Below are 114,636 nucleotides of genomic sequence, written 5' to 3' on the forward strand. Positions count from 1 at the left end.
CTTCGCGGCTCAGCGATCTCATGTCGGTTGCTTGCATGAATCCGAGTTGAGGGTGGTGCAGAAAATTTCAAGTGCGCAAGGGCCGGATCAATAAGCAAAGCAAAAACGGTCAGTTGGGCGTGGGCGTCAACGCTCCTAGAATGGACGAGTCGTCCAATTTTGCCGGGAGCTGTCGTGTTCAGCCGTTTTGCCCAAGGCGCCGCCGTCGGTGCTGTCGCCCTCACCGTCATTAGCGCCATTACCTCCGTCGCCGCCACCGCCCGACATCCCCATCACCGCAACGGAGGCCGGGCATGAGCCAGATTCCCGCCCCGGTGCTCGACCATGTGGTCATCAACGTCAAAGGCGAGCTCGACGCGTCCGTCGACATCTACCGCCGTCTCGGTTTTTCGCTGACCGAACGCGGCCATCACTCGCTCGGCACCAGCAACCATCTGGCCATCTTCGGCGAGAACTACCTCGAACTGCTCGGCTACGAGGCCGGCAAATCGACGGCTCGCCCCGACGTGACGCAGGCGCCGCTCGGTCTCACGGGCCTCGTCTTCAAGACGCAGGACTCGCACGGTCTCTTCAGCGCCCTGCAGGCGCGCAACATCGGCGTGGAAACCCCCGCCGAATTCTTCCGGCCGGTGCGCCTGCCCGACGGCACCACGCAAGAGGCCCGCTTTCGCACCGTGCGTCTGGCCGCTGAACTGGTGCGCAACGGCCGCACGTTCTTTTGCCATCACTTCACGCCGGAGAACGTCTGGCGCGACGAGTGGCGCGATCATCCCAACGGCGTGACGGACATCGTCGGCTTCGTCATCAGCTCGCCGAACCCCGCCGTGACCGCCACGCTGTACGAGCGCGTCTTCGGACCCGGCGTGCTCACGGCCACGGGCTCACAAGGCTATTCGTTCGCCGCCGGTCGCGCACGCGTGCATTTCGTCACACCCGCCGAAGCCGAGCAACGTTTCGGCAAGGTCGAGACGACCGACGATGGCAGCGAGCGCAACGTCGCGCTCATCCTGCGCACCCGCTCGCTCGTGCAGACCCGGGCCACGCTGCGCGAGAACGGCGTGCCATTCACGGCGTCGGGCGAGCGCTCGGTGCTCGTCGCCGCCGCGGACGGCTTTCGCGTGGCACTGCAGTTCGCCGAAGGGGACGCCGCATGAGCACGCAGCCGACCTGGTGGCAGGCGTTCGGCGTCGACTATGGCGACGCCCGGCAACGCTTTCGGCGCGCCGCCGACCACGCGGGCGCGAGCCTCACGACCTACGTTCACCCCAATGCCAAGGCGCCGGACGGCAGCGAGCTCAGCATCGACGTCGCGCGCCTCGGTCCGGCGCACGCACCGCATCAGTTGCTCGCCATCAGCGGCACGCATGGCCTCGAAGGTGGCGCGGGTTCGGCCGTCCAAACCGCATGGCTCGCACACGCGGCCAGCACGTTGCCTTCCGGCGTGGCCGTGACTTTCGTGCACGCGCTCAACCCCTACGGTTTTGCCCACGCCACGCGGACCACGGAAAACAACGTCGACCTGAACCGCAACTTCATCGACCACGCCCGCACGCCGCCGGCCAATGCGCACTACGCGTCGCTGCACGATCATCTGATTCCCGAGGAATGGACGAGCGAGGGTCTGGAAAAAAGCGCCAAGGCCATCGACGCCTTTCGCGAAACGCACGGCGCCGACGCGCTGTTCAACACGCTCGCGAGCGGCCAGTACACCCACGCCGACGGCCTCATCTACGGCGGACGCGCACGGGAATGGTCGAACGTGACACTGCAGACCATCGTCGAGCGCGACCTCGCGCAGGCGCAGCGCATCGGCCTGATCGATTGGCACACCGGCATTGGCGAGTACGGCGAGCCCTTCTTCCTTTGCTTTAACGTCGAGAACAGCGCAGAGCAGCGTGAAGCCGCGCGCTGGTGGGGCGAGCAACGCGTGCTCGATCAACGGCCGCACGGCCTGCGCCGCCCCGACTATCAGGGTCTCGTCTTCCGCGGCGTCGAGCAGTTCGCAAAGGGACGTCCGGTGATCGGCGCAGTCGTGGAATTCGGCACGCGCGGCGCGAACGCCAGCCTCGCGAATCGCCTCGATCAATGGCTGCGCTCACGCGCAGGCGCACAGCCCGACGCCGCGCGCGACCGTCAACTGCGCGCCGACGTGCTCGACGCCTTCGTACCGGTGTCCTCGGTGTGGCGCAACAGCGTGCTCGCGCACGGCCTGCAGATCACGCGGCAGGCGCTGCAGGGACTCGCCACGGCGGCTTAGCGAGGCGCAAGCACGTATGAACGCAAGCCCATGACCGGCTGACGCCCGACCCTGGGCGTCGCGCGGCTGCCAGGGCGGTCCGCGCCGGCGCCACGTTTTCCGTTTTCAACACTGATCGGCGACTGCCCGAGGGCGTCGCTCACCCTGAATCGACCGAGAAACGACTGAGAAACGACTGACAAACGACATGAAAGCCATCGTATTGCGTGAACACGGCGACAACGACGCCCTGAAACTCGAGACCGACTTCCCCGACCCCGTTGCCGGCGAAGGCGAAGTGGTCCTGCGCGTGCGCGCCTCGTCGCTGAACTACCACGACGTATTCACCCGTCGCGGCATGCCCGGCATCAAGCTGCCGTTCCCGGTGATCATCGGGCTGGACGTGGCTGGCGAGATCGCCAGCGTCGGCCCGGGTGTCGAAGGTTGGTCGGTCGGCGATCGCGTGCTCGTCGATCCCATCAACCGCGTCACGGGCGGCCTGGTCGGTGAAACGACCCACGGCGGCCTGGCCGAGCTGTGCCGCGTACCCGCGCATCAACTGGTGCGCCTGCCCGACGCTGTCTCGTTCGACGCCGCCGCCGCCCTGCCCGTGGCCTACGGCACCGCGCTGCGCATGATGCACCGCATCGGCCAGATCAAGGCCGGTGAACGTGTGCTGATTCTCGGCGCAAGCGGCGGCGTGGGCGTGTGCGCCGTGCAACTGGCGAAGCTCGCCGGCGCGCATGTGATCGCCTGCGCGGGTTCGCGCGAGAAGGGCGAGCGTCTGCGCGAGCTTGGCGCGCACGACATCATCCACTACACCGAGGAAGACTTCGTGGAAGTCGTGCGGGCCCGCTACGGCAAGGCCGCGCGCCGCCGCGGCGCGGCCGAGAACGGCGGTGTCGACGTGGTGGTGAACTTCACCGGCGGCGACACGTGGACGCGCTCGCTGCGCACCCTGCGCCAGGGCGGACGCGTGCTCACCTGCGGCGCCACGGCGGGCTTCGATCCCAAGGAAGACCTGCGCTTCATCTGGACGTTCGAGCTGCAGATCCGCGGCTCGAACGGCTGGGAGCGCGAAGACCTCCACGAACTGCTCGAACTCGTTGCCAGCGGCAAGCTGCGCGTGCTGATCGACAAGAAGTGGCCGTTGGAACATGGCGCGCAAGCCCTCGCGACGCTGGAGAACCGCCAGGTCATCGGCAAGGTGCTGGTGGCCGCATGAGCACGTCCGTCCAGCCCCTTCGCGCCGAACAGGTCCAGCAGGCGTTCGACAAGTCGTCGTTCATCGCGTGGCTCGGCCTGCGTGTGACGGCGCTCGATCACGACGCACAAACCCTCGACGTGCGCGTGCCGTTCCAGCCGGCCTTCGAGCGCGGCGCGGGTACGCGCCAGTGGCACGGCGGCCCGCTCGCGGCGGTCATCGACACGGTCGGCGACTTCGCCGTGGGCATGCTCGTCGGCCGCGGGCTGCCGACCGTCAACTTCCGTGTGGACTACCTGAGACCGGCCGTCGACACCGATCTGCGCGCCGTGGCGCGCGTGCGCCGGCTCGGCAAGAGCATCGGTGTCGCGGACGTCGATCTTTTCAATGACCAGGGCGCGCTCGTGGCGATCGGCCGGGCGAGCTACGCCACGCTGGCGCCCGCCTGACGCGCCGGACATTCGCTGGGGTTTCATCGCCAAGACGTTGCAAGGCACTCGCGCGCACGCACGGGTGCCCAGCCTTACCGGAGTTCATCATGCGTAAATCACGGGGCCTTTCCCGACGTCAGTTCCTCTATCGCAGCGCGGGCGGCGCCCTGGCCGCCTCCACGACACTGGCCGGCGCCGCCGGATGGCTTGTCTCGCCCACGCGCGCCAATGCCGCCGGCGCGACCAATGCCGGCGGCGCAGGCACGATCACGGGCGGGACACCACGCCGCGGCGGCACGCTCGTGGCCAGTTGGGGCGGCCTCGAGCCGCAGGCGCTGTTCGTGCCGGGCGGCGGCGGCTCCAGCCCGTTCATGACCTCGACGAAGATCCTCGAGCGGCTGCTCAAGATCGACGAGAAGCTCGCCTTCCAGCCGGTGCTCGCCACCGACGTGCGCGCCTCGGGCGACTTCAGGACCTACACCGTCTCGCTGCGCAAGAACGTGCTATGGCACGACGGCAAGCCCTTTACCGCGGACGACGTCGTCTATAACGTGCAGGAACACTGGAAGCCGATCTCGGCCGGCGTCGCGCTCAAGGCGCTCAAGCGTGTGAGCGCGCTCGACGCTCACACCGTGAAACTGGAATTCTCCACGCCGGTGCCGGAGTTCTTCTTCAAGTCGATCCTGGCGGGTCAATACCAGGTGCTCGTGCCCAAACACCTCTATGCGGGCAAGGACATCATCACGAACCCGCTCAACAACGCGCCGGTCGGCACCGGGCCGTGGAAGTACGGCCAGTGGGTGCGCGGCAGCCACGTCGCCTACTCGCGCAACGAGCAGTACTGGAACAATGCGCAGCCGTATCCGGACAAGCTGATCATTCGCTGGTGGAGCGATCCGGCGTCGCGCTCGGCCGCACTGGAAACGGGTGAACTCGCGGTGGCGTTCTCCAACCCGGTGCCGGCGCGCGACATCGACCGTCTCGTGAAGACGGGCAAGATCGCGGTGGAGACGAAGGGCTACGAAAACGCCGCGTGGGCGGTCACCATCGAATTCAATCAGCGACGCGAGCACGTCAGGCGACGCGAGGTGCGTCAGGCGATCCTGCATGCCATCGACCGCAAGTTCATCATCGACACGATCTACTTCGGGCGCGGCAAGCCCGCCGTCTCGCCGATTTTCCGCAGCAATCCGCTGTTCTTCACCGACGACGTGCCGAAATACCCGTTCGACCCCGCCAAGGCGCGCGCGCTGCTCGACGCCGCAGGCCTGCCCCGCAAGAACGGCTCGCGCTTCACGGTCAACCTTGTTGCCGCCGCCTGGTTCGAGGAGAACGCAAAGCTCGGTCAGTACGTGAAACAGGCGCTGCAGGACATCGGCATCACCGTGAAGCTCGACTCGCTCGACCGGGCCACGTCGCTCAAGCGCATCTACGGCGACTACGACTACGACATCGCCATCTCGAACTTCACCGCCCCGCTCGAACTCGTGCCAGTGGTCACGCAGTTCTACACGACGGACGGCATTGTCAAGGGCGCGGCGTTTCGCAACGCCACCGGCTATTCAAACCCGGCGATGGACGCGCTCGTCGATCGCCTGACGGTGGAGACGGACAACGCGAAGCGAATAACGCTCGCCCATGATTTCGCGCGCCTTGCCTCGACCGACGTGCCGCACGTGCCGCTTGTGGAAATGGAATCGTTCACGCTCTCGCGCACCAACGTGCGGCGCGCGACGACCAGCGCCAACGTGCAGGGCGACGCGCTGGCCGACGTGTGGCTCGCGTAAGGCGGGAGGCGACTGTCATGGTGACGCGTCTGTTGTTGCGCCGGGTGCTGCAAGCCGTGCCGCTGCTGCTCGGTGTGATCGTCATGAACTTCTGCCTGATCCAGTCGGTGCCCGGCACACTGCTCGACGTGATGACCGCCGAGCAGCAGGTCACCGACCCGGCGCTGATCGAGCGGCTGCGCGTGACTTACGGCATGGACAAGCCGCTGTGGCAGCAACTGCTGCACTACATCAACGCGGTGGCACATCTCGATCTCGGCTACTCGTACCGCCACAACCTGCCGGTGTTCGACGTGATCGTGGCGCATCTGCCCGCCACGCTCGTGCTGATGCTGGCAAGTCTGGCCATCGCCGTGCTCGTGGGCGTGAGCGCCGGCGTCGTCGCTGCCGTGAACGTGAATACGTGGCGCGACACGCTCGTGTCCGTTGCCGCCGTGGTGTGCTTTGCCGCACCGAGTTTCTGGCTCGGCATCATGCTGATCATCCTGTTCTCGGTGAAGCTCGGCTGGGCGCCGGTGGGCGGCATGACCACGATCGGCATGGACTATGGCACGGGCCTCGCCGGCGTGTGGCGCGCCACGCTCGACGTGCTCCACCACCTGGCGCTGCCCGCGCTCACGCTCGGCCTTTTCTATGCGGCGACGTATGCCCGCGTGATGCGCGCGTCCATGCTCGAAGTGGCGCGCCAGGATCACGTGCGCACCGCGCTGGCGAAGGGGCTCACGCGCCGCACCGTGATCATGCGGCACATGGTGCGCAACGCCATGCTGCCCGTAGTCACGCTGCTCGGCCTGCAACTCGGCACGGTGCTCGGCGGCAGCATCGTCGTGGAAGCGGTCTTCAGCTGGCCCGGCATCGGGGGCGTGCTCTTCGACAGTGTCATGAGTCGCAACTACCCGGTCGTGCTCGGGCTGCTGGTGCTCAGCTCGGCCCTGGTCATCGTCGCGAACATCGCCGTCGATCTGATCTACACGCGGCTCGACCCACGCATACGAACTCAGGCGCCGTGATGTCGCCGGCGCGCCCCGTGCACGCCATCCGTTTTCCCATTGCTCCACCGTAACGAACCGTTTTTTCCCATGACGTCTTCCGCCGAACCTGTACTCGACGCGCTCCGTCCGGGCCGTGGCGCCGCCTCGCTTCGCGACGGGCGGCGCCGCCCCCGCGCGTGGCGGCAATTCACGCGACACGGCGGCGCCGTGGCCGGCGCGGCGCTGCTCACCCTCATCACCGTGGTCGCGCTATGCGCGAACTGGTGGTATCCGGGCGATCCGCTGCGTATCGTGGCCGCGCCGGAGATCTGGCCGTTCGAGCAATGGCAATACCCGCTTGGCACCGACGCGCTCGGGCGCGACATCGCCGCCCAGCTCGCGCACGGTGCGCGAGCCACGCTCCTCATCGGCATTACCGCCAGTGTCGCGGCCACGCTCATCGGTGTGTCGATCGGCGCGCTCGCCGCATGGTGGGGCGGGTGGATCGACGAAGTGCTCATGCGCCTGACGGAGTTGTTCCAGATCGTGCCGAACGTCGTCTTCGTGCTCACGGTCGTCGCGATTCTCGGCCCGCGCATCGAGAACACGGTGCTCGCCGTGGCCCTGGTGTCGTGGCCTGCCATCGCGCGCCTCACACGGGCGGAGTGCCTGTCGTTCAAGTCGCGCGAGTTCGTGCAGGCATGCCGCACCGTCGGCCTGTCGCCATGGCGAATCGCGCTGCGCGAGGTGCTGCCCAATGCGCTGCCGCCGGTGCTCGTGATGGGAACACTCGTGGTGGCCGGCGCGATTCTGTACGAATCGGTCGTGTCGTTTCTCGGGCTCGGCGATCCGAACGTGGCGAGCTGGGGCCGCCAGATCGGGGAAGGCCGCACGCTCATCCGCTCATCCTGGTATCTGTGCGCGGAGCCCGGCGTGGCCATCATGCTCGCCGTGCTCGCGCTCAACCTCGTGGGCGACGGCCTGAACGACGCGCTGAACCCTTCGCTGCGCAAGCGCTGAACACGCCTCGCGCCAGTTTCACGACTCCCTCATCACCCGACCGAATCTCATGACTCACCGCTGGCACAACCTCGGCGACCTCATCGACCGAACGCTCGATCTGAACGCCACCGCGATCGTCGATCTGCGCGACGGCAAGCTGCCGCATCGCTATACCCACGCCGACATCGACCGGCTCGCCGGCGGCGTGGCCGCCCTATTGCGCGACCGGCGCCTGCCGCCCGGCGCCCACGTGGCCATCGCCTCGCTCAACCGGGCCGAGTATCTGATCGCCTACTTCGGCATCATGCGTGCGGGCTACGTCGCCGTGCCGATCAACATCAAGCAGTCGCGCGAAATCCTCGATTACGTGATCGACGACGCCGGCATCTCGCTCGCGTTCGTCGACGGTGCACGCCGCGAAGCATTCGCCTCGCGCGTGCCGGTCATCGATTTCGACGACGACGGTCCCGGGGGTTTCACCGCGCAGGTCCGGCCGACCGACTTCGAATCCGTGCGTCCCGCGCACGACGACATTGCCCAGATGCTCTACACGTCCGGCTCCACCGGCAAACCCAAGGGCGTGCCGCTCACGCACGCCGGGCAGCTCTGGGCGCTTGGGGCGACGCACGTCGCGCCGGAAGATCCGTCGGCCGAGCGCTATCTGCTCGCGCAACCGCTGTTTCACATGAACGGGCTCTTCATGGCCAAGCGCGCCTTCGCGGCGAATGCTTCGCTCGTGATATTGCCGTCGTTCGACGTGGCCTCGTATGTCGATGCGCTGGAGCTTTATCGCATCACCGTGCTCACCGCCGTGCCCACGATGTTCGCGCGGCTCGTCAAGGACCCGCAGACGCTGGCGGGCCGCGACGTCTCGTCGCTGCGGCGCGTGATGCTCGGCTCCGCGCCGATGAGCGCCGCGCTCCTCGCCCGAATCCAGGCCGCATTCCCGCACACGCATATCCATCACGGCTACGGCACGACCGAAGCCGGCCCGAGCATCTTCGGCCCGCACCCCGATGGCATTGCGCTGCCGCCGCTCGCCCTGGGCTATCCGCTCTCGCCGGACGCCGTCAAGCTCGTCGACGGAGCGGACGCCGATCACGGCGTACTGTGCATGCGCAACCCTGCCGTGATGCGCGGCTATCACCGTTTGCCGGAAAAGTCGGCGCAGGTGCTCAAGGACGGCTGGTACTACAGCGGCGACGTGATGCGGCGCGACGCGAACGGCTTCTTCTATTTCGTGGGGCGCGCGGACGACATGTTCGTCTGCGCCGGCGAGAACATCTATCCCGTGGAAGTGGAAAAGCTGCTCGAGGCGCACCCCGAAGTGCGCCAGGCGAGCGTTGTGCCGCTGCCCGACGAGGAACGTGCCGCCGTGCCGGTCGCCTTCGTCGTGCGGCAGCCGGGCAGCACGCTCGGCGTCGACGCCCTCAAGCAGCATGCGCTCGCCAATGGTCCCGCGTATCAGCATCCGCGACGCGTGGCGTTCGTTGCCGAACTGCCATGGGCCGGCACCAACAAGGTCGACCGTCACGCGCTGCTGGAACAGGCGCGCAAGCTCGAAGCCGAGCACGGCTGGAGCGATGACCGAAGCCACACATCCGTCCTCTGCGGAGCCCGCGCCTCATGAATCTTCTGCCTGAATCTCGCGACCCGATCCGTCTCGACGGCAAAGTCGCCCTCGTCACCGGCGCCAGCCGCGGCATCGGTCGTGCCATCGCTATCGCGCTGGCCGCGCGCGGCGCAACCGTCGCCGTGCACTACAACGCCGCGCAAGACGACGCCGAGACGCTCGTCGCAGCGCTGCACGCGAACGGATCGCGCGCGTTTGCGGTGCGCGCGGACCTGGCCTCGCCCGACGGCGCGCTCGCGCTCATCGAGCGCTTCACCGGCGCACTCGCCGCGCACCATTTGCCGCCGCGGTTCGACATTCTCGTGAACAACGCGGGTGTGGGCCTGCGTGCGCGCATCGACGCCGTGACGCCCGAAGCGTTCGACCGCGTCTTGCAGGTCAATCTCAAGTCGCCGTTCTTTCTGATCCAGCACGCGCTTGCCTGCCTGCGCGACGGCGGGCGCATCGTGAACGTGTCGTCGATGGGCACCCGGGCGGCATATCCCGAGATGAGCGTCTACGCGCCCGCGAAAGCGGGTCTGGAAGCGCTGACCCGGCTGCTCGCCGCCGATCTCGGCGCGCGCGCCATCACGGTCAACGCCGTGCTGCCCGGTGCGACGGCCACGGATCTGAATCGCCGCGCGAGCGACCCCGTCGAGCGCGAAGTCATCGCAAAAACCGTAGCGCTCGGCCGTGTGGGCGAGCCGCGCGACATCGCCGACATCGTGGCGTTTCTCGCCAGCGACGCCGCCCGCTGGATCACCGGCCAGTCGCTCGACGCGAGCGGCGGTCAGCGCCTCTGAACGTGCGGTTGGCCGCCGCCTTCACGGACTTGCATCATGACGACACTGCTCGACGTCCAACACCTCACTCTCGATCTGCCTGCCGGGGCGGACCGCCCGCACGCGCTTCACGACGTGTCGTTCTCCCTCGCACGCGGCGAAATTCTTTGCATGGTCGGAGAAAGCGGTTCGGGCAAGTCGATGACCGCGAGCACGCTGCTCGGATTGCTGCCGCCGGGTGTGCGCGTGAGCGCGGGGCGCGCGGCCTGGCACGGCGAAGGGAATCTGCTGGCGCTGCCCGAAGCGCAGCGTCGCCGCTGGCGCGGCGCGCGCATCGGCATGATCTTCCAGGAACCGATGACGGCGCTCAATCCGTTGCGCACCATCGGCGATCAGATCGCCGAGGTCTATCGCACGCACACGCGCCTGTCCGGCAGCGCGATTCGCGCGCGCACCCTGGAATGGCTGGAGGCGGTGCATATCCCGTCGCCGCCCGACGCCGCCAAACGTTATCCGCACGAACTGTCGGGCGGCCAGCGCCAGCGCGCGATGATCGCGATGGCGCTCGCCCTCGAGCCGGAGCTGCTCATCGCCGACGAGCCGACCACCGCACTCGACGTGACCACGCAAGCGCAAATCCTCGCGCTCATTCGCGAACTCCAGCAGCGCAAGGACACGGGCGTGCTGTTCATCACGCACGACTTCGGCGTGGTGGCCGAGATCGCCGACCGGGTCGCAGTGATGCGGCACGGCGAGATCGTGGAGCAAGGCCCGGCGCAAACGCTGCTCACCCGGCCTTCGCACGAGTACACGCGAGCGCTGATCGCGGCGGTGCCGGCGTTGCCCCGGCCGGGTCCGGCGACGTCCGGCGTGTCAGGCGTGTCCGGCGTGCCGGACGCGTCGGGCATGCCCCGCCGCGAGAGCAGCGGCACGCCGGCGGTGCTGCGTGTCGAGCAGGTGCGCAAGACGTACCGGCGCCATGGCTGGCCCGGCAAGGCGCAGGCACACACGGCCGCGTTGCGCGACGTGAGCCTGGAAGTCGGCGCAGGCAAGACGCTGGGCATCGTCGGCGAAAGTGGGTCGGGCAAGTCGACGCTCGCGCGCGCGATCCTTCGGCTGATGACGCCTGACGCCGGACGCATCCTCTATCGCGACGCCGACCTTGCCGCCGGTACGCTCAGCGCCGAAGCGCGCCGAGCGGCCCTCGACATCCAGATGGTGTTCCAGGACCCGTTCAGTTCACTCAACCCGCGACGCCGTGTGGGCGACATCGTCACGCAAGGGCCCATCGCACGCGGCGAGCCGCCCCGCGAGGCACGGGCGCACGCACGTGAGCTGTTCGAGCTGGTGGGCCTGAGCGCCGACGCGCTGGATCGCTTCCCGCACGAATTCTCCGGCGGTCAGCGACAGCGCATCGGGCTCGCGCGCGCGCTCGCGATGCGCCCGCGCGTGCTGGTGGCGGACGAACCCGTCTCCGCCCTCGACGTCTCCGTGCAAGCGCAGGTGCTGCGCCTGCTCGCGCGGCTGAAGACGGAACTGGGCCTGTCGATGATCTTCATCACGCATGATCTGCGCGTCGCCGCGCAGCTGTGCGACTCGCTCGCCGTCATGAAATCGGGCAGCGTAGTCGAGTACGGCGACACGGCGTCGATCTTCCGCGCGCCGTCACATCCGTACACGCGCGCACTGCTCGACGCGATTCCGGGGCGGCGTCACGAAGACGCGCGCGCTCGCACCGCGGCATGAACGACATGAGCGACATGAGCGACGTGAGCGGCACATGAGCGGCAGGGGCAGTGGGCATGCGCCAGCTACTTTCTTAGCTCGGCAATGGAAAAATAGGGAAGCCACGTGCCCGCACTGGAGAGGCTCGCGAACACCTGCTCCTTGGTTTGCTGCAGGAAGGTCTCGATATGCCGGCGGGCGAGCGCTTCGGCGCGCGCGCCATTGCCGGCCGCGAACGCCTCGATGATGCCCTCGTGGTCGTGTTCGATGCCGGGGCGCACGCCCTGCACGCCGAAGCCGAGTGACACGAGCCGGGCCATGTCGTCCATCAGGCCGGCCAGCGTGCGGTATAGCCGCGCATTGCCGCTCGCGGCCGCGATCGTCAGGTGAAACTTGCGGTTGGTGTGCAGGAACCACGCGATCTGGTGGCCGATGGGCTTGTGGGCGTAAGGCGCTTCGCAGGCCTCGTCCAGCCGCGCGAGCAATTCGGTGTCGACGTTGCCGCACGCAAGCCGCGCCGCCATCGGCTCGAGCTGTGCGCGCAGGGTGAAGATTTCCTCGACGTCCGCCAACGTGATCGGCGAGATGCGATACCCCTGACGCGGGATCGCTCGCGCGAAGCCTTCGTGCACGAGCCGCACCAGCGCCACCCGGCAACTGGTGCGCGCGATGCCGTAGCGGCGCATGAGCTCGGCCTCGCTCACGATGGCGCCGGGCATGATCGCGCAAGTCAGGACATCGTGCCGGATGCGCTCGTAAGCGTCGTCGCCGCGCGCGGTGGCGGCGGCGTCTTCACTCGCGCGCAAGTCGCTCGTCATGATGTCAGTACCCCCGCGCAGCGTCGTAGACGAACGGCAGCGGCGCGCCGCGCAAATGCGCGCCAAGGACGTTGGCCACCTGCCGGGCGCGAGCGGCATACGACACCGTCGATGCGATGTGCGGCGTCACGAGCACCTTGGGATGGCGGCGCAGCGCATCGTCCGGCGGCAGTGGCTCGATGTCGAAGACATCGACCACGGCCCAGCGCAGGCGTCCGCTGTCGAGGGCGTCAAGGAGCGCATGACGATCGAGGTGCGCGCCGCGTCCCACCTGAATGAGGCTGGCGCCCGCGGGCAGGCGCGCGAAGAGGCGGCGGCCGAGAATGCCGCGCGTGGCCGGCGTATCGGGCAGGAGGTTGACCAGGATGTCCGTCTGCGCGAGCAACGCGTCGAGTTGCCCTTCCCCCGAGAACACCGGCACGTTCTCCGCCGGCTTCGCCGTGCGCGTCCAGCCGTTCACCCGAAAGCCGTTGGCGCGCAGCCTCGCCGCCACTGCACGGCCCAGCTCGCCGAGTCCGAGCACACTCACGCGGGTGTCACGCGCGAGGCGCCCGGTAAGGTCGCAGGCCCACTGGCCGTCGCGTTGTGCGGCCACGAGCGCGGGCATGTCGCGCACGATGGCCAGCGCCGACAGGGTGACGAAGTCGCTCATGCGCTCGCGCGTCTCCTCGGTGACCATGCGGACGATCGGCACGTTGGGCGGCAGCTTCGGATCGGCGAGAATGTGATCGACGCCCGCGGCCGCGCTCAGGATCAGACGCAGCCGGGGATAGCGAGCGAGGCGCCCCGGGTCGGGTTGCCAGACGAGCGCATACCTGACATTGCGCGCATCGACGAACGGGTCGTCCCATCCGCACACGCGCAGACCAGGCATCAGCCGCGCAAAGTGGTGCTGCCATTCGGGCAATGCGGCGGCGCCGCCCGACTTGATCAATAACGTATCGCCTTGCATGACTTCAGGAGTGGCGCCTCGCGACAACGCGCGAGGGCTTCGGGAGAGAGAGCGGCCTCTCATGCTACCGGCCGCTTCCCGGCCGGCTAAGCATTTCTTATCGAATAGCTTATGAATGCACCGCGCAAATGTACGTGGCGTCCGGGCATAAGCGGCGACGCCCGCGCCCGGCTCTCGTCCGGCGAGAAAATTTCGGAAAATTTCCCCCGGCTTTCCCTGCGACCGGGACGGATCTTCATCCGACGGGGAACGCCGCCCGGCGGGCGTGATCGCCATGCTGCACAGCAACAATTCCGTCGATTGTTTCCATATTCACAATAATGGATCTGGCGCCCGGGCATTGTGCGGTCCCGCCCATACCCGCTATAGTGGCCCCGCCCCCGCGACGCGAGGCTCCGCCAATGAGACCCGGTGTGAACCGGATATGACGGCGGGCGTTGCGCGTCGTGTTGCAAACGTAGTCAACGCGGTGCCCCCATCGCCAGTAGAAATGAAAGAGACAGCTACACTCAACGCCGAAATCGGCGCCAAGCCCCCCACCCCCGAAGAAGTCCGCAAGCGCGTGTTCGCGATCGTCGCGGCATCGTCGGGCAATCTGGTCGAGTGGTTCGACTTCTATATCTATGCGTTCTGCGCGATCTATTTCGCGCCGGCGTTCTTCCCCAGCTCGGATCCGACCGCGCAGCTACTCAACACGGCCGGCGTGTTCGCCGCGGGCTTTCTCATGCGCCCCATCGGCGGCTGGCTGTTCGGCCGTATTGCCGATCGCAACGGCCGCAAGAACTCGATGGTCATCTCGGTGATGATGATGTGCTTCGGCTCGCTGCTCATCGCCGCGCTGCCCACGCACGCGAGCATCGGCAACTGGGCGCCCGCGCTGCTGCTCTTGGCGCGTCTGCTGCAAGGCCTGTCGGTCGGCGGCGAGTACGGCACCACGGCCACTTACATGAGTGAAGTGGCGCTCAAGGGCCGCCGCGGCTTCTTCTCGTCGTTCCAGTACGTCACCCTCATCGGCGGCCAGCTACTCGCCGTGCTGGTGGTCGTGATTCTCCAGCAACTGCTGGACGAGGCCGAGCTCAAGGCATGGGGCTGGCGCATTCCGTTCGTGGTCGGCGCGATCACGGCCGTGGTCGCGCTGCTGCTGCGTCGCACGCTGCACGAAACGTCGACGACGGCGAGCCGCACCAATCGCGAAGCCGGTACGCTCGCGGGCCTGTTCCGCCATCACAAGGCGGCGTTCTTCACGGTGCTGGGCTATACCGCGGGCGGCTCGCTGATCTTCTACACGTTCACGACGTACATGCAGAAGTACCTGGTCAACACGGCCGGCATGCCGATCAAGACGGCCAGCTACGTCATGACGGGCTGTCTGTTCGTCTACATGTGCATGCAGCCGCTCTTTGGCATGCTCTCGGACCGCATCAGCCGCCGCAACAACATGCTGCTCTTCGGCGCGCTCGGCGCGATCGCCACGGTGCCGATCCTCACCGCGCTCAAGACCGTGCACAGCCCGGTCGCCGCCTTCGTGCTGATCTGCGTGGCGCTGGCGATCGTGAGCTTCTACACGTCGATCAGCGGCATCGTGAAGGCCGAGATGTTCCCGACGGAAGTGCGCGCCCTGGGCGTGGGTCTGGCCTACGCCGTCGCCAATGCGATCTTCGGCGGTTCGGCCGAATACGTGGCGCTGGGGCTGAAGAAGGCCGGCATGGAGCCGACGTTCTACTGGTATGTCACCGGCATGATGGTGATCGCATTCCTCGTGAGTCTGCGTCTGCCGCGCGAAGCCAGGTATCTGCATCACGAACACTGATCGTGGCGGCCGGGCGGCAAGGCGCATGGCCGAGCCTGCCCGGCGAGCGCGCGGGCGTCAGGCGTCGTCCCCCGAGGCCTGGCGCGTGCTCTGCCAGATCGCGTCGAGCACCGGATGCGGTTGATGGCGGCGGCGGTACAGCGCAATGTCGAAGCCGATCTGCCAGTCCTTGCCGCCGACGATGGCGAGCGTGCCGCGCGCGACGTCGTCCGCCACGAGGCGCTGCGGCAGCCAGGCAATGCCGGCGCCGCGGCGCGCCATTGCGAGAATCGCCTCATACGAATCGGCCTGATAGACGGGCCTGAGCGTGGGCCGGTTCGGCATTTCGGCGAGGTGGCGCGCGAGCACCGCGCGCAGTGTGAGCGTGCGCGTGAACGCCAGCCATGGAATCGGCGTCGGCCCGGCCGCCAGCCGGTATTTGGCGCGTCCCTGGGCGTCGAGGGCGCTGACCGGCACCAGCACCTCGCGCGCCACGCTCAACCAGTCGAAACGGTCCTGATCGATGAGCAGCCGCGTGTGCGCGCTGGAATAGACGATCAGCAGATCGACTTCGCCGGCGGCGAGCCGCAGAATCGCCTGCTCCGCGCCGCCGGTGGACAGCGTGGCGGTGAAGGCGCCGATGCGCGCCACGGTTTGGTCGTACCAGTCCGGGAAAAACGTGGCGGCGAGCGTGCGGCCCGTGGCGATCTTCAGGTTGTTTTCGAGCGTGGGCGCGGCGTCCTGCAATTGGGTGCGGGCGCTGTGAAGGATGTCGAGCGCGTTGGTGGCCGCGTCGAGAAAGACGGTGCCGGCGGCGGTGAGCTCGAGCGGCTTCGTGCGCTCGATGAGTCGGGTGCCGACCCATTCTTCCAGCGCGCGAATGCGCCGGCCGAAGGCCGGATGCGTGACGAAGCGATTCTCGGCCGCCCGCGTGAAACTGCGCGTGCGTGCGAGTTCGACGAAGTCTTCAAGCCATCGCAGTTGCATGCCGTCTCCCCACCGCTCCCCCTGCCGCCGTATTGCGCATGGCCCTCGGCGCGCCGCGCCTGCCATACCCTTTCGGCCCGCAGCGGCGGCCACATTCGGTTGCGCTTACCGTTGCGCTTCCGGTCTCGCCCTTCGCCCGCACTCGCGTCAAGCCTTGGAAAGCGACTTGAGCGCATGCTTGATGCCGTCCGACACGCTCGTGCCTTCGGGCACGGTCTTGACGGCCGCGATCGCTTCCTTGTCGGAATAACCCAACGCGAGCAGTGCGTTGACGACGTCGCTCTTGTGATCATGCGGCGTCGCCGCGCCCGGCACGGTGCCCAGTTGTGCGCCGAGCTTGCCCTTGAGTTCGAGCAGTAGTCGCTCGGCCGTCTTCTTGCCGATGCCCGGGATCTTGGTGAGGCGCCCCGATTCCTGCAGCGTCACGGCCTGCGCGATGTCGGCCACGCTCATGCCGGAGAGGATGGCGAGAGCCGTGCGTGCGCCCACGCCGGAGATCTTGAGCAGTTCGCGAAAGGTGTTGCGTTCGTCGGGCGAGCCAAAGCCGAAGAGCAGCTGCGCGTCTTCGCGCACGATGAACTGGGTGAGCAACGTCACGCGCTCGCCCACGTTGGGCAGGTTGAAGAAGGTGCTCATGGGCACCGAAATTTCGTAGCCCACGCCCTGGCAATCGACCAGGATGTGCGGCGGGTTCTTTTCCAGCAACGTGCCGGAGATGCGGCCAATCATTGACGCCCCGAGAGAGTGACTTCGACAGGCGGCAAGTGTAGCAAACGGCGACGTGGCGGCGCGCTCGGGCAGGTCGCCGCGCCGCCACGGGGGCTCACCCCTGCCCTTCGACGCCCGCGACGGCGTCCCCGGTCGATCGCGTGGCCGCCGCGCGCAGGCACTCGAGCGCCGCCGCGACGGCCGCGCGGTTGGCGCCATCGTCGCGCCAGTACATCGAGATCGCACCGAAGCCGGCCAGACGCAGCGGCACGATGCGCAGCGCGCCGAGCGCTTCGAGCCGTCGAGCGGTTCGGTGCGAGGCCAGACCGATCATGTCGCTGTTGTTGAGCAGCGTGAGATTGAGAATCGTCGAATTCGATTCGACCGTGTCGTTCGGCAGCGGGTATCCCGCCTCACCGAGCGCTGCCTCCAGCGCGTTGCGAATCGGCGTGCCGCGCGGCCACACCACCCACCGATAACGATGAATGTCCGGCCAGTCGACGCTGGCGAGCGAGAAGACGGGGTGCCGGGCGCGGGCGACGAAGTGAAGCGGCTCCAGATACAGCGCCTCGGCGCGCACGTTGCGATCCTGCAGTTCCGGCGCCGAGCGCCCCACGACGATGTCGATCTCGCTGTGCGCGAGCTGGTTCATCAGCCGGTCCATGGTGTTTTCGATGACACGCGCCTGCACGCGCGGCATGCGCTGGAGCAACAGCAGCACCGCGAGCGGCACGGTGTCCGCGGAGGACGCGCCCGACGTGCCGATCGCCACCAGCCCGCTGCCACCCTCGCGCATGGCGTCGAGATCGTCACGCGCCGTGTCGAGCTGCGCCTCGATGCGCCGGGCGTGCTCGATCAGGGCTTCCCCGTAGACCGTGGGGCGCAGGCCGCGCGCCTGACGCTCGAACAACGGCAGGCCGATATCGTCCTCCAGGTCCTTGAGCCACTTCGACAAACCGGGCTGCGTCGTATTGAGCAAAGCCGCGGATTGGCTCATGTTGCCGGTCTCGGCAAGGGTCAGCAGCATCTGCAGATTGCGCAGACGCAGGCGGTGGGTCCAGTCCATGCGCGCTCTCCGGGCACCCGGGGATGCCTTTCAGATCGGTCGATCCATACGATTTTTCGTATGGATTCGATGATTTTTTCATTTCAAAGATTATGTCTCGCCGAGTATAACGCTATCCATAGATCAGCCGGCGGCCCGTTTCCCGGGCCACCCGACTTCATAACCATACGGAGCCATACGGAGACACGCATGTCCGAACGCGCCCCCAGCGCCGAGCGCGCTGCCTACTACGAACACATTGGCCGCAACCACATGGCCCCGCTGTGGGAATCGCTGCATAGCCTCGTGCCGCCCCAGCCGCGCCCGCGCGTGGTGCCGGCGATCTGGAAATACCGCGAGGTGCGCCCGCTGGTGATGGAAGCGGGCAATGTGATCAGCGCCGAAGAGGCCGTGCGCCGCGTGCTCATCCTGCAAAATCCGGGCACGCCAGGCTCGTCGAGCATCACCGGCTCGCTCTATGCGGGCCTGCAACTGATCCTGCCGGGCGAGATCGCGCCGAGCCACCGTCACACGCAATCGGCCCTGCGCTTCATCGTGGAAGGGCGCGGCGCATGGACCGCCGTGAACGGCGAGCGCACGACCATGGCGCCGGGCGACTTCATCATCACGCCGTCGTGGACCTGGCACGACCACGGCAACCCGGCCGACGGCGAGCCGGTCGTGTGGCTCGACGGCCTCGACATTCCGCTCGTGCAGTACTTCGACGCCGGCTTCGCCGAGAACTACCCGCAGGCGCAGCAACCGGTGCAGCGCCCCGAAGGCGACAGCTTCGCGCGCTACGGCTTCAACATGCTGCCGGTGCATCACAAGGTCAGCGACCCGACCTCGCCCATCTTCAGCTACCCGTATGCCCGCTCGCGCGAAGCGCTCGACACGCTGTACCGCAACGGTGAACTCGATCCGTGGGACGGCATCAAGCTGCGCTACGTCAACCCCGCCACCGGCGGCTGGCCGATGCCGACGATGGCCACGTTCATGCAATACCTGCCCGCCGGGTTCCAGGGCAAGACCTATCGCAGCACCGACGCGACGGTGTTCTCGGTCGTGGAAGGCCGCGGCACGGTGCGCATCGGCGACGAGGTGTTCCAGTTCGAGCCGCGCGACCACTTCGTCGTGCCGTCGTGGGCGCCGGTGCAGCTCGCCGCGCTCGAAGACGCGGTGCTGTTCAGCTACTCGGACCGCCCGGTGCTCGCCGCGCTGAACCTGCTGCGGGAGTCGCGCACCTGAGCGCGGCCTCATTGCCCGCCCATCGCGGGCCCGACGAACGCAACGGACGCCACGAACGCCTTCGCTTCATTCATTCACGAACCGGCGTCGCCCCGCATCGGCGACGCCCCAACGTTTCCCTTTTAGTCGAGTCAAACACCATGTCCTTCGTCTTCGCTCCACCCGCCACCGTCGCCATTCCCGTTGCCGGCAGCAACGACCAGTTCGCCGTGCGCCGCGTGTACTGCGTCGGCCGCAACTACGCCGCCCACGCGCGCGAGATGGGCTTCGATCCGGACCGCGAGCCGCCGTTCTTCTTCTGCAAGCCGGCCGACGCCGTGCTCCCCGTCGCCTACGGCGACACGCTGACGCTGAAGTATCCGGCCCAGACGAACAACTACCACTACGAGGCCGAACTGGTGGCCGCGATCGGCAAGGCCGGCTCCGACATCCCGCTCGAGCAGGCGCTCGAGCACGTCTGGGGCTACGCGGTCGGGCTCGACATGACGCGCCGCGATCTGCAGATGAAGATGCGCGAGATGGGCCGGCCGTGGGAAATCGGCAAGGCCTTCGACGCGTCGGCGCCCATCGGCCCGATCCATCCCGCCTCGGTCGTCGGCCACATCGAAAAGGCCGCGATCTCGCTCACGGTCGATGGCGTGCAAAAGCAAAAGAGCGACATCACGCATCTGATCTGGTCGGTCGCGGAAACCGTGTCGTATCTATCGCAGTTCTTCCGCCTGGAGCCGGGCGATCTGATCTACACCGGCACGCCCGAGGGCGTGGGCCCGGTCAAGGCCGGCGAGACGATGGTCACGGCAGTCGAAGGGCTCGGCGAAATCAAGGTGCGCGTGGTCTGAGGTCGTCATGCAGCTCTACAGCTTCTTCAACAGTTCGACGTCGTACCGCGTGCGCATCGCGCTTGCGCTCAAGGGACTGGCGTTCGACACGATCCCGGTGAACATTCGCGTGGGCGAGCATCGGGCCAGCACTTACGTCGACGAAGTGAACCCGTCGGCGGCCGTGCCCGCGCTCGTCGACGGCGAGATGACGCTGGGCCAGTCGCTGGCGATCCTCGACTACCTCGACGTGAAGTATCCGCAGGTGCGTCTGGTGCCGCAGGACACCGAAGCGCGCGCCCGCGTGCTCGAGCTGTCGATGCTCGTCAGTTGCGATATTCACCCGGTCAACAACCTGCGCGTCCTGAAGTACCTGCAAGGCCCGCTGGCGCTCACGGCCGCGCAGAAAGACGCGTGGTATCGGCACTGGGTCGCCGAGGGCATGGCCGGCGTGGAGCGTCTGCTCGACAAGCACGGCCAGGGCCCGTGGTGCTTCGGCGAGGCGCCCACGCTCGCCGACGTCTGCCTCGTCCCGCAGATCGCCAACGCCCGGCGCATGGGGTGCGACCTGTCGGCCTACCCGAAGGCGATGGCGGTGTTCGAGCACGCGTCGGCGCATCCGGCCTTCCGCGCGGCCGCCCCCGACCGTCAGCCGGACTACACGGCGTAATCCCGATTCACGGCTGGAAGGGCCGCAGGAGACAACATGACACAAACCCATCAACCCAAGGCGCTCGTGGTCGGCGGCGGTATCGGCGGCCTCGCGGCCGCGCTGGCCCTCGCCAATCAGGGCGTGCGCATCGAACTGCTCGAGCAGGCCGAGACCATTGGCGAGATCGGCGCGGGCATTCAGCTCGCCGCCAATGCGTTCGCCGCGCTCGACGCGCTCGGCGTGGGGGAGGCGGCGCGCGCACGCTCGGTCTTCACCGACCACATCACGCTGCGTGACGCGATCGACCGCAGCGTGATCGCCGAGGTCGACGTGGGCGCCCCGTATCGCGAGCGCTTCGGCAACCCTTACGCGGTGATCCACCGCGCCGACATCCATCTGTCGATTCTCGAGGCGGTGCAGCGCAATCCGCTCATCCGGTTCCGCACCGCCACGCGCGTCGTCTCGCTGGAGCAGGACGACGCCGGCGTGACGGTCGTCGACCAGCATGGCGAGCGCCATACGGCCGACGCCGTGATCGGCTGCGACGGCGTGAAGTCCGCCGTGCGCGCCGTGCTCATCGGCGACGAGCCGCGCGTGACGGGGCACGTGGTGTACCGCGCCGTGGTCGACGTCGAGAACATGCCGGAGGACCTGCAGGTCAATGCGCCGGTGGTGTGGGCCGGCCCGCACTGCCACCTCGTGCACTACCCGCTGCGCGGCGGCAAGCAATACAACCTCGTGGTCACGTTCCACAGCCGCGAGCAGGAAGTCTGGGGCGTGCGCGACGGCAGCAAGGAGGAAGTGCTGTCGTACTTCGAGGGCATCGACCCGCTGCCGCATCAGATGCTCGACCGTCCGACGTCGTGGCGCCGCTGGGCCACCGCCGATCGCGACCCGGTCGCGCAGTGGAGTTTCGGCCGCGCGACGATTCTCGGCGACGCGGCGCACCCGATGACGCAGTACATCGCGCAGGGCGCATGCCAGGCGCTCGAAGACGCGGTCACGCTCGGCGCGGCGTATGCGGCGGCCAACGGCGATTTCGTCGACGCCTTCGGCCGATACGAACATGCGCGCATTCCCCGCACCGCGCGGGTGCTGTACGGCGCGCGCGACATGGGCCGCGTATATCACGCCAAGGGCGTGGATCGCTGGGTGCGCAATTCGCTGTGGAAAGGCCGAACGCAGACGCAGTTCTACGACGCGCTGCAATGGCTGCACGGATGGCGCGCCGAGCACTGCCTGTCGCAAACGCCCTGGCTGAGCGCCGAGTAAGCCCCCGCATCGCCACAGGATCACCACAAGAAAACCGGCAGCACGGAGCCGGTCGGACGGCAGCGCGGCGTGTGGGTATGCGCCGCCGCGCTGCCGCCCGCCGCCCTGCCCGACATTGCGTCGCCAGTCGTCAGGCGCGCGCGGGCAGCGGCGGCCTCATCACGACAATCGCTGCAACGCAACCGCGACGCGGGCCCTGTGCCTCGCCGCGACTGGCACCTTCGAGGAGACAACCTATGCCAGCCACCCCCATCAACGTGACGGCGTTCATCGACCGGCATCGCATTTCGCCGTTCCAGGTCATGATCGTCGTCCTGTGCTTCCTGATCGTGGCCATCGACGGCTTCGACACGGCGGCCATCGGCTTCATCGCCCCAGCCATCCGCGCCGAGTGGTCGCTCACGCCGGCGCACCTCGCCCCGCTCTTCGGCGCGGGGCTCGCGGGCCTGATGGCGGGGGCATTCCTGTTCGGCCCGCTCGCCGACAAGTTCGGCCGCAAGTCGATCCTGGTCTTCTCCGTGATGTTCTTCGGACTGGCGAGTCTCGCCTCGGCCTTCTCGGCCGAGCTGTGGCAACTGATTGCACTGCGCTTTCTCACCGGCCTCGGGCTGGGCGGCGCCATGCCCAATGCCATCACGCTCACGTCCGAGTACTGCCCGGACTCGCGCCGGTCGTTCCTCGTGACGACGATGTTCTGCGGCTTCACGCTCGGCTCGGCGCTGGGCGGTCTCGCGTCGGCCGGGCTGATCGACGCGTTTGGCTGGCGCTCGGTGCTGATCGTCGGCGGCGTGGTGCCGCTCGCGCTGGGCGTGGTCCTGATGCGTGCGCTGCCGGAGTCTGTGCGCTATCTCGTGATGGCGGGCAAGTCGCCGCAGCGCGTGGCCGCCGCGTTGCAGCGTATTGCCCCGCATGAGGATCTGCGCGGCGCGACGTTCAACATTGCATCGAAGCCGTCCACGACGTCGCCAGTGGGTCATTTGTTCAAGCCGGAGCTGCTGCGCGGCACGCTGCTGTTCTGGGTCACCTTTTTCATGAGCCTGCTCGTGATCTATCTGCTCTCGAGCTGGCTGCCGACGCTCCTGCGCACGAACGGACTGACGCTGCGCAACGCGGCCATCGTCACGGCCATGTTCCAGGTCGGCGGCACGCTCGGCGCCATCGTGCTGGGCTGGCTGATGGATCGCTTCAATCCGCATTACGTCCTGGCCGGGGCCTACGTGCTGGCCGGCATCTGCATTGCGGCCGTGGGACCGCTGGCCGGCTCACCCGTGCTCGCGTCGGTGGCCGTGTTCTGGGCCGGCTTCTGCGTGTCCGGCGGGCAGGTCGGCGCGAATGCGCTGTCCGCGGAGTTCTATCCGACCGACTGCCGCGCGACAGGCGTGAGTTGGGCCAACGGCGTGGGACGTCTGGGCTCGGTGGTCGGCTCGGTCGGGGGCGCGTCCATGCTCGCGATGGGCTGGTCGATGCCGGCGCTGTTCGCCGCCATCGGCGTGCCGGCCGTACTCGCCGGCCTGACGATGCTCACGCTGGGCCGCTTGCGCCACCGTCAGGCGTCGCGCGCGCTGGAAATCGCGGCCTGAGCCGTTTCGGCTGACGCCACGTCCGGCCCGGCATTCTTCGGGCGCCATTCGCGGCATGCGATGGCGCCCGTCGTCGTTTGTGGCGCGGATGGCGACACCCGCGGCGAGCGCATTGAATGCTGCGGCGCAAACCCTCGCAAACAGGAATACAGTGTCGGATGGCGCGCGGGTGCCGCTGCTGCGGCCGAGCCGATGTCCGGGGGACCGATCCCGCATCGTGCGCTCCTCGCGTTCTTTTTTCATTCCTGTCACGACTTCCGTGGAGATTGAAGGTGTCACTGCCCCCGCTTCTCGTCCTGATTCCCCTGCATTCGGAACAGTTGGCCGAACTGCGACCGCACTTCGACGTGGTGTACCGGCCAGGTCATCAGCCCGTGCCCGAGGGCTGGGGCGCCGAAGGCGAACGCGCGCGCTTTGTGCTTACCAACGGCGCGCGGGGGTTGAGCGCCGCCGAGCTGGCGCATCTGCCGAACGTCGAGCTGGTGTGCGCGTTGGGCGCCGGGTACGAGAACCTGGACCTCGCCGCGATGCGCGCTCGCCAGATCGCGGCGGCCAACGGGGCGGGCGCGAACGCGGCGACGGTGGCGGACCAGGGTTTTGCGCTGCTGCTGGCGGCGGTGCGTCGCATTCCCGAGTACGACGCGGCGTGCCGCAAGGGCGTATGGCGCGATGCGCTGCCCATGCAGCCGGGCGTGTCGGGCAAGAAGATGGGCATCGTCGGGCTGGGCGCGGTCGGTCGCCAGTTCGCCCGGCGGGCCGAAGGGTTCGACATGCAGATCGGCTACCGCAATCGCAATCCTCGCAACGACCTGCCGGCGCATTATCGGTATTTCGACAGCGTGCTGGCATTGGCGCAGTGGGCGGATTATCTCGTGGTGACGGCTCCGGGCGGAGAAGCTTCGCACCATCTCGTGGACGCGCAAGTGCTGCGTGCGCTGGGCAAGGACGGCTTTCTGGTGAACGTGGGCCGCGGCAGCGTCGTGGACACGGCAGCCCTTGCGAACGCGCTGCGCGCGGGCGTCATTGCGGGCGCGGGCCTGGACGTGTACGAGGGGGAGCCGTCACCGCCCCAGGCGCTCATCGACTTGCCGAATGTGGTGCTCAGCCCCCACGTTGCCGGCCGCTCTCCCGAAGCCGAAGCCGCGACCCTCGCCATGTTCCTCGAGAACACGCGGCGCCACCAGGCAGGCGAGGCGCTGTTGACGCCGTTGTGACGACAGGCGCCAGGGCCGCCCGGGCTGCGTGGGCTACGTGGGCTATGGGCTACCACTGGCGTCAGTGATTATCCAGCCCGTCGATGCTGCGCTCGGGCGACGGCGAGAGGGTCTCGCCGTCGTTCACGGGCTCGAGTTCGATGCTGCTCTTGGCATGGCTCGTGAGGAACGCGGTGTCGCATGTCGGGCAACGGACTTGTGCATCGGAGCTCAGGTAGTCGAGCATCGCCTGGACGGACGGCTCGCTCGCCGCCACGGGAAAGCGCGCCTGGCAGGTGGGACAGACGACGAAACCGGTGTGGATCGACAACATGGCAAATCTCCCGTAATCGACATCGAAAATGCTACAGCCAGTCCGTGCGACGAGGACTGGCGCGCGTGGCGTCCTCGCGCCCCCGTGCGTCGGGACGCCCTGCCTCACGCCGATCCCCCCGCTGATCGTCCTGCTGATCCGCCTGCTGATCCCCCCGCAGTGCCCGCTGCCCCTCACGCGGCTCCCGCCGCGCCGGCCCGTCGTTGGCCGCCACGCCCACGGTCGGCTCCGGACGCGCCACGTCCCTTTCCGGCGCGCCGGAGCGCCGCGTCGGATCGAAGTCACGCCACTCGCCGTTTTCCCATACGCCATCCGCCTCCTCGATTTCGGCCGCGCCAGCGTCGCGCAGCACGGCAATGGCCGTATCCGAGGTGACATCGTCGACGTGGGCGGCGAGCATCACACCGGCGTCGCGCATGCCCGCCTGAGCCGCCGACACCTGCTCGCGACCGCGCAGGCGTTGCAACGCGCCGAGAAAGGCGCCGAGATAGGCGCCGGCCATCAGCCCCACCACCGGCACGAGCCAGAAGCGCCACAGCGTGACGAACAACAACGCGCCCAGCGCGAGCCCGAACGCGCCGCCCGCCACCACGCCCTGCGCCGCGCCCTTGCCTGCCGGACGCGCCGCGGCGTCGGCATTCACGTCGCCGCCCACCGCAAAGCGCGCGTGCTGCCCCGTGGGATTCAGAAAGAACACCGAAACGTCGGCCGGGCGGAATGCCCGGTCGTACAAACGGCTTGCCACCAGATTCGCCTGATCGAACGTCGTGAAACGCCCTGCGACAATCTTCGCCATCGCCATTCTCCCTTTGCCTTCGATGCAGGTACCGATTCCGGTGGGATGACGAACATGCCGCTTCGTTTCATCAAGGAATCCTTTCGGTCGACGAGACACATTGAGAAAATCAATACGCTGGAACCCACTGCTGCACCGCGGATCGCATGTGCATATAGTGCAGGTATTGCAGCGGGCTCGCCTGCATTGCCTGTCACCGAATCCTGCATGGGGAGCATTTATGGCTCGCGCGATCTGGAAAGGCGCCATCAGCTTCGGACTGGTCAATATCCCTGTCTCGCTGTTTCCGGCGTCGACCACGCACAGGCTCGATCTCGACTGGCTCGATAAACGCACCATGTCTCCGGTGGGCTACAAGCGCATCAACAAGGAGACCGGCAAGGAGGTGCCGCGCGAGCAGATCGTGCACGGTTACGAGTACGAGAAGGGCAACTATGTGGTGCTGAGCGACGACGAGATCCGCTCCGCCAACCCCGAGGCGACGCAGACCGTCGACATTCTGGCGTTCGTGGCCGCGACCGATGTGTCGTTCATGTATCTCGACACGCCCTATTACCTTGTGCCCGAGCGCGGCGGCGCGAAGGCATACGCCCTTCTCCATGCCGCCCTCGTGAGGGCGGGCAAGCTCGGCATTGCCCGTGTGGTGATGCACACGCGGGCACACCTGGCCGTGCTCGCCCCGGCCGGCGATGCGCTCGTGCTCGACACACTGCGCTGGCAGGACGAGATGCGCGATCCGGCGGAGGTCGGGCTCACGCGCGAGAAACTCGAGAAACTGAGCGCGCCCGGAGAGCGCGAGCTCGACATGGCCATGCGGCTCATCGACGAGATGTCCGGGCCCTGGCGTCCGGGCGACTACCACGACACGTTCCAGGACGACCTCAAGGCGCTGATCGATCGCAAGATCGCCTCTGGCCAGACGCGTGAGGTCGCGCAGATCGAGGCGAGCGCGCCGAAACTGTCCGGCGGCAACGTCACCGACCTGATGGCGCTGCTCAGGCAAAGTCTCGGCGCCAAAGGCAAGCGTGAGCCGGCGGCCGAGGCGGCGGAGGACGTCGAAACGAAACCGGCGAAGCCGAGCCGGGGGGCGTCCGCGAAGGGCTCGGGCACGGCGAAGAAGGACTCGACGAAGAAGGGCTCGACGAAGAAGGGCACGCCAAACAAGACGCCGGCAAAGCGTGCGAAGGGCGCCGGAAAAAACAGGGACGAGTGACGAGGATCATGCCGGCACGAAGCACCAAGCCATCGACAAAAACCGTGCGCGGGCGCCACCGTGGCCCCCTCGCGGCCTACGACGCCAAGCGCGACTTCGCCGCGACGCCGGAGCCGCGTGGCAAGCGCGGGGGCAACGGTCGTGCGCTGCGCTTCGTGATCCAACGCCACGACGCCAGCCATCTGCACTACGACTTTCGCCTGGAGCTGGACGGCACACTGAAGTCGTGGGCGCTGCCCAAGCAACCGAGCCCGGACGTGACGCGTCCGCGCCTGGCCGTGCAGGTGGAGGACCATCCGCTGGCGTATGCCGATTTCGAAGGGGATATCCCGGCGGGCAACTACGGCGCCGGGCACGTCGACATCTGGGACAGCGGCTCATGGGAGCCCGACGGCAACGCACGACGCGACTACGCCAACGGCAAGCTGTCTTTCACGCTGCACGGCGAGCGCCTGAAAGGGCATTGGACGCTGGTGCGCACCGACAAGCCCGCGCGCCAACCGCAATGGCTGCTGCTCCACCGGCGCGACGACAAGGCGTCGAAGCCGTCCGCGAGTGCGAGCCCACCGAAGGCCCCCGCCACCGGCAACACGAACAAAGACCGCTCCGGTCGCACCGGCCGCCCGGCCCGCGCGGCGCCCACCACCCGCTCAGCCCGCTCCGCCCGCTCCGCCATGTCGCCGCCCGCGCACGTCGAGCCGATGCTCGCCACGCTCGTCGATACGGCCCCGGCGTCGGCGGGATGGCACGCCGAGGTCAAACTCGACGGCTATCGCGTGCTGATTCGCATCGACGGCGACGACATTCGCGTCTTCACGCGCTCCGGCCAGGACTGGACGCATCGGTTCAGCGCCGCCGTCCGGGCGCTGCGCGCGCGCAAATTACCGAACGCATGGCTCGATGGCGAGGCTGTCGTGATGGACGCGCACGGTCTGCCGGACTTTCAGGCGCTGCAGCGCGCCTTCGACGAGAACGCCACGCACGCCATCGTCATCTATGTTTTCGACCTGCCGTGGTGCAATGGGCAGGACCTGCGCGAGACGCCTTTGCGCGAGCGGCAAGCCGCGCTGGCCATGCTTTTCGATGACGGCGAGGGCGGTGGGGGCGGTGAGGGCGGTGACCAGCACGCGGTTCGTTTTCTGCAACCGGTCGCGGGCGAGCTCGAAGCGCTCTGGCACGGCGCGTGCGACGCAGGCCTCGAAGGCATCATGATCAAGCGCGACGACTCGCCCTATGTGAGCGGTCGCAGCGATGCATGGCGCAAGCTCAAATGCTCGCAACGCCAGGAGTTCATCGTGCTGGGTTTCACCGAGCCGTCCGGCTCGCGGCAGGGGCTGGGCGCCCTGTTGCTCGGCTACTACGATGACGACGGCAAGACACTGCGATACGCGGGCAAAGTCGGCACCGGTTTCGACACGGCCGGACTGGTGCGCCTTCGCAAGCGACTCGACACGTTCGAGACGCCGCGTGCACCGCTCTCGCCCGCGCCGCATCCGGGCGGGCGCGCCCCGGTCCACTGGCTGCGCCCCGGGCTCGTCGCGGAGGTGCGCTTTGCGCAATGGACGCGCGGCGGCAACGTGCGGCAGGCATCCTTCGTTGCGATGCGCGACGACAAACAAGCGAAAGAGATCCGGCGGGAGGCCCCGCGCGCGGGCCGCGCCAACGTCCATGAGGAGGCTCCATCCATGACTCGCGCCGCGCCGTCGAAGAACCGCAGCCCCGCACTGCCGATGAAGATCACGCACGGCGAACGGGTGATGGACACGCTCTCGGGCGTCACGAAAGCGGAACTCGCGGCGTACTACCACGCGGTGAGCGAGTGGATGCTGCCGCATCTGGCGCAACGCCCGTTCGCGGTACTGCGCGCGCCCGAAGGCATCGGCGGCGAGATGTTCTTCCAGAAGCACGCGGCAAAAACGATCCCCGGCGTGCACGAACTCGACCCGGCGCTCGATCCCGACCATCAGCCGCTGATGCAGATCGACGACGCGCGCGGCCTCGTGGGCGCCGTGCAAATGGGCACGATCGAATTTCACACCTGGAATGCACGCAGTGATCTGATCGAGCGGCCCGACCGGGTGATCTTCGACCTGGACCCGGGCAAGGGCGTCGAGTTCGGGCACATTCGCGACGGTGCGGAACTGATCCGCAGCCTGATGGAAGCGCTGGGACTGGAAGCGTTCGTGAAGACGAGCGGCGGCAAGGGCCTGCACGTGGTGACGCCGCTCGCGCGCCGCCATGACTGGGACCTCGCGAAGGGCTTCGCGGAACGTGTGGCGCGACATATGACGCGCGTCTTTCCGGACCGCTTCACGGCGACGATGGGGCCGAAGCACCGCGTGGGCAAGTGCTTCATCGACTACTTGCGCAACTACCGGGGCGCGACGACCGTCTGCGCGTATTCGGCTCGCGCGCGAGAAGGCATGGCCGTGTCGATGCCGATCGCATGGGACGAACTGCCGGACCTCGAGCGCGCGGACCAGTGGAACGTGCGCAATGCGCTCGCGCGCCTGCGCGCGCTTGGGCGCGACCCGTGGGCCGGCTACGAGAAGGCCTCGCAACAACGCATTACGAAAGACATCCTGGAACGGCTGGGCGACTGAGCGTCCGACGCGCCCTTGCGCGCGCCGGCTAACGCCGCCCGGGGCCCGCTTCCCCCTCCTGCAGCCAGCGACGCTTGTCGCGCAGCGGCGCCTCGCCGAACACCCGGGCGTACTCGCGGCTGAACTGCGAGGCGCTCTCGTAGCCGACCGCCTGCGCGGCGGCGGCCACCGCCGCGTCTGCCGCGAAGATCAGGCGTCTCGCCTCCTGCAATCGCAACTGCTTCTGATACTGCAACGGGCTCATCGCCGTCACCAGCTTGAAATGGTGATGCAGCGACGACACGCTCATGTGCACCTCCTGCGCCAGCGCCTCCACCCGCAACGGCTGCGCATAGTGTTCGCGCAGCCAACGCACCGCGCGCGCGATACGGTTCATCTGGCTGTCCTGCAACGCCAGTTGCCGCAGCAATACGCCCTGCCCGTTCATCAGCAGCCGATATACGATCTCGCGTTTGATCATCGGCGCGAGAATCGGAATGTCGCGCGGCGACTCCAGCAAGCGCAGCAGACGCAACACCGCGTCGAGCAACGCCGCATCCAAGCGGTTCACGTACATCCCCCGACCGTTCGCCGACGCGGCCGGGGGCGGCAGATTCTCGTCGCCGATGAGCGACGTGACGTCTTCCGCGTCCAGATCCAGTCGCATGCCCAGATACGGCGACTGCTCGCTCGCGCCCGACACCTGCGCGATGACCGGCAAATGCACCGACGACACGAGGTAATGCATCGGGTCGTATGCGTAACGCTCGTCGCCGATCTGAAGCCGCTTCTCTCCTTGCGCAATGACGGCAAAGGCCGGCTGCTGCATGGCCGGCTTCGGGCCGCCCGGGTACGGAATTCGATGCACGGACAGTCCCGCCACGGCGGTGGGCGAGGTGCCGTCCAGCCCGTGCGTCGCACGCTCGAGCAGGCGCACCAGCTCCACGCGCGCGCCTTGCGACGGATCGTCCGCGAAGTCGCGCTTCGGCGCCTCACGCGGCAGTGTCTTGACCAGATGCATGTCGATCCCCTCAACCGGCGCGACCCCATTGGCCGCATAGGCGAGAGCATACGCCTGCCGACGTGACTTGCCCGATCCTCCGGCGAGAAACGCCCATGATCGGGCAGAAATTCCGGAGAATCCGGCAAATTTCGCCGCGCGAGCGGCTCGATCGGGGACGGAGTGCGGGCCGATCCGGCATGGTCGACGTCATCATTCCTGGCCCGTGCGTCAGGTTTGGCGCCACTCACGGGCGTTGCGACGTGCCGCGCCATGCTGCCCGGGCGGACCGCTTGCAGGATCAGGCAGGAAATGTGCAGGAACAGGTACTGCTTGCCTGATGCCCCGCGCCGCATAATGCCCTCCATCCCGTCCACGCCGTCGCCCCCCTTTCGACGGCGCGTCATGGGCGGCAATCTCAACGGAGCGATGCAATGCGACAACGCAAACTCGGCAACACCGGCCTGTTCGTCTCGGAATTGTGCCTTGGCACGATGACCTTCGGCGGACAGGGCGAACTATGGAGCAAGATCGGTCATTTGCAGCAGAACGACGTCGACGCCCTCGTGGGCCGCGCGCTCGACGCGGGCATCAATTTCATCGACACCGCCGACGTCTATTCGGAAGGCCAGTCCGAGATCCTCACGGGCCAGGCGCTGCGCAACCTCAAGGTGCCGCGCGACAACGTCGTGGTCGCCACCAAGGTATTCGGCGTGACGGGCGCGCAGGGCACCAACTCGCGCGGCCTGTCGCGCTATCACATCATGGACGGCATCAAGGCCAGCCTCCAGCGCCTGCAGCTCGATCACATCGACCTGTATCAGGTGCACGGCTTCGATCCGGCCACGCCCATCGAAGAAACGCTCGGTGCGCTCGACACGCTCGTTCGCCAGGGGCACGTGCGCTACATCGGCGTCTCGAACTGGGCGGCATGGCAGATCGCCAAGGCCCTCGGCATTTCGGCGAGGCTCAACCTCGCGAGCTTCGCGTCGCTACAGGCGTACTACACGGTCGCGGGCCGCGACCTCGAACGCGAAATCGTGCCGATGCTGCGCAGCGAAAACGTCGGCCTGATGGTATGGAGTCCGCTCGCCGGCGGCCTGCTCTCGGGCAAGTACACTCGCGACGGTCAGGCCGAAGCCGGCAGCCGCCGTCAGGCGTTCGATTTCCCGCCGGTCAACGTGGAGCGCGCCTACGATGCCATCGACGTCATGCGAGACATCGCGGCGGAAAAAGGGGTGTCCGTGGCGCAGATCGCGCTCGCGTGGCTGCTCGCCCAGCCGGTCGTGTCAACGGTGATCATCGGCGCCAAGCGCACCGATCAGCTCGACGACAACATTGCGGCGACACGCGTCACCCTGACCGAGCGCGAGCTCGCGGCGATCAACGCCGCCAGCGAGCTGCCGAGCGAGTATCCCGGCTGGATGCTCTCCCGCCAGGGCGACCCGCGCCGCGCGCAGTTGGCCGAAGCCGGCCTGCTGTAAGCCCGCGAGTCCGGCGCGGAACGTGCCGAACTGCCAAACGACGCACGGCAGCACACGGCGGAGCGCCCCGGAGCATGTCTGAGGACCTCCAAGCGTCACCGGCGCACCGCGCAAGCGGTGCGCCGTGTTTCGTTGACGGGTAGCCAGGGGCGCGGTGAAAGGCGGGCGGCCTCAGAAGGTATGCCGCATGCCGACGTTCACGCCCAACTGGTTCGTGCCCGGCGTGGGCGAGCCGCCCGCGCCGCCCGAGCTCACCGAATACGCTGCGTTCCTGCTGTTGCCCAGCCAGGCGAGTTGCGTATAGACGGCCGTGCGTTTGGACAGGAAGTAGGTGCCGCGCACGGTTGCCATCGTCGCGCGCGTGTTCTGGCGCGCATTGAGCATGCGGAACACTTCGCCGTCGATCGCGAACGTCGGCGTGAATTGATACAGCGCGCCGACGTAGAACATGTCGGAATTCACGTCGGCGAGCGCGGCCGAAGCGGTTTGCACGCGGCGTCCGAGCCAGCCGGCGCCGGCCTTCCAGTTGCCGCCTTTCACGTAGCCGTTCAATTGCCAGCGCGTGTCCTTGTCCGACGAACTCGTGAGCGGCACTGCCGCTGCGCCGTTGAAGAAATTCGCGGCGGCGCCCGCACTGCCGCGCTGCTCGTCCCACGCACCGGCCACGCCGAACCATGGCGTGTCGTATTTGAGCATGGCGGAAACCTGACGGCACGACGTCATCTGGCCAGCCGCCTGCCCCGCGCACGTGCCCTGCCCCGGCGAGTTGCCGGTGCCGCCGCTGTCGCGACCGAACGAGTACGTCGCGCCGAGCGTCAGCCCCTGGAATACGCCCTTGTACGCAATGGTGTTGTCGCTGCGCGCGTTGGGGATGTAGCTGTCGAGCGAGCCGCTGCCGTAAAGGTCGGGGCCGAGAATGTCCGCGTCGTTCATGACCCAGAACGTCATCGAATACTGGCGCCCGAACGTCAGCGCGCCGTATGGATTCGACAGCCCGACCCACGCCTGACGGCCGAACAGGCGCCCGCCCTGGTTCAGATCGCCGGCCCGCAAGTTAAAGCCGTTCTCCAGAGCGAACACGGCGTGCAGACCGCCGCCGAGATCCTCGTCGCCGCGCAGTCCCCAGCGCGACGGAAGCGAGCCGGTGTTGGCCGGCATGCGCACGAGCGGGCTGTTGTTCGCACCCGCATGCGAGAGGTATTCGATGCCGGTGTCCAGAATGCCGTACAGCGTCACGCTCTGGGCCGGGGCGGGAGTGTGGGCCAACGCGAGGCCGGCAGCCAGCGCGAGCGCGGGCAGTCCCTTGTAGGTCACGATGATGTCTCCATGAAATGCATGGGGTGGTCCGGCCTGTCCCGGCCGGTAGACGTCGGGCGTTGCACCGCTGCGAGCGGCCGCCGGGAGGACGGGACGCACGCCGCGGGAGCTGCCCATGCGGGCGAGCCGATGGCCCGCCCGCGAGCAAACGCGTCAGGCGGTGCGTGCCGCCGTCGCCGGCACCGCGCTTTCGCGGTTCACACGACGGCGCATGACGAGCATGAGCGCCGCCGCGAGGAACGCGGGGATGGCGACGATCTGGAACGCCTGCGCAATGCTTGCCGCCGATGCGATGAGCACGCCGCCGAGGCTGGAGCCGAGAATCGAGCCGAGGCGGCCGACGCCCAGTGCCCATGCCACGCCTGTGGCGCGCGACGGCGTCGGGTAGTACCCCGCCGTGAGCGCGTTGGCGCCGGTCTGCGAGCCGGCCACGCCGAAGCCTGCGAGAAAGACCACGAGCATCAGCCAGCCGGCCTGATGCGTGAGCGTGCCGAGCAGGCACAGCGCAACGCCCGCCATCACGTAGGAGGCCGCCAGCACGCGGTACGGACTCGTGCGATCCATCGCGAAACCGATCAGCACTGCGCCGACCGTCCCGCCGAGCGGGAGCATCGCGCCGATACGGGCCGCTTCGGACAGCGTGTAGCCCGCGTCCTTCACGACCAGCGGCAGCCAGCTCGTGAGCAGGTAGAAGGCGCACAGTGTGCAGAAGTACGTTGCCCACAGCAGCATCGTGCCCACGACATAGCGACGTGCGAAGAGACCGCCCACGGCCGAGCGCGATGCGCCGGCCGGCGCTACCTCCGGATCGATGCGCGTGACCTGCGGATCGATGTGGCGCGCGATCGCCAGCAACTGCTGGCCACGATCGCCGCGCGCCGCGAGATAGCGCATCGATTCGGGCAGCCAGCGCATGAGTACGGGCACGATGGCGAGCGGCACCACGCCGCCCGCGATCAGCACGCCCCGCCAGCCGATGTGCGGCAGCGTCTGCGCGACGATCTCGCCACCGATTGCAAACCCGAGCGTGAAACCGCAGAAGGTCGCCGTCACCAGCAGCGAGCGCATGCGCTCTGCGCAGTACTCGGAACTCAGCGTGATCGCGTTGGGCATGGCGCCGCCAAGACCGATGCCGGTGATGAATCGCATGACAGCCAGCTCGGTGGGGCTGTGGACGTAAGCCGACGCAATGCTGCCCAGCGAGAAGAGGACCACGGAGAGGATCAGCACGCGCTTGCGGCCGATGCGATCGGCGAGCGGGCCGAAGATGAAGCAGCCGAGCATGAGGCCGCCGAGGCCCGCACCGAACACGGTGCCGAGACTGGTGGTGGCCATGGCCCACTCGCTGCGGATGGCCGGTGCGAGGTAGCCGATGGCGGCCGTGTCGAAGCCGTCCAACGTGACGATCAGAAAGCACAGGGCAATCACGCGCCACTGAAATGGCGTGATGCCCCTGCGATTCATCAGGGCGGATATTTCCATGTCTGTCTCCTGTACGGTGGATACCGTGGACTGCGCGGCGGGCCGTGGCGCCTGTCGGACGCTCTGTATCAAGCCGCGCCGCCGGTTGGGGGCAACTACATTGGGGGCAACTACATCGAGAACCTGCTAGCGCAACGAAACGGCTGACGCACACGCGCCCGCGCCGGGCGCGAGCTCCGGGTCGCCTGCCGAGAGGTACTCCCACATGCGCTCGATGATCCGGCCCGAGCGCGTGGCGCGCGCCCGGCATTCGTCGGGGCCGAGCACGGCAGCCGGCGCGCTCGCCTGCACGGCGAGCACGTCGAGTTCCACGCGCGCGGCATCCTCGAGATACCAGGTGAGCGCGACCATCGCCTCGAGCGTGTCCGCGGCCACGACGGCGCCGTTGCCGCGCATCACCACGGCCGCGCACTCTCCCATCGTGTCGATGACCGCGGCGGCCTGTGCGTCGGAGCGGATCAACTGCGGGTCGTCCCACAGCGGCACGCCCGGGGCGAAATACGCGCCCGGGCCATGCAAGGCGCGCGGCGTGCGGCGTAGCGTGGAGAGCGACATCGTTCGGGCCGGCATGGTGCGCGCGACCGCACCGATGTCGGCACGCCGCCGATAAATCTGCTGATGCAGGCGCACCTCGCCGAGCACGCCGTCGGGCAGCGGGCCCTCGACCGGCACCACGGTGCCCGCTTCGCCGACACCGAGAAGCCCCATCGGACGCGCCGCGCACACGAGGAAGTGATCGGCGTCGAGGCGCGCGCTGCAATGGCCGTAGGCATGCGCGAGGCCCGCGCGGGCGAGCGTGCGCGCCGCCACGCGCACTGCGCGGTCGAGTTCGGCGATGCGCGCAGCATCGAACGTGTGTTGTGTCATGTGCAGCCGGCGGCCTTGCCGCCAGGAATTGGAAGTGAAATTGCGACGCGCCGCGTCAGGCCGAAAATTCGGGAATCTCGGGCTTCGCGCCCCACATGCAGAAACCGGTCGGATCGAACGGAAACTGGCGCGGGACGTAAGTCGCTTCGTCCTCGGGTGCGATCTTTCGCACGCCGGTGGAGTATTCGTAGACCATGCCGTCCGGGCCCGCGAAGTACAGGAACATCGCGTGCGAGGTGGGGTGGCGTCCCGGGCCGAAGCGAATCGGCACGCCTTGCTCGCGCAGGAAGTACCACGAGCGCATGAGGTCGTCGATGCCGTTGACCTGGAAATTCACATGCTGAATGCCTGCGCGCTTTGCCGGGAACAGCGCGATCTTGTGATGCACGTCGTCGATGCGCAGCAGCGGTGCGTCGCCAATGCGATCGGACACGCGGGCGTTGCACACGCTCGTCCAGAACGCTTCGTCGCGTCGCGCGTGCGTCGTGCACAGACCGACGTGGCTGAACGAATCGATGCCCGCATCGCGCTCGCCGTGATACCGCCGGCCCGTCTGCGCGGCGCGCAGCACCAGCTCGATCCGGTTGCCGGTAGGATCGCAAAACGTCAGGAAGTCGGCCACGCGACGCAGATCGGCTTCGTCGCGCGTGCCACGGCGAAAGTCGATTCGCATGGCCTCGAGCTGCGCGGCGGCGGCGTCGAAATGCGCGTCGCTCGCCACGTCGAAGGCCACCGTGTGATCGGTGGGGTCGCCCTCGAAGTAGCAAACGGAATGATCGCGGCTGTCGCTGCGAAGGAATACGTAACCGGCCTCCCGACGCACTTCCTGCAACCCGAGAATGGTGCGCGCGTAGCGTGTCGCCCCCTCCAGGTCGCGCGTGCCCAGCCGCACGTAGCGAATGTCGTGCAGATTGATCACCGCCTGTCTCCTGCGGATGTAATTCGAATGTCGTGACGGATACGATAAGGAGACGCGACGAATGACGCCAACAAATTGCGTAAATGCGCGGTATTTACGTCGTGAATCAACGATGCAGCATGGGCGCGCGAAGGCGCGCTGACGAATCAGTCCTCGCCGTGAAACAGGCGGAAGACGGTGCTGCGAAGCCAGCGGTGGCCGGCGTCGGCGTGGAAGCGTTCATGCCAGAGCTGGGAGATGTCGAACTCGGGCCCTTCGAAGGGCAGCGCGTAGGTGTGCAGCGCCGTGGCGGCCTTGAGCGCCCGACCGAGGCGCGTGGGCACGCACACCACGAGATCGCTCGCCGCGATAAGCGCCGAGAGCCCCATCGAATGCGCCATGCGCAGCGCCACGTGACGCTTGCGGCCCGCCTGCGCAAACCACTGCTCGACCGCCGTTTCGAACACGTCGTGGTTGCCGGCGGTGGGGCGATACACCGCGTGCGCGGCGCTGAGGAATGCGTCCGCGCTCAGCTTGCCCCGTATCGTCGGATGCCCCTCGCGCACGAGCGCCACGTAGTGTTCGCGAAAGAGGCGCTGCTGATGAAAGCCCGACGAGAAGCGCGTGAAGAGGCCGAGCGTGAGGTCGATGTCGCCCATCGCCATCGCGCTCTGCGCTTCGCGCGGCGTGGTGTCGACGGTGACGATGCGAACGCCCGGCGCCTCGGCGGCGAGCGTGGCCATCAGTTTCGGGATGAAGATCAATTGCCCGATGTCGCTCAGGTAGAGACGGAACGTGCGCTGCGCCTTGGCGGGATCGAAGTCGTGCGGCGCTTCGACGGCGCCGCGAATGAGCCCGAGACCTTCGGTCACGGGCGGGGCGAGCGAGCTGGCGAGCTCCGTCGGCAGCATGCCCTGCGGCGTCTTCACGAACAACGGGTCGCCGAACGCCAGACGCAGTCGCTTGAGCGCATTGCTCACAGCCGACTGCGTGAGGTTCAGTTCCTCGGCCGTCACCGTCGTACTGCGTGTGCGCAACAGCGACTCGAACACGAGCAACAGATTCAAATCCAGCGAGCGTAAGTTCATCCCCAGCGGTGCGTTCCTGCAAAAGTCGTGTGAATGGCCGTGCGGCATTTTAGGCAACGCCCGCGCACGTGCGCATTGCGGGAAACCCGCCCACGCTCGCGGCGGCGATCGTGGTATTCACGTGCGCGAGCCGGCCTGCGCGGCGCGGTGCAGGCGGGCAATGACCTCCAGCACTTCCGGCCGCTTCTCGCGCTTGGCCGTCACGATGTGGTAGCTCAACGGACATTCGACTTCGGTGTCCGACAAGCGCTGGAGGCGGCTTTTGGCGATCGCGGCGTCGGCCAGCGGCGCCCGCGCGAGCGCAATGCCCAGCCCCGCTTCGGCCGCGGCCAGCACGACCGTGTAGTCCTCGAAGCGGCGATCACGCGCCCTCGGTCTGAGCGAGACGCCTTGCGCACCGCACCACGCCCGCCACCCGGTCAGATCGGAGTCATGCAGCAGCGGCATGGCGAGCATGTCGGACGCACTCGCGCCCTTCAGACGCGCCGCCACCTCGGGCGACGCGACCGGGTATAGCGTCTCGGCCATCAACGGCTCCGAGTCGACCGCGCTCCAGCCGCCGCGGCCGTAACGCAGCGCGATGTCGACCTCGCCCGCGCCGACATCGGCGTTGCGATGTTCCGTCGCGACCTGGATGTTGATGAACGGCTGCCCGGCTTCGAGCGATTGCAGCCGCTCCAATAGCCACAGCTTGGCGAACGACGGCACGACGCTCAGCCGGACCGCCGGCGCCTTGCGCGCCTGATGCCACTGATCGGCGGCCGCGTCGATCACGTCGAACGCATGCTCGATGCGGCCCAGAAAACGCTGGCCGTCGCACGTCAGGCTGACGCCGCGCCCGTGCCGCTCGAACAGCGCGCAGCCCAGCCAGTTTTCCACGGCGCCCACGCGGCGGCTGATCGCCCCGTGCGTGAGGCCGCTTGCCTCGGCCGCGGCCGTAAACGAGCCGTGGCGCGCCACGAGACAGACGGTTTCGAGATTGGCCAGCGGCGGACGGGCGCGATGGGGTGCGTTCATGGTCGTCGGCAACATTTCAGCGGGTTCGGGCGGGCGCACGCACGCGAGCGCCATCGGCAAGGTGTGAACGTGACTCACAGCTTGCCGTCGATTCGTGCAGTAGCTTATCACCGCACCGGTGCGGCAACATGGCGACTCGATCGCCGTCGCGCGCGCCCTTTCGGACATGCCGCCAACGCGCCGTTTTTCTCCCATCCTCACCTCAGGAGTTCATCGTGTCAGCCGCTGCCCCCGCCTCGTTCACCCTCTACGTGGATTCACAGTTCTCCAGTCCCTATGCGCTGTCGGTGTTCGTCACGTTGCGCGAGAAAGGACTGCCGTTCGAGCTGCGCACGGTCGATCTCGGCCAGGGCGCGCATCACGAGACGAGCTTCGCCGACATGTCGCTCACGCGGCGCGTGCCCACGCTGGTGCATGGTGACTTCACGTTGTCGGAGTCATCGGCCATTAGCGAGTATCTGGAGACGGTGTCGCCGGCTGCGCCGGTCTATCCGGCCGGCGCCCGGGAACGCGCCCGCGCCCGCCAGGTGCAGGCGTGGCTGCGCAGCGATCTCGGTGCACTGCGCGAGGAGCGCTCGACGGAGGTCATCTTCTACCGCGCGTCCGACCGGCCGCTCTCGGACGCCGGCTACGCCGCGGCGAGCAAACTGATCGCGATCGCCCAAAGCCTGCTGCCCGACGGCCGTCTGTCGCTGTTCGACCAATGGTGCATCGCGGACGTCGATCTCGCGTTGATGCTCAATCGCCTGGTGTACAACGACGACGTGGTGCCGCCCGCGCTCGCGGCGTATGCCCGCCATCAGTTCGCGCGTCCCGCCGTGCAGGAATGGCTCGCGATGACGCGCCCGCCGCGGGCGGCGGATCTGGCGGCGAATCTGGCGGCGGGCGGACTTCAGGCCGGCGTCAGCTCGGCATGAGCGTCAGCCCTTGGCGATGAATGCGTACATGCAGCAGCACCAGCGGCCGGTACGGACAGTCGTCGCGCAAGGCGACCTCGCCATTGCCGCGCGCACCGTCCACCCTGGCGTGGCGGCTTGCGAGCGCGGCGTTGAACGCGCATTGCGCTGCCGAGCGTGCGGCCAGCACGAGCAGCAGCAACGAAGCGGCCATGGCGATTCGGAAGTCTCCCGAGGTAAACACTCGCGCCGGAATGTCGAAAACGAGCATGGCGATCACCACGCACGCGTCGATACAGACGGCTCCCAGCGAAGCCACCAGCAGGTATGCGCGCAACATCCGAATCGTCGACGATTTCATCAGTCCTCCCACCCTTGTCCCGAACGCCAGGAGCCGCCGATTTGCCGATTGCTGACGGGGGTGACTGCGGCGGCGGCTGCGGCTGAGGCCGCAACCCGGCAGCGTTGCCGGCGTCTTCCCGTTGCGATGTTAAATGCAGAGTGTCGGCCGTCCTGTGACAGGAAACGATTTTTTACACTCGGCCACGCCACGTCCCCGTGGGGTTCGGCCGAGGCGGCGCACGGCTGCGGCCGTGGCCTGTTTTCGTCAAATCATCTGAAATCTCGCGCTTTTCCACCAAAAACCGATTGAATTGCGACTTTTCCCAGCGCGATGGCCACACAAACGGCGACGTGACGCGGGAAACGGTGAAGGCAGTCGACAGGCAGGCCGCGAAGGAGGAAAATACCGCCACCTTGCCGTTTACGTTAACGGCACTGACGACTCAAAGCCCCCTCTGCCGAGACATTGAAGAAACATGAGCGCCAATACTGAACTGCGTTTTGTCGTGGAGCCGCACGCCAACCCTACCCCCGCCGACCAGGTGGCCGCCAAGCTGGCGAACCCGGTGTTCGGGCGCGTGTTCACGGACCACATGGTCACGATCCGCTGGACCGAGGGCAAGGGCTGGCACGACGCGAAGGTGGAAGCCCGCCGGCCGTTCGAGATCGATCCGGCGTGCGCCGTGCTGCACTACGCGCAGGAAATTTTCGAAGGGATGAAGGCCTATCGCGGTGAAGACGGCAAGATCTCGCTGTTCCGCCCGCAGGCGAACGCCCGGCGCTTTCGCGAGTCGGCACAGCGCATGTCGATGGCGGAGCTGCCCGAGGCCGTGTTCCTCGAAGCCGTGGAAAAGCTCGTCGACATCGACCGGGCGTGGATCCCGAGCGCCGAGGGCAGCAGCCTCTACATCCGCCCGTTCATGTTCGCCTCGGAGAGCTTCCTGGGCGTGCGCGCCGCGCAGGAGTACATCTTCTGCGTGATCGCGTGCCCGGTCGGCCCGTACTTCAAGCCGGGCAAGTCGGCCGTGACCGTGTGGGTGTCAGACCAGTACACGCGCGCCGCCCCCGGCGGCACCGGCGCGGCCAAGTGCGGCGGCAACTATGCCGCCAGCCTCATCGCGCAGACCGAAGCGAGCGCCAAGGGCTGCGACCAGGTGGTGTTCCTCGACGCCGCCCAACATCGCTGGATCGAAGAACTGGGCGGCATGAACGTCTTCTTCGTGATGGACGACGGTTCGCTGCAAACGCCGCCGCTCTCGGGCACCATCCTGCCGGGCATCACGCGCGCCTCGATCATCGAACTGGCCAAGCGCGAGGGCCTGACGGTCAATGAAACGCCGTATGAATTCGCGCAGTGGCAGGCCGATGCGGCCAGCGGCCGCGTGAAGGAAACGTTCGCGTGCGGCACGGCGGCGGTCGTCACGGCCATCGGGCAAGTGCGTCATGCCAAGGGCGAATTCAACATCGGCGACGGCGGCGAAGGTCCGGTGACCAGGCGTATCCGCGATCAGCTCACGGGCATCCAGCGCGGCAAGGTCGCCGATCCGTTCGGCTGGGTCCACCACGTAGCCTGATAGGGCATTTATCCATTCATAACAAGCTGTGAAGCTGCGCGTCGCCCGAGACAGCGACGCGGGAAATCTCTGGCGGCGCGTGACGACACAAGGAGAGTCGGACGCGCCGTCTCGTTGTCCTCGATTGACAGATCATGAAACACGAAACGGGCGCGATGGCGGGCAAGACCCGCGGCGCCATTGCGGCAACCGACACAATCGGCGTTCCGCACTCCGTGTTCGAAGACATCTACGCGATGATCATCGGCATGGCCTTTGTGGTGGTGGGTCTGGTGCTGCTCAAGGCCGCCGGGTTGGTGACCGGCGGCGTGGCCGGCATTGCACTGCTCGCCTCCTATGTCTTTCCGCTGCCGGTTGGCACCATCTTCACGCTGGTGAACATACCGTTCTTCCTGTTCGCGTATTTCACGATGGGCCCGCGCTTCGCGCTCAAGTCCACCGTCGCGAGCTTCGGCATCACCTTCGCGCTTGCGGCCATGCCGCAGACGTTCAACGTGGCCTTCATCAATCCGCTGTTCGCCTCGTTCGTCGGCGGCACGCTGTGCGGCATGGGCATCCTGGCATTGGCCCGGCACGGGGCTGGCGTGGGCGGCACCGGCATCGTCACGCTGTGGCTGCAACGCGAGCGCGGCATCAACGCCGGCATCTCGCAGGTCTGCATCGACGCGACGATTCTGCTCGCCTCGCTCGCCACCATTCCGGCTGGCCGCGTCGCGTGGTCGGCGCTCTCGGCCGTTGCGATGAGCGGCATGGTCGTGGCATGGCACCGGCCGGGCCGCTACACCGGGCGCTGATCCGGACCGCGACCCGGACGATAGGCGCTCGCCTGACGCAGCAGCCACTCGCGAAAGACGCTCAGTGGCTGCCCATGCGTGAGTTCCGTCGGATACACGAGGTAATACGCCGACTCGGCCACACTCTTCACGTCGAACGGGATCACGAGGCCCAGCGCGTCGAGTTGCCCTTCCACGAAGAACTTCGGCACGAGCGCCACCCCGAGCCCGGCCGCCGCCCCGGCGATGAGCATCGTGTGCAGCTCGTAGCGCACGCCTTGCAGCGTGCGATTGTCTTCGATGCGCTGCTCGGCGAACCAGCGCGTCCAGGCGCTCGGGCGCGTCGTCGAGTGCAGCAGCGGATACGCCAGCAGATCGGCCGCCGAGCGCACCGGGCCGTCCAGTAGCGACGCCCGACAGACCGGCACCACCTCTTCCCCGAACAGATAGTCCGACGACGTGCCGGGCCACGTCGGCTGCCCGAAGTGAATGGCCGCTTCGAAGTGGGTCTCGTCGAATGTGAAGAGATCCGTGTGAACGCCCATGTTCACGCGCACGTCCGGGTGGCGTTCGTTGAAGTCCTTCATTCGCGGAATCAACCACTCCGACGCGAAAGTCGGCAGCACCGCCAGCTCCAGATACCCGCCGCCGCTGCCATGCGCCATGATCGAGAGCGTGTCGCGATCCAGTTGCTCGAGCGTGCGGCGCACCTGCGTACTGTAGAGTCGCCCGGCGCGCGTGAGCACCACGCGTTGCTTGGCCCGCACGAAAAGACGCACGCCGAGCTGCGCTTCGAGCGTGGCAATCTGACGCGACACGGCGCTCTCCGTAAGAAACAGCTCGCGCGCCGCGTGAGTGAAGCTCTCGTGCCGGGCGGCAGCCTCGAACGCCAGCAGCGCGGCGGTGCCGGGCGTCTTGAATTTACGCATGTTGATTCCAAAAACGCATCAAGTGGCAATTTTATCTCGCTTTACGCGCGCCCAGTCCGTTTCAATAATGCTGTCACTGCAAGAGGTAGGGAGCCAGCCCCGGGGGCGCCGCCTTTGCTTGCATGCCGAGCCCTGACACTCCGTGGCGCCGCCCAAGACGGCGCCCTCCCTGCGAGACAAACCGATGCGCAATGCCAACGTGCAGTCCCTGCTGGTCTCCCTGATTGGGCAGACGCGTACCGACGCGCTGTTCGCCACACTTAATTCCCCGTCGATCCTCGCCGACTGCGAGCCGGACCACGTGAGCCGCGCCGAGTTGGCGCAGGCCATGAACATGGCGCTGTTCGAGGGACTACTGGCGCGTTCGCCGAATGGCCGGACCTACACTGAAGAGACGATCGCGAACGGCGGCAGCGTCTATTTCGACCATGGCGCGTTGCGCACCGTGCGCTGGCATGAAAACGGCGCGCTACCGCCGGGCGAGGCGGCCTTCACGCGTATCCTGCGCCCGCTCGGCTTCCGTCTGAACGGTCGCTATGCGCTCGACCGTCTGGGCATGACGGGCCGAGCCTACGCGCATGAAGACGCCCCCGAAGAAATTTCGCAGTTTTTCGTGAGCGAGCTGCACCCGGAGCGCTTTTCGGAGACGTTCCAGCAAGCGGTGTCGCGCGTGGTCGGTACCTCGCGCGATCCGTTGACGCCGGCCGCCGTCGGCCAGTTGTGGGAGCTCGAGCGCGACGGCACGCTGCCGCTCGAAAGCGCACAGGCCTTGCTGCCGGTGATCGTGGGGGCGTTCGCGCGTCAGCACGACATGCCGAGCGAAGCCGACTATGAACTGCTGCTGGCCGAATCCGCCGAAATGGCGTGGATCGCGACCGAGGGCAACGCGTTCAACCACGCGACCGACCGCGTGGCGGACGTCTTCGCGCTCTCCGACGCCGAGAAGGCCAAGGGCCGCCCGATGAAACCCGAGGTCGAGCGCTCGCGCTCGGGACGCGTGTTCCAGACCGCGTATCGCGCCGACACGGTGCGCCGGGAATTCCGCGGCAAGGACGGCGAGACCGTCACGCGCGAGGTGCCGGGCTCGTTCTACGAGTTCATCACGCGCCATCGCGAGTACGACACCGCTGAGCGCCGCTGGAAGATCGACCTGCGTTTCGACGCCGGCAACGCACAGGGCATTTTCAAGATGACGGCCAACGCCAAATGAGTCTCGGCTCGCAGCCGGCGCACAATGGCGGCGTGTGCCCATGCTGCGCGCTTTACCGCCGGCGCGATTGCAACACCGTCGGCCAACATTGAATTCCATAAGGGGTAACAACGTGAACGCATCTTCCATTCTCAACGAACTGGGCATCGCCAAGCTGGCCGAGAGCGGCGACATCGCCGTGCATTCGCCGATCGACGGCGCGCTGATCGGCCGCGTGGCGAGCGCCTCGGTGGCCGACGCCCAGCACGCACTGGCGCGCGCGCAGAGCGCCTTCACGACATGGCGCAACGTGCCGGCGCCGCGCCGCGGCGAACTCGTGCGGCTGCTCGGCGAGAAGCTGCGCGAGCGCAAGCAGGCGCTGGGCGCGCTGGTTACGCTCGAAGCCGGCAAGATCCTGCAGGAGGGCCTGGGCGAAGTGCAGGAAATGATCGACATCTGCGACTTCGCGGTTGGCCTGTCGCGCCAGCTGTACGGTCTGACGATCGCTTCCGAGCGCCCGGGGCACCGCATGGCCGAGACGTGGCATCCGATGGGCGTGTGTACGGTCATCTCGGCGTTCAACTTCCCGGTCGCCGTCTGGTCGTGGAACGCGGCGCTCGCGCTCGTGTGCGGCAACGCCGTGGTGTGGAAGCCGTCGGAGAAAACGCCGCTGAGCGCACTGGCCGTGAACAAGCTGATGGAAGAAGTCATTGCCGAATTCGGCGATGCCCCGGAGGGCCTGACGGCGCTCGTAATCGGCGGCCGCGAGGTGGGTGAGGCGCTGGTCGCCGACCGGCGCTCCGCCATCGTGAGCGCGACGGGCAGCACCGAGATGGGCCGCAAGGTCGGTGTGGAAGTGGCGCGCCGCTTTGGTCGCTCGATCCTGGAGCTCGGCGGCAACAATGCCGGCATCGTCACGGGCAGCGCCGACATGGAGCTCGCCCTGCGCGGCATTCTGTTCTCGGCAGTGGGCACGGCCGGTCAGCGCTGCACCACGCTGCGCCGCCTGTTCGTGCACGAGAGCGTCTACGACAAGACGCTCGAGCGTCTGAAGGCGCTGTACGGCAAGGTCGCGATCGGCAATCCGCTGGAGCGCGGCACGCTCATGGGGCCGCTGATCGACGAAGGCGCATTCAGGCGCATGCAGGACGCGCTCGAGCGCGCGCGCGCGCAAGGCGGCAAGGTGACCGGCGGCGAGCGCCACGTCGTAGCCGGCGCCGAGAACGGTTTCTATGTGAAGCCGGCGATCGTCGAAATGCCGTCGCAGACGGAAGTGGTGCTGAGCGAAACCTTCGCACCGATCCTGTACGTCCTGAAGTACAGCGACTTCGCGGAAGCCATCGAGGCAAACAACGCCGCCTCGCACGGTCTGTCCTCGTGCGTGTTCACGACCGATCTGCGCGAAGCCGAGCGCTTCACGTCGTCGGCGGGCAGCGACTGCGGCATCGCGAACGTGAACATCGGTCCGAGCGGTGCGGAAATCGGCGGCGCGTTCGGCGGCGAAAAGGAAACGGGCGGCGGTCGCGAGTCGGGTTCGGACGCATGGAAGGGCTACATGCGCCGTGCGACCAACACTGTCAACTACTCGTCGGCCCTGCCGCTCGCGCAAGGCATCGACTTCTCGATCGAGTGAAGTCGCGATAGCAAAGCCTCCATGTACGCGTTCACTTCTCCGTTTGCCGATCCGGCCGGCTCGCCGATCCGTGAGCTGTTCAAATACCTGTCCGAGCCCGGCATGATTTCGTTCGCCGGCGGCTATCCGGCGAGCGACCTGTTCGACGGCGCGGGGCTGGCGGCCGCACAGGCCCGCGCCTTCGCGCAGCCGACGCGGTGCCTGCAATACGGTCCGACCGACGGCCTGGCCGAACTCAAGGCGCAACTCGTCGCGTTGATGGCTTCACGCGGCGCGCCGTGCGCGGCGCAGGAACTGCTGGTGACGACCGGCTCCCAGCAGGGGCTCGACCTGCTACTGCGCGTGATGGTGGCGCCAGGGGATGTCGTCGTCACGGAGCAGCCCGCGTATCCGGCCACGTTGCAGGCGCTGCGCCTGCAGCAGGCAACCATCGTGACCGCGCCGGTGGACGCGGACGGGCTCGACGTCGGCCATTTGTCCGCCCAGCTGCGCGAGGGAAGGATCGTGGCCCCGAAGCTGCTGTACACGGTGCCGACGTTTGCGAACCCGACGGGCGCGACCTTGTCGCGCGAGCGGCGCATTGCCCTGCTGAAGCTCGCCGTGGAATATCGATTCGTGATCGTCGAGGACGATCCTTACGGCGACCTGCGCTTCGCGGGCGAAGCGGTGCCGTCCCTGCTCGCGCTGACCCCCGAAGTGCCGGGGTCGCGCGATTGGGTCGTGCATTTTTCGAGCTTGTCCAAAATCGTGGCGCCCGGCTTGCGGATCGGTTGGACGATCGCACCGCCGGAGATCGCGCGCCGATGCGTGATCGCCAAGCAGACGGTCGACCTGTGCAGCGTGCCGTGGACGCAAGCCGTGGCGGCCGAGTATCTGGCAAACGGCGCACTGAGCCGGCATTTGCCCGAGATCACCGACGCGTACCGGCGCAAATGCGAGGCCATGTGCAACGCCCTGCGCGAGCGGCTGGGCAGCGCCATTCAATTCCACGCGCCGCAGGGCGGCATGTTCGTGTGGGCGCGATTGTCGGCGCGAAAGACCAGCGAGCTGCTGCCGCACGCGATCGCGCAGAAGGTGCTGTTCGTACCGGGCAAGGCCTTCTATGCGAACGATGCAGCCAATACAGACGATGCAGCCGAATCGTCGTTGCGCCTGTCGTTCGCCGCGCCGGCCGTGGACGCCATCGACGAAGGCGTGGCCCGCCTGGCGCGGGCGATGGCGGCGAGCGCCTCGCAAACGGCGTAGCGCACCGACGCTCGGCGGCAAAGCGTCCTCGCGAGCGCCGAGCGTTCCATTGGGCCGTGCTGTCGGCGGGTGGACTCAGAGCTTCACGCAGACGTTGCGCAGTTCGGTGTAGAACTCGAGCGAGTGCACACCGCCTTCACGTCCGATCCCCGACTGCTTCGCGCCACCGAAGGCGGTCCGGAGGTCGCGCAGGAACCAGGCGTTGACCCAGCACACACCGACTTCGAGCGCGGCGCCCATGCGATGCGCGCGGCTCACGTCGGTGGTCCACACGGTAGCCGCAAGGCCATACGGCGTCGCGTTCGCCATCTCGATGACTTCCTCCTCCGTGTCGAACGGCGCGATGTGGCAGCATGGCCCGAAGATCTCTTCACGAATGACCGATGCGGTCTCCGGCAGCCCCGTCCAGATCGTGGGCTGCACCCAGGCGCCTTCCTTCATCGACGCGGGCATGTCGGGCACGCCGCCGCCGGTGACCACCGTCGCCCCTTCCTCGCGCGCCTTCGCGTAATACGACAGCACCTTCTCGCGGTGCACCTGCGAGACGAGCGGCCCGAAGGTCGTCCCGGGCGCATACGGATCGCCGGGCGTCAGCGACTCCGCGCGCGCCTTGAGCGCCGCCACGAAGCGCTCGAAGATCGGGCGCTGAACGTAGACGCGTTCCGTGCCGAGGCAGACCTGACCGCTGTTGTCGAAGCTCGAGCGCGCAATGCCGGCGACAGCCTTGTCGAAATCGGCATCCGCGAACACGATGCCCGGGTTCTTGCCGCCGAGTTCGAACGAGACCGGACGCACGCCATTCGCGGCGGCTTTCATGATCGCTTCGCCGGTGCGCGTCTCACCGGTGAACGTGATGCCGTTCACGCCGGGATGTTCCGTGAGGAAGGCGCCGGCCGAATCAGGCCCGAAGCCATGAACGACGTTGTACACGCCAGCCGGCACCCCCACCTCGTTCATGACCTCGCCAAGCAGCGTGGCGGTCGCCGGCGTTTCTTCGGACGGTTTCACGACGACGGTGTTGCCGAAGGCCAGCGCGGGGCCGACCTTCCACGTCATGAGCAGCAGCGGCAGGTTCCACGGACAGATCACGGCAATCACGCCACGCGGCGTGCGCACGCCGTAGTTCAGCGCGTTGCCGCCGTCCGGGGCCACCATCGCGAACGACTCCGTCGGCACGTTCTTGATCATGTCCGCGAAGACCTTGAAGTTCGCGGCGCCGCGCGGGATATCGAGATGGCTTGCCAGACCGTGCGGCTTGCCCGTGTCGGCAATCTCCGCGGCGAGGAAGTCGTCGAAACGGCGATGGATGCCGTCGGCCACCGCGTGCAGCAGTTCCACGCGCTGCGCGACGGTCATCTTGCCCCACGGTCCCTGCAACGCGGCGCGGGCGGCGCGCACGGCGGCGTCCACTTCCGCACGCCCGGCTTCATGCACGTGCCCGATGAGGCCGTTGTCCACGGGGTTGCGGTTCTCGAACGTGCGGGCGGTCGACACCCACTCGCCGTTGATGAAATTCTGGAAATCCTTCATGTCTCGCTCTCTCGTTGTATCGGGTTGTATCGGGCCGTATTGGGTTGGTCCGGGCCGCTCGGGCGGCGGCGCGCCGCTCACGGCATGCCGCACACGATAAATCCGCCCGCCCGTCGCCGTCAACATTTTCTCGAGAATTTTTATTTATATCGATTTTTATTTAATTTAACGAAAATCCGGAGCAAGTTGCTTATAATCTCGGCATTCCCGACACACCGCGCACGCGCAGTGTCCCGCAACGTCACGCAACTTCCCGCAACGTCCCCTTACGCCCGGCTCATCGCCCAGTTCATCGCCCAGTTCATCGCCCAGCCCATCTCCCCTGCCCATCTTCCAGCCCCCCACGCACCGTATGCACAGCTCCAGTCCGTTTTCCCTCCAGGCCGCCGACGCCACGCTCGCGCAAAGCGCCTACCTGCGCCTGCGCGCCGACATCGTGCAAGGGCGGCTCGCACCGGGAGAGAAGTTGCGCGTCGAGCACCTGAAAGATCGCTACGAGGTGGGCGCCGGCACGCTGCGCGAGGCGCTCGCGCTGCTCGTCGCCGATGCGCTCGTCGTGCAGCACGGGCATCGCGGCTTTCGCGTCACGCCGATCTCGCTGGCCGACTTCATCGACATTACCGAGACGCGGGTGCAACTGGAGACCGAAGCGCTACGCCAGTCCGTGTCGCTGGGCGACGACGCCTGGGAGGCTGACCTGACGAGCGCGTTTCACCTGCTCACGCTCGCCGAGGAGCGACTGGGGGGTGCGGCGCAAGGCAAGGAAGGAAAAGGAGATGGCGAGGAGGGCGATGTGGGCGATGTGGGCGATGAGGAAGACAGCGGCAACGGCAGGGATGGCGGCGGCAACCGGTTTGCGCAGTGGGAGGCGCGCAATCGCGCGTTCCATGAGGCGTTGATCCGCGCATGCCCGTCGCGCTGGCTGCATCACTTCCTGGCGATCCTGTATCGCCAGTCCGAACGATACCGGCGCCTGTCGATCACGCACCGGCCGGTGCCGCGCGACGTTCACGAAGAACATCAGGCCATCTTCGATGCGTGCCTCGCGCGCGACGCGGACCGGGCCGCCGCACTGCTTGCCGCCCACATCCGCAAGACGCTGGAGGCCGTGCGCGAATTACCGGAGGCCATCCTCAACGCCGGGACGGCGCCGCTCGCGGCGGTGCGCTAGGCGCCGACACGTCCGGAACGGACCGCTCAGCGCGGCAAGCTCTCACGCACGATCTGCGCAAAATAGCGCGCGCCCACCGGCAAGATCGCGTCGTTGAAGTCGTACCCCGCGTTGTGCAGCGGGGTCGCGCCGGGTTCGTCGCCACAGCCGTTGCCGATGAAGGCGAAGTTGCCCGGCACGTGCTGAAGAAAAACGCCAAAATCCTCCGACGCCATTACCGGCGCCACGTCCGCGTCGACCATCGCCGCCCCCACGACCGCGCTCGCCGCCCGCACGGCGAGCGCCGTATTTTCGGCATGGTTGACCGTCGGCGCGAACTCGTGCGTGTATTCGAACTCGCAGTGCGCACCATGCATCGCGCACATGCCCGTGCAGATCTCGCGCATGCGCGACTCGAGCAGCCGCTGCACTTGCGGTGTGTAGCTGCGGGTGTCGCCCTTGATCACGACGTTCGTCGGAATCGCGTTGCGAATGCCGTCGGTGATGAACTCCGTGCACGACACCACCGCGGACATGCCCGGATCGACACTGCGCGAGACCACCGTTTGCAGCGCCACCACAATCTGTGCGCCGATCACGAGCGGATCGACGCCCATGTGCGGACGCGCCGCGTGCGTGCCCTTGCCGCGAATGCGGATGACGAAGTTGTCCTCGCTCGCCATGATGCCGCCCGCGCGCGTGGCGATGTGCCCGCTCGGAATGCCGGGCATGTTGTGTACGCCATAGATCGCGTCGATGGGAAAGCGCTCCAGCAGGCCGTCGGCGATCATCGCGCGCGCACCCCGGCCATGCTCCTCGGCCGGCTGAAAGATGAAACGGACGGTGCCGTTGAAGTCGCGCGACTCGGCGAGCAGCTTCGCCGCGCCCAGCACCATCGACATGTGGCCGTCGTGTCCGCAGGCGTGCATCTTGCCGCTCACCTGCGACGCATGCTCGCGACCCGGTGCGTTCTCCGCGATGGGCAATGCGTCCATGTCGGCGCGAATGCCGATGACGCCCTTGCCGTCGCCGGCACGCAGACTCGCGACCACGCCGGTGCCGCCGATGCCGCGATGCACGTCCAGCCCGAGGCTCTCCAGGATCTTCGCGACCGTCTGCGACGTGCCCACCTCCTCGAAGCCGGTCTCCGGCTGACGGTGAAACGCGTGCCGCCATGCACGCAGCGCCTTGGCGAAATAGATGTCCTGCGTCATGCGAGGCTCCCTCCGTGAGTCTGTCGGCGTGCGTGCCACGCCTGCCCGCGCGCGAGCACCGAATCCGCCGGCTCGCCGACGAGCTCGGCATACACGGACGGCGCCGTGGCGCCCTCCGTGTTGATCAGCAACACGCGCGACGCCGCGTCCAGGCCGATAGCCTGCGCCATCTCCGGCGAAGCGGCCGCCTGCATCAGGCCGGCCAGTCCCGCCGCCCCCGATTCGCCGGCGACGAAGGGCGCGTCGCGCTCGCTGCCGCGCGCAAGCCGCTGCATCGCGGCGACGGCCTGCGCGTCGGTGACGGTCATGAACGCGTCGACCGACGGTTGCAGGAAACGCCACGCCAGCGGCGAGGTTTCGCCGCACGCCAGCCCGGCCATGACCGAGTCGACCGAACCCGACGCGGATGCCGGCTTGCCGGCCATCGCGCTTTGATACAGGCAGTCGGCCTGCACCGGCTCGACGACCACGAACGTCGGACGCCACGCGCCCCAGCGCTCCCACACATAGCTCACGACGCCGGCAGCCAGTCCGCCCACCCCACCCTGCAGGAAGACGTGCGTCAGCGGGCACGCCTGGCCGTCGGCGTGCAGCGCCTCCTCGATCTCGGCTGCGATCACGCCATAACCTTGCATGACGTCGCGCGGAATCGCCTCATAGCCTTCGTAGGAGGTGTCCGAAACCACGTGCCAGCCATGGCGATGCGCGAGCGCCGCCGCCTCGGCCACCGAGTCGTCGTAGTTGCCCGCGATGCGAACGATCCGCGCACCGTGCGCGGCGATCGCCTGCTCGCGCTCTTCGCTCACGTGGGCGTGCAGCACGATCACGCAACGGCAGCCGATGCTCTGCGCCGCGGCCGCGAGCGCGCGTCCGTGATTGCCGTCGGTGGCGCTGATCACGGTGAAGTCCGACAGCGCATCGCGGTGCTCGCCCTGGAACAGCGTGGCGGCCGTGACGCCACTTCCGCCATGTTCCCCGTGTTCGCCATGTTCGCCGTATTCATCGTATCCGCCGTATTCGCGCAGCAGCAGGCGCGCGAGCGCGATCGGCGCGCCCAATGCCTTGAAGCTGCCGAGCGACGAGCGCCGCGCTTCGTCCTTCACCAGCACACCGCTCACGCCCAGTTCGGCGGCCAGCTCAGGCAGGACGCGCAACGGCGTACTGCCCGGGCGCAACCCGCTCCAGTGCGAGAGCCATGTGCGGCTCTGCTGCGCGCGGGCGATGCTCATGATGTCCTGAAGCGGCGCGGGATACGGCGCGCGCATGACATGCGGATTGACGTAAAGCATTGGGGGGCTCCGGTAAAGCAAATGAAGCGAATGAGGCGAATGAGACATGAGACGAATGAGCCGGCGAATTGCCTTGCCAGCGCCCGGCGGACGCCGCGTTGCGACGCGCGTTCGCAAACCTCGTTGATGGGCGTGGGCGTCTATGGGCGTCTATGGCGTCCGTGGCGTCCATGGGCATCGCCGGGCCCCGATTCAGCGCGCGATGCCGAGCCGCTGTGCGACGACGTCGAGCAGGACCTCGGCGCCGTGCACCAACTGGTCGTCATCGGTATGCTCGCGTGGGTTGTGGCTGATGCCCCCGCGGCTCGGCACGAAAATCATGGCGGCGGGCGCGATGCGCGCGATCATCTGCGCGTCGTGGCCGGCGCCCGACGTCATGCGCTTGTACGACAGGCCCATGCGCTTCGCGCTGGCTTCGATCGCCTCGGCGAGTGCGGCATCGAAGACGACGGGCGAGAAGCGCGCCAGCCGCTCGGTCGTCACGCGCACGCCCTCTTCCCTCGCAAGGGTCGCCAGAAATTCCGCAAAGCGCGCTTCGCCGGCGGCAAGACGCTGCTCGTCCGGGTCGCGCATGTCGACGGTAAACACCGCCTTGCGCGCGATCACGTTGATGACGCCGGGCTCGACGCGCAACGTGCCGACCGTCGCGAGGGTGGTGCCCGAGGCCACCGCGATGCGGCGAAGCTCGGCGACAGCCGCGGCGGCGACGTAACCGGCGTCGTGGCGCAGACGAGTCGGCGTCGTACCCGCATGATTGGCGTTGCCCTCTACGGTGACCTGCTGCCACGAGATCCCTTGCAGGTTTTCGACGACGCCGATCTCCAGCCCCTCGGCTTCGAGAATCGGCCCTTGCTCGATATGCAGTTCGAGGTACTCGTGCGGCACGAGCGTGCCCGGCGCCATGTCGCCGGCGTAACCGATGCGCACGAGTTCGTCGCCAAGGCGGGCACCGTCCGTGCCGATGGCGTCGAGCGCCTCGTCAAGCGGCAAGCCGCCCGCATGCACGAGCGAGCCCATCATGTCCGGGTGAAAACGCGCGCCCTCTTCGTTGGTGAATGCGGCCACGGTAATCGGTCGCGATGGCGAGATGCCGGCGTCGCGAAACGCTCGCACGACGGCCAGTCCGCCCAGCACGCCGTAGCAGCCGTCAAGCGCACCGGCGTTGACCACCGTGTCGATGTGCGAGCCCATCATGAGCGGGCGCAAGGGCGCATCGCCGGAGGCTGCCTCGGCAGCGAGCGTGCCGAAGATGTTGCCGATGCGGTCGATCTGCACGTCGAGATCGAGTTCGCGCATCCACGCGACGACCCGATCCCGACCGGCTTTCTCGGCGTCCGTGAGGGCAATGCGCGTGCGCCCGCCTGCGACGGGATCGGCGCCGATTTCGCCCAGCTCGCGAAGCTGCTGCAACAGAACGGAACCGTTCAGACGGAGGGGGGCGGCGACTTTCGAAGCTTGCATGAGTCAGTGATGTGTTGGCGGGTAAGGGATGGGTAAGGGATGGGTAAGGGATAAGTAAGGGATGGGTGAGGACGCGTAAGGATGAGCAAGAGCGAGCAAGAGGCCCGTAGGGGGGCGAGCAAGGGTTGGGACGCCTGCTCGGGCGGCGCCGTCTTCGCTGGCGGACGCGGCGGGTGCGCGCGTCACCGCTAGCGGAGTATCATCGGATAGCCTGAATAATATTCCGACGCGCGCGTAGTAATCGCGCGTTTTGGGCGTTCAAAACGAATTTTTGTTGCGCATCATGAGCCTGGACAGTTACGACGTCGCCCTGCTCGCGGCGATTCAGCGAGACGCGACCACTCCCCAGCATGCGCTCGGCGCGCAGGTGAATCTGTCGTCCGCGGCGGTAAACCGGCGGCTCAGGAAGCTTGCGGACGAGGGCGTGACGCGCAAGACCGTCACGCTGGTCGATCCCGCAAGCGTGGGTTATCCCCTGACGGTCATTACCGAAGTGGAGGTCGAGAACGAGCGGCTGGACCTGCTCGACGCCATGAAGCGCAGCTTCCTCGCGTGTCCGCAGGTGCAGCAGTGCTATTACGTCGCGGGAGAATGCGACTTCGTCGTGATCATGGTGGTACGCGACATGGCGCAGTACACCGAACTCACCCGAGCGCTCTTCTTCGAGAGCAACAACGTCAAGCGCTTCAAGACGCTCGTGACGATGAGCCACGTCAAGGCGGGACTGGAGGTGCCGCTGGACGCGGCGCAGAAGTAATCGGCGAGCCGCTGCGCCGGCAGGCGTGGCGCGGCCGGTCTCACGTCGGCCACGCCAGGTCGGTTGGGCGGGCGCGGCCGCCCGCGCGAGGCGTCGCGGGCGCTTCCTCGCGCGCGAGCGGCATGTGTTCCGCCCGCCACCTCACATTTCGTAGCGCAGCGTCACCATGGCGCTGCGCGGCGCGCCCGGCATGTTCAGGTTGGGACTGGAGCCGTGTGCGGAGACGATGTAGCCCTTGTTGAACACGTTGTAGACGTTGAGTTGCAGCGTCATCCGCTTGTACGCATACCACGCCATGAAGTCGGCCGTAACGTAGCCGGGCAGCGTCACCGTGTTCAGCGGGTCGGCCATGCGCGCGCCCACCAGATTCAGGCCACCGCCAACGCCAAAACCGCCGCCAAGGCGTTTCGTCAGCCAGAGATTGCCCGAATGGCGCGGCGTGAGCGTCGCGCGCTTGCCCTGCAGCGCGGGCGTCGACTTGGTGACGGTTGCATCGAGATACGCGTAGCCGGCCAGGATGCGCCAGCCTTGTCCGAGTTCCGCCGCCCCGCTGAGCTCCACGCCGTCGGTTCTCTGCTCGCCGATCGGGATCAACGCCGTACCGGCCGCGTTGGCGACCTTGATGTTGCTGCGCTCGAGCCGGAACACCGACACTGTCGTGGTGACCTTGCCGTCGAGCCAGTCGTACTTCGCCCCGACTTCGGTGTTCGTGGTGGTCTCGGGCGCGAGCTCGGCATTGTTGGCTGCCAGCGAAAACGCTTCGCCGGAAGGTTGGAAGGACCGGCTCCACGACACGTAATACGACTGCGCCGTGCTGGGCTGCCAGACCAGCCCCGCGCGCGGACTCCACGCCGTGTCGGTGCGCGAAAGATTGGGCTGGTTGGGACGGCGCTCAAACGTCTGCTGCTCGAACCGATCGTAACGAATGCCGAGCAATGCCTTCCAATGCTCGCTAAAGGCGATCATGTCCTGCGTGTAGAAACCGAGCGTCTTGAACACGCCGAGGTTGTTGGCCGTCGGCGTCGTCGAGGTATGCAGCGGCAGCGTCGGCAAACGCGGCGCGAACAGGTCGAAGTTGATCGTCTTGCCGCTCGCGTCGGTCACCGGCGCCGAATAGCTGACGAGATCCTTGTTCTGCTGGCCGATCTCCACGCCATACAGCAGCTCGTGCTTCATGCCAAAGAGCACGGCCTTTTGCGTGAGTTCGGACTGGTTGAACCAGCCGTGCTCCTCGCGATAGACGTTGCCGTGATTGAACGTCAACGTGCGATTGGCCTCGTTGACGGTGCCCACGAGCGTGTTGTTCCGATCGAGCGAATAGTGGTAGTAGCGGGTGGCGTTGCGGACCGACCACTCGTCGTTGAACTCGTGCTTGATCGTCGCGGTACTGGAATAGACGCGCGAGCGCGTGTAGTCGACGTCTCCCGCATTGGCCGCACCGTAATAGGCTGATGCCGGCACATCGACGGGGCGCCCCCGATAGGCCGGAATGCCGAAGTCGGTCAGACGGCGATCTTCCAGATAGTCCGCCTGCAGCAGCACGGTCGTCCTCGGCGCGAGGCGCAGTTCCAGGGAGGGCGCGACGGCCGAGCGGTTCAGAAACTGCTGGGAGCGGTAGCTCTTGCCTTCCTCGTGCGCCCCCGTGATACGGAACGCCGCCGCGCCGTCGCCCAACACGCGGGCGACGTCGGCTTCGACACGCCGGTCTGCCCAGGAGCCGTAGCTCACGCCGACGCTCGTCACGTCGACGCCGGGCTTCTTGGTCACCCGGTTGATCAATCCGCCGGACGAGCCGCGGCCGTACAGCACCGCGGCCGGCCCCTTGACGACCTCGATACGGTCGACGTTGGACAAATCGCGGAAATACAGCGCATCGTCGCGAATGCCGTCGACGAACTGGTCCGCGATGGCCGAAAACCCGCGGATGGTCACCTGATCGCGCTGGCCGTCACCCGTGGAAAACCCGATGCCTGCCACGTTTTTCAGGGCGTCCTGCACGGAATTCGCATGCTGATCGCGCATGACTTCCGCCGTCACCACGTTGACCGTCTGCGGAATGTCGCGCAGCGGGGCGTCGATCCTGGTGGCGCTCACCGCGCTCGTGGGGTTGTAGCCCTCGCCGGGATCGCGGATCGAACTGGCGTTGACCACCACCGCCGGCAGCACGGTCGCCGCCGCACCAGCCGATTCCGGGCCCGCCGGCTGCGCGCCGTCCTGTGCCAGCGCGGTGCCCACCATCATCGGCTGGCACGCGAGCGCCACCCACGCGACGCGGCGTGCCGGATGCAATACTCGTTTCATCTCCCTGCCTATCTTTTGTAATGATTCGTAATATAAAAACGAGACGCATTATCATTTGAAAGAAAAAGCAGGTCAATGACTGTTTTTTGCTCCGAATTTTGCTCCAAGGCGGGGGGCAGACCCGGCTGTCAGCCGGGCGCCGGGACGAAACCGGCGTCGCAAGGTATGGCCGCGGGCCGGAGATTACCGAACCGTCACGATGGCGAGATTTCCTCGCGCAGCACGTCGAGAAATGCGCGCATGCTCGCCACGCGCTGCTCGCCGATGCGTCGCGCGGTGCGCGTCGTCAGGCCGTCGGCCAGATGCAGCAGTTTCGTCTCGAAATGATCGAGCGCGAAACGCCGGTCGTCGAGCGGGCGCGCGGCGGCGAACGGATCGGCGGGGTCGTAGAGGCGGGAGCCGACACGGCCGGCAACGTAGAACGTGCGCGCGATGCCGATGGCGCCGATCGCGTCGAGCCGGTCCGCATCGCGCAGAATGTTCGCTTCCGGCGTCTCGGGCGCAATGCCCGCCGAGAAGCTGTGCGCCTCGATAGCGTGCGCCGTGGCGGCAATGCGCGCCGCGGGCCAGCCAATCGTGTGCAGAATGCCGCTGGCCTTTTGCGCCGACAAACGCGACGCGTGTGCGCGACGCGGATCGGTCTTCTCCACCTGCACGCAGTCGTGCAGCAACGTGGCGACAGCCAGCACCTCCAGATCGGCGCCGGACTCGCCGGCGGCGATCTCTTTCACGAGGCGCCACACGCGAATCAGATGCGATCCGTCGTGTGAACCGTCGCCGCTGTGCGACGGTTCCGTGGCGCCCGCGGCGGCGAGCACTGCGGCGATCGTGGTGCCGTAAGGCGCGAAGGCGTGGGCGAGCATGGCGATGATGTCCCGGCGGAAAGAGCCCGCAATTTTACCTGCCGGGGCGTCGTTCTTCGCCAAAAAAACGGGGACCCGAAGGTCCCCCAAACTGGGTGAGCAATCGAGTCGAATGTCGCCCCTCTCAAAGACGTTTGGCCTGCCGGATGCTGCGCAGGAAGGCTCGCGTGCGCTCCTGTTGCGGATCGCCGAAGATCTGCTCGGGCGGCCCCTCCTCACAGACCACGCCGTCGCACAGAAAGCAGACCTTGGACGCGACCTCGCGTGCGAAGCCCATCTCGTGCGTGGCGAGCAGCATGGTCATGCCGTCGTGCGCCAGATCGCGCACGATGTTCAGCACTTCGGAGACCAGTTCCGGATCGAGCGCCGAGGTGATCTCGTCGAGCAGCAGCACCATCGGGTCCATTGCCAGCGCGCGCACGATCGCCACGCGTTGTTGCTGGCCGCCCGACATGCGGTCGGGATACTCCGCTGCCTTGTGCGCGAGACCGAAGCGCTCGAGCAGCGCCATCGCACGATCCTCGGCCTCGCGGCGAGGCTGCCCGAGCACGCGGATCGGGGCGAGCGTCACGTTCTCCAGCACCGTCATGTGCGGAAACAGGTTGTAGCCCTGAAACACGATGCCGATGTCGCGGCGCAGCGAATTGACATCGACGCCCGGCCCCGAAATCCGGTCGCCGTGCACGAGGATCTCGCCGGCGTCGATGGGCTCGAGCCCGTTGATACAGCGCAGCAGCGTGGACTTTCCCGACCCCGAGGGGCCGATGAGGCAGACCACCTGATGCTCTTCGACGCTCAGCGCGAGCCCGTTGAGGACCGGCACGTCGCCGTATGACTTGGTGACGTCGCGAATCTCGAGGAATGACATGGTCGTTCGCTCCTTCAGGCGCCGCCCGCACGCATGCGGGCCCGGTCGCGTTGCGCCATCCGTTCCACGAAACGCACCTGCGGGATCGAGATGATGATGAACAGCACGGCCACGGTCGTGGCAGCCGACAGGTTGTAGTGATTCGAGGCGATGACCATTGACTGGTTGAAGGAATCGATCACGCCGACCACGTTCACGAGCGCGGTGTCCTTCTGCAGCGCGATGAATGCGTTGAGCAGCGGCGGGATGATTTGCCGGATGCCCTGCGGCAGCACCACGAAGCGCAGGGTCTGCGTGTACGACAGGCCGAGCGAGCGGGCGGCGGCCACCTGGCTCCAGTGAACGCCCTGAATCCCCGCGCGGTAGATTTCCGCCACGTAAGCGCCGACGGTGAGCGTCAGCGCGATCACGACATACGTGGTGAGCGACAGGTCCTTCAGGATCGGCACGCCGGTGAGCGGCAGGCCGAAGCCGACCAGATAGATGACCAGCACGGCCGGCATTGCGCGGAAAATATCGACGTAGGCCGTGGCAATGAAGCGCAGTGGCTTGCCCGCCTGCCCCGGCGCGAACATCGCCAGTGCCACGACGAGGCCCCAGATCAGCACGAAGACTTCCGCGATGATGAAGATCTTCACGTTCACCCAGAACGCGTCGAGCACGAGCGGGAACGTCTTGACGATCAGCGGCAGGAAGAAAAACGTCTTGGCCACGGCGAGATGGTTCGCGAGCACGAACTGCAGCGCAAGCACGACGATGACCTGCGCGAGCGTGTAACCGAGCGCGATCCAGCTCTGGACGTCTGCCTCGGCGCGCGCCACGCGCGCGGCGACGACGTCGCGGCGCGCGGCGGCGCGGCGAAACGCGCGCCATCGCGCGAATGCCCGGACAAGCGGCATGAGCACGATCAGCGAGACGAGGCCGAGCAGCACGGCGCCCACGGGCACCCACCAGCCGTCGAGCTGGTTCGCGACGAGGCCTTCGCGCAAGGCGACGATCGTGTAGGCGCTGCCCGCGATGGCGACGAGCGCACCGATCAGCGCCACGAGCAACAGCGTGAACGGCGAGGACGGCATGCCGCCGATGTTCAGCCGCCGCTCGCGCCCCGCCGCGCCGATCCCGGCGCCGGCCGCCTTCCGAGGGGATTCGCTCATCGACACGGTGACCTCACGGCGTCAGTACCGGCACTTTGGCCGGGTCTGCCCCGAGGCTCGGCACCAGGTACTGCGTGGCCAGCCGGTCGAATGTACCGTCCTTCTTCATCTCGGCGATCAGCTTGTTGAACGCCGCGAGATTCGGCGAATCCTTGTTCACCAGACCGCCCCACTGCTCGCTCGTGTCGTAGCGCCCCACGACTTCGAAGCGGCCTTCGGACTTCTTCGCGATGGACAGCACGTTGGGCGTGTCGTACAGCACGGCATCCACCTGGCCGGCGGCGAGCGCGGCGTACATGGCGGCCGTGTCGGTGTAGACCTTCGGGTGCTCGGCGACCTTCACCTTGTCGGTCAGGTACGGCAGGATGGTGGTGCCCTGCTTCACGCCGAGGCGCATCTTCTTGATGCTGTCCTTGTCGACCTTGGTTCCCGTCTTGACGAGGACGCCCTGGTCCGAGGTGAAGTACGGATCGGTGAAATTCACGACCTTCTTGCGCTCGTCGGTGATGGTGATCTCGCTCAACGCAATGTCGAAGCCCTTCGCCTGACCGGTGACGACCTGCGCGAACGAGCGGTTCACCACGATCACGCGATCGAGGCCGGCGCGATACGCCATGTTGGCGGCCATGCAGTATTCGAAGCCGTCCTTGATGGTGTCGGGCGAGTCACCGTTCCACCAGCCGGGCGCCGGCAGCACGGGACGCACCGACAGCGCGCCCGGCGTGACCGTCTCGAGCTTCACCGAGCCGCGCGTGCCGGTGACTTCGCACTTGCCGTAATCGGGCGCGGCCGCGGCACTCGCGCAAAGGCCGCCCAGCACGGCCGAAATGAGCAGCATGCGCGCGTGCGCCATCTTGCGAGGTGCGCGTGTCTTGTCTTGCCGTTCGATCAGTTTCATGGGGGAGTCTCCTTGCGTCTTCGAGGTTCGAGGTTGTGTCTGACGACGTTGAGCGGCCGGGGGGCGGTGCCCCACGCGCTCGGGATTTCGCCGCGTCGCGGCACCGCTACGTTACTGTGAATTTGCCAAAGCGCGCGCGACATTCACGCCACCCGCGCCGGCGTTGCTTCGGGGCGATCAGTCCGGCAGCGCCGCCGCCGGTTGCGCGATGCCGCCGCGCGGCCTGCCCGACTCGACGTCGCCCCAGAGCACCGCGTGATCTTCCGGCAGTGCGCGCGAGTTCGGCATCGACAGCCACAGCCGCATGAGCATGCGGTCCTGGCCGGTCGTCGCGTCGTCCTTGAACGCCGTGCGGCCGTGATAGACGATGTGATTGTTCAGCAGTTGGATGTCGCCCGGTGCGAAGCGCATCTCGAAGCATTGCTCTTCGGCCACGGCCATGAGCATTTGAATGGCTTCGTGTTCGGCTTCGGAGAGCTTGCGCACGCCGGGCAGCATCTGCGCGTTCTCGATGTAGGTCAGCGAGAAATGACTCGTGAGCTTGCCGTCGCGCACGCCGAAAATCGGCAAATCGTAAGCGATATGCTCGCCGCCCGCCTCCTCGCCGAAACGGCTGCGCGGAATCGGCTTGCACAGCAGCGCGTGCAGGTCCGGGCGGCGCGCGAGAATTTCGTTGTACACCGTCGCACTGCTCGCGAGCTTGCTCACGCCGCCTTCGGACGCCTGGCGCACGCACAGCAGGCCCACCACGTCGCAACGATCGGTGTGAAAGCGCAGTTGACCCGGCGAGAGCGTGCGTGCGCCCGAGGACAGAAACGGCTTGCCGGCGCTGTCGACTGTCGCGCCGTAAAGCCGGGCGCCGACGCCCATGCCTTCGTCCTTGATCTCGCGCATGACCTCGCCGCGGCGATTCTGGAACATCGGCGTGCCCAGATGCGCGCCCAGCGCGAACCACATGCGGCGCAGTTGCTCCACGCTGTAGCGCGTGACGTCGAGGCCGCGGATCTTGACCATGCCCGAGCCGTTTTCCAGCTCTTCGCGCACGTCGTCGAAGAAAGCAGCCGCATCCGGCAGCGGGAAGTTGTGCCGGTTGACGTTGCGCCAATCGATGTCCTTCGTTGCGTCCAGCGCAGCGTCGATTTGCTCGAGCACGATCGGCGGGAATGTCTTGACCCAACGATCGTGATTGACCATTTCGGTCCCTCGCCAAACACACGCGCCTTGCAGACTCTGCGACTCGGCCATGAAATCCTCCTGATAGATGTGATGAGCAGTACGCCTTACGTTGTATATACATGTAAAGACGTTACACCCATCTTTTGAAGTCCGACAATCGGGAGCGGCGTCCAATCAGGGAAAGTCCTAGCCTCGGAAAACAACAGGCTCGCGAAGCTTGTTTGCGCAACGGCATGACGGCTCGCAACGCCTTGCCCGGCGGGCTGGACGGCGCGAATCGCGGGTCTGAAATCCCGCGCGGGACGACCCTAACCCCCGGGTACGTGGACTCCCGGTCGACTCGACTATACGCGAACAAAATTGTCTACGTATATTATTTATTATTTTCGTATACGATTTGACGAGAACAACGCCTCGCTCTCGTGCCGGACGGCCCGCGCTTCCGGAAGAGACGGCGGTGGAACGCGAGGCCGCCGAGGCGCGCATGAAAATGCGAAGGCGAGCGACCGGCGCGAGCTGTGTGATCAGGCGTATGTCTTGCCGGTCAGACGGAAATAGGCCATCACTTCGCGTTGGGTTTGCTCGAGGTGTTTGCGAAGCAGACGCACAGCCGTCTTCGTGTCGCCGGCCGTGCACGCCTGATGGATGGCGACGTGCTCGTCGTAGGAGCGCTGATGATCGTTGACGGCGAGGAGGTGAGCGCGCAGAAAGCGCCCCATGCGCTCCTGCGCGGCCTGCGCGGTGGCGACCAGGCGCGGCCGGTTCGCCGGAGCGTAGAGCGCCTGGTGAAAGGCGAGATTGAGCTCGCTCCAGGACTGCGGGGTGTCGGCCTTCTCGTAGCGCTTGAGCAGGTGTTCGGCAAGTGCGAGGTCGCTGGGCGCCATGTTCGGCACGGCGATCTCGAGCGCGCGGCATTCGAGCGCGATGCGCAGATCGAGCATCTCCACGCAGTCGCTTGCGGTGAGCGGTGTGACGAATGCACCGGCGTTGCGCTTGAGTGTCACCCATCCCTCGGATTGCAGACGCATGAGCGCTTCGCGCACGGGGATCTTGCTCACGCCGATTTTGGCCGCGACGTCATCCTGCCGAATGGGCGCGCCTTCCGGCAATTCGCCGGACAGGATCTGCCGGCGAATTTCTTCGTAGGCGCGCTCGACGGTGGAGAGGAGAGGAACGTCGTTCATGGTCACGGAAGACGGCGGATCGGAGTGAGGTGGACGACGCGTGAATTATACAATTCACGACTTCCGTATACTTTTTCGGAAGATACAAAAAAGCCCGCAACCCAAAAAGGGGGCGGGCTTTCGTTCGTTGCGCGCGAAGGTCGCGTTAGAACGGAATATCGTCGTCCATGTCGTCGAAGCCGCCGGACGGCTTGGCCGGCGCTTGCTGGCGGCCACCGCCGCCGCCGCCGCCGCGCGAATAGCCACCGCCACCTTCGTCGCCGCCGCCCCGCGAGTAACCGCCACCGCCACCGCCTTCGCCGCCGCTGCTGCGGCCGCCGAGCATCTGCATCTGGTCAGCCACGATTTCCGTGCTGTAACGGTCCGTGCCGTCCTGCGCCTGGTACTTGCGCGTGCGGATGCGGCCTTCGATGTACACCGACGAACCCTTCTTCAGGTATTCGTTGACAATCTCGGCCAGACGACCGAAGAACGACACGCGGTGCCACTCCGTCATCTCCTTGAATTCGCCGCTCTGCTTGTCCTTGTAACGATCGGTCGTCGCCAGACGGATGTTCGCGACCGCATCGCCGCTCGGCATGTAGCGGACTTCGGGGTCGGCGCCGAGATTGCCGACCAAAATGACTTTGTTGACTGATGCCATGAATCTTTCTCCGGTATTGCTGAAATCCGTTCAGGACTGACGAGGCGCTGGCGTCCTCATCGGTGCGGCGATTATAAGCCACACGAATGCCCCCGCCGCGCAGGCGGCGAATATTGCGTTTTGACCGTAGTGGGTCATCAGATAACCCCCTAGCGCACCACCGCAGAACAGCCCGAGGGCCTGCGTCGTATTGTAGACGCCCACGGCCGCGCCCTTGCGCTGCCCCAGGGCCAGCTTCGACACCAGCGACGGCTGCGACGCCTCGAGCACATTGAAGCCGAGGAAGTAGACGAAAAGCACCACCGCGATCACGCCGACCGTCGGCGGCAGCCCGCCGAGGGCCACCTGCGCCGCCGCCACCAGCGCAATCGCCGAGAGCAGCACCGCCTTCATTTTTCCACGCTTTTCAGCGGCGATGATGGCCGGCACCATCGCCACGAACGACAACCCCATCACGGGAAGATAGATCTCCCAATGCTGCGCCACCGGCAAGCCGGCCGCCACCAGCATGCGCGGCATCGCCACGAAAAGCGCCGTCTGCGTGGCATGCAGCACGAACACGCCGAAATTCAGGCGCAGCAGCTCCGGGTTGTGCAGCACTTCGGAAAACGGTGCCGGACCGGCCAGCGCATGCGGGGGCGGCGCGGGCACGACCCACAGCACAACGAAAATCGCCAGGACGGCCAGAATGCCGATCGCCGAAAAAAGCCCGCTCATGCCCAGCCAGTGATACAGGAACGGCGCACATACGATGGCCACCGCAAACGACACGCCGATGCTCCCGCCGATCATCGCCATCGCCTTGGTCCGGTTGGCGTCGCTCGTCAGATCGGCCACGCAGGCCATCACCGCCGACGAGATCGCGCCCGCGCCCTGCACCGCCCGGCCGACGATGATCCACGTCAGATCGTGCGCCATGGCGGCGATGAGCGAGCCGAGCGCGAATACGATCAGCCCGAAGACGATCACCGGCTTGCGGCCCAGGCGGTCCGACGCCCAGCCGTAAGGAATGTAGAGCAGCGACTGCGTCAGACCGTAAATGCCGATGGCCAGCCCGACGAGGAACGTATTGTTGCCGCCCGGGATCGTCTGCGCGAATACCGAGAACACCGGCATGATCAGGAACAATCCGAGCATGCGAAGCGCAAAAATCCCCGCGAGCGACGCGCTGGCGCGCACTTCTAGCGGGGTCATGCGGCCACCTCGGCCGCGCGTCGTGGCAGGGGAAGCGGAAGTCACGGAATCGATAGACATTACGTCCTGAGGGATGGAAATGGCAGGAAAAAACCGCTTGCTGTCCCGGAGTCGCCCGGATGGCGTCCGGATAGCGCCCGATGTCTGGCGTTCCTGCCGCCGAAGGCGCGAAGGAGGGGCGCCAGCCTCTGGAAATCGGGCGGTTCGGCCCCATCTGCACCGGGTGCCGGCGTACCGCTCCGGATGGCCCGCCAGACGGTTCAGCTCCGGCAATCAAACTTAGGTATATTAGCAGGTTTAGCCGCCCGGATTTCCCCCCAGCGGCCCGCCCGACCGCTCCCGCCGCCCTGCCGCGTCGACGCCCGGCCAACGCCGTGCCGACGCGGCTCGACGTTCCGGGAAATTCGAGCGCTTGGGGGCCGGAACCCGCCCCGCGACAATTCGCCGCGCGGATTCCTCGGCGACGACCCGGAACCGTCAATGGAAACCATTCGTATTCGTGGGGCCCGTACCCACAACCTCAAGAACGTCAATCTGGATCTGCCGCGTCACCAGCTCGTGGTGATCACCGGCCTGTCCGGCTCCGGCAAATCGTCGCTGGCGTTCGATACGCTTTACGCGGAAGGCCAGCGACGCTACGTCGAGAGCCTGTCCGCATACGCGCGCCAGTTTCTGCAACTGATGGAGAAACCCGACGTCGACCTGATCGAGGGACTGTCGCCGGCCATCTCCATCGAACAGAAAGCCACGTCGCACAACCCGCGCTCCACGGTCGGCACGGTCACCGAGATTCACGATTACCTGCGCCTGCTCTACGCTCGCGTGGGCACCCCGTACTGCCCCGACCACGGGTTGCCGCTCGAATCGCAAAGCGTCTCGCAGATGGTCGATGCGGTGCTCGCGCTGCCCGAGGAGACCAGGCTGATGATCCTCGCGCCAGTGGTCGTGGACCGCAAGGGCGAGCACGCCGATCTGTTCGAATCGATGCAGGCGCAGGGTTTCGTGCGGTTTCGCATTCGCTCGGGCGGCGGTGCGGCCAACGAGGGCACGGCGCGCGTATACGACATCGACGCGCTGCCCAGGCTCAAGAAGACCGAGAAACATTCCATCGACGTGGTGATCGACCGCGTGAAGGTCCGCCCGGAACTGAAGCAGCGTCTGGCGGAATCGTTCGAGACAGCGCTGCGCCTGGCCGATGGCCGCGCCATCGCGCTCGAGATGGACACCGACAGGGAACACGTCTTCAGCTCGAAGTTCGCGTGCCCGGTGTGCTCCTACGCGTTGCAGGAGCTCGAGCCGCGCCTGTTCTCGTTCAACAACCCGATGGGCGCCTGCCCGACCTGCGACGGCCTCGGCCAGATGACGTTCTTCGATCCGAAGCGCGTGGTCGCCTTCCCCGCGCTGTCGCTCGCGTCCGGTGCAATCAAGGGCTGGGACCGCCGCAACCAGTTCTACTTCCAGATGCTGCAAAGCCTCGCGGCGTTCTACGATTTCGATGTCGACACCCCCTTCGAGGAGTTGCCCGAGGCAACGCAGAAGATCGTGCTGTACGGCTCGGGCGAGCAGGAAATCCCGTTCACTTACGTGAACGAGAAGGGCCGCACGTCGGTGCGCTCGCACGCTTTCGAAGGCATCATCCCGAATCTGGAGCGCCGCTATCGCGAGACGGATTCCGTGGCCGTGCGCGAGGAGCTCGCCAAGTACCAGAACAACCGCGCCTGCCCCGACTGCGAAGGCAGCCGGCTGCGCCGCGAAGCGCGTTTCGTCAAGGTGGGCGAAGGCCCGCAGGCGCGGGCGATCTACGAGATCGGCAACCTGCCGCTGCGCGAAGCGCTCGGCTATTTCCACGAGCTGGTGCTGCACGGCGCCAAGCGCGAGATTGCCGACAAGATCGTCAAGGAAATCGTCGCGCGGCTCTCGTTCCTGAACAACGTCGGCCTCGACTATCTCTCGCTCGAGCGCAGCGCCGACACGCTCTCGGGCGGCGAAGCGCAGCGCATCCGCCTGGCCTCGCAGATCGGCTCCGGCCTCACGGGCGTGATGTACGTGCTCGACGAGCCGTCGATCGGGCTGCACCAGCGCGACAACGATCGGCTGATCGGCACGCTCAAGCATCTGCGCGATCTCGGCAACTCGGTGATCGTGGTCGAGCACGACGAGGACATGATTCTCGCGAGCGACTACGTCGTCGACATGGGGCTCGGCGCGGGCGTGCACGGCGGCACGGTGATCGCCCAGGGCAGCCCCGAGCAGATCGAGCGCGCGCCGGAGTCGCTGACCGGCCAGTACCTGTCGGGCGCGCGGCGCATCGAAGTCCCGGCCGAGCGCCATGCGCCGGGCGAGGACTATCTGCGCATCGTCGACGCGACGGGCAACAACCTCAGACACGTCAATCTCGACCTGCCGGTCGGCCTGCTCACATGCGTGACGGGCGTCTCCGGGTCCGGCAAGTCCACGCTGATCAACGACACGCTGTATCACGCGGTCGCGCGTCATCTGTACGGCTCGTCGGCCGAGCCGGCGCCATACGAGCAGATCGACGGGCTGGAACACTTCGACAAGGTCATCAACGTCGATCAGTCGCCCATCGGCCGCACGCCGCGCTCGAACCCGGCCACGTATACGGGCGTGTTCACGCCGATCCGCGAACTGTTCGCCGGCGTGCCGACCGCCAAGGAGCGCGGCTACGATCCGGGCCGCTTCTCGTTCAACGTGAAGGGCGGGCGCTGCGAGGCGTGCCAGGGCGACGGCGTGATCAAGGTCGAAATGCACTTCCTGCCGGACGTCTACGTGCCTTGCGACGTCTGCCACGGCAAGCGCTACAACCGCGAAACGCTCGAGGTGCAATACAAGGGGCGCAATATCTCCGAGGTGCTCGACATGACGGTCGAGCAGGCACACGAGTTCTTCAAGCCGGTGCCGGTGGTGGCGCGCAAGCTCAGGACGCTGCTCGACGTGGGGCTGGGCTACATTCGCCTCGGCCAGTCTGCGACCACGCTCTCCGGCGGCGAAGCGCAGCGCGTGAAGCTCTCGCTGGAGCTCTCCAAGCGCGACACGGGCCGCACGCTGTATATCCTTGACGAACCGACCACCGGCCTGCATTTTCACGACATCGAACTGCTGCTCACGGTGATTCACCGCCTGCGCGACCAGGGCAACACGGTGGTCATCATCGAGCACAATCTCGACGTGATCAAAACCGCGGACTGGGTGATCGACCTTGGACCGGAGGGCGGCGCGGGCGGCGGGCAGATCATTGCGCAGGGCACGCCCGAGCAGGTCGCCGCCAACAAGGCGAGCTTCACCGGCAAGTATCTCGCGCCGCTGCTCGCACGCGGCAAATGAACGCCTGAGGATGCACGAGATCGTGTAACACCGCACGTCCGGCGCAGGCAGTGCGGGTTCGGCACGCCGCGCACGCCGCCTGGCTGGACGATGTTTTCTTTCAAGGACGTCATTGCATGGAACCGCGCTCTGGCTGGAATCCGAACCGGGAGTTCTGGACCGAACTGGCGAGCTACGTCTTCGCGGCCGTGGCGCTCTGGCTGATTCTCAGTGTGCACCTGCTCTCTGCCGTGCTCTCGGGCATGGTGGTCTACCAGCTCGTCCACGTGCTCGGGCCGCGCCTGCAACTGCGCATCTCGAGCGAGCGCGCGCGGCTGGTGGCCGTAGCGCTGCTCTCGGCCGTGATCGTCGCGCTGATGACCGCCCTCATCTTCGGCATTCTGACTTTCTTTCGCAGCGATGCGGGGCACCTCGAACACCTCAATACCCGCATGATGGACGTGGTCGAACAGGCCCGTGCGCAGTTGCCGGTGTGGCTGACGGCGCGATTGCCCGCCGACAGCGACGACATTCATCAGGCCGTGACCGAATACCTCAAGGACCACACGCAGGAAATGTCGCTCGTGGGCAAGGAAGCGCTGAACGCCATGGTCCACATCATTGTGGGACTGGTGCTCGGTGCGCTGGTCGCGCTCTCGTCGGTGCGGCCGGTGCAGCACATGCGTCCGCTCGCCGCCGCGCTCACGCGGCGCGTGACGCGCTTTGGCGACGCCTTTCGCCGCATCGTGTTTGCCCAGGTAAAGATCTCGGCCATCAACACGCTCTTCACCGGCATCTTCCTGCTCGCGGTGCTGCCGATGTTCGGCGTTCATCTGCCGTTGCGCAAGACGATGATCGTGGTGACGTTCGTCGTCGGACTGCTGCCGGTCATCGGCAACCTCATCTCGAACACGTTCATCGTGGTGCTCGGCCTGTCGGTGTCGCTGTACGTGGCCATCGCGGCGCTCACGTTCCTGATCATCATTCACAAGCTGGAGTACTTCCTGAACGCACGCATCGTGGGCACGCAGATTCAGTCGCGTGCGTGGGAGCTGTTGCTGGCGATGATTCTGATGGAGGCGGCATTCGGACTGCCCGGACTCATCGCCGCGCCCATTTACTACGGCTATCTCAAGAGCGAACTGGCCGAGAAACAGCTCGTATGACAGCAGCGGCGCGAAAGCCGCGCCGCGCTTCTTCTGCGCCCATCCTGAGCGCAGCCCCCTTCCTGACATGCCGAATTCGCAGGGCCGTCATGAACCCGTCGAAATTTGACATTCCGTCACTCAATGACATAATGTCAACGCATGACTTCCACCAGATCAGCCAAACCGCCCCAAGCCGTCGGACCCGCCGCCACGCGCACCGCATCGGGCGTGAGCGCCACGAGGCCGCACGAAGAAAACGCACTGCTGCTGCGCGAAGGCCGCAAGATCGTCGAGGCGCTCGGCGCGACGTTCGCGCCGCTCGTCGAAGTGGTCTTGCACGACCTGACCGATCCCGACCACGCGATCGTCGCCATCGCCAACAACCTGTCGGGCCGCCAGCCGGGCGACGCCGTCACGGAAATGGGACTGGCCCGCATTGCGGACCCGGCGTTCCCGGAAGTCATTGCGAACTACGCGAACCGGTTTCCGGACGGACGCCCGGCCAAGAGCACGTCCATCGGGCTCAAGAACAGCGCCGGGGAGTACGTCGCGGCCATCTGCCTGAACATGGACGTCTCGATGCTCGCAGCCGCCGCGGCCAGCGTGCAGCAACTGGTCAACGTGGCGAATGCCGCGCCGGCGCCCGTGCGCGAGACGCTCGCCCCGCGACGTCTGGACGACATCGCCCCGCTCATCACGGAGTTCGCCGCGCGGCACAACACCACGCCGCCGGGCCTCACGCTCGCGCAGCGCCGCGACGTCATCCGCGTGCTCGAGGCGCGCGGCCTGCTCGACTTGCGCCAGGCCCACGCGGAAGTGGCGCGCACACTGGGCGTGGCGCGATCGACCGTCTATACCTACCTCTCCGACCCGAAGGGCTCATCATGACTGCTCCCCCCCTGGCGATCACCTATGGCGACATCGCCGCCGCTCACGACCGCATCCGCGAGGCCGCGCATCGTACCCCCGTGCTCACGTCGCGCACCGCCGACGCGATGACCGGCGCGCACCTGTTCTTCAAGGCGGAGAACCTCCAGCGCATGGGCGCCTTCAAGTTTCGCGGCGCATACAACGCGATTTCGCAGTTCACAACGGAGCAACGGCGCGGCGGCGTGCTGGCATTCTCGTCCGGCAACCACGCGCAGGCGATCGCGCTGTCCGCGCGGGAACTCGACGTGCCGGCGCTCATCCTGATGCCCCAGGACGCGCCGCAGATGAAGATCGACGCCACGCGCGGCTACGGCGCCGAGGTGATCCTGTTCGATCGCTACAGGGAAGACCGCGAGGCGCTCGCGCAGCGACTGGCTGCCGAGCGCGGCATGACGCTGATTCCGCCCTACGATCATCCGCACGTCATGGCCGGTCAGGGCACCGCCGCGAAGGAGTTGATCGAGGACGCCGGCGAACTCGACGTGCTCGTGGTCTGCCTGGGCGGCGGCGGACTGCTCTCGGGCAGCGCGGTGGCCGCGCGCGCGCTCAACCCCGATATCGAGATCTACGGCGTGGAGCCGCAGGCGGGCAACGACGGCCAGCAGAGCTTGCGCACGGGCAGGATCGTGCACATCGAAACGCCTCGCACCATTGCGGATGGTGCGCAGACGCAGCATCTGGGTGAATACACGTTTCCGGTGATCCGATCGCTCGTCGACGACATTCTGACGGTGACCGACGACGAACTGGTGCGGACGATGCAGTTCTTCGCGAGCCGCATGAAGATCGTGCTCGAGCCGACCGGCTGCCTGGCGGCGGCGGCGGTGCTGCAAGGCCAGCTCGACGTGCGCGGCAAGCGCGTGGGCATCGTGCTCTCCGGCGGCAACGTCGATATGGCGCGCTTTGCCAGACTCACGCTCGGGGAGCCGGCATGACCACCCGGGAACGTGGTATCGAGGCGGTGAACGTCCCCACGCTGCCGCCGCCGCGGGGGCATTACTCGCACGGCGTCTGCGCGAACGGTTTCGTGTTCGTGTCGGGACAACTGCCGATCACGCCGGAGGGCGAGCGCCTCGCGGGCGCGCCGTTCGCGGTACAGGCCAGGCAGGCGCTCGACAATGTGGCGCAGATCCTCACGGCGTGCGGCACGCGCATCGACCGGCTCGTGCAGGTGCGCGTGTACATCACCAACGCGGACGACTGGGGACCGTTCAACGAGGTCTATGCCGCCTGGGCCGGCGACGCCAGGCCGGCGCGCTGCGTCGTTCCCGTCCCGGCATTGAGCCACGGCGTGGCCGTGGAAATCGAGGCGACGGCGCTGGCGGGGTGAGCGGCGAGCGGCGCGGCGCCCGCCGCTTGGGCGCCGTCGCCTCGCCCGATGCGGGTTTTTTCCCAAAACGAGGCAACTTTGGGGAGGAAACCCACGACGGCGCGGGATTTCCGGAATCGAAGGCTCGTCAGAGCGATACACTTCGAGCCACGAACGCCGACCACGCCCATCCACGACCACGTCAATGACCAAACCACTCTCTGCGCCACCCTCGCACGACGCCCGCCACCACGCATCGACCGCCACGGCCGCGCCGCAGCAACGCATCGACGACGAGCCGCTGCGCCTCGTCACCAGCTTCAACGACATCTTCGTCGTCATTGCCTCCTGGCTGCTCTCGTTCGGCACCGTGTGGTTCACCGACCGCCTGCCGTCATGGTTGCAAATGCTCATTTCGGCCGCCATTGCATGGGGACTTTCCGAAATTTTCGTGCGTCGGCGCCGCATGACGCTACCCGCGCTGTGGTTCTCGTTCAGCTTCGTCACTTCGGTTGCGCTGCTCGGCTTCGGCAATGCATCCCTGCTGAGCTTCGACGACAACATGCGAGCGTCGATGAGCGGGTGGACGCTCGTCGCCACCTGCGCATGCACCGCGATCGGCGCCGCGCTCTTCTGGTGGCGTTTCCGTGTGCCGGTGGTCATTGCCATGGGCCTCGCCGGCATCGTGATCACCGTATGGGTCCACGTGCTCGTGTTCGATGCCAACGCCGGCGACTGGCTGCTGGCCGTCACCGTCGCCGCCGGCCTCGCGATCTTCCTCTGGGCGCTGCATTGGGACGCGCAGGATCCCCGGCGCACCACCATTCGCTCCGACGTCGCCTTCTGGCTTCACCTGCTCGCCGCGTGCATGGTCACGCATCCGGTCTTCTGGGCGCTCTCGCCCCAGCATCCCGGCGCGGTCATCGCCGTGTTCGCGCTGCTCACCGTCGTCTCGCTGGTGATCGACCGCAGGGCGCTCATGCTTTCCTCGCTGCTCTACCTGCTGAGCGCCATCCTGAAAATGGTGATCGGCATCTCCCCGCACGGCGACGACGCCAGTCTGCCGCCCGACCACTCCATGTCGATGGCCGCCATCGTCGTGGGCGGCGTGCTGCTGTTGCTCTCGGTGTTCTGGCAACCGTCGCGCAACGCCGTGCTTCGCTTGCTGCCCGCAAGCTGGCGGGCACGTCTGCCGCGCTGAGCCGCCCAGGAGCGCTTAAAAAAAAGCCGCGCTGGTACATCCCGGCGCGGCTTCGTCTTTTGGCTTCCTTTCGGCGGCGATCACTGGATCGTCACGCGCTCGAGCACTCTCATGTAGTGATCGAGCGGCGGCGTGGCCATGCCCGCCACCTTGGCGCGATCGTCCCATCGGCGCAGCCGCAGCGCGGCCCCGGCATGCTCGCGCGCCAGGAACGTCCTTGCCTCTTCGTCGCTGAACACACCGCCCTGCAACGCAAGACTGCGCACGGAGTCCGCCGAGAGCTGGCCATAGTACTCGGGGTCGACCGCGCACAGGCAGCGCTTCGCGTCCACGTGCAGCCGGATCGGTTCCAGCACGGCGTCGTCGAACAGCGGCCGCAGGAAAGGCAACGCGAAATATTGATGCAGATCGTCGATGCCCCGCTCGGTGGGCGTGTCGCCCTGCAGGTTGAGCAGATGGCCGAGATCATGGAGGAAGCTGGCCGCGACGAGCGCCTCGTCGGCGCCCTCGCTCTCGGCAAGCGCGCCGCATTGCAGCGCGTGCTCCAGCTGGGTGACAGGCTCGCCGCTGTAGGCGAGCGAACCGAATTTATCGAACAGCGTGCGGATGTCCGGCAGGCTCAGAGCCATCTTGAGAACTCTCGTTGTCGTCGCGCGAACCAGGGGCGGCGGCCGTCGCGACATCGGCAAGCGCCGCCAGCTTCGACGCCTTCGTTTCCTTGAGCGCCTTGGCGTCCTTCATCTCCTTCGTTTCCTTCGGCTTGTCGCGCATGCGGCTCTTGCGCAACGCGCCCGCATCGTCGAGCACCGGGTACGCCGTCGAGCAGAACAGCGAATTGAGCCGCTTCATGTCGCTGATGATGTCCAGATGCAGCGAGCTCGTCTCGATACTCTGCACCGACTGCCCGGCCAGACGATTCAGGTGCGTGTAGGAATACGCGCGCTCGAGATCCCGGAAACTCTCCTTCTCGGCCATGAGCCGCTGCGCGCTCTTCAGGTCGGTGTTCAGAAACACCGACAAGCCGAGCTGCAGGTTTGCCACGAGCCGTGCATGCATGTCGCAGATTTCCTGCAAACCGGCCTCGGAGAACGACAGTTTGTGCGAAATCTTCTTCTCCTCGACCTCCGTCACCATGCGCTCGATGATGTCGCCCGCATGCTCGAGGTTGATCGTGAGCGAGATGATGTCCGTCCACCGGCGACTGTCCTGCTCGCTCAGGTTTTCGCGCGAGACGCGCGTGAGGTACATCTTGACCGCGGTGTAGAGATGATCGACGTCGTCGTCGAGCCGGCGCGTCTCGCGCGCCTGCACCACGTCGTTGCTTCGAATCACGTTCAGCAGACCGTTGAGCATCTGCTCGACGATGTCTCCCATGCGCAGCGTCTCGCGCGTGGCGTTGGCCAGCGCGAGCGACGGCATCTCGAGTGCGCTCTCGTCCAGGTGGCGCGGGCGCAACGCCCCGTCCGCCTCCGGCTTTTCCGCAAGCAGCCTCACGCACAGACGCGCCATCGGTTCGGTAAACGCCAGAAACACCACGCAGCGGACGAGGTTGTACAGCACATGGAAGTTGACGACGGCTTGCGCCGGCGCGTCCGAGATCCAGTTGACGAGCCGCGGCGCGTAGTCGACGAACGGCAGCACGAGCAGGCAGCCGATCAGCTTGAAGAGCAGGCTGCCGAACACCACGCGACGCCCGGCGGCGTTCTGACCGGCCGAGGTGAGCATGGCCAGCATGCCGCTGCCGAGGTTCGCGCCGATCACGAGACACAGTGCGACCTTGAGCGAGATCACCCCCGAGGATGCGAGCGTGGCTGTCAGCAGCACCGCCGCCAGACTCGAGTAGGAGATCATGGCGAACAGGGCGCCGATCAGCGTGTCGAGCATGACGTCGCCGGTGAGCGAACCGAACAGCACCTTGACGCCGGCGGCCTCGGTCATCGGCGTGGTCGCCGCCACGATCAGCTGCAACGCGAGAATGATCAGGCCCAGCCCGATGCAGACGCGTCCGAGCTGGCCCGCGCGGGTCTGCTTGCGCGACAGGAAAAAAATGACACCGAAGAAAATCAGCAGCGGCGAGAGCCAATGCAGGTCGAACGTGAGGACTCGCGCCATGAGCGCAGTGCCGACGTCAGCGCCGAGCATGATCGATAGCGCAGGCGCCAGCGCGATGAGCCCCTGCGCGCCAAACGACGACACGATGAGCGCCGTCGCGTTGCTGCTCTGCACCAAGCCCGTGACGAGCACACCGGCGGCGAACGCGAGAAAGCGGTTCGAAATGCTGTGGGAGAGAATGCGGCGCAAATCGGCGCCGTAGACGCGCAGGACTCCGGTACGCACGATATGCGTACCCCAGATCAGCATCGCCACCCCGGAGAGAAGGTTGAGCAGTGTCAGCATGCCAGTGTTCCGTGATCTTGTTGTCGACGGGACAGGCAGCGCGGCGCGCCGCCAGCATGACGCGCCCACTGGTTTGCCATACCGGCATCCCGCGTCAGCCCTACACTGGCGTCGGGATCCGTATGAAGTTCACGCGTCATGCGCATCCCCAATCGGTACACCGTACACCAAAACGACCCCAGCAACAATCGTGTCATCAATTTGTCACAATTTTTGCTGCGATTCCGGCGAGCCTTGTTGCGCAAGGGGGACAGGGGTGCCAACGACCGCCTGCCCCGCACTCGGCGCCGCGCTCAGATCCCCCACGGCAGGGTGAAGGTTTTGGTATTGGTGAAGCTCTTCATTGCCTCCTGCACCCCTTCCTTGTACCCGAGCCCCGAGTCCTTGATGCCGCCAAACGGCGTGAGCTCGATCCGGTAGCCCGGCACTTCCCACACGTTGACGGTGCCCACCTGCAGTTCGTTGGTAAAGCGCGTCACGTAGTCCAGACGATTCGTGCACACCCCCGACGACAGGCCGAAGGCCGTACCGTTCGAGATGGCGATCGCCTCGTCGATGCTGCCGAACGTCAAGATCGGCGAGACCGGGCCGAAGGTCTCCTCGCGCACGACGGTCATCTTCGGGTCCACGCGATCGATCACGGTCGGGGAGTAGAGCGCGCCCTCGCGCCTGTTGCCCACGAGCAGGCGGGCGCCCTGCGCGATCGCTTCGTTCACGCGCGCCTCGAAAAGCCGCGCGGCCGCCTCGTCGATGACGGTACCCATGTCGTTCGCGCCGTCGGTCGGATCGCCGTACTTCCACGCGCGCGTCTTCTCCACCACGAGATCGGTAAACGCCGCCGCGACATCGCGGTGCACGAGCATGCGCTTGACGGCCGTACAACGTTGGCCGGAATTCTTGTACGAGCCCTGCACCGCGAGGTCGGACGCGCGATCCAGATCGGCGTCCTCCATCACGATGAGCGGGTCGTTGCCCCCCAGCTCCAGCACGATGCGGCGATACCCGGCCTTCGACGCGATGTACTTGCCGATCGCCACGCCGCCCGTAAACGTGATCATGTCGATGTTCTCGTTCGTGATCAGTTCGTCGGCGATCTCCATCGGATCGCCGGTGACGACCTGCAGCATCTCCGCGGGCAAGCCGGCCTCGTAGAGCGTGTCGGCCAGATAGTAGGCCGAGAGCGGAACCTTCTCGGACGGCTTGAGCACCATCCGATTGTTCGTCGCGATCGAGGGCGCGACTTTGTGCGCCACCTGGTTCATCGGGTGATTGAACGGCGTGATGGCCGAGATTGCACCGAGCAGCGGCTCGCGCTGCGTGACCACGCGGCGCTTCTTGCCGTGCGGCGTGAGATCGCAGGAGAACGCCTGACCGTCGTCCTTGAGCGCCTCGCCGGCGGCGAAACCGAGCACGTCGGCCACGCGTCCGATTTCGTAGACGGCGTCCTTCTTGCACAGCCCCGACTCCATCGTGATGATCGCCGCCGCTTCAGCGGTGCGCTCGCGCAGCAGCGCCGCGGCTTTCTCGAGGATGTTGGCACGCTCGAAGCGCGTGAGCGTCGAGCGGTATTGCTTGGCGATCGAGAACGCGCGGCGCACGTCTTCGAGCGAAGCCTTCGGCACGGTGCCGACCAGATCGCCCGTGTACGGATTGAAGACTTCGATGATCCGTTCACGGGTCACTTTTTCACCGCCGATGCGAAGGGCTTCGGCACGGAACTCGGGATGCAGCTTGTGCGGCGCGTTCATGGGGTTCTCCACAGCATATCCAACTGGACAGGGGCCCGGCGGTGCGGCCCTTGCGCGGGCCGCGTCGCCGCTGGTTCTCGTTATCTCGCTATCTTGCTATCTCGCTATCTCTGTGTTCGTCACACGCGTTTGGCCTCAGACGTGGTTGAGCGCCACGTCGAGAATGTCGAAGTTGCGCAGTCTCGCCTTGCCTGGAATGCCCTCGGTCTTGCGGTTGAACAACAGCGGCACGGTCTGCTCGGAGATGCCGCCATGCGAGCGCAGCGGTACGGTGAGGCCCGTCAGATCGTGGCGGCTCGCGCTCGTACCGAGCACCACCGACTGATCGCTCACCACCACGAGATCGCCAACGCGGTCGGGCGGCAGTTCGAAGCGCGCGCAGGCCTGCGCATTGGTCAGCACCACGTCGATGCCCGGCATCGCGGCAATGCGCTGGCCGATCGCGTCGGCGTCGATGTCGCGCGGCAGATAGATCGTGGCATACGAACCGAGCGCGCCGTGGTGCACCACATACGGATCGGTGATCGGCAGGATCACGCGTGCGCCGCCCGCATCGACGCCCTTGCCGAGCCAGTCGTCGAGCAAATCCTGCAGATAGATGACGTTGGGCTGGCCGGTCTTCGGATCGTGCTTGGCGTTCATGCCGTGGTCAGCGGTCAGCCCGATCACTGCGCCGAGTTCGTCCATGCGACGCAGGTACTTGTCCATCATGGCGTAGAAGGCATTGGCGCCCTCGGTGCCCGGCGCCCATTTGTGCTGCACGTAGTCCGTCGTCGACAGGTACATCAGGTCGATGTGGCGCGTCTCGAGCAGACGCACGCCGGCAGCGAACACGAACTCCGAGAGCGCCGCGCTGTAGACGTCCGGCACGGGCATGCCCACGAGCCCGAGCACGTCCTCGATGCCGTTTTCCGCCAGCGTGACCTGATCGGCCTTCTCGGACGAGAAGCAGATGCCCTTCATGCGGTGGCCGAGCAGCTTGCGCAGCTTGTCCTTGGCTGTCACTACCGCGACGCTCGCGCCCGCGTCGGCCGCGGCGGCAAGCACCGTGCCGGCGCGCAGATAGGCCGGATCGTTCATCATCACTTCCGCGCCGCGGCCGCCGTCGGCCGCCGGATCGAAGAAGTAGTTGCCGCAGATGCCATGCACGGCGGGAGGGGCGCCGGTCACGATGGACAGGTTGTTCGGGTTGGTGAACGACGGCACGACGCAGTCGCCCTGAAACACGGCCCCCTCGGCCAGCAAGTGCTTCAGGTATGGGGCCACACCGGCCGCGGCGGCCGCTTCGAGATACTCGAACTGGCAGCCGTCGACGCAAACGATGACGGTCGGCTGTTGCGGCAGCCGGTACTGGCGGCCGTTGACTTGGATCTGCACGGGCTGGTTCACGTCGGGTCTCCTCAAGAGCAACTCGGTTGGTCGCCGCTGGCGTCGCGCAGGGTGCGCTGCCAACCCGGCGGCCGGGTATTCCGTAATGCGATCGTGCGCGGTAGTACGCCGTGGTGCGCGGTAATGTGCGGGCTCATGTGTGCGCTCATGCGTTGTCCCAAGGGCGGCGCGGGTCTGGCGCGTGGGCTCCGGCTGTGGTCCCGGACTGCGGTTCTCATCCGGCGCTCGCTTGCGCGGGCCCCCCTGGCACGCGAGCGAGCGCCTCGCGAATGCGCGCCCGTCCGCGCGACAGATGCTCGCGCGTGACCCGCGCAGCGCGCTCCGGATCGCGCGAGGCGATGGCACTCACGATGTCCCGATGCTCACGCTCGGACTTCGGCGGCGCCGAGGTATCGCCGGTCAGCGCCTCGTGCCGGAACAGGCTCAGTTCCTTGACGAGACGGCGATACGTCTCGAGCAGCTTGCGATTGCCGACCATCTCGACGAGCGCGTCGTGAAACGCCAGGTTCAAGCCGTAGTACGCCTCGCTGTCGCCCGCCTCCACCGCCTGGTGCATCGCTTCGACCGATTCGCGCAGCCGCGTGAGCTGTTCCGAGTCGATGGCTTCGGCCAGCGTGCGCGCCACGTATTCATCGAGCACGCCGCGCAGCGTGTAGATCTCTTCGGCTTCCTCCAGCGTGATCACGCGCACGAACACGCCGCGATTCTTCTCGGTGCGCAGCAGCCCCGCCTCTTCGAGCGCGCGGAACGCCTCGCGCACCGGGCCACGTGACACCCCGAGCCGGCCCGCGACCTCGATTTCATTGAGTTTGGTGCCGGGCGTGAGCGTGCCCGCCATGATCTGGCGCTCGATTTCGTGCTGAACGAGCGTGGTGAGCGACTGACTCTGCAGCAACTCGATTGCGGTCGGCGACGTGGGCTTGGAGGTCATACCGGTCTTCCTTGTCTCTGGGCACGGGTGCCATCACGCAAAGCCGTTACACCGGGGGCAAGTTGCCTTAACGGATCGTCTGAGGCAATTTGTGGCATTACGTGATTAATTTTGTTGCTTGACATTCAAGCACAGCGGTTTGTAGATTGTCAACAAAACACATCCGACTTTGCAGGCAAGTTTGGCGGCACCGTCGGGGCGAGTCGGCGCAGGCAACGACAAAACCCTATCTGAATCAACGATTTCCATACTATTGGAGGTATTTGACGCGCAGATGACAAACACCCAGGGTTTCAATAAAAAGACATAAATTGCCAATAATATGCAACACATCGCCTCGGAGAAGTCAACTTCCCGACTGACAGCGCGACCCACAGGAGCCATCCATGAACCAACCGTTGCGCCGCGCCACGCGTGCCGCCGCTGTCCTCGCCGCCGCGATCGTCTGTGCGGCCCAGGCGGGTCAGGCGCTCGCCAAGACCACGCTCACCGTCTACACGGCGTGGGAAGTCGAAGTCATGCGCCCGTATGCCGAGGCGTTCCAGAAGGCGAATCCGGACATCGAGATCAAGTACGTGCGCGACTCCACCGGGGTCGTGACCGCGAAAATCCTCGCGGAAAAGGCCAATCCACAGGCGGACGTCATCGCAGGGCTGGCCGCCTCGAGTCTGGAGCTGATCAAACAGGAAGGCCTGCTCGCGCCTTACGCACCGAAGGGTTTCGATCAGCTCACGCGCGCCTACAGCGACAGCGCGAACCCGCCGTCGTGGGTCGGCCTCGACGTATGGGGTGCCACGGTGTGTTTCAACACGGTGGAGGCGGCCAAGCGCAATCTGCCGAAACCCACGTCCTGGGAAGACCTCACGAAACCCGTCTACAAGGGCATGATCGTGATGCCGAACCCGGCCACGTCCGGCACGGGCTTTCTCGACGTGACGGCCTGGCTGCAGATGTTCGGCAAGGAAGGCGGTTGGAAGTACATGGACGCGCTCGACAAGAACATCGTCAAGTACACCCACTCCGGCTCCAAGCCGTGCCGCGACGCGGGCGCGGGCGAATACCCGATCGGTATCTCGTTCGAGTTCAACGCGCATCGCACCAAGGCCGCGGGCGCGCCGATCGATCTCGTCTTCCCCAAGGAAGGGCTGGGCTATGACATCGAAGCCGCCGGCATCGTGAAAACCACCAAGAAGATGGATGCCGCCAAACGCTATATGGACTGGCTCGCCAGCAAGGAAGCGAATCAGATGTACGCGAAGGACTGGGCCATCGTCGCCTATCCGGGCGTGGCCAGGAAATTCGACACGATCCCGGCGAACTACCCCGACCTGCTCGTGAAGAACGACTTCACCGAAATCGCGAAGAGCCGTGAGCCGGTGCTGGCCGAATGGCAAAAGCGCTACGGCGCGAAGTCAGAGAAGAAGTAACGTCGGCCGGCATCCGGGACGGACGGGCGCGACACACCGCCGGTCCGTACCGACTGATCACAGGGCGAACACCGCAGGAGGGTCCCCCCGAATGAGCGACGACACTTATCTGAGCCTGAACGGCATTCACAAGCGGTTCGAGAACACCGTGGTGCTGCACGACATTCATCTGCAGGTCAGGCGCGGCGAAATGCTGTGCTTTCTCGGCCCTTCGGGCTGCGGCAAGACCACGCTGCTGCGCATCATCGCCGGGCTCGAAGCGCAGACGCACGGCACGCTGTCGCAAAACGGACGCGACATTTCGACGTTGCCGCCCATGCGGCGCGACTACGGCATCGTCTTCCAGTCGTATGCGCTGTTCCCGAATCTGAGCGTGGCGCAAAACGTCGCCTACGGCCTCACGAACCGCCGCGTGCCGCGCGCCGAGCGCGACCGGCGCGTGGCCGAACTGCTCGCGATGGTCGGCCTGCCCGATGCGGGCGGCAGGTTTCCCGGTCAGCTCTCCGGCGGCCAGCAGCAGCGCGTTGCCATTGCACGCGCGCTGGCCACCTCGCCCGGCCTGCTGCTGCTCGACGAACCTCTGTCCGCGCTCGACGCGCGCGTGCGCGTGCGCCTGCGCGGCGAGATCCGCGCGCTGCAGCAGCGCCTTGGCATCACGACGATTCTCGTCACGCACGATCAGGAGGAGGCGCTGTCGATGGCCGACCGCATCGTGGTGATGAATCAGGGCGTGATCGAGCAGGTCGGCACGCCGGGCGAGATTTACCAGCGCCCTGCCACGCCGTTCGTCGCCGACTTCGTCGGCAAGACGAACATCCTGCCCGCGCGCCTGGGCAATGCCGGGCGCGTACACGTCGGCCGGTACGAGCTCACCTGCGGCACGCTCAACGGCTGCCGCACCGGCGAGGACATTCGCGTCTTCTTCCGTCCGGAGGACGTGCGCGTGCGTGATCTCGACGAGCTCGACGACGACGCCAACGTCTTCGATGGCGCCGTCGAGAAGATCGAATTCCTCGGCGCGTTCTCGCGCGTGACGCTGCGCATGCAGGCGTGCGAGCACCCGCTCTACGCCGATCTCTCGCCTGCGGACATGCAGGCCCTGCAACCGGCCGCCGGCGGCGCCCTGCGCTTTGCCGTGCCAAGCGCCGCCGTGCGCGTCTTCCGCCAGGGGTGAAGCCGAGATGAGTTCCGTACCTTCGACACTGCGCAGTGCGCCACCCGTGCACGCGGGTCCGACCGGCGAGGCGGGGAGCCAGTCGTTGCCCTCATCACTCCCATCGGTCTCATCGGTCTCGCCGGTCCCGGCCCTGCGCCCCGTGCGACTGGCCTCGCACTGGACGGACCGGCTCGCGCAGGCCCTGCTACTGGCGGCGGCCGCCGCCGGCGTGCTGTTCCTGCTCGCGCCGATGGCGGCGATTCTGGTCAAGAGCGTGCAAGACGGCGACGGCCGGTTCGTGGGCCTGCAGCACTTTCGCGAGTACTTCCACTCGCCCGCGCTGCTCGGCTCGATCTGGAACAGCGTCTGGATTTCGGCGGTGACGACCTGCCTCACCGTGCCGCTCGCGTTCATCTTCGCATACGCGCTCACGCGCAGCTGCATTCGCGGCAAGACACTGCTGCGCAACATCGCGCTCATTCCGATTCTCGGCCCGACGCTGCTGCCCGCGATCTCGTTCATCTTCTGGTTCGGCAACCAGGGGCTGCTGCGCCCGTTCATGGGCGACATCGACATCTACGGCCCGCCGGGCATCGTGATGTCGCTGGTGAACGCCACGTTCCCGCACGCACTGATGATCCTCATCACCGCGCTCTCGCTCACCGACGCGCGACTGTACGAAGCCGCCGACGCGCTCGGCACGCCCATGCTGCGGCGCTTTTTCACCATCACGCTGCCCGGCGCCAAGTACGGCGTGATCAGCGCGGCGATGATCGTGTTCACCTACGCGATTTCGGACTTCGGCATTCCGAAGGTCATCGGCGGCGACTTCAACGTGCTCGCCACCGACATTTACAAGCTGGTCATCGGGCAGCAGGACTTCTCCAAGGGCGCCGTTGTCGGGCTCGTGCTGCTCGTGCCCGTGGGCATCACCTATGTCGTGGACGCCATGGTGCAGCGCAAGCAGCAGGCGCTGCTCTCGGCGCGCGCCGTGCCTTACGCGCCGAAGCCCTCGCGCGGCTTCGACTGGCTGATGGCGGTGCTGTGCTGGAGCATGGCCGCGATCATGCTCGCCATTCTCGGCATGGCGGTGTACGCGTCGTTCGTGAAGTTCTGGCCGTACAACTTCAGCCTCTCGCTCGGCCACTATCGCTTCGGGCTCGTGGAGAGCGGCGCGCTCGACTCGTACCTCAACAGCGTGCAGATGGCGTTCTGGTGCGCCGTGTGGGGCACCGCGGCGATCTTCGTCATCGCCTACCTGCTCGAGAAGACGCGCGGCATGACCTGGCTGCGCGGCTTCATCCGCATGATGGCCGTGTTGCCGATGGGCGTGCCGGGTCTCGTGCTCGGCCTCGGCTACATCTTTTTCTTCGTGTCCGAGGCGAACCCGCTGCACGGCCTCTACGGCACGCTCGCGATCCTCGTGATCGTCAACGTGGTGCACTACTACTCGTCGAGCCACCTCACGGCGCTCACCGCGCTCAAGCAGATCGATCCGGAGTTCGAATACGTCTCGGCCTCGCTCAAGGTGCCCTTCTACCGCACCTTCTGGCGCGTGTCGGCGCCAATCTGCCTGCCGTCCATCATCGACATCAGCCGCTACCTGTTCGTGAACGCGATGACGACAGTCTCCGCCGTGGTGTTCCTCTACTCGGCCGACACGTCGCTCGCCTCGGTGGCCATCGTGAACATGGACGAGACCGGCTCCATCGGTCCCGCGGCGGCAATGGCCACGCTGGTGGTGCTCACCTCGGTGCTGGTCTGCCTGCTCTATCACGGCATTCAGCAGGTGGTGGAGCGCTACACGCAGGCGTGGCGCCGGCCGACGGCGAGCACGCCGAACGCGTCGGGCGGCGCGCCCGCCTCCGGATCTCACGTATGAAGCCGGCGCGCGGCGCGGTGTCCACGGGCCCTCGCCCGCCATGTTCGCGAATGTCGACGGTGCGGTTACTTCTCTCGCTTGTTTCCCCGCTTGATAGGAGGCGGTCATGATTCTCGGTCAGGAACCGATTCTGCTCACCCCCGGCCCGCTCACCACGTCGCCGGCCACCCGTCAGGCCATGCTGCGCGACTGGGGCTCGTGGGACGCCCAGTTCAATCGCATCACGGCTTCGCTGTGCCGCGATCTGGTGGACATCGTGCATGGCGGCGAGGACTACGTGTGCGTGCCGCTGCAAGGCTCGGGCACGTTCTCCGTCGAGGCGGCCATCGGCACGCTCACGCCGCGGGGCGCGCGCATTCTCGTGCCGGATAACGGTGCGTACTGCCAGCGCATTCTGAAGATCTGCCGCTATCTCGGGCGCGACGCCGTCGCGCTTGCCATTGCCGAAGACCAGACGGCCACGGCCGCCGCCGTCGAGGACGCGCTCACGCGCGACCCGTCGATCACGCACGTCGCGCAAGTGCATCTGGAGACGGGCGCCGGCCTGCTCAATCCGCTCGCCGATATCGCGCGCGTCTGCCAGAAGTACGGCAAGGGGCTGATCGTGGACGCGATGAGTTCGTTCGGCGCGGTGGAGATCGACGTGCGCACGATGCCGTTCGACGCGCTCATCGCCGCGAGCGGCAAGTGCCTCGAAGGCGTGCCCGGCATGGGCTTCGTGATCGCGAAGAAGTCCGTGCTCGAAGCGAGCGCCGGCAACAGTCACTCGCTGGCGATGGACCTGCACGACCAGTACGTCTACATGCAGAAGACGACGCAATGGCGCTTCACACCGCCCACGCACGTGGTGGCTGCGCTGCGTGCGGCGGTCGACCAGTTTCTCGCGCAAGGCGGCCAGCCGGTGCGCGGCGAGCGCTATCGGCGCAATTGCAGGACGTTGATCGAGGGTATGGCGTCGCTGGGTTTCCGGCCGTTTCTTGCGCCCGAAGTGCAGGCGCCCGTGATCGTGACGTTCCACGCGCCGGCCGACAGCAAGTACGACTTCAAGGCGTTCTACGCCGCCGTGCGCGATCGCGGCTACATCCTGTATCCGGGCAAGCTCACGCAGATCGAGACGTTTCGCGTGGGCTGCATCGGCGCCATCGACGAGAACGAAATGCGCAATGTCGTGACCGCGATCGGGCAAGCGCTGGCTGCGCTGGGCATCCGGCAGGTGGCGCCGCTCACGCGGGCGGCATGATCGGCGTGATGGGCGTGATGGGCGTGATGGGCGGGATGGGCGGGATGGGCGGGATGGGCGCGGCGGGCGAGACTCGCACACGCGGCCGCCCTCCGGTAAGCTCCGAGGTATCGCGCGTGCATGCGCGCCCCGCGGAGACCGTCCCTCATGCCATCACCGAAAGCCGCCGGTGCGGCGCCCCCGGCTAAACGCGCCCCGGCCCGCAAACGCAGCAGCGAATCGCCCGACATCCGCTTCAAGCGCGCCTATGACGCCCCCGAGCCCGACGACGGTCAGCGCGTGCTGGCCGATCGCCTCTGGCCGCGGGGTCTCGCCAAGGCGAAGGCACACATCGACTTCTGGGCCAAGGACGTCACTCCGAGCACGCCGCTGCGCCAGTGGTTCCACCAGCATCCCGACGAGTTCGACGCGTTTCGCAAGCAGTACCTCGACGAACTCGCCGCGCTCGACGCCGGGCACAACGCCACGCTCGGCGAGCTCCGGGCGCGCCTGGCCGATGGCCGCGTCACGCTGCTCACGGCCGCGCACCGTCTCGAAGACGACGCCACGCACACGCACCTCGAGGTGCTGCGCGACTTCCTCGCGGGGCATTGACGCCCCTGCTGCGGCGGACTTTGCCGCCACATTGCCGATGTTTTGCCAGGAACAACGCGGTATCGTGGCGCGACACGGCATTCCGCTCGTCGAAACGCCCCGACGCGCGGCGGGCGCCGCGCCAACCCGCATGGCGCCGGCCCGCGCGCAAGGACGGCGACGCACTGCGGCGAATTTGCTATAACGCAGCTTCAGCGCCGGCGCCGTCCCGGAGGTCGGTCACGTTTTCGCCGTAGACCCCATTTGCGCGGCGCACGCCGATACCGCCTGCCGTGCCGTGCTTCGAATGCTTACCTGGTTGCCGCTCCCGGCAACGCCACGCCTCATGCTCGTTCCACTGATCGTTGCCTGCGCGCTGTTCATGGAAAACATGGACTCGACCGTGTTGTCCACTTCGTTGCCATTGATCGCGCGCGATCTCGGCGAGAGCCCGATCACGCTCAAGCTGGCACTCACGACCTATCTCATCAGCCTCGCCGTGTTCATTCCGGTGAGCGGCTGGATCGCCGACCGCTTCGGCACACGAAACGTGTTTCGCACCGCCATCGGCGTGTTCGTGCTCGGCTCGATCTGCTGCGGCATCTCGACCAGCCTGCCCGAGCTCGTGATCGCGCGCTTCGTGCAGGGCATGGGCGGCGCCATGATGGTGCCCGTCGGGCGACTCGCGCTGCTCAAGTCGGTCGAGAAGCGCGACATGGTGCGCGCGCTCAACTATCTGACGATTCCGGCGCTCGTCGGGCCGGTGCTCGGCCCGCCGCTCGGCGGCTTCATCACCACATACTGGCACTGGCGCTGGATCTTCTTCATCAACATTCCGATCGGTGTGCTCGGTTTCGTGCTCGCCACACGGTACATCCCCGATCTGTACGAGAACGATGTGCCGCCGCTCGACGTGAAGGGCTTCGTGCTGTCGGGCCTCGGGCTGTCGATCCTGCTGCTGGGTCTGTCCACGATCGGCCGTCACCTGATTCCCACGCCGCTGGCGCTCGGGCTCGTCGCCATCGGCGCGGCGCTGATCTGGACGTATCTGCGCCATGCCAGGGGTCTCGCGCATCCGCTGCTGCGACTCGACCTGTTCCGCATTCCCACGTTTCGTGCGGGCGTGGCCGGCGGCACGCTGTTTCGCATCGGCGTGGGCGCCACGCCGTTTCTGTTGCCGCTGATGCTGCAGCTCGGCTTCGGCATGACGCCCATGGAGTCCGGCGCACTGACCTTCATTTCGGCGGCAGGCGCCATGTTCATGAAGACGCTTTCGCTGCGAATTCTGCAGCGCTGGGGCTTCCGGCGAGTGCTGATGACCAACGCCGTGATCGCCGCGGCCACCCTTGGCGGTTACGGGTTGTTTACCGGCCACACGCCGCACCTCGTCATTCTCGGCACGCTGCTCTTCGGCGGTTGCTTCCGCTCGCTGCAGTTCACGAGTCTCAACGCCATTTCCTATGCCGACGTGCCCGCACATCGCATGAGCCAGGCGACCAGTCTTGCGAGCGTGGCGCAGCAAGTCTCGCTCACCCTGGGCATCACGATCGGCGCGGCGGTGCTGCAGACGTCGTCGTATCTGCATGGCCGCGACCACGTCACGCACGCCGACTTCCCATGGGCGTTCCTCGCCGTTGGCCTGATCGCCGTCAGCTCGACGGCCTCGATCGCGCGGCTTGCCCGCGACGCCGGCAGCGAACTCGCCCAGCGAAGCTGACGTCTCGCTCGCCGCGGCCTCTCTCCTCTGTCCAACGACAACGCCCGGGACATCGTGCCCCGGGCGTTGTCGTTCGTGTCCGTGCGCGCGTGTGCGCGCAGGCCTTGCGGCTCAGCGGAAGATCACCGTCTTGTGGCCGTTGAGCAAAATGCGGTGCTCGGCGTGGTAGCGCACGGCGCGCGCGAGCGCCACGCATTCCACGTCGCGACCGATGGCGGTCAGCTGCTCCGGGTCCATCGTGTGGTCCACGCGCTCGACTTCCTGCTCGATGATCGGGCCTTCGTCGAGATCCGAGGTGACGTAGTGCGCCGTGGCCCCGATCAGCTTCACACCGCGATCGAACGCCTGGTAGTACGGCTTCGCGCCCTTGAAGCTCGGCAGGAACGAATGGTGGATGTTGATCGCGCGGCCCGCGAGCTTCTTGCACAGATCGGCCGAGAGCACCTGCATGTAGCGGGCGAGCACGACCAGATCGACGTGGTTGTCCTGGACGAGTTCGTAGACCTTCGCCTCCTGCGCGGCCTTCGATTCCGGCGTCGCGTTCATCAGCGGCAGATGATGGAACGGAATGTTGTAGCTGGCCGCGAGCTGGTAGAAATCCTTGTGGTTCGAGACGATCGCCGGGATTTCGATGTTGAGCTGACCGGTCTTGTAGCGGAACAGCAGATCGTTCAGGCAATGGCCGATCTTCGAGACCATGAGCAAGACGCGCGGCTTGATGGCGGCGTCCACCAGTTCCCACTGCATCTCGTACTGCTCGGCGAGCGGCGCGAACTCGCGCTGCAGCGTAGCCAGATCGGTCTGGCCGGGTAGTTGCTGGAAATGCACGCGCATGAAAAAGCCGCCCGTGAAGCGATCGTTGAACTGCGCCGAGTCGAGAATGTTGCCGCCACGCTCGACCAGGAAACCGGCCACCGCGTGGACGATGCCGGGACGGTCCGGACAGGACAACTTCAGAATGTAGCTATTTTCGATCGGTGCCATGATTGCTCCTGGGCAAAGGCTTGCAATGTCGTTGCAGTGTTGAAATTCATGTTCGTGGCCGCGCGGCGTTCGAGCGCGCGCGGCGCACGGGTATCGGTCATTCGTCGGCCGGCTTGAACAGCGCTTCGATGCCGGCGCACTCGCTCGCGCGGATCGCGCCTTCGCGCAGCAGGAAGTCGAGGCTCGCGAGGCTCGCGTCGACAGTCATCTTGCCGCGTGCGATCACGTCGCGCACGTGACCTGCCGCGCACAGCCAGTGCGCACTCGCCTCGCCGTCCTGATTCTCGGGCACGAAGCCGGGCGGCAGCGCGAGATCGTAGACGAAAATCTGCTCCGACTGCACGCCCTGCGGAATCTCCGCCAGAATGTGCAGCGTGCGGCCCGGACGCGCCTCGCTGGCGAGAAACGCCGGAATGCCGGCTTCTTCCCAACATTCCTTGACGAGCGTGTCGCCCACGCCGATGCCGTTGCCGATGCCGCCGGCCGCGGCGTTGTCGAGACAGCCGGGATCGGTCGCCTTGAGCACGCTGCGGCGCGCAATCCACAGCTTCGGGGCTTCGCCGATGAAGCGGGCCGGCACGTAGCCGTTCACATGCACGGCGAACGTGCGCGTACCGAAGAATCGCGAGGCGGCCCGCTCGATCCAGGCGAGCGGCGTGTCGTAGAGCCGCTGGCGAATGGCATACCGCTCGTTGCGCCAGCCCGTGATGCGCCCCTGCGCGGCCAGCGCTTCGATGACCGGGGCGAGCGCTGCCGTCCGGGCCTCGCATGTGTCGTGGCGCGGGTGAATGCGCACGGCAAGCGAGCTGATCTCGAACACGTCGGGCCAGTCGCGCAGCGACGCCACGTCGCTTCGGCGAATCCATCCATAACGCTGCGAGCCGATCACGAGCGGCAAATGCGCCGTGTCGTCGAAGCGGCGCGCCGCCGCAATACAAGCAAAAGACATACGTCAGAGACCGGACGCGCTCCTCGGTGAAGACGCGCGAAATCGAAGCAAAAGCGGCATTTTACAGAAGCGGCGGGGACTCCGCCCGTCTCGGGCGTCGGTGCTGCGCGGCGCAGACCGTCGCCGGCGCCCAGCGGTGTGGTGCGGCGCCCGGTGGTGTCCGGTGGCGTCCGGTGGCCCGCACAGCACCGTCCCCGCCCTCGAATGCCCGCACGGGCCTCGCCCTTCGCATTTACGGGCCGACGCCTTTGCGCGCTGGCGCGGCTCAAGCCTTCACCCGCTCGCCCTTCGGGTCGTACAGCGCACGCAGCTGCACGCGCGCCGCGAGGCGTTCGCCCGCGAGCTCGACTTCATAGCGTCCCGATTCGACGTAGTCGGCCGTGACCGTGCCGTGCGGGTTCGTCAGAAATGCCAGCCCGATGGGCGCATCGATCGTGTGACCGTATGCCGCCGAGGAAACGAACCCCACCGGCTTGCCGTCGCGCAGCACTGCCTCGCCGCCCCACAGCATCTTGTCGCGCGCGCCGTCGAGCGCCACGCTCACCAGCCGGCGCCGCACGCCGTTCGCCCTGGCGTGCTCGACGGCGGTGCGCCCCACGAACGGCACGTCGCCGCCCAGCTTGCAGGCGAACGCGAGGCCGGCCTCCACGGGGTTTGTGTCCGGCGTGAGCTCGCGGCCCCACGCGCGATAGCCCTTCTCGATGCGCAGCGAGTCGATGGCGTAGTAGCCCGCGTCCTTCAGGCCGAGCGCCGCGCCGGCCGCGTGCAGCGTCTCGTAGACGCCCACGGCGAACTCCACCGGCACGTAGAGCTCCCAGCCGAGCTCGCCCACGTAGGTGAGGCGCGTGGCGCGCACGGTCGCATAGCCGAGGTCGATCTCGCGGCTCGCGCCGAACGGGAAAGCGTCGTTGGAGAAATCCGCCCGGGAGACTCGCTGGAGCAGCGCCCGCGAGTTCGGGCCCATGACGGCGAGCACCGCATACTGGCCGGTGACGTCGACGACGGTGCAGCGCGGATCGCCCGGCAAGCCGGCGATGCGCCGCTCCAGATAGTCCATGTCGCGCGTGGTCTGGGCCGAGCCGGTGACCATCAGGTACTGGTCCGGCGCAAGGCGCGTGAGCGTGAAATCCGACTCGTAGCCGCCGCGCTCGTTGAGCATCGCGGTGTAGACGGTGCGCCCGGGCGGCACGGCCACGTCATTCGCGCACAAGGTCTGCAACACGGCCTCGGCGTCCCGGCCCTTGATGAGCAGCTTCGAGAACGAGCTCATGTCGAACAGCGCCACGGCCTCGCGACACGCGCGGTGCTCCGCGCCGCTCCAGGCGTGCCAGTTCTGCTGGCCGAAGCTGTATGCGATCTTCGCCTCGGCCGGCGACGGCGCGAAGAAGTTCGGCCGCTCCCAGCCCATCTTGCTCCCGAAGCACGCGCCTTTCGCAAGCAGCGCCGCGTACAGCGGCGAGCGACGAAACGGCCGCGCCGTGTCCAGTTCGCGATTCGGCCATGGCATGGCGTAATGCAGGCCGAGCGTTTCCTTCACGCGATCGTGCAGCCAGGTGTCGTTGCCGTTGAAGCCCGCAAAGCGCCGGATGTCCACCGGCCAGAGGTCCATCGTCGGCTCGCCGGCGACGATCCACTCGGCGAGCGCCATGCCCGCGCCGCCGGCCGAAGCGATGCCCATCGAGTTGAAGCCCGCGCCGACGTAGAAGTTGCGCAGCTCGGGCGCCTCGCCGAGGATGAAGTTGTTGTCCGGCGTGAATGACTCCGGACCGTTGTAGAACTGCCGGATCTGTGCGGTCTGCAGCGCGGGCACGCGAATGAGCGCGTTCTCCATGAGGATTTCGAACTGGTCCCAGTCGTCGGGCAGCAACTGGAATTCGAAATGCTCCGGAATGCCGTCCATGCCCCAAGGCTTGGCGTCGGGCTCGAAGCCGCCCATCACGAGACCGCCGACCTCCTCCTTGAAATAGATGTAGCCGTCCGGATCGCGCATGACCGGCAAATCGGGATGCACGCCGGCGATGCGCTCGGTCACGATGTAATAGTGCTCGGCCGAATGCAGCGGCACGCTCACGCCGCACAGCCGGCCCACCGCCTTGGCCCACTGCCCCGCGCAATTGACGACGATCTCGGCGTCGATGCGCCCGCTCTCGCCGTCCTTGTTGCGCCACGAGACACCCGTCGCGGTGCGGATGCCGTTTGGCGACGCCGTGTGAATTTCCGTGATGCGCGTGTTCTCGGCAATGCGCACGCCGCGGCTTCGCGCGCCGCGCGCGAGCGCCTGCGTGAGATCGGTCGGGTTCGCCTTGCCGTCGCCCGGCAGCCACACCGCGCCCACGAGATCGTCGGTGCGCATCACGGGCCAGAGCTCGCCCGCCTCGCGCGGCGAAATCACGTCGCACTGCACGCCATAGGCGCGCGCGACGGCAGCCGTGCGCTTGAGCTGCGTCATCCGCTCGGCCGTGCGTGCAACCGACAGCGAGCCGCATGGCTTCCAGCCGGTGCCGAGCCCGGTCTCCGCTTCGAGTTCGCCATAGAGCCGGGTCGAATAGCGGATGAGCTTCGTCATGCTTTCCTGTGAGCGCAATTGCCCGACGAGCCCGGCAGCGTGCCAGGTCGTGCCGCAGGACAGTTGCCCCTGTTCCAGCAGGACAGCGTCCGTCCAGCCGAGCTTGGCGAGGTGGTACGCGACCGAACATCCGACGATGCCGCCGCCAACGATGACGACGCGGGCGTGGGTGGGCAAGGCTGCAGTCATGAGCGGGCTCCGGAAAAGGCTCGCACCGGCCGACGCCGGGCAATGTGTCGTGGGCGATGACGTGAGATTACGCAAATCGCCCCATCATTGCAATAATTTGCAACATTACAACACATATTGCCACAGAAACGTGGGGAGGAAGGGCGGATATAGCGACTGACATATGGCCGTCACGAAACCCGGGCCATGCACCGCCATGCCCTCCCCGGAGACGCGGTGCGAGCTTCGTGCGACTCATGGCGCAATGGCCGCCGCGCCATCGCCATCGCCATCGCCATCGCCATCGCCATCGCCATCGCCATCCCCATCCCCATCCCCGCCGGCGAGCCAGCGAAGTCGCGTCGCTCAACCCTTTCCCGGCGACGTGAGCACGGCCACCAGACGGTCGCCGGCTTCCGCGAGAGCGCCGTCGTTGGAGACGACGGTGAGCGGCACGCCGTCGGGCGGCGTCCACGCGACGCGATGCGTCACGCGCTTGTGCAGCGCGTCGCCGGTTTCGCGGCCGCGTCGGGCCAGGCGCAATGCCCGCACCTGCGGATCGACGCGGACTTCCACGAGATGCAGCCGCTCGCCGTAACGGCGCACGGCCCGCCCGAGAAAGGCACGCGAGCCGTTCACGACCACGTTCGCACCGGCCGCCATCCACGCGTCGATCTCCACACCGACGCCGTACCGGCAATCGTGGCTCTCCCAGTCGAGCGCGAAGCAGCCCAGCGCTCGCCGCTGTGCGAACTCCGCATGCGTGAGCGCGATGTGGTTCTCGCCGTGCGCGGGCGCTCGCGTGATGTAGCGGTGCGCGAACAGCACGGGCGGCGTGCCGCGCGCCGCCGTGTCGAGCCGCTCGCGCGCGTAGGCGAGCAACGAGTCCTTGCCCGCGCCGGACGGCCCCATCACATAGAAGAGATGCGCTTTCGTCATGCCGCCTCCCCGAGGGTGAATCGCTCGTGAAGCATGAACGGCTCGCCGGGCGCCGGCTGGACGAAGATCGCGATCGCCTCGACGCGCATCGCACCGAGCGCCTGCGCGCGCGGCTGCCACCAGTCGATCATCGCCGAAGCGTCCGCCGCGTAGACACGGTCCGATAGCGTGACGTGAAAACGGAATTCGTCGAGCACGTGCGGATAGCCCCACCGCGCAAGCAATTCGCGCTGGCGCGATGAAAGCCGCTGCGCTTGCCGGCGTTCGCATTCGGCCTCGGTCAGCGGGGCGCGCAACGCGTCGAACGCGCGCACGCAGTCGGCCGCCAGCGATTGCATCGCCGCGCCGGCCGGATCGTTCGCTTTCGGGCGCAACGCGACGAAGCCGGGGCGCTTGCCGCACCCGGTGTCGATGAGGTCCGCCTGCACGGGCAGATCGAAAGCCGCGTGGCGTGCCGCCACACGGGCCGCTGTCGTGAAAAGCGCGTCGACGCGCGCGTCCGGTGTCAGGCGCATTGGCGCCTTGAGCGTGGCGTGCAAGCCGTAGCGGCGCGGCTCGCCCGTCAGGTCGCGGAGCGCGCGGGAAAGGCCGGGAACGTGCGGACAAGCGAGTTGGCGGCCGGTGATGGCGTCGCGGCCCAGCCAGCGGCTGCCTTCGTTCCACCAGCACGAGCCGGGCGGCGGCGCGTAGTAGACGGCAAAGCGCGCCACGGCGAGGTCGAGATCGGGCAGCGGTTGGCGGCGGGGCGCGACCGTCATGCCGTCTCCCCATGCACGACGAGTTGCATGCGGTCGGCCGGGAAGTAGGCGATACCGTACTTGATCGGCTTGCCCGCTTCGTCCACGTCCGTGCTCTCCACGCTCAGCACGGGCTGCTGGCGATTGATACCGAGATGACGCGCGATCTGCGCATCGGGCAGCCGCGCGCCGATGCGGCTCTCCCGGCGCGTATAGTCGGTCACGCCGAAGCTCGCAAGCGTTTCGCTGATGCTCGGGTGCTGCGCGAAAGCGTCGGGGAAGTCGGGAAAGCGCGCCGCCGGAAACCAGTTCTCGCTGTAGGCGAGCGGCAATTCGACGCCCTGCGCATCGAGACTGCGGCGCGCGAGCTCGACACGATAGACCGGCGAGCCGGCGCGCAGCCCCAGCGCCTGCGCCACATGGGCCTCGGCTTTGCGCTTGTGCGCCGAAACGATCTGCTGCGCCGTCTTGAGATTGTGCTGCGAGAGATTTTCGGTAAAGCGCGTGCGGCGGCCGATCACGTAGCCGATGGCGCCCGCCTGCACGAACGTGCCGCGCCCGTGCTCCACGCTCACGAGCCCCTGCTGCGCGAGTCCGAGAATCGCGCGCCGCACGGTGTGACGATTCACGCCGAAGCGCTGTGCGAGCTCGGTCTCGCTGGGCAGGCGATCGTCCGGCGCCCCCTCGCCATACCGGCGCTGACCGATTTCCGCGGCGAGAATCTGCGCGATCTGCCGCCAGACGGCCACACCGCCGCCGCGTTCGAGTTGTGCTGTCATCAAATTGACACCCGGCAAAGTTGTAATGGGTTCGCGTGCATTACCCCTCCGATGTCTCGATGATCATACACACGTCTATACGACTAGACAATCATGCCAAACACAAATTCCGGCACGACAGGCAACGAGAGCGCCGCCGCGCCGCCAGCGCGCGCGCGCTGGCTCGCGCTGCTTGCCCGCGCCACCCGCGATGAGCTGGACGGCGCCATTGCGCGCTGCGCCGGCGCTCCCGGATTCGTCTGGTTGCGCGCGCCGCAGACTGGCCTCGTACTCGTGCAGGGCCGCGTGGGCGGCTGCGGCGATCGCTTCAATCTGGGCGAAGCGACGGTGACGCGCTGCACCCTGCGCCAGCCCGACGGCGTGGTGGGCACCGGTTACGTGCTCGGGCGCGATGCCGAACGCGCCGAGCGCGTGGCGCGGCTCGACGCCCTCATGCAGATGCCCGTCTATCACGACACGCTCGCCGCCGGCCCGCTCAGGGCGATCGCGCAGCGGCTGGCTGCCGCGGCGGCGCAACACGAAGCCGACGCGGCCGCGAGCCGTGTCGAATTCTTCACGATGGCTCGGGAGGCCTGAATGCTGATGGCATCGATGCCTGACTGGTCGCAACTCCAGCCCGGTTTTGCCGACCCGGTTCACGACGCGCAAGGCGTCTTTCGCGCCGTGCTCGACGCGCTCGCCCGGCCCGGGCAACTGCGCAGCGTGGGCAGCCGGCTCGCGCCCAGCGCCGAGGCAAGCGTTGCCGCGCGCGCCACGCTGCTCGCCCTGGCGGACGCCACCACGTCCGTCTGGCTGCAATCGTCGCTGCCGGAAGTCGCCAGCGCGTTGCGCTTTCACACGGGTGCGCCCCTGCTGAGCGGCGAAGCGGAACTGGCCAACGCGCAGTTCGCGCTGCTCACGGACCCCGCGCGCTGCCCCGCGCTCGAGCGGTTTGCGTTCGGCACGGCCGAGTCGCCCGAGCATGCCGCCACGCTCATCGTCGACGTTCCCACGCTGCACGCAGGTCACGGTGGACATGGTGGACATGGTGGACATGACGGACATGACGGACATGCGGGGCCGGCAAGTCGCGCAGCGCTTCGTTTGCGCCTGCGCGGCCCGGGCATTGCCACGCATTCGGACGTCACGGTCGGCGGTCTCGACGCGGCGTTCTGGCGCGCGCGCGCTGCCCTTGCCCCGCGCTTTCCCGCCGGACTCGATCTGCTGGTCACCGCCGGCGACACCGTGCTCGGCCTGCCGCGCACAACCCATGTGGAGGTCTGCTGATGTACGTCGCGGTCAAGGGTGGCGAGCGTGCCATCGAACAGTCCTGGAACCTGCTCGCCCGCGCACGGCGTGGCGACACGCGCGTGCCCGAGCTCACCGTCACGCAGATCCGCGAGCAGATGCGCCTTGCAGTCGCGCGCGTGATGAGCGAAGGCGCGCTGTACGACGAAACGCTCGCGGCGCTGGCTATCAAGCAGGCCGCCGGCGATCTCGTCGAAGCGATCTTTCTGCTGCGCGCGTATCGCACGACGCTGCCGCGTCTGGGCACGGCGCTGCCCATCGACACGGTCGCCATGCGCCTGTCGCGGCGCATCTGCGCAACGTTCAAGGACGTACCCGGCGGACAGACCCTGGGGGCCACGTATGACTACACGCAGCGGCTGCTCGACTTCGCGCTGCTCGCACAAGACAATGCGCGCGACGACGCACCGCTCGCCTCCGATGCGGCCTCGCCCGCGAATACCGACGCGTCGGCGCCGGACGCACGGACTGCACCCGCGGCATTCGCCGTACCGCCCATCGACCGCACGCCGCGTGTGACCGACATTCTGGCGCGCGACGGCCTGCTCGAGCGGCCGCCCGCCGACGACACGGACCCCGAACCGCATGACCTCGTGCATTCGCCGCTGTTCACGCCGGCACCTCGCACCGCGCGTCTGCAGAACCTCGCGCGCGGCGACGAAGGCTTCCTGCTCGCGCTCGGCTATTCGACGCAGCGCGGCTACGGCAACGACCACCCGTTCGCCGGCGAAATCCGCATCGGACAGGTCGCGGTCGAAATCGTGCCGGAAGAGCTCGGCTTTGCCATCGACATTGGCGAGATCACCGTGACCGAATGCCAGATGGTCGCGCAGTTCGGCGGCAATCAGCACGTGGCGCCACAGTTCACGCAAGGTTACGGCCTTGCGTTCGGTGACAACGAGCGCAAGGCAATGGCGATGTCGCTCGTCGAGCGCGCGTTGCGCACGCAGGAGCTGGGCGACGCTGTCACCTCGCCCGCGCAGCAGCAGGAGTTCGTTCTCTATCACAGCGACAACGTGGAAGCCTCGGGCTTCGTGCAGCACCTGAAGCTGCCGCACTACGTCGACTTCCAGGCGGAGCTGGCGCTGGTGCGTCGGCTGCGCGCCGAGCACGCCGCCAAACATGGCGCCGCCCATGCGCACGACATCACCGCTTCGGCCGCTTCAGTCGCTTCGGCCGCTCCAGTCGCGCCGGACACCGATCAGAACAAGGAGGCCGCATGAGCGATGCCGCCATTTCGCGCGAGCGCGCATCGCCCCGCCCGGCGGCCGGCGACGCCGTCGAGGGTTACAACTTCGCGTTTCTCGACGAGCAGACCAAACGCATGATCCGCCGCAGTCTGCTCAAGGCCGTGGCGATTCCCGGATACCAGGTGCCGTTCGGCAGCCGCGAGATGCCGCTGCCCTACGGCTGGGGCACGGGCGGCATTCAGGTGAGCGCGGCCGTGATCGGCAGGCGCGACACGCTCAAGGTCATCGACCAGGGCGCGGACGACACGACCAACGCCGTGAACATTCGCCGCTTCTTCGCGCGCACGGCTGGCGTCGCCACGACCACGAGGACGTCCGAGGCCACCGTGATTCAGACCCGTCACCGCATTCCGGAGACGCCGCTGCGCGAAGGCCAGATCATGGTCTATCAGGTGCCGATGCCCGAGCCGCTGTTCCGTCTCGAGCCGCGTATTGCCGAGTCGCGCAAGCTGCACGCGCTCGGCGAATACGGCCTCATGCGCGTGCGCCTGTACGAGGACATCGTGCGGCACGGCGCGATCGCCACGACTTACGACTATCCGGTGATCGTCAACGGACGCTATCTCGCGTCGCCCTCGCCGATTCCGAAATTCGACAATCCCAAGCTGCATATGAACCCGGCGCTGCAACTCTTCGGTGCGGGACGCGAACGGCGTCTGTATGCGATTCCGCCATACACGCCGGTCGAGAGTCTCGACTTCGACGACCATCCGTTTGCCATTCAGAAGTGGGAAACCCACTGCGCGCTGTGCGGCGCGACGGACAGCTTCCTCGACGAAGTGATCACCGACGACGCGGGCACGCGCATGTACGTGTGCTCGGACAGCGACTATTGCGGCGGCCGCGCCGACGCGCCGGGCGCCGGAGAGAACGCATGAGCGCGCATCCGGATACCGCATTGCGCACTGCGCCGGCCGGGGACGCCCCGCTGCTTCGCGTGGCCGGCCTCGGCAAGCGCTACGGCCAGCGCACTGGTTGCGCGGACGTTTCGTTCGATCTGTGGCCGGGCGAAGTCATTTGCGTCGTGGGCGAGTCCGGCTCGGGCAAGTCGACGCTGCTCAACGCGCTCGCGCTGCGTCACGAGATCGATGCGGGCACGCTGCACTACCGCGGCGCCGACGGGGCGCAGCACGATCTGCGTGCGCTCGACGAAGCACAGAGGCGCCGCCTGCTGCGCACCGAATGGGGCTTCGTGGAACAGAACCCGCGCGACGGCTTACGCATGAACGTTTCGGCCGGCGGCAACATCGGCGACCGGCTGATGGCCGTGGGCGCACGCCACTTCGGCAACATTCGCGCGAAGGCACGGCACTGGATGGAGCAGGTCGAGCTCGACCCGGCGCGCGTGGACGACATGCCCGACACGTTCTCCGGCGGCATGCAGCAGCGCCTGCAGATCGCGCGCAACCTGGTGACCGAACCGCGTCTCGTGTTCATGGACGAGCCGACCGCCGGCCTCGACGTGTCGGTGCAGGCCCGCTTGCTCGATCTGCTGCGCTCGCTCGTCGAACGCCTTCATCTGGCAGCCATCATCGTCACGCACGATATCGGCGTGGCACGGCTCATTGCCCACCGCCTGATCGTGATGCAGGCCGGGCGCGTCGTCGAATCCGGGCTCACCGACCAGGTGCTCGACGACCCGCAACACCCCTACACGCAACTGCTGGTTTCCTCGGTACTGCCCGTATGAGCGCGACGACCTTTCCCCTCCCCCCCGGTCCGGGCCCGCTAGGGCACGCGTCGGTCTCGCTCGCCACGCGCGATCGCGACGTGATGCTGCGCGCCCAGGGCCTGCACAAGACCTTCTGTCTGCACGCGCAGGGCGGCGCGACGATTCCCGCGCTCGACGGCGTGGATCTGACGGTGCGGCGCGGCGAATGCGTGGCGCTCGTCGGCCCCTCCGGCGCCGGCAAGAGCACGCTGCTGCGCTGCCTCTACGGCAACTACCTGGTGGGCGCGGGACGCATCGAAATCCGGCACCGGGACGCCTCGCACGGCGATGGCGAGCGCTGGGTCGACCTGAGCACGGCCAGCGCGCGCGACGTGCTCGCCGTGCGCCGCACCACGCTCGGCTACGTCAGCCAGTTCCTGCGCGTGATTCCGCGCGTGAGCACGCTAGATATCGTGGCCGAGCCGCTGCGGCGTCTCGGTCACGCGCACGCCGACGCCGCCGGGCGCGCGCGCGAGCTGCTCGCCCGCCTGAACATCCCGGAGCGGCTGTGGGAGCTTGCGCCCGCCACCTTCTCGGGCGGCGAGCAGCAGCGCATCAACATCGCGCGCGGACTGATCGCCGCCGCCCCGGTGCTGTTGCTCGACGAGCCGACGGCGTCGCTCGATGCGCGCAATCGCGCCGTCGTGGCCGACCTGATTGCCGAAGCGCGTGCGGCGGGCAGCGCCATCGTCGGCATCTTCCACGACGAAGCGACGCGCGACGCGGTCGCCACACGCACGCTCGCCATGCGTGCGGCGCTTCGCAACGATCATTGATCCCCGGAGTCCGTCCATGCTCATCAAGAACGCCCGCATCGTCACGCCGCAGACCACCTTCACCGGTGTCGTGGAAGTGCGCGAGGGCCGCATTCGCTCTGTGGAGGAAGGCACGACGCAGGTGCCGGATGCCGTCGACTGGGAGGGCGACCATCTGCTGCCCGGTCTGGTCGAATTGCACACCGATAATCTGGAGAAGCACCTCGCACCTCGCCCGGGCGTGCTGTGGAACACGCATGCGGCATTTGCCATTCACGATGCGCAGGTCGCGGCCGCCGGCATTACCACGGTCTTCGATTCGCTCGTCATCGGCGAGCGCGACGCGAGCGGCCTGCGCAGCCGCCGCGTGCAGGACGAATGCGGGCAGGCCTTGCTCGAGACGGCGGCCGCCGGCCTGTTTCGCGCCGATCACTTTCTGCATCTGCGCTGCGAAGTCGCCACGCGCGACGCTGCCGATGCGTTCGTCGAGATGTGCGATCACCCGCTGCTGCGCCTGGTGTCGGTCATGGACCACACGCCGGGGCAGCGTCAGTGGCACGACCCGGCGCTGTACCGTCAGTATCACGAGCGCAACGGCAAGGTGTCGGACGAGACCTGGGAGAAGATGCTGGGCGAGCTCAAGGCGCAGCAGGCAGCGTTCGCCGGCCCGCATCGCCGCAGGATCGTGGAGATGAGCCGCGCACGCGGGCTGCCGCTGGCCAGCCACGACGACACGTCGCTCGAGCACGTGGAGGAGGCCGTGCGCGACGGCGTGACCCTATCCGAATTCCCGACGACGCTGGCCGCCGCACGCAGCGCGCACGCGCGCGCGATCGGGGTGATCATGGGCGCGCCGAACGTCGTGCGCGGCGGGTCCCACTCGGGTAACGTGGCAGCCGCGGACCTCGCCAGAGAGGGCGTGCTCGACATACTGTCGTCGGATTACGTGCCGTCGAGCCTGTTGCAGGCCGCGTTCGCGCTGCACACCGACATTGGCTGGTCGCTGTCGAAGGCAATGCGCACGGTGTCGTGGAATCCGGCCCGCTCCGCCGGTCTTGCGGACCGCGGCGGCATCGTGCCGGGCCTGCGTGCGGACCTGGTGCGCGTGACCGTGCGCCCCGGCATGCCCCCGGTGCCGCGCGCGACCTATGTGCTGGGCGCGCGTGTGGCTTGATGCGCTGGCGTGCAAAGCCATGACGCCGGTCCCGAGCGACCGGCGTTTTTTGGCGACCGCGCCATCGTGGCGTCAGATCACCATCTTTCGCACGCGCGCGGAGAACACGTCGATGCAAGTCACCACGACGATCATGATGAGCATCACGGCGCACGTCTGGGCGTACTGGAAGCTGCGAATCACTTCGTATAGCACCACGCCGATGCCGCCGGCGCCGACCATGCCGACGACGGACGCCGAGCGCACGTTCGATTCAAAACGGTACAGCGTGTAGGAAATCCACAGCGGCATGACCTGCGGCAGCACGCCGTACAGGATTTCGTCGATGGCGCGCGCGCCCGTGGCGCGCACACCCTCGACCGGACGCGGGTCGATCGCCTCGACGGCCTCGGCGAAGAGCTTCGAGAGCGTACCTGTCGTGTGCACCCACAGCGCGAGCACACCCGCGAACGGCCCCAGCCCAACGGCCACGATGAACAACATCGCGAACACCATTTCGTTGATCGCCCGGCAAGCGTCCATCACACGGCGCACCGGTTGATACACCCATGCGGGCACCATGTTCGACGCCGAGAGCAAGCCCATCGGGATCGAGCATGCCACGGCGAGCACCGTGCCCCACACCGCGATGTGGATGGTCACCATCATCTCGTGCACGTACACGCGCCAGTCACGGAAGTCGGGCGGAAAGAAGTCGTGCGCGAACTGGCTCATGTTGCCCGAGTCGCGAAGCAGATCGAGCGGGCGCATGTCCGCACCGCCCCACGACCATACCAGCACCAGAAAGAAAAGCCCCCAGCCCGTCAGAGACAGCCACGAGCGCTTGGGCGGCTCGCCCGGCAGACGGCCGGTCGCGCCGGGCGCGGCGCTTGCAGTGGAGGGTACGCTGGTGTTCATGTCGTTTGCCACAAGTCGGACCGGCCTGACCTCAACCGGCGAAAAATCGGACCGCAGCGGCAGCGGCGGGCCCTGCTGCCTGCCCGCCGCGCCCGGCCGGCGCGAAACGCCATCGCGTCATGCGCCGGCACGAACTGCGTCGTGAAACGGTTACTTCGTCTGGCTGAGCGCCTGATCGAGCGCCGCGAGCTTGCTGTCGATGTCGGCCAGTTGCGATTTCTTCCTGGCGGCGTCGAGCGTGGTGTCCGATTCGAGCTGCACCTTCTGCTTGAACAGTTCGAGCTGACGGATCGGCAACAGTTGGGCGTCGGTCGACGCGCGGAAACCGCCGTAGTTGTAGATGTTCTTCAGGACTTCCTTCTCATGCGCGTCCTTGCCATACGACAGGAAGAAGTCGCGGATCTTCTTCTTCGTGGCGTCCGGCAGGTCCTTGCGCCAGAGCAGCGGGTCCGAAGGGATGAGCGGCGACTTCCAGATCACGTGCACCTGCCTGGCCTTCTCCGGCTGCGTGGCTTCGAGCTTGTTGAGCTCTTCGGTGTTGTTCGTGGCGACGTCGACCTGATTGTTGAGCACCGCCATCAGGTTCGCACCGTGGTTCGAGCTGCGCGCGCTCTTGAAGTACGTGCGCGGGTCGATGTTGTGCTTCGCGAACACGTAGTAGCCCGGTACCAGCGTGCCCGACGTCGAAGTCGGATCGCCCAGGCCGAAGTTGATTTTCTTGCCGTTCCGGATCACGTCGTCGAGTGTCTTGTACGGGCTCGACTTGTTCGAGATCAGCAGCGAGTAATAGCCCTCGGTGCCGTCGGCGTAGACGATCTTCGCGAAGACTTCGCCTTGCGAGCGGTCCACGGCTTCCATCGCGCCCTTGTTCCCCATCCACGCGAGCTGCACCTTGTTAAAGCGCATGCCTTCGATCACGCCGGCGTAGTCGGTGGCGAAGAACGGCGTCACCTTCAGGCCCGTCTGCTTCTCCATGTCGTCGATGAGCGGCTGCCAGCGCTGACGCAGCGCGGCGCTGGAGTCGGTCGAGATGATGCCGAAGTTGATTTCCTGCGCGTGCGCCGCCGCCACCGAAGCGAACATGGCCGCGCCGGCCAGCAGGGTTTTCCACAGTTTCATGAGAGCAGGCTCCTGGTCAGGTCAGGCTAAGGGACATCGAGGTTAGAAAGGGGGTTTGCGCGTCGACTGCATTCGTGCCCGCCGCGCCCTCCGAGGCTTCGTCGGGAGCGTCGTTGAGCAACTCGCTCGCCTGCACGCCGTACAGCCGGCGCAGCAGATCGGGCGTGAGCGCCGAGGACGGGCCGTCGTACACCACACGCCCCTGGTGCAACGCGACCGTGCGCACGCAGTAGCGCATGGCCACGTCGACCTGATGCAGCGAGACGACGACCGTCAGCTTGTGGTCGCGGTTCATGCGCGCGAGCATGTCCATGACCTTGCGCGCCGACTCCGGGTCGAGCGAGGCGATCGGCTCGTCGGCGAGAATGATCTTCGCGCCCTGCACCAGCGTGCGCGCCAGTGCCGCGCGCTGCTGCTGGCCGCCCGAGAGCGTGCTCGCGCGCTGGAACGCGAGATCGGCAATGCCCACCTCGCCAAGCGCGGCGATCGCCGCCTGGCGCTCGGCAGGCGTGAAGCGGAACATCAGGCTGCGCCACAGCGGCACGCGGGCGAGCACGCCCGTGAGCACGTTGGTGATTACGGGCAGACGGCCCACGAGATTGAATTGCTGGAAGACGAAGCCGATGTCGCGCCGGATCTGGCGCACCTCGCGCACGATGCGGCCGTCGCGCTGGATCGGACGACCGAGGATCTCGATGCTGCCCGGCTGCGGATCGGCCGCGACGAAGCCGGCGATGTGACGCATCAGCGTCGACTTGCCCGAGCCCGACGCCCCGATGAGCGCCACCATCTCGCCCGGCATGACCTTGAGCGCCACTTCGTCCAGCGCGCGGCGCCCGCTGCCGAATGTCTTGGTCAGTCGCTCGATTCGAATCGCTTCGTCCACGGTTCACCTGTTAGTCGAATCGCCGGTCGCCACCGACGCGCGCCGCTGTGTCCGCCCCGACGGAAGCGGCCGCGCGCGCATCGCCCGACTAGCTGTTTTGTGGCAATTTGTGCCAAAAGTGAACGCAGTCTAAAAAGTCTGGATGACAAGACAGTGACAACCGGCGAGCTTTTCCCCGCGAGTGAAAAAGCCTTATTCGGTCAACGATTTGGGAGGATTTTCCATGGCGCGGAGCGCCCTGCGCCTACGGCTCGCGGGCGTGGCCGAACGGGCGGGCAGCCGGGGGGGCCGCCCTCGCGCACACAATTTTGTCTACATCTTTTGGAGGTGCGGGGCGCGACGTTGCCCAACGCCCGAAGCTCGCAGCGCCGCACAGGACACCGGCGGCGCGAAGACATACGGATGTGTAGACAGACGGGTGCGCGCCTTTGTCGCGTGGCGACGTGTGGCGTGCTGTGGCGCGACGCCGCTAGGCGACAAGAAGCTCGGGCCCGCGGGCGCGCAACTGTGCGAGCATGGCCTTGTGCGGCGCCGCGTCGCTGATGAGGTAGCGCGCCGCTTCGAAGTGGCGGATGCGCACGGGCGTCACACGCCCGAACTTCGTGTGGTCGGCGACCACGGCCGACACGTTCGCGCACAGCAGCATGCGCGCCCGCAGTTCGGCGGCGGCACGGTTGAAGTCGGTGATGCCGCCGTCCTCGGTCACGCCGCCCACGCCGATGAACGCGAAGTCCGCGTGGTATTGGGCGATCTGGTTGATGGCGTCCCAGCCCTGCACGGCGTCTTCGTTGTCCTGCAGTTCGCCGCCGAGCAGCGTGACGCGATTGTCGTGGTGACGCCCCAGCAGGCGCGCGATCTGCCAGTCGTTGGTGTACACGCGCAGCCTGTGTTTCGAGAGCAGCGCCTGCGCGAGCGCACGCGTCGTGGTGCCATAGTCGATGATGACCGACGCACCGTCGGGCACGAGTTCCGCCGCGCGCACGCCGATGGCGCGCTTGCCCACGGCATTGACGTTCTCGCGCAGCGTCCAGTCCGGTTCGCTGCGATCGGCGGCGAGCGCGCCGCCGTGCGTCATGAGCAGCAGCCCGCGTGCGGCGAGCGTGTTCAGATCTCGACGCACCGTCTCTCGCGAGACGCCGAGCTCGCGCACCAGATCGCTGATGGCAAGCGCCCCGGTCTTGGCGAGTTGTTCGAGCACGTATTGTTGGCGTTGTTCGGCAAGCATGTTCGGACAGTGTCGGTTGAACTACGAATTCATTTTGTCGACGGCGGCACCGAGGTGGCGCCGCCCGCACCGTTGCACTTCGGCGCCTCGCGCATTATCCCTGCAATGCCACGCGCAGCCCCAGGCCGATGAAGATCGCTCCGGCCGCACGGTCGAGCCAGCGTCCCGCGCCGGGCCGGCGCTTGAGCCACGTGCCGAGCACACCGGCGAACCAGCCGTATGCGCTGAACACGACGATGGTCTGCGCCATGAACACGAGGCCGAGCAGCAGCATCTGCCAGCCTGGGTGCGACGCATCGGCGCTCACGAACTGTGGCAGGAACACCAGAAAGAACAGCGTGACCTTCGGATTGAGCATGTTGGCGAACACGCTCTGGCGGAACACCGCGCCAAGCGGCTGCGCCCGGGCCTCGCTTGCCAGCGCCATTGCGCCTCGCGCGCGCAATGCCTTGATGCCGATCCAGAGGAGATACGCCGCACCTGCGAGCTTGATCGCCTCGAACGCCCACGGTGACGAACGCAGCACCGCCGCAAGGCCGATCGCCGCGATGCTCGTGTGAAAGAGGCAGCCGAAGGTGAAGCCCGCCGCGGCGGCAAGACCCGCCCGGCGGCCCTGCGCAATGCCCCGCGCGATGACCTGCATGTTGTCGGGCCCGGGCGCGAGCGTAATTGCCACCGAGCTCAGCAGGAACAGCCAAAGGTTGGGCATCGGGACGTCCGGTTCATGGGTGAGGTTGCACGGGGTGCGTCAATGGCGAATGCCGCAAAGTCAGTGGCCCTCGAAGGAGCACAGCAGGAATAGCGGCAGGCCCGCCTCGCTGATGAGGCGCGAGCCGCCCAGCTCCGGCAGGTCGACGATGGCCGCCCCTTCGATTACCGTCGCGCCCAGGCGCTCGAGCAGTTTCTTGCCGGCGAGCATCGTGCCGCCAGTGGCGACCAGATCGTCGATGAGCAGCACGCGATCGCCCGGACCGCAGGCGTCGGCATGGATTTCGACCGTCGCGCTGCCGTACTCGAGTTCGTACTCCTCGGCGACCGTTTGGTAAGGCAGCTTGCCTTTCTTGCGAATGGGGATGAAGCCGATGTTCAGCTCATAGGCCAGGATCGAGCCGAGAATGAAGCCGCGGGCGTCCAGTCCGGCGACATAGTCCGGGCGCTGCGCCATGTAGCGATGCACGAACACGTCGATCAGCACCCGCAGGGTTCGCGGGTTCTTGAGCAATGGCGTGATGTCGCGAAACTGCACGCCCGGCGAAGGCCAGTCCGGCACGGTGCGAATCTGGCTCTTGATGTAGGCGGCAGGGGACTCGTCGATCTGCACGGGGATCCTTGTTTCGGTACTGAGAGGTAACACGCCACATTATGCCAAAAAGGCCCGGTGGCCCCGCCCCGCTGTCGGCGTGGCGGGCTCTCATGCGTGCGCGGGCGTCCGGACACGTGCCCCCGCGCACCGCCTTCCAACTCCTTACGCGCTGCTTACCTGCTGCTCGTCCGCTGCTTACCGGTTGCTTACCCGTTGCCCAGCAGGCGCTGCTCCGCGAGCACCAGCTTGTCGGGCAGGCCGCGCAGCACGACGATGTCCTCGGCCATGAGCCGCGTCTCGGCCACGGGCTCCACGCCCCGGATGCCGTGGCGCCGGATCGCCGTGACCGTCACGCCGAGCTTGTCGAGCCGCAATTCGCCGAGCGTGCGGCCGACCGCGTCGGCGTTCAGTGTGAGCGGCACCGACTGCAGCCGCACCTGTTCGCGCTCGCCGCCTTCGTCTTCGTCGTCGATGCCGTGGAAGTAACCGCGCAGCAGGCTGTAGCGCTCGTTGCGCGCCTGTGCGACGCGGCGCAACACCCGGCGCATCGGCACGCCCATGAGCACCAGCGCGTGGGAGGCGAGCATCAGGCTGCCCTCCACGATCTCGGGCACCACTTCGGTGGCGCCGGCGGCAATCAGGTCGTCGATGTGCGTGTCGTCGACGGTGCGCACGACCACCGGCAGGGTCGGCTCCAGCGCCTGCACCTGCGCCAGCACCTTGAGCGCCGCCGGCGTGCTGTCGTATGTCACCACGATACCCGCGGCGCGGTGGATGCCCGCGGCGACCAGCGCCTCGCGCCGGGCCGCGTCACCGAACACGACCGTCTCGCCGGAGCGCGCCGCCTCCATCACGCGGTCGGGATCGAGGTCGAGCGCCACATAGCCAATGCCCTCCTGCTCGAGCATGCGCGCGAGGTTCTGCCCGCATCGGCCATAGCCGCAGATGATGACATGGCCCGAGGTCTTGATGCTTTGCGTGGCGATGCGGGTCATCTGCAGCGACTGCATCATCCATTCGTTGGCGACGAAGCGCAGCGCGATGCGATCGGCGTTGATGATCAGGAAGGGCGCGCAGAGCATCGACAGTAGCATGCCCGCGAGCACCGCCTGCGACAGCGACGGGTCCAGCAGTTCGCGGTCGATCACCAGATTGAGCAGCACGAAGCCGAACTCGCCGGCCTGCGCAAGGCCCAGGCCGGTGCGGATCGCCGTGCCCGGCGGACTGCCGAACACGCGCGCGAGACCGGCGATGAGGGTGAACTTGACGAGCAGCGGGCCGACGAAGAAAAGCAGCACGAGCAGCGGCTGCTTCATCACGATCGCGGGATCGAGCAGCATGCCCGTGGTGATGAAGAACAGGCCGAGCAGCACGTCGCGAAACGGCTTGATGTCGTCTTCCACCTGGTGCCGGTACGGCGTCTCGGCGATCAGCATGCCCGCGATGAACGCGCCGAGCGCCATGGACAGACCGAGATGCTCGGTAATGTAGGCAAGCCCCAGCGTGAGCAGGAGCAGGTTGAGCATGAACAGCTCCTGCGAGCGCCGCGCCGCGACCACGTGAAACCATCGGCCGACGAGCTTCTGTCCGAGCCAGAGCAGCAGCGCCAGTGCGCCGGTGATCTTGAGCGCCGCGAGCGACAGCGCCAGGACCAGCGCCTTCGAGTTGCCGCCCAGCGCGGAGATCACGATGAGCAGCGGCACCACCGCGAGGTCCTGGAACAGCAGCACGCCCATGATGTTGCGGCCGTGCTCGGTCTCCAGCTCGAGCCGCTCGGCGAGCATCTTGGTGACGATCGCGGTGGAGGACATTGCCAGAGCGCCGCCCAGCGCCACCGATGCCTGCCACGAGAACGACCAGAACAGGTTGACGAGCGCGCCCAGGCCGAGCGCGATGAGCAGCGTGCCCAGCACCTGGGATACGCCCAGGCCGAGCACGATGCGTCGCATGCTCTTGAGCTTGGGCAGCGAGAATTCGATGCCGATCGAGAACATCAGGAAGACAACGCCGAATTCGGCGAGGTACTGCACGCGCTGCGAGTCGGCAGCCAGCCCGAGCGCGTGCGGGCCGATCACGATGCCGACGCTCAGATAGCCGAGCATGGGCGGCAGATGAAGCATGCGGAACAGCACCACCCCGAGACAGGCGGCAAACAGCAAGACGAGTGTGAGTTCGAGCGGCGATGCCATCAGCGAAGGTGGATTTCCAGAGAGAAGCGCGAAACTGTCATGACCGGATGTCATGCAAGTGCCGTGCCAGTTTGCGTCCGGGCGGCGGTCTCCATCGGGAAACCAGGCAATATCCGAACGTGCCGGGGCCCTGTCCGATGCGCGCGGGGCCAGGCCTGGCGCGGCTGCACCTCGGCGCCGCATCCGTTTTGATATACTCCGCGCATGATAGCGAAAATCAATCCAGGCCGGGCGCTCGAGGTTGCCCGGGAGGTGTTGCGCACGGAAGCCGACGCCATCGAACGCGTCTCCGCGCACCTCGACGATAGCTTCTTCGAAGCCGTCTCGCTGCTGCTCGCCTGCCGCGGACGCGTCGTCGTCACCGGGATGGGCAAGTCGGGCCACATCGGCCGCAAGCTGGCCGCCACGTTCGCCAGCACCGGCACGCCCGCATTCTTCGTTCATCCTGCCGAAGCCAGCCACGGCGACCTCGGCATGATCACGGCCGACGACGTCGTCGTGGCGCTCTCCAACTCCGGCGAGACCGGCGAAATCGTCAGCATTCTGCCGACGATCAAGCGCCTTGGCGCGAAGCTCATCGCCATGACGGGCAACGCCGCGTCGAGCCTGGGGCGGCTCTCGGACGTGCATCTGGATGCGCACGTCGACAAGGAAGCCTGCCCGCTGGGCCTCGCGCCGACTGCCAGCACCACGGCCGCCCTCGCGCTCGGCGACGCATTGGCCGTCACCCTGCTCGACGCACGCGGCTTCGGCGCCGAAGACTTCGCCCGCTCGCACCCAGGCGGCGCGCTCGGACGCCGCCTGCTCACTTTCGTGCGCGACGTGATGCGCACCGGCGATCGCGTCCCGCGCGTGCGCTCGGACGCGAGCCTGTCCGAGGCGCTGCTCGAGATGACCGCCAAGGGACTCGGCATGACGGCCATCGTCGATGGCGACGATCAGGTCGTGGGCATCTTCACCGACGGCGACCTGCGCCGCCTGTTCAAGCGCACGCTGGACTTCAGCACGCTCAGGCTGGCCGACGTGATGAAGGCCGGCCCGCGCACGATCGGCCCCGACCAGCTCGCGGCGCAAGCGGCCGAGTTGATGGAGCGCTTCGGCATCACGCAACTGCTCGTCACCGAGAACGGCCGCCTCGTCGGTGCGCTGAACGTCCACGACCTGTTCGCCGCGAAGGTCGTGTGAGTCCCCGCCCTCAAGCCCCTGGTTCTTGCCGATGAGTCAGCCCAGCCACACCCCGTTCACCCATTTCGACGTCGCCGACGCGAGCGCGCGCGCCGCGCGTGTGCGCGTGATGGTCTTCGACGTCGACGGCGTGCTCACCGACGGCGGCCTGCGTTACGGCCCGGCCGGCGAAGTCATCAAGACGTTCGACTCGCTTGACGGTCACGGCCTGAAGCTGCTCGCCGAGGCCGGCATCGTCACGGCGATCATCACGGGGCGCCAGTCCGATATCGTCGCCAGGCGCGCGGCCGATCTGCGCGTCGCACATGTATACCAGGGCGTGCACGACAAGCGCGAAGCGTTCGAGGACCTCTGCGCCAAGGTGTCGGCCGCCCCCGAGGCGTGCGGGCACATCGGCGACGACTGGCCCGATCTGCCCGTGCTCACGCGCGTGGGCTTCGCGGCCTGCCCGGCGAACGCCCACGTCGAAGTGAAGGCGCGCTGCCACTGGATCGGCGCCACGCGCGGCGGCGAAGGCGCCGTGCGCGAGCTGTGCGACTTCATCCTGCGCGCGCAGGGACGTTACGACGCCCTGCTTGCCGAAGCACTGGCCTGACGCCCCGAGGAAGCCGCCCCGCTCATGGCCATTCAACGCGTCTCGCCCGCCTCCCTGATCGCGATCGCCGTGCTCGCCTGCCTCGCGGCCGGCACGTACTGGCTCGTGCAACGCACGCTGCCGTCGAACGCCGATCGCACGCCGTATGTGAAGCAGCACATCCCCGATTACTACGCCGATGACATGGTGATCTCCATGCTCTCGGCGAGCGGCCAGACGCAGTACCGCGTCAACGCCGTGCACATGACGCACTTCGAGGACGACCAGACCACCGCCATGACGCTGCCGGCGGTGCGCGCCTTCACCCCCGACCAGCCGGAAGTGACGGCCACGGGCAAGCGCGGCACGCTCAATGCCGACATGTCGGTCGTCGACCTGTACGACAACGCTGTCGTGGTGCGTCAGCCGGGACCGCGCGACCCCGAAATGCGCGCGCTCTCCGAGCATTTCCAGGTGCTGGTGAACGAGGACATCGTGCGCACGGAGAAGCCTGTCCAGCTCTATCGCGGCGCCTCCGTCATGTACGGTGACGGCATGATTTTCAATAACATCACGCGGGCCGTACAATTGCTCGGCAACGTCCACGGCACCATCCAGCCGGCGGAACTGAGCAACAAACGTCCGGCACCGCCCGCCGCGCCGAGCGCGGCCCCCCAGACCAAACAGGGCCCCAAGACCCCATGATCGATCGCCGCAACCTGCGACCTGCATCCCGATCGCTGCGTGCGCTGCGCACGGTGGCCGCTGCCTTCGCAGCGCTCGCCGTCTTCGGCGCACTGGCCACGCTGAGCGCGCCGCTCGCGCACGCCGAGCGTGCCGACCGCGACAAGCCGCTCAACATCGAATCGGATCACATGAGCTATGACGACCTCAAGCAGGTCAACATCTTCACCGGCAACGTGACGATGACCAAGGGGACGATTCTCCTCAAGGCCGATCGCGTCGAAGTGACTCAGGATCCGGAGGGCTATCAGTACGCCACGGCGTTCTACAAGCCGGGCGGCCCGCTCGCGTACATGCGCCAGAAGCGCGACGGCGTGGACGAGTACATCGACGGGTGGGGCCAGACGATCTATTACAACGGCAAGACCGAAGTCGCCACGCTCACCACGCAGGCCACGCTCAAGCGGCTGGCCGGCGGCACGCGCGTGCTCGACGAGATTCACGGCAGCGTGATCACCTACGACACCTACAACGAGGTCTACACCGCCAACAGCGGCGCCGATCAGGTCAACGCCAACAATCCGAAGGGCCGCGTGCGCGCCACGCTCGCGCCGCGCAACGCCACCGGGGCCAACCAGGCGCAGCCGGGCGGGGCGAGCAAGCCCGCCGCGGCGCCCAAGGGCGACCTGCCGCCGCTGTCCCCCTCCAAAAGCATCGGGAATCCGCGTGAGTAATCCTGCCAGCAACGCCTCCAGCATCAATCCGGGCGCCGGCCCGTCGGGCAAGCCGAGCGCGCTCGTCGTGCGCTCGCTCAAGAAACAGTACGGCGCGCGTACCGTCGTCAAGGACGTCTCGCTCGACGTGAAGAGCGGCGAGGTCGTCGGCTTGCTCGGGCCGAACGGTGCGGGCAAGACCACCTCGTTCTACATGATCGTGGGGCTGGTGCCCGCCGACGACGGCGAAATCCAGCTCGACGGCAATCTCATCAGCGAACTGCCGATCCACGAGCGCGCCCGCATGGGCGTGTCGTACCTGCCGCAGGAAGCGTCGGTATTTCGCAAGCTCACGGTCGAGGACAACATCCGCGCCGTGCTCGAACTGCAGGTCGATGCCGCCGGCAAGCCGCTCAAGCGCGACGAGATCGAGCGCCGCATCGAGGCGCTGCTCGACGAACTGCAGGTGAGCCATCTGCGCGAGAACCCGGCAATGTCGCTCTCGGGCGGCGAGCGCCGTCGCGTGGAAATCGCGCGTGCGCTGGCCACGCAGCCCCGGTTCATCCTGCTCGACGAACCCTTCGCCGGCGTCGATCCGATTGCCGTGCTGGAAATCCAGCGCATTGTGCGCTTTCTGAAAGACCGTGGCATCGGTGTCCTGATTACCGACCACAACGTGCGCGAGACGCTTGGCATCTGCGATCACGCCTACATCATCAGCGAAGGCTCCGTGCTGGCTGCCGGCACCCCCGACCAGATCGTGGCCGACGAAAGCGTGCGGCGCGTCTATCTGGGCGAGAATTTCCGGATGTAAAGGAAATTTTTCGCATGTAAACCCTGCCCCCGATAGGGCGCCGGGCCGGTTCCGTTGGCGTGACAAAGCCTCTACAATGAAGGCGAGACACGCTATGAAACCGACTCTTCAACTTCGCACCTCGCAGCACCTGACCCTCACGCCGCAGTTGCAGCAATCGATTCGGTTGTTGCAACTGTCGACGCTCGAACTCCAGCAGGAAGTCGAGCACGCCCTTACCCAGAACCCGATGCTCGAGCGAGAAGACGACTGGCTCGCCGGCTCGGTGCGCGTGGGCACGGACGGGTCGCTGCGCAACGAACGGAGCACGTCGGCGAGCAGCAGCAACGACGGCCCCGACACCGCCAACGGCCACGACGACGCCCGCGAACTCGACGGCGAAACCCGCTTCGAGGACGGGGCGAGCGATAACGGCAGCGACTGGAGCCTGAACGATTTCGCCCGGACGGGCAGCGCTTCGGACGACGACGACAACGCTCGCCCCCAGCTGCACGTCGATCATCCCAACCTTCGCGAGCACCTGCTCGCCCAGTTGCGCGTGACCAAGGCCAGCCCGCGCGATCGCGCGCTGGTCGAATTCCTTATCGAATCGCTCGACGAAGACGGCTATCTCGGCACCACGCTCGACGAAATTCAGGCGGAAATGCCCGAAGAGCTGGCGCTCGAGACCGAGGAGATCAACGCCGCCCTCGCGCTGCTGCAGAGCTTCGATCCGGCGGGCGTGGGCGCCCGCAATCCGGCCGAATGCCTGCGTCTGCAACTGCAGCGGCTGCCCGCGAGCGGCGTTCGCACGCTTTCGCTGCGCATCGTCTGCGATCACCTGGAATTGCTCGCGGCACGCGATTACACGCGGCTGCGCCGCCTGCTCGGCGTGAGCGAAGACGCACTGCGCGCCGCGCACCAGCTGATCCGCTCGCTCGACCCGTTCCCGGGCGCCGCCTACGGCTCGCCGCCCGCCGATTACGTCGTGCCGGACGTACTGGTGCGCAGGCAGGGCAGCGGCTGGAGCGCCGAGCTCAACCCGGAAGTCATGCCGCGCCTGCGCATCAACGAGATGTACGCGCGCATCCTGCGCAACAACCGCAACGACCCGGGCACCGGCAATCTCCAGCAGCAGCTCCAGGAGGCGCGCTGGCTGATCAAGAACATCCAGCAGCGGTTCGACACGATCCTGCGTGTGGCGCAGGCCATTGTCGAGCGTCAAAAGAACTTCTTCACGCATGGCGAAATCGGCATGCGGCCCTTGGTTTTACGTGAGATTGCTGATACGCTGGGTTTACATGAATCCACGATTTCACGCGTGACTACGAGTAAGTACATGCTCACTCCATTTGGAACCTTCGAGCTCAAGTACTTCTTCGGGTCGCATGTGGCCACCGAAGCCGGAGGGGCTGCGTCGTCGACAGCCATCCGCGCCCTCATCAAGCAACTGATAGGAGCAGAAGACCCCCAAAGCCCCCTTTCCGACAGTCGTATCGCGGAGCTGCTGGCAGAGCAAGGATTCGTGGTTGCGCGGCGCACCGTCGCGAAGTACCGCGAGGCCATGCGAATCCCCGCAGTGAACTTGCGCAAATCTTTGTAGGACAGTCCTGGTGCGCCATGTTGGCTCGCTGGGGCATCACGCCGCAGTGCGACATTGCGTCACGTCAATGGCTCGCACTCCCGCTAGCCAGCGCCGCTCATGACGCGGCCTGCACTTCGGCATTTCAGCAAGGAGAGCAGCTATGAATCTGAAGATCAGTGGACACCATCTCGAGCTCACGCCGTCCCTGCGCGAATTCGTCGTCAACAAGCTTGAACGCGTGTTGCGGCACTTCGACCAGCTCATCGGCGCCGAGGTGATCCTCTCTGTCGATAAGACCAAGGAGAAGGCCGGACGCCAGATCGCCAGCGTCACCGTGTATCTCAAGGGCAAGGAAATTTTCGTCGAAAAGTGTGACGAAAATATGTATGCCGCCATCGACAAGCTGATCGACATGCTCGACCGCAAGGTAATGCAGTACAAGGACAAGGTGCAGAATCATGGTCGCGAAGCCCTCAAGCATCAACAGCCGCCCGAGGCGGAACCGCTCCAATAATTCCTTTCCGGCGAGGTAGTCGCATCGACTGTCACTGACGCAAGCCCGCACGGAACCACACGAGCGAATCTACGTCTGTCATAAGTCTGGCATCACCCACCGCGGGGCCGTTGAACGGCCCCTTTTGTATGGGGCGACGCGTCTC

The 114,636-nt window shown here is 66.9% G+C and carries 102 protein-coding genes; 55 read left to right on the plus strand and 47 right to left on the minus strand.

What is annotated here, in order from left to right; translation table 11 throughout:
- The first annotated feature begins 293 nt into the window (after nt 1–293).
- The 10 genes from CDN36_RS05105 (at nt 294) to CDN36_RS05150 (ending at nt 11,771) form a co-directional block, all read left to right on the plus strand.
- Entirely contained in the window at nt 294–1,154 is an 861-nt protein-coding gene (locus CDN36_RS05105) for a VOC family protein (RefSeq protein ID WP_287496155.1), read from the plus strand.
- On the plus strand, nt 1,151–2,257 hold the full coding sequence (locus CDN36_RS05110) for a M14 family metallopeptidase (RefSeq protein ID WP_287496156.1): 1,107 nt from the start codon (nt 1,151–1,153) through the stop codon (nt 2,255–2,257). The genes CDN36_RS05105 and CDN36_RS05110 overlap by 4 nt, the downstream gene beginning before the upstream one ends.
- A gap of 187 nt (nt 2,258–2,444) precedes the next feature.
- Entirely contained in the window at nt 2,445–3,461 is a 1,017-nt protein-coding gene (locus CDN36_RS05115; protein WP_287496157.1) for a quinone oxidoreductase family protein, read from the plus strand.
- Complete coding sequence (locus tag CDN36_RS05120; RefSeq protein WP_150553757.1) at nt 3,458–3,889, plus strand: PaaI family thioesterase; 432 nt, start codon at nt 3,458–3,460, stop codon at nt 3,887–3,889. The genes CDN36_RS05115 and CDN36_RS05120 overlap by 4 nt, the downstream gene beginning before the upstream one ends.
- Nucleotides 3,890–3,978: 89 nt before the next feature.
- On the plus strand, nt 3,979–5,658 hold the full coding sequence (locus tag CDN36_RS05125) for an ABC transporter substrate-binding protein (protein WP_287496158.1): 1,680 nt from the start codon (nt 3,979–3,981) through the stop codon (nt 5,656–5,658).
- Nucleotides 5,659–5,675: 17 nt separating this feature from the next.
- Complete coding sequence (locus CDN36_RS05130) at nt 5,676–6,668, plus strand: ABC transporter permease (RefSeq protein ID WP_287496159.1); 993 nt, start codon at nt 5,676–5,678, stop codon at nt 6,666–6,668.
- Nucleotides 6,669–6,737: 69 nt separating this feature from the next.
- Nucleotides 6,738–7,649 carry an ABC transporter permease gene (locus CDN36_RS05135; RefSeq protein ID WP_287496160.1) on the plus strand — a complete coding sequence of 304 codons (912 nt, stop codon included), beginning with the start codon at nt 6,738–6,740 and terminating at the stop codon, nt 7,647–7,649.
- Between the two features lie 49 nt (nt 7,650–7,698).
- On the plus strand, nt 7,699–9,261 hold the full coding sequence (locus CDN36_RS05140) for a class I adenylate-forming enzyme family protein (RefSeq protein ID WP_287496161.1): 1,563 nt from the start codon (nt 7,699–7,701) through the stop codon (nt 9,259–9,261).
- Entirely contained in the window at nt 9,258–10,046 is a 789-nt protein-coding gene (locus CDN36_RS05145) for an SDR family oxidoreductase (RefSeq protein WP_287496162.1), read from the plus strand. The genes CDN36_RS05140 and CDN36_RS05145 overlap by 4 nt, the downstream gene beginning before the upstream one ends.
- 36 nt (nt 10,047–10,082) lie before the next feature.
- Nucleotides 10,083–11,771, plus strand: a complete 1,689-nt coding sequence (locus CDN36_RS05150; RefSeq protein WP_287496163.1) for an ABC transporter ATP-binding protein — start codon at nt 10,083–10,085, stop codon at nt 11,769–11,771.
- 65 nt (nt 11,772–11,836) lie between these two features.
- Here CDN36_RS05150 and CDN36_RS05155 read toward each other — a convergent pair whose 3' ends face one another.
- Nucleotides 11,837–12,568, minus strand: a complete 732-nt coding sequence (locus CDN36_RS05155) for a GntR family transcriptional regulator (protein WP_287496164.1) — start codon at nt 12,566–12,568, stop codon at nt 11,837–11,839.
- A 4-nt stretch (nt 12,569–12,572) separates the two neighbouring features.
- The gene (locus CDN36_RS05160; protein ID WP_287496165.1) at nt 12,573–13,520 is read right to left on the minus strand and encodes a 2-hydroxyacid dehydrogenase; all 948 of its coding nucleotides are present in this window, start codon (nt 13,518–13,520) and stop codon (nt 12,573–12,575) included.
- A gap of 490 nt (nt 13,521–14,010) precedes the next feature.
- Here CDN36_RS05160 and CDN36_RS05165 point away from each other — a divergent pair, with 490 nt between their 5' ends.
- On the plus strand, nt 14,011–15,330 hold the full coding sequence (locus tag CDN36_RS05165; RefSeq protein WP_287496166.1) for an MFS family transporter: 1,320 nt from the start codon (nt 14,011–14,013) through the stop codon (nt 15,328–15,330).
- Between the two features lie 57 nt (nt 15,331–15,387).
- On the opposite strand, the gene CDN36_RS05170 is transcribed toward CDN36_RS05165, so the two are convergent.
- The 3 genes from CDN36_RS05170 to CDN36_RS05180 all read right to left on the minus strand — a co-directional run bounded on the left by CDN36_RS05170 (nt 15,388) and on the right by CDN36_RS05180 (nt 18,070).
- The gene (locus CDN36_RS05170) at nt 15,388–16,296 is read right to left on the minus strand and encodes a LysR family transcriptional regulator (RefSeq protein WP_287496167.1); all 909 of its coding nucleotides are present in this window, start codon (nt 16,294–16,296) and stop codon (nt 15,388–15,390) included.
- 147 nt (nt 16,297–16,443) lie between these two features.
- Entirely contained in the window at nt 16,444–17,025 is a 582-nt protein-coding gene (ruvA, locus tag CDN36_RS05175) for a Holliday junction branch migration protein RuvA (protein WP_150553768.1), read from the minus strand.
- A 94-nt stretch (nt 17,026–17,119) separates the two neighbouring features.
- Nucleotides 17,120–18,070 carry a LysR family transcriptional regulator gene (locus CDN36_RS05180; protein ID WP_150553769.1) on the minus strand — a complete coding sequence of 317 codons (951 nt, stop codon included), beginning with the start codon at nt 18,068–18,070 and terminating at the stop codon, nt 17,120–17,122.
- A gap of 189 nt (nt 18,071–18,259) precedes the next feature.
- On the opposite strand from CDN36_RS05180, the gene gtdA reads away from it, so the two are divergent.
- The 6 genes from gtdA to CDN36_RS05210 all read left to right on the plus strand — a co-directional run bounded on the left by gtdA (nt 18,260) and on the right by CDN36_RS05210 (nt 24,833).
- The gene (gtdA, locus tag CDN36_RS05185) at nt 18,260–19,297 is read left to right on the plus strand and encodes a gentisate 1,2-dioxygenase (protein ID WP_287496168.1); all 1,038 of its coding nucleotides are present in this window, start codon (nt 18,260–18,262) and stop codon (nt 19,295–19,297) included.
- Between the two features lie 140 nt (nt 19,298–19,437).
- Nucleotides 19,438–20,136, plus strand: a complete 699-nt coding sequence (locus CDN36_RS05190) for a fumarylacetoacetate hydrolase family protein (RefSeq protein ID WP_150553771.1) — start codon at nt 19,438–19,440, stop codon at nt 20,134–20,136.
- Nucleotides 20,137–20,143: 7 nt separating this feature from the next.
- Entirely contained in the window at nt 20,144–20,785 is a 642-nt protein-coding gene (maiA, locus tag CDN36_RS05195) for a maleylacetoacetate isomerase (protein ID WP_287496169.1), read from the plus strand.
- Nucleotides 20,786–20,821: 36 nt separating this feature from the next.
- Nucleotides 20,822–22,039: a 3-hydroxybenzoate 6-monooxygenase gene (locus CDN36_RS05200; RefSeq protein WP_150553773.1), complete on the plus strand. Its 1,218-nt coding sequence runs from the start codon at nt 20,822–20,824 to the stop codon at nt 22,037–22,039.
- 236 nt (nt 22,040–22,275) lie between these two features.
- A complete protein-coding gene (locus CDN36_RS05205) occupies nt 22,276–23,619 on the plus strand; it encodes an MFS transporter (RefSeq protein WP_287496170.1) in 1,344 nt (447 codons plus the stop codon).
- 272 nt (nt 23,620–23,891) lie between these two features.
- Nucleotides 23,892–24,833: a 2-hydroxyacid dehydrogenase gene (locus CDN36_RS05210; protein ID WP_287496171.1), complete on the plus strand. Its 942-nt coding sequence runs from the start codon at nt 23,892–23,894 to the stop codon at nt 24,831–24,833.
- 61 nt (nt 24,834–24,894) lie between these two features.
- Here the strand turns inward: CDN36_RS05210 and CDN36_RS05215 are convergent, their stop codons facing one another.
- Both CDN36_RS05215 and CDN36_RS05220 read right to left on the minus strand, forming a co-directional pair.
- Entirely contained in the window at nt 24,895–25,146 is a 252-nt protein-coding gene (locus tag CDN36_RS05215) for a hypothetical protein (RefSeq protein ID WP_287496172.1), read from the minus strand.
- Between the two features lie 31 nt (nt 25,147–25,177).
- Complete coding sequence (locus tag CDN36_RS05220; RefSeq protein ID WP_287496173.1) at nt 25,178–25,942, minus strand: hypothetical protein; 765 nt, start codon at nt 25,940–25,942, stop codon at nt 25,178–25,180.
- Nucleotides 25,943–26,162: 220 nt separating this feature from the next.
- Between CDN36_RS05220 and ku the strand changes: the two genes are divergently transcribed.
- Both ku and ligD read left to right on the plus strand, forming a co-directional pair.
- Nucleotides 26,163–27,155 (plus strand): non-homologous end joining protein Ku, encoded by a 993-nt coding sequence (ku, locus tag CDN36_RS05225; protein WP_287496174.1) that lies wholly within the window; start codon nt 26,163–26,165, stop codon nt 27,153–27,155.
- A gap of 8 nt (nt 27,156–27,163) precedes the next feature.
- Nucleotides 27,164–29,758, plus strand: a complete 2,595-nt coding sequence (gene ligD, locus CDN36_RS05230; RefSeq protein WP_287496175.1) for a DNA ligase D — start codon at nt 27,164–27,166, stop codon at nt 29,756–29,758.
- A gap of 28 nt (nt 29,759–29,786) precedes the next feature.
- On the opposite strand, the gene CDN36_RS05235 is transcribed toward ligD, so the two are convergent.
- Nucleotides 29,787–30,758 carry an AraC family transcriptional regulator gene (locus CDN36_RS05235; RefSeq protein WP_241013721.1) on the minus strand — a complete coding sequence of 324 codons (972 nt, stop codon included), beginning with the start codon at nt 30,756–30,758 and terminating at the stop codon, nt 29,787–29,789.
- 95 nt (nt 30,759–30,853) lie between these two features.
- Between CDN36_RS05235 and CDN36_RS05240 the strand changes: the two genes are divergently transcribed.
- Nucleotides 30,854–31,078, plus strand: a complete 225-nt coding sequence (locus CDN36_RS05240; protein ID WP_287496176.1) for a hypothetical protein — start codon at nt 30,854–30,856, stop codon at nt 31,076–31,078.
- A 93-nt stretch (nt 31,079–31,171) separates the two neighbouring features.
- Complete coding sequence (locus CDN36_RS05245; protein ID WP_150553779.1) at nt 31,172–32,221, plus strand: aldo/keto reductase; 1,050 nt, start codon at nt 31,172–31,174, stop codon at nt 32,219–32,221.
- 171 nt (nt 32,222–32,392) lie between these two features.
- Here the strand turns inward: CDN36_RS05245 and CDN36_RS05250 are convergent, their stop codons facing one another.
- The 6 genes from CDN36_RS05250 to CDN36_RS05275 all read right to left on the minus strand — a co-directional run bounded on the left by CDN36_RS05250 (nt 32,393) and on the right by CDN36_RS05275 (nt 38,890).
- On the minus strand, nt 32,393–33,535 hold the full coding sequence (locus CDN36_RS05250; protein ID WP_502920338.1) for a porin: 1,143 nt from the start codon (nt 33,533–33,535) through the stop codon (nt 32,393–32,395).
- A 156-nt stretch (nt 33,536–33,691) separates the two neighbouring features.
- A complete protein-coding gene (locus CDN36_RS05255; RefSeq protein ID WP_150553781.1) occupies nt 33,692–35,020 on the minus strand; it encodes an MFS transporter in 1,329 nt (442 codons plus the stop codon).
- Between the two features lie 126 nt (nt 35,021–35,146).
- Entirely contained in the window at nt 35,147–35,887 is a 741-nt protein-coding gene (locus CDN36_RS05260; RefSeq protein WP_150553782.1) for a class II aldolase/adducin family protein, read from the minus strand.
- 55 nt (nt 35,888–35,942) lie between these two features.
- The gene (locus CDN36_RS05265) at nt 35,943–36,806 is read right to left on the minus strand and encodes a VOC family protein (protein WP_150553783.1); all 864 of its coding nucleotides are present in this window, start codon (nt 36,804–36,806) and stop codon (nt 35,943–35,945) included.
- Between the two features lie 146 nt (nt 36,807–36,952).
- Nucleotides 36,953–37,873, minus strand: a complete 921-nt coding sequence (locus tag CDN36_RS05270) for a LysR family transcriptional regulator (protein ID WP_150553784.1) — start codon at nt 37,871–37,873, stop codon at nt 36,953–36,955.
- Between the two features lie 117 nt (nt 37,874–37,990).
- Entirely contained in the window at nt 37,991–38,890 is a 900-nt protein-coding gene (locus CDN36_RS05275) for a LysR substrate-binding domain-containing protein (protein ID WP_287496177.1), read from the minus strand.
- A 215-nt stretch (nt 38,891–39,105) separates the two neighbouring features.
- On the opposite strand from CDN36_RS05275, the gene yfcF reads away from it, so the two are divergent.
- Nucleotides 39,106–39,807 (plus strand): glutathione transferase, encoded by a 702-nt coding sequence (gene yfcF / locus CDN36_RS05280; protein ID WP_287496178.1) that lies wholly within the window; start codon nt 39,106–39,108, stop codon nt 39,805–39,807.
- Here yfcF and CDN36_RS05285 read toward each other — a convergent pair.
- Nucleotides 39,794–40,147, minus strand: coding sequence for a hypothetical protein (locus CDN36_RS05285; RefSeq protein ID WP_150553787.1), 354 nt, complete (start codon nt 40,145–40,147; stop codon nt 39,794–39,796). The two genes, yfcF and CDN36_RS05285, sit on opposite strands and share 14 nt — an antisense overlap.
- Nucleotides 40,148–40,604: 457 nt before the next feature.
- Between CDN36_RS05285 and CDN36_RS05290 the strand changes: the two genes are divergently transcribed.
- Nucleotides 40,605–41,702 (plus strand): branched-chain amino acid aminotransferase, encoded by a 1,098-nt coding sequence (locus tag CDN36_RS05290; protein ID WP_287496179.1) that lies wholly within the window; start codon nt 40,605–40,607, stop codon nt 41,700–41,702.
- Between the two features lie 134 nt (nt 41,703–41,836).
- Entirely contained in the window at nt 41,837–42,496 is a 660-nt protein-coding gene (locus tag CDN36_RS05295; RefSeq protein ID WP_150553789.1) for a YitT family protein, read from the plus strand.
- On the opposite strand, the gene CDN36_RS05300 is transcribed toward CDN36_RS05295, so the two are convergent.
- A complete protein-coding gene (locus CDN36_RS05300; RefSeq protein WP_287496180.1) occupies nt 42,481–43,404 on the minus strand; it encodes a LysR family transcriptional regulator in 924 nt (307 codons plus the stop codon). The genes CDN36_RS05295 and CDN36_RS05300 overlap by 16 nt on opposite strands.
- Nucleotides 43,405–43,588: 184 nt before the next feature.
- Between CDN36_RS05300 and CDN36_RS05305 the strand changes: the two genes are divergently transcribed.
- The 3 genes from CDN36_RS05305 to CDN36_RS05315 all read left to right on the plus strand — a co-directional run bounded on the left by CDN36_RS05305 (nt 43,589) and on the right by CDN36_RS05315 (nt 47,471).
- Nucleotides 43,589–44,614: a DUF1338 domain-containing protein gene (locus tag CDN36_RS05305; RefSeq protein ID WP_287496181.1), complete on the plus strand. Its 1,026-nt coding sequence runs from the start codon at nt 43,589–43,591 to the stop codon at nt 44,612–44,614.
- A 112-nt stretch (nt 44,615–44,726) separates the two neighbouring features.
- Nucleotides 44,727–46,226, plus strand: coding sequence for an L-piperidine-6-carboxylate dehydrogenase (gene amaB, locus CDN36_RS05310; RefSeq protein WP_287496182.1), 1,500 nt, complete (start codon nt 44,727–44,729; stop codon nt 46,224–46,226).
- A gap of 21 nt (nt 46,227–46,247) precedes the next feature.
- Nucleotides 46,248–47,471 carry an aminotransferase-like domain-containing protein gene (locus CDN36_RS05315; RefSeq protein ID WP_287496183.1) on the plus strand — a complete coding sequence of 408 codons (1,224 nt, stop codon included), beginning with the start codon at nt 46,248–46,250 and terminating at the stop codon, nt 47,469–47,471.
- A gap of 75 nt (nt 47,472–47,546) precedes the next feature.
- Here the strand turns inward: CDN36_RS05315 and CDN36_RS05320 are convergent, their stop codons facing one another.
- A complete protein-coding gene (locus tag CDN36_RS05320) occupies nt 47,547–49,001 on the minus strand; it encodes a 2-hydroxymuconic semialdehyde dehydrogenase (RefSeq protein WP_287496184.1) in 1,455 nt (484 codons plus the stop codon).
- A 352-nt stretch (nt 49,002–49,353) separates the two neighbouring features.
- On the opposite strand from CDN36_RS05320, the gene CDN36_RS05325 reads away from it, so the two are divergent.
- Entirely contained in the window at nt 49,354–50,172 is an 819-nt protein-coding gene (locus tag CDN36_RS05325; protein ID WP_287496185.1) for a GntR family transcriptional regulator, read from the plus strand.
- 26 nt (nt 50,173–50,198) lie between these two features.
- Here the strand turns inward: CDN36_RS05325 and CDN36_RS05330 are convergent, their stop codons facing one another.
- The 3 genes from CDN36_RS05330 to CDN36_RS05340 all read right to left on the minus strand — a co-directional run bounded on the left by CDN36_RS05330 (nt 50,199) and on the right by CDN36_RS05340 (nt 54,115).
- Nucleotides 50,199–51,365: a M20 aminoacylase family protein gene (locus CDN36_RS05330; RefSeq protein ID WP_150553795.1), complete on the minus strand. Its 1,167-nt coding sequence runs from the start codon at nt 51,363–51,365 to the stop codon at nt 50,199–50,201.
- Complete coding sequence (locus CDN36_RS05335) at nt 51,362–52,654, minus strand: diaminopropionate ammonia-lyase (RefSeq protein WP_287496186.1); 1,293 nt, start codon at nt 52,652–52,654, stop codon at nt 51,362–51,364. The genes CDN36_RS05330 and CDN36_RS05335 overlap by 4 nt, the downstream gene beginning before the upstream one ends.
- Nucleotides 52,655–52,846: 192 nt before the next feature.
- Nucleotides 52,847–54,115: a Zn-dependent hydrolase gene (locus tag CDN36_RS05340; protein WP_150553797.1), complete on the minus strand. Its 1,269-nt coding sequence runs from the start codon at nt 54,113–54,115 to the stop codon at nt 52,847–52,849.
- Nucleotides 54,116–54,398: 283 nt separating this feature from the next.
- On the opposite strand from CDN36_RS05340, the gene CDN36_RS05345 reads away from it, so the two are divergent.
- A complete protein-coding gene (locus CDN36_RS05345) occupies nt 54,399–54,872 on the plus strand; it encodes an Lrp/AsnC family transcriptional regulator (RefSeq protein ID WP_287496187.1) in 474 nt (157 codons plus the stop codon).
- A 141-nt stretch (nt 54,873–55,013) separates the two neighbouring features.
- Here the strand turns inward: CDN36_RS05345 and CDN36_RS05350 are convergent, their stop codons facing one another.
- From CDN36_RS05350 to CDN36_RS05390, 9 genes are all read right to left on the minus strand, one after another.
- The gene (locus CDN36_RS05350) at nt 55,014–57,173 is read right to left on the minus strand and encodes a TonB-dependent receptor (protein WP_287496188.1); all 2,160 of its coding nucleotides are present in this window, start codon (nt 57,171–57,173) and stop codon (nt 55,014–55,016) included.
- Nucleotides 57,174–57,367: 194 nt separating this feature from the next.
- The gene (locus CDN36_RS05355; protein WP_150553799.1) at nt 57,368–58,036 is read right to left on the minus strand and encodes an HD domain-containing protein; all 669 of its coding nucleotides are present in this window, start codon (nt 58,034–58,036) and stop codon (nt 57,368–57,370) included.
- A gap of 124 nt (nt 58,037–58,160) precedes the next feature.
- The gene (locus CDN36_RS05360) at nt 58,161–58,904 is read right to left on the minus strand and encodes an amino acid ABC transporter ATP-binding protein (protein ID WP_150553800.1); all 744 of its coding nucleotides are present in this window, start codon (nt 58,902–58,904) and stop codon (nt 58,161–58,163) included.
- Nucleotides 58,905–58,918: 14 nt separating this feature from the next.
- Complete coding sequence (locus CDN36_RS05365; RefSeq protein ID WP_150553801.1) at nt 58,919–60,058, minus strand: amino acid ABC transporter permease; 1,140 nt, start codon at nt 60,056–60,058, stop codon at nt 58,919–58,921.
- Nucleotides 60,059–60,071: 13 nt separating this feature from the next.
- Nucleotides 60,072–60,956, minus strand: coding sequence for an ABC transporter substrate-binding protein (locus CDN36_RS05370; RefSeq protein ID WP_150553802.1), 885 nt, complete (start codon nt 60,954–60,956; stop codon nt 60,072–60,074).
- Between the two features lie 177 nt (nt 60,957–61,133).
- The gene (locus CDN36_RS05375; RefSeq protein WP_150553803.1) at nt 61,134–62,201 is read right to left on the minus strand and encodes a TauD/TfdA family dioxygenase; all 1,068 of its coding nucleotides are present in this window, start codon (nt 62,199–62,201) and stop codon (nt 61,134–61,136) included.
- A 455-nt stretch (nt 62,202–62,656) separates the two neighbouring features.
- Nucleotides 62,657–63,316: a GntR family transcriptional regulator gene (locus tag CDN36_RS05380; RefSeq protein ID WP_150553804.1), complete on the minus strand. Its 660-nt coding sequence runs from the start codon at nt 63,314–63,316 to the stop codon at nt 62,657–62,659.
- 145 nt (nt 63,317–63,461) lie between these two features.
- Nucleotides 63,462–63,959, minus strand: a complete 498-nt coding sequence (locus tag CDN36_RS05385) for a single-stranded DNA-binding protein (RefSeq protein WP_287496189.1) — start codon at nt 63,957–63,959, stop codon at nt 63,462–63,464.
- Nucleotides 63,960–63,989: 30 nt separating this feature from the next.
- Nucleotides 63,990–65,153 (minus strand): MFS transporter, encoded by a 1,164-nt coding sequence (locus tag CDN36_RS05390; protein WP_287496190.1) that lies wholly within the window; start codon nt 65,151–65,153, stop codon nt 63,990–63,992.
- A 480-nt stretch (nt 65,154–65,633) separates the two neighbouring features.
- Between CDN36_RS05390 and uvrA the strand changes: the two genes are divergently transcribed.
- From uvrA to CDN36_RS05420, 6 genes are all read left to right on the plus strand, one after another.
- Nucleotides 65,634–68,498 carry an excinuclease ABC subunit UvrA gene (gene uvrA, locus CDN36_RS05395; RefSeq protein ID WP_150553807.1) on the plus strand — a complete coding sequence of 955 codons (2,865 nt, stop codon included), beginning with the start codon at nt 65,634–65,636 and terminating at the stop codon, nt 68,496–68,498.
- A 116-nt stretch (nt 68,499–68,614) separates the two neighbouring features.
- On the plus strand, nt 68,615–69,643 hold the full coding sequence (locus CDN36_RS05400) for an AI-2E family transporter (RefSeq protein WP_150553808.1): 1,029 nt from the start codon (nt 68,615–68,617) through the stop codon (nt 69,641–69,643).
- 141 nt (nt 69,644–69,784) lie between these two features.
- Nucleotides 69,785–70,513: a helix-turn-helix transcriptional regulator gene (locus CDN36_RS05405; protein ID WP_287496191.1), complete on the plus strand. Its 729-nt coding sequence runs from the start codon at nt 69,785–69,787 to the stop codon at nt 70,511–70,513.
- Nucleotides 70,510–71,490, plus strand: a complete 981-nt coding sequence (locus CDN36_RS05410) for a threo-3-hydroxy-L-aspartate ammonia-lyase (protein WP_287496192.1) — start codon at nt 70,510–70,512, stop codon at nt 71,488–71,490. Before CDN36_RS05405 ends, CDN36_RS05410 begins: the two co-directional genes overlap by 4 nt.
- Nucleotides 71,487–71,885: a RidA family protein gene (locus CDN36_RS05415; protein WP_150553811.1), complete on the plus strand. Its 399-nt coding sequence runs from the start codon at nt 71,487–71,489 to the stop codon at nt 71,883–71,885. The genes CDN36_RS05410 and CDN36_RS05415 overlap by 4 nt, the downstream gene beginning before the upstream one ends.
- A 184-nt stretch (nt 71,886–72,069) precedes the next feature.
- Complete coding sequence (locus tag CDN36_RS05420; protein WP_150553812.1) at nt 72,070–73,065, plus strand: hypothetical protein; 996 nt, start codon at nt 72,070–72,072, stop codon at nt 73,063–73,065.
- Nucleotides 73,066–73,145: 80 nt separating this feature from the next.
- On the opposite strand, the gene CDN36_RS05425 is transcribed toward CDN36_RS05420, so the two are convergent.
- From CDN36_RS05425 to CDN36_RS05445, 5 genes are all read right to left on the minus strand, one after another.
- On the minus strand, nt 73,146–73,694 hold the full coding sequence (locus CDN36_RS05425) for a phosphonate degradation HD-domain oxygenase (RefSeq protein ID WP_287496193.1): 549 nt from the start codon (nt 73,692–73,694) through the stop codon (nt 73,146–73,148).
- On the minus strand, nt 73,654–75,462 hold the full coding sequence (locus tag CDN36_RS05430) for a Na/Pi cotransporter family protein (protein WP_150553814.1): 1,809 nt from the start codon (nt 75,460–75,462) through the stop codon (nt 73,654–73,656). Before CDN36_RS05430 ends, CDN36_RS05425 begins: the two co-directional genes overlap by 41 nt.
- A 293-nt stretch (nt 75,463–75,755) precedes the next feature.
- Nucleotides 75,756–77,210 (minus strand): phosphonoacetaldehyde dehydrogenase, encoded by a 1,455-nt coding sequence (gene phnY, locus CDN36_RS05435; RefSeq protein WP_150553815.1) that lies wholly within the window; start codon nt 77,208–77,210, stop codon nt 75,756–75,758.
- 135 nt (nt 77,211–77,345) lie between these two features.
- Nucleotides 77,346–78,599 carry a phosphonoacetate hydrolase gene (gene phnA, locus CDN36_RS05440; RefSeq protein WP_150553816.1) on the minus strand — a complete coding sequence of 418 codons (1,254 nt, stop codon included), beginning with the start codon at nt 78,597–78,599 and terminating at the stop codon, nt 77,346–77,348.
- A 214-nt stretch (nt 78,600–78,813) separates the two neighbouring features.
- A complete protein-coding gene (locus CDN36_RS05445; RefSeq protein ID WP_150553817.1) occupies nt 78,814–79,530 on the minus strand; it encodes a phosphonate utilization associated transcriptional regulator in 717 nt (238 codons plus the stop codon).
- Between the two features lie 386 nt (nt 79,531–79,916).
- Here CDN36_RS05445 and CDN36_RS05450 point away from each other — a divergent pair, with 386 nt between their 5' ends.
- The 6 genes from CDN36_RS05450 to CDN36_RS05475 all read left to right on the plus strand — a co-directional run bounded on the left by CDN36_RS05450 (nt 79,917) and on the right by CDN36_RS05475 (nt 87,525).
- Complete coding sequence (locus tag CDN36_RS05450; protein ID WP_287496194.1) at nt 79,917–80,957, plus strand: putative 2-aminoethylphosphonate ABC transporter substrate-binding protein; 1,041 nt, start codon at nt 79,917–79,919, stop codon at nt 80,955–80,957.
- A 91-nt stretch (nt 80,958–81,048) separates the two neighbouring features.
- Nucleotides 81,049–82,131 carry a putative 2-aminoethylphosphonate ABC transporter ATP-binding protein gene (locus CDN36_RS05455; RefSeq protein ID WP_150553819.1) on the plus strand — a complete coding sequence of 361 codons (1,083 nt, stop codon included), beginning with the start codon at nt 81,049–81,051 and terminating at the stop codon, nt 82,129–82,131.
- Nucleotides 82,132–82,138: 7 nt separating this feature from the next.
- Entirely contained in the window at nt 82,139–83,995 is a 1,857-nt protein-coding gene (locus CDN36_RS05460; RefSeq protein ID WP_287496195.1) for a putative 2-aminoethylphosphonate ABC transporter permease subunit, read from the plus strand.
- A 106-nt stretch (nt 83,996–84,101) separates the two neighbouring features.
- Nucleotides 84,102–85,235, plus strand: coding sequence for a 2-aminoethylphosphonate--pyruvate transaminase (locus CDN36_RS05465; RefSeq protein ID WP_287496196.1), 1,134 nt, complete (start codon nt 84,102–84,104; stop codon nt 85,233–85,235).
- Between the two features lie 147 nt (nt 85,236–85,382).
- Nucleotides 85,383–85,829, plus strand: coding sequence for a DUF488 domain-containing protein (locus CDN36_RS05470; RefSeq protein WP_287496197.1), 447 nt, complete (start codon nt 85,383–85,385; stop codon nt 85,827–85,829).
- A 325-nt stretch (nt 85,830–86,154) separates the two neighbouring features.
- Nucleotides 86,155–87,525 carry an MFS transporter gene (locus CDN36_RS05475; RefSeq protein ID WP_287496198.1) on the plus strand — a complete coding sequence of 457 codons (1,371 nt, stop codon included), beginning with the start codon at nt 86,155–86,157 and terminating at the stop codon, nt 87,523–87,525.
- A gap of 111 nt (nt 87,526–87,636) precedes the next feature.
- Here CDN36_RS05475 and purU read toward each other — a convergent pair whose 3' ends face one another.
- From purU to phnF, 6 genes are all read right to left on the minus strand, one after another.
- Nucleotides 87,637–88,509, minus strand: coding sequence for a formyltetrahydrofolate deformylase (gene purU, locus CDN36_RS05480; RefSeq protein WP_150553824.1), 873 nt, complete (start codon nt 88,507–88,509; stop codon nt 87,637–87,639).
- 97 nt (nt 88,510–88,606) lie between these two features.
- The gene (locus tag CDN36_RS05485; protein WP_150553825.1) at nt 88,607–89,458 is read right to left on the minus strand and encodes an NUDIX hydrolase; all 852 of its coding nucleotides are present in this window, start codon (nt 89,456–89,458) and stop codon (nt 88,607–88,609) included.
- Between the two features lie 265 nt (nt 89,459–89,723).
- Entirely contained in the window at nt 89,724–92,213 is a 2,490-nt protein-coding gene (locus CDN36_RS05490; protein WP_150553826.1) for a GcvT family protein, read from the minus strand.
- Between the two features lie 345 nt (nt 92,214–92,558).
- A complete protein-coding gene (gene phnN, locus CDN36_RS05495) occupies nt 92,559–93,131 on the minus strand; it encodes a phosphonate metabolism protein/1,5-bisphosphokinase (PRPP-forming) PhnN (RefSeq protein WP_287496199.1) in 573 nt (190 codons plus the stop codon).
- Nucleotides 93,128–93,889, minus strand: a complete 762-nt coding sequence (locus CDN36_RS05500) for a DUF1045 domain-containing protein (RefSeq protein WP_287496200.1) — start codon at nt 93,887–93,889, stop codon at nt 93,128–93,130. Before CDN36_RS05500 ends, phnN begins: the two co-directional genes overlap by 4 nt.
- The gene (phnF, locus tag CDN36_RS05505) at nt 93,886–94,647 is read right to left on the minus strand and encodes a phosphonate metabolism transcriptional regulator PhnF (protein ID WP_150553829.1); all 762 of its coding nucleotides are present in this window, start codon (nt 94,645–94,647) and stop codon (nt 93,886–93,888) included. Before phnF ends, CDN36_RS05500 begins: the two co-directional genes overlap by 4 nt.
- 93 nt (nt 94,648–94,740) lie before the next feature.
- On the opposite strand from phnF, the gene phnG reads away from it, so the two are divergent.
- The 7 genes from phnG (at nt 94,741) to CDN36_RS05540 (ending at nt 100,824) form a co-directional block, all read left to right on the plus strand.
- On the plus strand, nt 94,741–95,223 hold the full coding sequence (phnG, locus tag CDN36_RS05510) for a phosphonate C-P lyase system protein PhnG (RefSeq protein WP_287496201.1): 483 nt from the start codon (nt 94,741–94,743) through the stop codon (nt 95,221–95,223).
- Nucleotides 95,224–95,229: 6 nt separating this feature from the next.
- Nucleotides 95,230–95,913 (plus strand): phosphonate C-P lyase system protein PhnH, encoded by a 684-nt coding sequence (gene phnH / locus CDN36_RS05515; protein ID WP_287496202.1) that lies wholly within the window; start codon nt 95,230–95,232, stop codon nt 95,911–95,913.
- Entirely contained in the window at nt 95,913–97,157 is a 1,245-nt protein-coding gene (locus CDN36_RS05520) for a carbon-phosphorus lyase complex subunit (RefSeq protein WP_287496203.1), read from the plus strand. Before phnH ends, CDN36_RS05520 begins: the two co-directional genes overlap by 1 nt.
- Nucleotides 97,154–98,062, plus strand: a complete 909-nt coding sequence (locus CDN36_RS05525; RefSeq protein ID WP_150553833.1) for an alpha-D-ribose 1-methylphosphonate 5-phosphate C-P-lyase PhnJ — start codon at nt 97,154–97,156, stop codon at nt 98,060–98,062. The genes CDN36_RS05520 and CDN36_RS05525 overlap by 4 nt, the downstream gene beginning before the upstream one ends.
- Complete coding sequence (gene phnK, locus CDN36_RS05530) at nt 98,059–98,874, plus strand: phosphonate C-P lyase system protein PhnK (protein ID WP_287496204.1); 816 nt, start codon at nt 98,059–98,061, stop codon at nt 98,872–98,874. Before CDN36_RS05525 ends, phnK begins: the two co-directional genes overlap by 4 nt.
- Before the next feature lie 83 nt (nt 98,875–98,957).
- Nucleotides 98,958–99,671, plus strand: a complete 714-nt coding sequence (phnL, locus tag CDN36_RS05535) for a phosphonate C-P lyase system protein PhnL (protein ID WP_287496304.1) — start codon at nt 98,958–98,960, stop codon at nt 99,669–99,671.
- Nucleotides 99,672–99,687: 16 nt separating this feature from the next.
- Complete coding sequence (locus CDN36_RS05540; protein WP_287496205.1) at nt 99,688–100,824, plus strand: alpha-D-ribose 1-methylphosphonate 5-triphosphate diphosphatase; 1,137 nt, start codon at nt 99,688–99,690, stop codon at nt 100,822–100,824.
- A gap of 72 nt (nt 100,825–100,896) precedes the next feature.
- Here the strand turns inward: CDN36_RS05540 and phnE are convergent, their stop codons facing one another.
- The 7 genes from phnE to CDN36_RS05575 form a co-directional block, all read right to left on the minus strand.
- Nucleotides 100,897–101,721, minus strand: a complete 825-nt coding sequence (phnE, locus tag CDN36_RS05545; RefSeq protein ID WP_150553837.1) for a phosphonate ABC transporter, permease protein PhnE — start codon at nt 101,719–101,721, stop codon at nt 100,897–100,899.
- A gap of 150 nt (nt 101,722–101,871) precedes the next feature.
- Entirely contained in the window at nt 101,872–102,840 is a 969-nt protein-coding gene (gene phnD, locus CDN36_RS05550) for a phosphonate ABC transporter substrate-binding protein (protein ID WP_150553838.1), read from the minus strand.
- A 16-nt stretch (nt 102,841–102,856) separates the two neighbouring features.
- Complete coding sequence (phnC, locus tag CDN36_RS05555; RefSeq protein WP_287496206.1) at nt 102,857–103,726, minus strand: phosphonate ABC transporter ATP-binding protein; 870 nt, start codon at nt 103,724–103,726, stop codon at nt 102,857–102,859.
- A gap of 469 nt (nt 103,727–104,195) precedes the next feature.
- Nucleotides 104,196–104,951 carry a DeoR/GlpR family DNA-binding transcription regulator gene (locus CDN36_RS05560; RefSeq protein ID WP_150553840.1) on the minus strand — a complete coding sequence of 252 codons (756 nt, stop codon included), beginning with the start codon at nt 104,949–104,951 and terminating at the stop codon, nt 104,196–104,198.
- Nucleotides 104,952–105,045: 94 nt separating this feature from the next.
- Entirely contained in the window at nt 105,046–105,660 is a 615-nt protein-coding gene (locus CDN36_RS05565; RefSeq protein WP_150553841.1) for a LysE family translocator, read from the minus strand.
- A gap of 60 nt (nt 105,661–105,720) precedes the next feature.
- Entirely contained in the window at nt 105,721–106,272 is a 552-nt protein-coding gene (locus CDN36_RS05570; RefSeq protein WP_150553842.1) for an adenine phosphoribosyltransferase, read from the minus strand.
- A 188-nt stretch (nt 106,273–106,460) separates the two neighbouring features.
- On the minus strand, nt 106,461–108,443 hold the full coding sequence (locus CDN36_RS05575) for a monovalent cation:proton antiporter family protein (protein WP_150553843.1): 1,983 nt from the start codon (nt 108,441–108,443) through the stop codon (nt 106,461–106,463).
- Between the two features lie 204 nt (nt 108,444–108,647).
- Between CDN36_RS05575 and CDN36_RS05580 the strand changes: the two genes are divergently transcribed.
- The 7 genes from CDN36_RS05580 (at nt 108,648) to hpf (ending at nt 114,491) form a co-directional block, all read left to right on the plus strand.
- A complete protein-coding gene (locus CDN36_RS05580; protein ID WP_150553844.1) occupies nt 108,648–109,628 on the plus strand; it encodes a KpsF/GutQ family sugar-phosphate isomerase in 981 nt (326 codons plus the stop codon).
- A 31-nt stretch (nt 109,629–109,659) separates the two neighbouring features.
- On the plus strand, nt 109,660–110,223 hold the full coding sequence (locus tag CDN36_RS05585; protein WP_150553845.1) for a KdsC family phosphatase: 564 nt from the start codon (nt 109,660–109,662) through the stop codon (nt 110,221–110,223).
- A 24-nt stretch (nt 110,224–110,247) separates the two neighbouring features.
- Nucleotides 110,248–110,907 (plus strand): LPS export ABC transporter periplasmic protein LptC, encoded by a 660-nt coding sequence (gene lptC, locus CDN36_RS05590; protein ID WP_150553846.1) that lies wholly within the window; start codon nt 110,248–110,250, stop codon nt 110,905–110,907.
- Nucleotides 110,904–111,620: a lipopolysaccharide transport periplasmic protein LptA gene (lptA, locus tag CDN36_RS05595; RefSeq protein ID WP_150553847.1), complete on the plus strand. Its 717-nt coding sequence runs from the start codon at nt 110,904–110,906 to the stop codon at nt 111,618–111,620. Before lptC ends, lptA begins: the two co-directional genes overlap by 4 nt.
- Nucleotides 111,621–111,642: 22 nt before the next feature.
- Nucleotides 111,643–112,413 (plus strand): LPS export ABC transporter ATP-binding protein, encoded by a 771-nt coding sequence (gene lptB / locus CDN36_RS05600; RefSeq protein ID WP_150554154.1) that lies wholly within the window; start codon nt 111,643–111,645, stop codon nt 112,411–112,413.
- Between the two features lie 94 nt (nt 112,414–112,507).
- Complete coding sequence (locus CDN36_RS05605; protein ID WP_150553848.1) at nt 112,508–113,995, plus strand: RNA polymerase factor sigma-54; 1,488 nt, start codon at nt 112,508–112,510, stop codon at nt 113,993–113,995.
- Nucleotides 113,996–114,137: 142 nt separating this feature from the next.
- Entirely contained in the window at nt 114,138–114,491 is a 354-nt protein-coding gene (hpf, locus tag CDN36_RS05610; protein ID WP_150553849.1) for a ribosome hibernation-promoting factor, HPF/YfiA family, read from the plus strand.
- The last annotated feature ends 145 nt before the right edge of the window (nt 114,492–114,636 follow it).

Origin of the sequence: Pandoraea sp. CB10b_02 (assembly GCF_002216225.1) — a bacterium.
In the GTDB taxonomy this organism is placed as follows: domain Bacteria; phylum Pseudomonadota; class Gammaproteobacteria; order Burkholderiales; family Burkholderiaceae; genus Pandoraea; species Pandoraea nosoerga.

Excerpts from the sequence above, each read along its gene's own strand:
- CDN36_RS05105 (WP_287496155.1), top strand. The coding sequence starts at position 294 with ATGAGCCAGATTCCCGCCCCGGTGCTCGACCATGTGGTCATCAACGTC.
- CDN36_RS05110 (WP_287496156.1), top strand. The coding sequence starts at position 1,151 with ATGAGCACGCAGCCGACCTGGTGGCAGGCGTTCGGCGTCGACTATGGC.
- CDN36_RS05115 (WP_287496157.1), top strand. The coding sequence starts at position 2,445 with ATGAAAGCCATCGTATTGCGTGAACACGGCGACAACGACGCCCTGAAA.
- CDN36_RS05120 (WP_150553757.1), top strand. The coding sequence starts at position 3,458 with ATGAGCACGTCCGTCCAGCCCCTTCGCGCCGAACAGGTCCAGCAGGCG.
- CDN36_RS05125 (WP_287496158.1), top strand. The coding sequence starts at position 3,979 with ATGCGTAAATCACGGGGCCTTTCCCGACGTCAGTTCCTCTATCGCAGC.
- CDN36_RS05130 (WP_287496159.1), top strand. The coding sequence starts at position 5,676 with ATGGTGACGCGTCTGTTGTTGCGCCGGGTGCTGCAAGCCGTGCCGCTG.
- CDN36_RS05135 (WP_287496160.1), top strand. The coding sequence starts at position 6,738 with ATGACGTCTTCCGCCGAACCTGTACTCGACGCGCTCCGTCCGGGCCGT.
- CDN36_RS05140 (WP_287496161.1), top strand. The coding sequence starts at position 7,699 with ATGACTCACCGCTGGCACAACCTCGGCGACCTCATCGACCGAACGCTC.
- CDN36_RS05145 (WP_287496162.1), top strand. The coding sequence starts at position 9,258 with ATGAATCTTCTGCCTGAATCTCGCGACCCGATCCGTCTCGACGGCAAA.
- CDN36_RS05150 (WP_287496163.1), top strand. The coding sequence starts at position 10,083 with ATGACGACACTGCTCGACGTCCAACACCTCACTCTCGATCTGCCTGCC.
- CDN36_RS05155 (WP_287496164.1), bottom strand. The coding sequence starts at position 12,568 with ATGACGAGCGACTTGCGCGCGAGTGAAGACGCCGCCGCCACCGCGCGC.
- CDN36_RS05160 (WP_287496165.1), bottom strand. The coding sequence starts at position 13,520 with ATGCAAGGCGATACGTTATTGATCAAGTCGGGCGGCGCCGCCGCATTG.
- CDN36_RS05165 (WP_287496166.1), top strand. The coding sequence starts at position 14,011 with ATGAAAGAGACAGCTACACTCAACGCCGAAATCGGCGCCAAGCCCCCC.
- CDN36_RS05170 (WP_287496167.1), bottom strand. The coding sequence starts at position 16,296 with ATGCAACTGCGATGGCTTGAAGACTTCGTCGAACTCGCACGCACGCGC.
- ruvA (WP_150553768.1), bottom strand. The coding sequence starts at position 17,025 with ATGATTGGCCGCATCTCCGGCACGTTGCTGGAAAAGAACCCGCCGCAC.
- CDN36_RS05180 (WP_150553769.1), bottom strand. The coding sequence starts at position 18,070 with ATGGACTGGACCCACCGCCTGCGTCTGCGCAATCTGCAGATGCTGCTG.
- gtdA (WP_287496168.1), top strand. The coding sequence starts at position 18,260 with ATGTCCGAACGCGCCCCCAGCGCCGAGCGCGCTGCCTACTACGAACAC.
- CDN36_RS05190 (WP_150553771.1), top strand. The coding sequence starts at position 19,438 with ATGTCCTTCGTCTTCGCTCCACCCGCCACCGTCGCCATTCCCGTTGCC.
- maiA (WP_287496169.1), top strand. The coding sequence starts at position 20,144 with ATGCAGCTCTACAGCTTCTTCAACAGTTCGACGTCGTACCGCGTGCGC.
- CDN36_RS05200 (WP_150553773.1), top strand. The coding sequence starts at position 20,822 with ATGACACAAACCCATCAACCCAAGGCGCTCGTGGTCGGCGGCGGTATC.
- CDN36_RS05205 (WP_287496170.1), top strand. The coding sequence starts at position 22,276 with ATGCCAGCCACCCCCATCAACGTGACGGCGTTCATCGACCGGCATCGC.
- CDN36_RS05215 (WP_287496172.1), bottom strand. The coding sequence starts at position 25,146 with ATGTTGTCGATCCACACCGGTTTCGTCGTCTGTCCCACCTGCCAGGCG.
- CDN36_RS05220 (WP_287496173.1), bottom strand. The coding sequence starts at position 25,942 with ATGGCGAAGATTGTCGCAGGGCGTTTCACGACGTTCGATCAGGCGAAT.
- ku (WP_287496174.1), top strand. The coding sequence starts at position 26,163 with ATGGCTCGCGCGATCTGGAAAGGCGCCATCAGCTTCGGACTGGTCAAT.
- ligD (WP_287496175.1), top strand. The coding sequence starts at position 27,164 with ATGCCGGCACGAAGCACCAAGCCATCGACAAAAACCGTGCGCGGGCGC.
- CDN36_RS05235 (WP_241013721.1), bottom strand. The coding sequence starts at position 30,758 with ATGCATCTGGTCAAGACACTGCCGCGTGAGGCGCCGAAGCGCGACTTC.
- CDN36_RS05240 (WP_287496176.1), top strand. The coding sequence starts at position 30,854 with ATGATCGGGCAGAAATTCCGGAGAATCCGGCAAATTTCGCCGCGCGAG.
- CDN36_RS05245 (WP_150553779.1), top strand. The coding sequence starts at position 31,172 with ATGCGACAACGCAAACTCGGCAACACCGGCCTGTTCGTCTCGGAATTG.
- CDN36_RS05255 (WP_150553781.1), bottom strand. The coding sequence starts at position 35,020 with ATGGAAATATCCGCCCTGATGAATCGCAGGGGCATCACGCCATTTCAG.
- CDN36_RS05260 (WP_150553782.1), bottom strand. The coding sequence starts at position 35,887 with ATGACACAACACACGTTCGATGCTGCGCGCATCGCCGAACTCGACCGC.
- CDN36_RS05270 (WP_150553784.1), bottom strand. The coding sequence starts at position 37,873 with ATGAACTTACGCTCGCTGGATTTGAATCTGTTGCTCGTGTTCGAGTCG.
- CDN36_RS05275 (WP_287496177.1), bottom strand. The coding sequence starts at position 38,890 with ATGAACGCACCCCATCGCGCCCGTCCGCCGCTGGCCAATCTCGAAACC.
- CDN36_RS05285 (WP_150553787.1), bottom strand. The coding sequence starts at position 40,147 with ATGAAATCGTCGACGATTCGGATGTTGCGCGCATACCTGCTGGTGGCT.
- CDN36_RS05290 (WP_287496179.1), top strand. The coding sequence starts at position 40,605 with ATGAGCGCCAATACTGAACTGCGTTTTGTCGTGGAGCCGCACGCCAAC.
- CDN36_RS05295 (WP_150553789.1), top strand. The coding sequence starts at position 41,837 with ATGAAACACGAAACGGGCGCGATGGCGGGCAAGACCCGCGGCGCCATT.
- CDN36_RS05300 (WP_287496180.1), bottom strand. The coding sequence starts at position 43,404 with ATGCGTAAATTCAAGACGCCCGGCACCGCCGCGCTGCTGGCGTTCGAG.
- CDN36_RS05305 (WP_287496181.1), top strand. The coding sequence starts at position 43,589 with ATGCGCAATGCCAACGTGCAGTCCCTGCTGGTCTCCCTGATTGGGCAG.
- CDN36_RS05315 (WP_287496183.1), top strand. The coding sequence starts at position 46,248 with ATGTACGCGTTCACTTCTCCGTTTGCCGATCCGGCCGGCTCGCCGATC.
- CDN36_RS05320 (WP_287496184.1), bottom strand. The coding sequence starts at position 49,001 with ATGAAGGATTTCCAGAATTTCATCAACGGCGAGTGGGTGTCGACCGCC.
- CDN36_RS05325 (WP_287496185.1), top strand. The coding sequence starts at position 49,354 with ATGCACAGCTCCAGTCCGTTTTCCCTCCAGGCCGCCGACGCCACGCTC.
- CDN36_RS05330 (WP_150553795.1), bottom strand. The coding sequence starts at position 51,365 with ATGACGCAGGACATCTATTTCGCCAAGGCGCTGCGTGCATGGCGGCAC.
- CDN36_RS05335 (WP_287496186.1), bottom strand. The coding sequence starts at position 52,654 with ATGCTTTACGTCAATCCGCATGTCATGCGCGCGCCGTATCCCGCGCCG.
- CDN36_RS05340 (WP_150553797.1), bottom strand. The coding sequence starts at position 54,115 with ATGCAAGCTTCGAAAGTCGCCGCCCCCCTCCGTCTGAACGGTTCCGTT.
- CDN36_RS05345 (WP_287496187.1), top strand. The coding sequence starts at position 54,399 with ATGAGCCTGGACAGTTACGACGTCGCCCTGCTCGCGGCGATTCAGCGA.
- CDN36_RS05350 (WP_287496188.1), bottom strand. The coding sequence starts at position 57,173 with ATGAAACGAGTATTGCATCCGGCACGCCGCGTCGCGTGGGTGGCGCTC.
- CDN36_RS05355 (WP_150553799.1), bottom strand. The coding sequence starts at position 58,036 with ATGCTCGCCCACGCCTTCGCGCCTTACGGCACCACGATCGCCGCAGTG.
- CDN36_RS05360 (WP_150553800.1), bottom strand. The coding sequence starts at position 58,904 with ATGTCATTCCTCGAGATTCGCGACGTCACCAAGTCATACGGCGACGTG.
- CDN36_RS05365 (WP_150553801.1), bottom strand. The coding sequence starts at position 60,058 with ATGAGCGAATCCCCTCGGAAGGCGGCCGGCGCCGGGATCGGCGCGGCG.
- CDN36_RS05370 (WP_150553802.1), bottom strand. The coding sequence starts at position 60,956 with ATGAAACTGATCGAACGGCAAGACAAGACACGCGCACCTCGCAAGATG.
- CDN36_RS05375 (WP_150553803.1), bottom strand. The coding sequence starts at position 62,201 with ATGGCCGAGTCGCAGAGTCTGCAAGGCGCGTGTGTTTGGCGAGGGACC.
- CDN36_RS05380 (WP_150553804.1), bottom strand. The coding sequence starts at position 63,316 with ATGAACGACGTTCCTCTCCTCTCCACCGTCGAGCGCGCCTACGAAGAA.
- CDN36_RS05385 (WP_287496189.1), bottom strand. The coding sequence starts at position 63,959 with ATGGCATCAGTCAACAAAGTCATTTTGGTCGGCAATCTCGGCGCCGAC.
- CDN36_RS05390 (WP_287496190.1), bottom strand. The coding sequence starts at position 65,153 with ATGACCCCGCTAGAAGTGCGCGCCAGCGCGTCGCTCGCGGGGATTTTT.
- uvrA (WP_150553807.1), top strand. The coding sequence starts at position 65,634 with ATGGAAACCATTCGTATTCGTGGGGCCCGTACCCACAACCTCAAGAAC.
- CDN36_RS05400 (WP_150553808.1), top strand. The coding sequence starts at position 68,615 with ATGGAACCGCGCTCTGGCTGGAATCCGAACCGGGAGTTCTGGACCGAA.
- CDN36_RS05405 (WP_287496191.1), top strand. The coding sequence starts at position 69,785 with ATGACTTCCACCAGATCAGCCAAACCGCCCCAAGCCGTCGGACCCGCC.
- CDN36_RS05410 (WP_287496192.1), top strand. The coding sequence starts at position 70,510 with ATGACTGCTCCCCCCCTGGCGATCACCTATGGCGACATCGCCGCCGCT.
- CDN36_RS05415 (WP_150553811.1), top strand. The coding sequence starts at position 71,487 with ATGACCACCCGGGAACGTGGTATCGAGGCGGTGAACGTCCCCACGCTG.
- CDN36_RS05420 (WP_150553812.1), top strand. The coding sequence starts at position 72,070 with ATGACCAAACCACTCTCTGCGCCACCCTCGCACGACGCCCGCCACCAC.
- CDN36_RS05425 (WP_287496193.1), bottom strand. The coding sequence starts at position 73,694 with ATGGCTCTGAGCCTGCCGGACATCCGCACGCTGTTCGATAAATTCGGT.
- CDN36_RS05430 (WP_150553814.1), bottom strand. The coding sequence starts at position 75,462 with ATGCTGACACTGCTCAACCTTCTCTCCGGGGTGGCGATGCTGATCTGG.
- phnY (WP_150553815.1), bottom strand. The coding sequence starts at position 77,210 with ATGAACGCGCCGCACAAGCTGCATCCCGAGTTCCGTGCCGAAGCCCTT.
- CDN36_RS05445 (WP_150553817.1), bottom strand. The coding sequence starts at position 79,530 with ATGACCTCCAAGCCCACGTCGCCGACCGCAATCGAGTTGCTGCAGAGT.
- CDN36_RS05450 (WP_287496194.1), top strand. The coding sequence starts at position 79,917 with ATGAACCAACCGTTGCGCCGCGCCACGCGTGCCGCCGCTGTCCTCGCC.
- CDN36_RS05455 (WP_150553819.1), top strand. The coding sequence starts at position 81,049 with ATGAGCGACGACACTTATCTGAGCCTGAACGGCATTCACAAGCGGTTC.
- CDN36_RS05460 (WP_287496195.1), top strand. The coding sequence starts at position 82,139 with ATGAGTTCCGTACCTTCGACACTGCGCAGTGCGCCACCCGTGCACGCG.
- CDN36_RS05465 (WP_287496196.1), top strand. The coding sequence starts at position 84,102 with ATGATTCTCGGTCAGGAACCGATTCTGCTCACCCCCGGCCCGCTCACC.
- CDN36_RS05470 (WP_287496197.1), top strand. The coding sequence starts at position 85,383 with ATGCCATCACCGAAAGCCGCCGGTGCGGCGCCCCCGGCTAAACGCGCC.
- CDN36_RS05475 (WP_287496198.1), top strand. The coding sequence starts at position 86,155 with ATGCTCGTTCCACTGATCGTTGCCTGCGCGCTGTTCATGGAAAACATG.
- purU (WP_150553824.1), bottom strand. The coding sequence starts at position 88,509 with ATGGCACCGATCGAAAATAGCTACATTCTGAAGTTGTCCTGTCCGGAC.
- CDN36_RS05485 (WP_150553825.1), bottom strand. The coding sequence starts at position 89,458 with ATGTCTTTTGCTTGTATTGCGGCGGCGCGCCGCTTCGACGACACGGCG.
- CDN36_RS05490 (WP_150553826.1), bottom strand. The coding sequence starts at position 92,213 with ATGACTGCAGCCTTGCCCACCCACGCCCGCGTCGTCATCGTTGGCGGC.
- phnN (WP_287496199.1), bottom strand. The coding sequence starts at position 93,131 with ATGACGAAAGCGCATCTCTTCTATGTGATGGGGCCGTCCGGCGCGGGC.
- CDN36_RS05500 (WP_287496200.1), bottom strand. The coding sequence starts at position 93,889 with ATGACGGTCGCGCCCCGCCGCCAACCGCTGCCCGATCTCGACCTCGCC.
- phnF (WP_150553829.1), bottom strand. The coding sequence starts at position 94,647 with ATGACAGCACAACTCGAACGCGGCGGCGGTGTGGCCGTCTGGCGGCAG.
- phnG (WP_287496201.1), top strand. The coding sequence starts at position 94,741 with ATGCCAAACACAAATTCCGGCACGACAGGCAACGAGAGCGCCGCCGCG.
- phnH (WP_287496202.1), top strand. The coding sequence starts at position 95,230 with ATGGCATCGATGCCTGACTGGTCGCAACTCCAGCCCGGTTTTGCCGAC.
- CDN36_RS05520 (WP_287496203.1), top strand. The coding sequence starts at position 95,913 with ATGTACGTCGCGGTCAAGGGTGGCGAGCGTGCCATCGAACAGTCCTGG.
- CDN36_RS05525 (WP_150553833.1), top strand. The coding sequence starts at position 97,154 with ATGAGCGATGCCGCCATTTCGCGCGAGCGCGCATCGCCCCGCCCGGCG.
- phnK (WP_287496204.1), top strand. The coding sequence starts at position 98,059 with ATGAGCGCGCATCCGGATACCGCATTGCGCACTGCGCCGGCCGGGGAC.
- phnL (WP_287496304.1), top strand. The coding sequence starts at position 98,958 with ATGCTGCGCGCCCAGGGCCTGCACAAGACCTTCTGTCTGCACGCGCAG.
- CDN36_RS05540 (WP_287496205.1), top strand. The coding sequence starts at position 99,688 with ATGCTCATCAAGAACGCCCGCATCGTCACGCCGCAGACCACCTTCACC.
- phnE (WP_150553837.1), bottom strand. The coding sequence starts at position 101,721 with ATGAACACCAGCGTACCCTCCACTGCAAGCGCCGCGCCCGGCGCGACC.
- phnD (WP_150553838.1), bottom strand. The coding sequence starts at position 102,840 with ATGAAACTGTGGAAAACCCTGCTGGCCGGCGCGGCCATGTTCGCTTCG.
- CDN36_RS05560 (WP_150553840.1), bottom strand. The coding sequence starts at position 104,951 with ATGCTTGCCGAACAACGCCAACAATACGTGCTCGAACAACTCGCCAAG.
- CDN36_RS05565 (WP_150553841.1), bottom strand. The coding sequence starts at position 105,660 with ATGCCCAACCTTTGGCTGTTCCTGCTGAGCTCGGTGGCAATTACGCTC.
- CDN36_RS05575 (WP_150553843.1), bottom strand. The coding sequence starts at position 108,443 with ATGGCATCGCCGCTCGAACTCACACTCGTCTTGCTGTTTGCCGCCTGT.
- CDN36_RS05580 (WP_150553844.1), top strand. The coding sequence starts at position 108,648 with ATGATAGCGAAAATCAATCCAGGCCGGGCGCTCGAGGTTGCCCGGGAG.
- CDN36_RS05585 (WP_150553845.1), top strand. The coding sequence starts at position 109,660 with ATGAGTCAGCCCAGCCACACCCCGTTCACCCATTTCGACGTCGCCGAC.
- lptC (WP_150553846.1), top strand. The coding sequence starts at position 110,248 with ATGGCCATTCAACGCGTCTCGCCCGCCTCCCTGATCGCGATCGCCGTG.
- lptA (WP_150553847.1), top strand. The coding sequence starts at position 110,904 with ATGATCGATCGCCGCAACCTGCGACCTGCATCCCGATCGCTGCGTGCG.
- CDN36_RS05605 (WP_150553848.1), top strand. The coding sequence starts at position 112,508 with ATGAAACCGACTCTTCAACTTCGCACCTCGCAGCACCTGACCCTCACG.
- hpf (WP_150553849.1), top strand. The coding sequence starts at position 114,138 with ATGAATCTGAAGATCAGTGGACACCATCTCGAGCTCACGCCGTCCCTG.